This window comes from Enterobacter sp. Cy-643 (assembly GCF_011752815.1).
In the GTDB taxonomy this organism is placed as follows: domain Bacteria; phylum Pseudomonadota; class Gammaproteobacteria; order Enterobacterales; family Enterobacteriaceae; genus Cedecea.
The window spans coordinates 57,672-167,894 of sequence record NZ_VWWV01000007.1 but is presented as its reverse complement, the minus strand read 5'-3'; the positions used below and the strand labels follow the sequence as shown (position 1 = coordinate 167,894).

Annotated in this window: 109 protein-coding genes, 3 tRNA genes and 2 rRNA genes (1 of these 114 cut by a window edge); 64 read left to right on the top strand and 50 right to left on the bottom strand. The window is 53.9% G+C overall.

The window, feature by feature from the left end; genetic code table 11:
• From rrf (F3J29_RS20475) to rrf (F3J29_RS20465), 3 genes are all read left to right on the top strand, one after another.
• Positions 1-115 (top strand): 5S ribosomal RNA (rrf, locus tag F3J29_RS20475).
• Between the two features lie 14 nt (positions 116-129).
• Positions 130-205, top strand: a tRNA-Thr gene (locus tag F3J29_RS20470).
• Positions 206-243: 38 nt separating this feature from the next.
• Positions 244-359: ribosomal RNA gene (rrf, locus tag F3J29_RS20465) — 5S ribosomal RNA — on the top strand.
• Positions 360-458: 99 nt separating this feature from the next.
• Here rrf (F3J29_RS20465) and F3J29_RS20460 read toward each other — a convergent pair.
• The 16 genes from F3J29_RS20460 to acuI form a co-directional block, all read right to left on the bottom strand.
• On the bottom strand, positions 459-1,217 hold the full coding sequence (locus F3J29_RS20460; protein ID WP_166868856.1) for an amino acid ABC transporter ATP-binding protein: 759 nt from the start codon (positions 1,215-1,217) through the stop codon (positions 459-461).
• Positions 1,218-1,225: 8 nt separating this feature from the next.
• Positions 1,226-2,329 (bottom strand): amino acid ABC transporter permease, encoded by a 1,104-nt coding sequence (locus tag F3J29_RS20455; protein WP_166868854.1) that lies wholly within the window; start codon positions 2,327-2,329, stop codon positions 1,226-1,228.
• A gap of 9 nt (positions 2,330-2,338) precedes the next feature.
• Entirely contained in the window at positions 2,339-3,520 is a 1,182-nt protein-coding gene (locus F3J29_RS20450; RefSeq protein WP_166868852.1) for an amino acid ABC transporter permease, read from the bottom strand.
• A 69-nt stretch (positions 3,521-3,589) separates the two neighbouring features.
• Positions 3,590-4,615, bottom strand: a complete 1,026-nt coding sequence (locus tag F3J29_RS20445; protein WP_166868858.1) for an amino acid ABC transporter substrate-binding protein — start codon at positions 4,613-4,615, stop codon at positions 3,590-3,592.
• A 297-nt stretch (positions 4,616-4,912) separates the two neighbouring features.
• Complete coding sequence (locus tag F3J29_RS20440) at positions 4,913-5,134, bottom strand: putative periplasmic lipoprotein (RefSeq protein ID WP_039288243.1); 222 nt, start codon at positions 5,132-5,134, stop codon at positions 4,913-4,915.
• Positions 5,135-5,425: 291 nt separating this feature from the next.
• Positions 5,426-5,722 (bottom strand): DNA-binding transcriptional regulator Fis, encoded by a 297-nt coding sequence (gene fis / locus F3J29_RS20435; RefSeq protein ID WP_000462905.1) that lies wholly within the window; start codon positions 5,720-5,722, stop codon positions 5,426-5,428.
• A 23-nt stretch (positions 5,723-5,745) separates the two neighbouring features.
• On the bottom strand, positions 5,746-6,711 hold the full coding sequence (gene dusB, locus F3J29_RS20430; protein ID WP_166868850.1) for a tRNA dihydrouridine synthase DusB: 966 nt from the start codon (positions 6,709-6,711) through the stop codon (positions 5,746-5,748).
• A 371-nt stretch (positions 6,712-7,082) separates the two neighbouring features.
• Positions 7,083-7,967: a 50S ribosomal protein L11 methyltransferase gene (prmA, locus tag F3J29_RS20425; RefSeq protein WP_166868848.1), complete on the bottom strand. Its 885-nt coding sequence runs from the start codon at positions 7,965-7,967 to the stop codon at positions 7,083-7,085.
• Positions 7,968-7,978: 11 nt separating this feature from the next.
• A complete protein-coding gene (gene panF, locus F3J29_RS20420) occupies positions 7,979-9,433 on the bottom strand; it encodes a sodium/pantothenate symporter (RefSeq protein WP_166868846.1) in 1,455 nt (484 codons plus the stop codon).
• Positions 9,423-9,665, bottom strand: a complete 243-nt coding sequence (locus tag F3J29_RS20415; RefSeq protein ID WP_008454917.1) for a YhdT family protein — start codon at positions 9,663-9,665, stop codon at positions 9,423-9,425. The genes panF and F3J29_RS20415 overlap by 11 nt, the downstream gene beginning before the upstream one ends.
• 113 nt (positions 9,666-9,778) lie before the next feature.
• Positions 9,779-11,125 carry an acetyl-CoA carboxylase biotin carboxylase subunit gene (gene accC, locus F3J29_RS20410; protein WP_045784153.1) on the bottom strand — a complete coding sequence of 449 codons (1,347 nt, stop codon included), beginning with the start codon at positions 11,123-11,125 and terminating at the stop codon, positions 9,779-9,781.
• Positions 11,126-11,135: 10 nt separating this feature from the next.
• Complete coding sequence (gene accB / locus F3J29_RS20405) at positions 11,136-11,615, bottom strand: acetyl-CoA carboxylase biotin carboxyl carrier protein (RefSeq protein ID WP_008454913.1); 480 nt, start codon at positions 11,613-11,615, stop codon at positions 11,136-11,138.
• A 22-nt stretch (positions 11,616-11,637) separates the two neighbouring features.
• Positions 11,638-12,090, bottom strand: coding sequence for a type II 3-dehydroquinate dehydratase (gene aroQ / locus F3J29_RS20400; RefSeq protein WP_166868844.1), 453 nt, complete (start codon positions 12,088-12,090; stop codon positions 11,638-11,640).
• A 231-nt stretch (positions 12,091-12,321) separates the two neighbouring features.
• On the bottom strand, positions 12,322-12,921 hold the full coding sequence (gene msrQ, locus F3J29_RS20395; RefSeq protein ID WP_166868843.1) for a protein-methionine-sulfoxide reductase heme-binding subunit MsrQ: 600 nt from the start codon (positions 12,919-12,921) through the stop codon (positions 12,322-12,324).
• Positions 12,922-13,926 carry a protein-methionine-sulfoxide reductase catalytic subunit MsrP gene (gene msrP / locus F3J29_RS20390; RefSeq protein WP_061276105.1) on the bottom strand — a complete coding sequence of 335 codons (1,005 nt, stop codon included), beginning with the start codon at positions 13,924-13,926 and terminating at the stop codon, positions 12,922-12,924.
• Between the two features lie 113 nt (positions 13,927-14,039).
• Positions 14,040-15,014: an acrylyl-CoA reductase (NADPH) gene (gene acuI / locus F3J29_RS20385; protein WP_166868841.1), complete on the bottom strand. Its 975-nt coding sequence runs from the start codon at positions 15,012-15,014 to the stop codon at positions 14,040-14,042.
• 207 nt (positions 15,015-15,221) lie between these two features.
• Here acuI and csrD point away from each other — a divergent pair, with 207 nt between their 5' ends.
• The 8 genes from csrD to tldD all read left to right on the top strand — a co-directional run bounded on the left by csrD (position 15,222) and on the right by tldD (position 27,664).
• Positions 15,222-17,162: an RNase E specificity factor CsrD gene (csrD, locus tag F3J29_RS20380; protein WP_166868839.1), complete on the top strand. Its 1,941-nt coding sequence runs from the start codon at positions 15,222-15,224 to the stop codon at positions 17,160-17,162.
• Positions 17,163-17,468: 306 nt separating this feature from the next.
• A complete protein-coding gene (gene mreB / locus F3J29_RS20375) occupies positions 17,469-18,512 on the top strand; it encodes a rod shape-determining protein MreB (RefSeq protein WP_000913396.1) in 1,044 nt (347 codons plus the stop codon).
• A gap of 64 nt (positions 18,513-18,576) precedes the next feature.
• Positions 18,577-19,563, top strand: a complete 987-nt coding sequence (gene mreC, locus F3J29_RS20370; protein WP_008454901.1) for a rod shape-determining protein MreC — start codon at positions 18,577-18,579, stop codon at positions 19,561-19,563.
• On the top strand, positions 19,563-20,051 hold the full coding sequence (gene mreD, locus F3J29_RS20365; RefSeq protein ID WP_166868837.1) for a rod shape-determining protein MreD: 489 nt from the start codon (positions 19,563-19,565) through the stop codon (positions 20,049-20,051). The genes mreC and mreD overlap by 1 nt, the downstream gene beginning before the upstream one ends.
• A 9-nt stretch (positions 20,052-20,060) precedes the next feature.
• Positions 20,061-20,654, top strand: a complete 594-nt coding sequence (locus tag F3J29_RS20360; protein ID WP_166868836.1) for a Maf family protein — start codon at positions 20,061-20,063, stop codon at positions 20,652-20,654.
• Positions 20,644-22,113, top strand: a complete 1,470-nt coding sequence (gene rng, locus F3J29_RS20355; RefSeq protein WP_039288211.1) for a ribonuclease G — start codon at positions 20,644-20,646, stop codon at positions 22,111-22,113. The genes F3J29_RS20360 and rng overlap by 11 nt, the downstream gene beginning before the upstream one ends.
• Before the next feature lie 206 nt (positions 22,114-22,319).
• The gene (yhdP, locus tag F3J29_RS20350; RefSeq protein ID WP_166868834.1) at positions 22,320-26,132 is read left to right on the top strand and encodes an AsmA2 domain-containing protein YhdP; all 3,813 of its coding nucleotides are present in this window, start codon (positions 22,320-22,322) and stop codon (positions 26,130-26,132) included.
• Positions 26,133-26,218: 86 nt separating this feature from the next.
• Positions 26,219-27,664, top strand: coding sequence for a metalloprotease TldD (gene tldD / locus F3J29_RS20345; RefSeq protein ID WP_166868832.1), 1,446 nt, complete (start codon positions 26,219-26,221; stop codon positions 27,662-27,664).
• Between the two features lie 18 nt (positions 27,665-27,682).
• Here tldD and aaeR read toward each other — a convergent pair whose 3' ends face one another.
• Complete coding sequence (aaeR, locus tag F3J29_RS20340) at positions 27,683-28,630, bottom strand: HTH-type transcriptional activator AaeR (RefSeq protein ID WP_166868830.1); 948 nt, start codon at positions 28,628-28,630, stop codon at positions 27,683-27,685.
• Between the two features lie 177 nt (positions 28,631-28,807).
• On the opposite strand from aaeR, the gene aaeX reads away from it, so the two are divergent.
• The 5 genes from aaeX (at position 28,808) to F3J29_RS20315 (ending at position 33,947) form a co-directional block, all read left to right on the top strand.
• On the top strand, positions 28,808-29,011 hold the full coding sequence (gene aaeX, locus F3J29_RS20335; RefSeq protein WP_008454892.1) for a p-hydroxybenzoic acid efflux pump operon protein AaeX: 204 nt from the start codon (positions 28,808-28,810) through the stop codon (positions 29,009-29,011).
• A gap of 7 nt (positions 29,012-29,018) precedes the next feature.
• The gene (gene aaeA / locus F3J29_RS20330; protein WP_166868828.1) at positions 29,019-29,951 is read left to right on the top strand and encodes a p-hydroxybenzoic acid efflux pump subunit AaeA; all 933 of its coding nucleotides are present in this window, start codon (positions 29,019-29,021) and stop codon (positions 29,949-29,951) included.
• A gap of 10 nt (positions 29,952-29,961) precedes the next feature.
• Positions 29,962-31,923 carry a p-hydroxybenzoic acid efflux pump subunit AaeB gene (aaeB, locus tag F3J29_RS20325; RefSeq protein ID WP_166868826.1) on the top strand — a complete coding sequence of 654 codons (1,962 nt, stop codon included), beginning with the start codon at positions 29,962-29,964 and terminating at the stop codon, positions 31,921-31,923.
• Positions 31,924-32,183: 260 nt separating this feature from the next.
• Positions 32,184-33,638: an NAD-dependent succinate-semialdehyde dehydrogenase gene (locus tag F3J29_RS20320; protein ID WP_166868824.1), complete on the top strand. Its 1,455-nt coding sequence runs from the start codon at positions 32,184-32,186 to the stop codon at positions 33,636-33,638.
• 36 nt (positions 33,639-33,674) lie between these two features.
• Positions 33,675-33,947, top strand: a complete 273-nt coding sequence (locus F3J29_RS20315) for a barstar family protein (RefSeq protein WP_039288194.1) — start codon at positions 33,675-33,677, stop codon at positions 33,945-33,947.
• Between the two features lie 71 nt (positions 33,948-34,018).
• Here F3J29_RS20315 and yhcN (F3J29_RS20310) read toward each other — a convergent pair whose 3' ends face one another.
• The 3 genes from yhcN (F3J29_RS20310) to argR all read right to left on the bottom strand — a co-directional run bounded on the left by yhcN (F3J29_RS20310) (position 34,019) and on the right by argR (position 35,513).
• A complete protein-coding gene (gene yhcN, locus F3J29_RS20310) occupies positions 34,019-34,285 on the bottom strand; it encodes a peroxide/acid stress response protein YhcN (RefSeq protein WP_166868822.1) in 267 nt (88 codons plus the stop codon).
• 124 nt (positions 34,286-34,409) lie between these two features.
• Positions 34,410-34,673, bottom strand: a complete 264-nt coding sequence (gene yhcN, locus F3J29_RS20305; protein WP_008454886.1) for a peroxide/acid stress response protein YhcN — start codon at positions 34,671-34,673, stop codon at positions 34,410-34,412.
• Positions 34,674-35,042: 369 nt separating this feature from the next.
• Positions 35,043-35,513, bottom strand: a complete 471-nt coding sequence (gene argR / locus F3J29_RS20300; RefSeq protein ID WP_008454885.1) for a transcriptional regulator ArgR — start codon at positions 35,511-35,513, stop codon at positions 35,043-35,045.
• Between the two features lie 488 nt (positions 35,514-36,001).
• Between argR and mdh the strand changes: the two genes are divergently transcribed.
• On the top strand, positions 36,002-36,937 hold the full coding sequence (gene mdh, locus F3J29_RS20295; RefSeq protein WP_039298218.1) for a malate dehydrogenase: 936 nt from the start codon (positions 36,002-36,004) through the stop codon (positions 36,935-36,937).
• 57 nt (positions 36,938-36,994) lie between these two features.
• On the opposite strand, the gene degS is transcribed toward mdh, so the two are convergent.
• The 3 genes from degS to zapG all read right to left on the bottom strand — a co-directional run bounded on the left by degS (position 36,995) and on the right by zapG (position 40,094).
• Positions 36,995-38,062: an outer membrane-stress sensor serine endopeptidase DegS gene (gene degS, locus F3J29_RS20290; protein WP_166868820.1), complete on the bottom strand. Its 1,068-nt coding sequence runs from the start codon at positions 38,060-38,062 to the stop codon at positions 36,995-36,997.
• An 88-nt stretch (positions 38,063-38,150) separates the two neighbouring features.
• Positions 38,151-39,521 (bottom strand): serine endoprotease DegQ, encoded by a 1,371-nt coding sequence (degQ, locus tag F3J29_RS20285; protein WP_166868818.1) that lies wholly within the window; start codon positions 39,519-39,521, stop codon positions 38,151-38,153.
• Positions 39,522-39,695: 174 nt separating this feature from the next.
• Positions 39,696-40,094, bottom strand: coding sequence for a Z-ring associated protein ZapG (gene zapG, locus F3J29_RS20280; RefSeq protein WP_008454880.1), 399 nt, complete (start codon positions 40,092-40,094; stop codon positions 39,696-39,698).
• A 176-nt stretch (positions 40,095-40,270) separates the two neighbouring features.
• Between zapG and zapE the strand changes: the two genes are divergently transcribed.
• The 5 genes from zapE (at position 40,271) to sspB (ending at position 43,933) form a co-directional block, all read left to right on the top strand.
• Positions 40,271-41,395 (top strand): cell division protein ZapE, encoded by a 1,125-nt coding sequence (gene zapE / locus F3J29_RS20275; protein ID WP_166868816.1) that lies wholly within the window; start codon positions 40,271-40,273, stop codon positions 41,393-41,395.
• A gap of 227 nt (positions 41,396-41,622) precedes the next feature.
• Positions 41,623-42,051, top strand: coding sequence for a 50S ribosomal protein L13 (rplM, locus tag F3J29_RS20270; RefSeq protein ID WP_008454874.1), 429 nt, complete (start codon positions 41,623-41,625; stop codon positions 42,049-42,051).
• Between the two features lie 15 nt (positions 42,052-42,066).
• Positions 42,067-42,459 carry a 30S ribosomal protein S9 gene (gene rpsI / locus F3J29_RS20265; protein WP_000829818.1) on the top strand — a complete coding sequence of 131 codons (393 nt, stop codon included), beginning with the start codon at positions 42,067-42,069 and terminating at the stop codon, positions 42,457-42,459.
• A gap of 328 nt (positions 42,460-42,787) precedes the next feature.
• A complete protein-coding gene (gene sspA, locus F3J29_RS20260; RefSeq protein ID WP_061276135.1) occupies positions 42,788-43,429 on the top strand; it encodes a stringent starvation protein SspA in 642 nt (213 codons plus the stop codon).
• Positions 43,430-43,432: 3 nt separating this feature from the next.
• Positions 43,433-43,933, top strand: coding sequence for a ClpXP protease specificity-enhancing factor (gene sspB / locus F3J29_RS20255; protein ID WP_166868814.1), 501 nt, complete (start codon positions 43,433-43,435; stop codon positions 43,931-43,933).
• An 80-nt stretch (positions 43,934-44,013) separates the two neighbouring features.
• Here the strand turns inward: sspB and F3J29_RS20250 are convergent, their stop codons facing one another.
• Both F3J29_RS20250 and gltB read right to left on the bottom strand, forming a co-directional pair.
• Positions 44,014-45,432 (bottom strand): glutamate synthase small subunit, encoded by a 1,419-nt coding sequence (locus F3J29_RS20250; protein WP_039298208.1) that lies wholly within the window; start codon positions 45,430-45,432, stop codon positions 44,014-44,016.
• 9 nt (positions 45,433-45,441) lie between these two features.
• Positions 45,442-49,902, bottom strand: a complete 4,461-nt coding sequence (gene gltB, locus F3J29_RS20245) for a glutamate synthase large subunit (RefSeq protein WP_166868803.1) — start codon at positions 49,900-49,902, stop codon at positions 45,442-45,444.
• A gap of 679 nt (positions 49,903-50,581) precedes the next feature.
• On the opposite strand from gltB, the gene mnmL reads away from it, so the two are divergent.
• The 5 genes from mnmL to F3J29_RS20220 all read left to right on the top strand — a co-directional run bounded on the left by mnmL (position 50,582) and on the right by F3J29_RS20220 (position 56,679).
• Positions 50,582-51,514 carry a tRNA modification radical SAM protein MnmL/YtqA gene (gene mnmL / locus F3J29_RS20240; RefSeq protein ID WP_166868802.1) on the top strand — a complete coding sequence of 311 codons (933 nt, stop codon included), beginning with the start codon at positions 50,582-50,584 and terminating at the stop codon, positions 51,512-51,514.
• 61 nt (positions 51,515-51,575) lie between these two features.
• Positions 51,576-53,918 carry an aerobic respiration two-component sensor histidine kinase ArcB gene (arcB, locus tag F3J29_RS20235; RefSeq protein WP_166868800.1) on the top strand — a complete coding sequence of 781 codons (2,343 nt, stop codon included), beginning with the start codon at positions 51,576-51,578 and terminating at the stop codon, positions 53,916-53,918.
• A 231-nt stretch (positions 53,919-54,149) separates the two neighbouring features.
• A complete protein-coding gene (gene elbB, locus F3J29_RS20230) occupies positions 54,150-54,803 on the top strand; it encodes an isoprenoid biosynthesis glyoxalase ElbB (protein ID WP_166868799.1) in 654 nt (217 codons plus the stop codon).
• Positions 54,800-55,528 (top strand): monofunctional biosynthetic peptidoglycan transglycosylase, encoded by a 729-nt coding sequence (gene mtgA / locus F3J29_RS20225; protein WP_166868797.1) that lies wholly within the window; start codon positions 54,800-54,802, stop codon positions 55,526-55,528. The genes elbB and mtgA overlap by 4 nt, the downstream gene beginning before the upstream one ends.
• Before the next feature lie 14 nt (positions 55,529-55,542).
• Entirely contained in the window at positions 55,543-56,679 is a 1,137-nt protein-coding gene (locus F3J29_RS20220; RefSeq protein WP_166868796.1) for a glycerate kinase, read from the top strand.
• A gap of 17 nt (positions 56,680-56,696) precedes the next feature.
• On the opposite strand, the gene npr is transcribed toward F3J29_RS20220, so the two are convergent.
• The 11 genes from npr to F3J29_RS20165 form a co-directional block, all read right to left on the bottom strand.
• The gene (npr, locus tag F3J29_RS20215) at positions 56,697-56,969 is read right to left on the bottom strand and encodes a PTS phosphocarrier protein NPr (RefSeq protein ID WP_008454837.1); all 273 of its coding nucleotides are present in this window, start codon (positions 56,967-56,969) and stop codon (positions 56,697-56,699) included.
• Positions 56,966-57,820: an RNase adapter RapZ gene (gene rapZ / locus F3J29_RS20210; RefSeq protein WP_008454836.1), complete on the bottom strand. Its 855-nt coding sequence runs from the start codon at positions 57,818-57,820 to the stop codon at positions 56,966-56,968. Before rapZ ends, npr begins: the two co-directional genes overlap by 4 nt.
• A 46-nt stretch (positions 57,821-57,866) precedes the next feature.
• Positions 57,867-58,364 (bottom strand): PTS IIA-like nitrogen regulatory protein PtsN, encoded by a 498-nt coding sequence (gene ptsN / locus F3J29_RS20205; protein ID WP_039298192.1) that lies wholly within the window; start codon positions 58,362-58,364, stop codon positions 57,867-57,869.
• A gap of 81 nt (positions 58,365-58,445) precedes the next feature.
• Positions 58,446-58,733, bottom strand: coding sequence for a ribosome hibernation promoting factor (gene hpf, locus F3J29_RS20200; RefSeq protein ID WP_008454833.1), 288 nt, complete (start codon positions 58,731-58,733; stop codon positions 58,446-58,448).
• 22 nt (positions 58,734-58,755) lie between these two features.
• Positions 58,756-60,189 (bottom strand): RNA polymerase factor sigma-54, encoded by a 1,434-nt coding sequence (gene rpoN, locus F3J29_RS20195; RefSeq protein WP_166868794.1) that lies wholly within the window; start codon positions 60,187-60,189, stop codon positions 58,756-58,758.
• 48 nt (positions 60,190-60,237) lie between these two features.
• Positions 60,238-60,963: an LPS export ABC transporter ATP-binding protein gene (gene lptB / locus F3J29_RS20190; protein WP_008454830.1), complete on the bottom strand. Its 726-nt coding sequence runs from the start codon at positions 60,961-60,963 to the stop codon at positions 60,238-60,240.
• Between the two features lie 6 nt (positions 60,964-60,969).
• Positions 60,970-61,521, bottom strand: coding sequence for a lipopolysaccharide ABC transporter substrate-binding protein LptA (gene lptA / locus F3J29_RS20185; protein WP_166868792.1), 552 nt, complete (start codon positions 61,519-61,521; stop codon positions 60,970-60,972).
• A complete protein-coding gene (gene lptC / locus F3J29_RS20180) occupies positions 61,490-62,062 on the bottom strand; it encodes an LPS export ABC transporter periplasmic protein LptC (protein ID WP_166868790.1) in 573 nt (190 codons plus the stop codon). The genes lptA and lptC overlap by 32 nt, the downstream gene beginning before the upstream one ends.
• Complete coding sequence (gene kdsC / locus F3J29_RS20175; RefSeq protein ID WP_166868789.1) at positions 62,059-62,625, bottom strand: 3-deoxy-manno-octulosonate-8-phosphatase KdsC; 567 nt, start codon at positions 62,623-62,625, stop codon at positions 62,059-62,061. Before kdsC ends, lptC begins: the two co-directional genes overlap by 4 nt.
• Positions 62,626-62,641: 16 nt before the next feature.
• Entirely contained in the window at positions 62,642-63,628 is a 987-nt protein-coding gene (kdsD, locus tag F3J29_RS20170; RefSeq protein WP_166868788.1) for an arabinose-5-phosphate isomerase KdsD, read from the bottom strand.
• Positions 63,629-63,644: 16 nt separating this feature from the next.
• Positions 63,645-64,622, bottom strand: coding sequence for a calcium/sodium antiporter (locus F3J29_RS20165; protein ID WP_166868786.1), 978 nt, complete (start codon positions 64,620-64,622; stop codon positions 63,645-63,647).
• A 229-nt stretch (positions 64,623-64,851) separates the two neighbouring features.
• On the opposite strand from F3J29_RS20165, the gene mlaF reads away from it, so the two are divergent.
• The 7 genes from mlaF (at position 64,852) to murA (ending at position 69,666) form a co-directional block, all read left to right on the top strand.
• On the top strand, positions 64,852-65,667 hold the full coding sequence (gene mlaF / locus F3J29_RS20160) for a phospholipid ABC transporter ATP-binding protein MlaF (RefSeq protein ID WP_166868785.1): 816 nt from the start codon (positions 64,852-64,854) through the stop codon (positions 65,665-65,667).
• Between the two features lie 7 nt (positions 65,668-65,674).
• A complete protein-coding gene (mlaE, locus tag F3J29_RS20155) occupies positions 65,675-66,457 on the top strand; it encodes a lipid asymmetry maintenance ABC transporter permease subunit MlaE (protein ID WP_166868783.1) in 783 nt (260 codons plus the stop codon).
• A gap of 4 nt (positions 66,458-66,461) precedes the next feature.
• The gene (gene mlaD, locus F3J29_RS20150; RefSeq protein WP_166868781.1) at positions 66,462-67,013 is read left to right on the top strand and encodes an outer membrane lipid asymmetry maintenance protein MlaD; all 552 of its coding nucleotides are present in this window, start codon (positions 66,462-66,464) and stop codon (positions 67,011-67,013) included.
• 17 nt (positions 67,014-67,030) lie between these two features.
• Positions 67,031-67,660 carry a phospholipid-binding protein MlaC gene (mlaC, locus tag F3J29_RS20145; RefSeq protein WP_166868779.1) on the top strand — a complete coding sequence of 210 codons (630 nt, stop codon included), beginning with the start codon at positions 67,031-67,033 and terminating at the stop codon, positions 67,658-67,660.
• A complete protein-coding gene (gene mlaB, locus F3J29_RS20140; protein ID WP_166868777.1) occupies positions 67,660-67,962 on the top strand; it encodes a lipid asymmetry maintenance protein MlaB in 303 nt (100 codons plus the stop codon). The genes mlaC and mlaB overlap by 1 nt, the downstream gene beginning before the upstream one ends.
• Before the next feature lie 133 nt (positions 67,963-68,095).
• Entirely contained in the window at positions 68,096-68,350 is a 255-nt protein-coding gene (gene ibaG, locus F3J29_RS20135; RefSeq protein WP_008454819.1) for a BolA family iron metabolism protein IbaG, read from the top strand.
• A gap of 53 nt (positions 68,351-68,403) precedes the next feature.
• A complete protein-coding gene (murA, locus tag F3J29_RS20130) occupies positions 68,404-69,666 on the top strand; it encodes a UDP-N-acetylglucosamine 1-carboxyvinyltransferase (RefSeq protein ID WP_039298171.1) in 1,263 nt (420 codons plus the stop codon).
• Between the two features lie 44 nt (positions 69,667-69,710).
• Here the strand turns inward: murA and sfsB are convergent, their stop codons facing one another.
• Together sfsB and ispB are read right to left on the bottom strand one after the other, a co-directional pair.
• Positions 69,711-69,974, bottom strand: coding sequence for a DNA-binding transcriptional regulator SfsB (gene sfsB, locus F3J29_RS20125; RefSeq protein ID WP_166868776.1), 264 nt, complete (start codon positions 69,972-69,974; stop codon positions 69,711-69,713).
• A gap of 233 nt (positions 69,975-70,207) precedes the next feature.
• Positions 70,208-71,179 carry an octaprenyl diphosphate synthase gene (gene ispB / locus F3J29_RS20120; protein WP_166868773.1) on the bottom strand — a complete coding sequence of 324 codons (972 nt, stop codon included), beginning with the start codon at positions 71,177-71,179 and terminating at the stop codon, positions 70,208-70,210.
• Between the two features lie 260 nt (positions 71,180-71,439).
• Here ispB and rplU point away from each other — a divergent pair, with 260 nt between their 5' ends.
• The 4 genes from rplU (at position 71,440) to cgtA (ending at position 74,273) form a co-directional block, all read left to right on the top strand.
• Positions 71,440-71,751 (top strand): 50S ribosomal protein L21, encoded by a 312-nt coding sequence (gene rplU, locus F3J29_RS20115; protein WP_008454812.1) that lies wholly within the window; start codon positions 71,440-71,442, stop codon positions 71,749-71,751.
• A 19-nt stretch (positions 71,752-71,770) separates the two neighbouring features.
• A complete protein-coding gene (gene rpmA, locus F3J29_RS20110) occupies positions 71,771-72,028 on the top strand; it encodes a 50S ribosomal protein L27 (RefSeq protein WP_007673187.1) in 258 nt (85 codons plus the stop codon).
• Positions 72,029-72,118: 90 nt separating this feature from the next.
• Complete coding sequence (locus F3J29_RS20105; RefSeq protein WP_166868771.1) at positions 72,119-73,084, top strand: DMT family transporter; 966 nt, start codon at positions 72,119-72,121, stop codon at positions 73,082-73,084.
• A 16-nt stretch (positions 73,085-73,100) separates the two neighbouring features.
• Positions 73,101-74,273 (top strand): Obg family GTPase CgtA, encoded by a 1,173-nt coding sequence (cgtA, locus tag F3J29_RS20100; RefSeq protein ID WP_166868769.1) that lies wholly within the window; start codon positions 73,101-73,103, stop codon positions 74,271-74,273.
• Positions 74,274-74,308: 35 nt separating this feature from the next.
• On the opposite strand, the gene pmrB is transcribed toward cgtA, so the two are convergent.
• The 3 genes from pmrB to dacB are packed head-to-tail and all read right to left on the bottom strand — an operon-like array spanning position 74,309 to position 77,459.
• Positions 74,309-75,364 (bottom strand): two-component system sensor histidine kinase PmrB, encoded by a 1,056-nt coding sequence (gene pmrB, locus F3J29_RS20095; protein ID WP_166868767.1) that lies wholly within the window; start codon positions 75,362-75,364, stop codon positions 74,309-74,311.
• Entirely contained in the window at positions 75,361-76,023 is a 663-nt protein-coding gene (gene pmrA / locus F3J29_RS20090; protein ID WP_166868765.1) for a two-component system response regulator PmrA, read from the bottom strand. Before pmrA ends, pmrB begins: the two co-directional genes overlap by 4 nt.
• Positions 76,024-76,025: 2 nt before the next feature.
• Positions 76,026-77,459: a serine-type D-Ala-D-Ala carboxypeptidase gene (gene dacB, locus F3J29_RS20085; protein WP_166868763.1), complete on the bottom strand. Its 1,434-nt coding sequence runs from the start codon at positions 77,457-77,459 to the stop codon at positions 76,026-76,028.
• 250 nt (positions 77,460-77,709) lie between these two features.
• Here dacB and greA point away from each other — a divergent pair, with 250 nt between their 5' ends.
• Complete coding sequence (greA, locus tag F3J29_RS20080; protein WP_038478492.1) at positions 77,710-78,186, top strand: transcription elongation factor GreA; 477 nt, start codon at positions 77,710-77,712, stop codon at positions 78,184-78,186.
• Positions 78,187-78,291: 105 nt separating this feature from the next.
• Here the strand turns inward: greA and yhbY are convergent, their stop codons facing one another.
• Positions 78,292-78,585 carry a ribosome assembly RNA-binding protein YhbY gene (yhbY, locus tag F3J29_RS20075; RefSeq protein ID WP_008454796.1) on the bottom strand — a complete coding sequence of 98 codons (294 nt, stop codon included), beginning with the start codon at positions 78,583-78,585 and terminating at the stop codon, positions 78,292-78,294.
• Positions 78,586-78,712: 127 nt separating this feature from the next.
• Between yhbY and rlmE the strand changes: the two genes are divergently transcribed.
• The 18 genes from rlmE to mtr all read left to right on the top strand — a co-directional run bounded on the left by rlmE (position 78,713) and on the right by mtr (position 98,069).
• Positions 78,713-79,342, top strand: a complete 630-nt coding sequence (gene rlmE, locus F3J29_RS20070; protein ID WP_008454794.1) for a 23S rRNA (uridine(2552)-2'-O)-methyltransferase RlmE — start codon at positions 78,713-78,715, stop codon at positions 79,340-79,342.
• Between the two features lie 56 nt (positions 79,343-79,398).
• A complete protein-coding gene (gene ftsH, locus F3J29_RS20065) occupies positions 79,399-81,336 on the top strand; it encodes an ATP-dependent zinc metalloprotease FtsH (RefSeq protein WP_008454792.1) in 1,938 nt (645 codons plus the stop codon).
• Positions 81,337-81,434: 98 nt separating this feature from the next.
• Positions 81,435-82,283 (top strand): dihydropteroate synthase, encoded by an 849-nt coding sequence (gene folP, locus F3J29_RS20060; RefSeq protein WP_166868761.1) that lies wholly within the window; start codon positions 81,435-81,437, stop codon positions 82,281-82,283.
• Positions 82,276-83,613: a phosphoglucosamine mutase gene (glmM, locus tag F3J29_RS20055; protein ID WP_166868760.1), complete on the top strand. Its 1,338-nt coding sequence runs from the start codon at positions 82,276-82,278 to the stop codon at positions 83,611-83,613. The genes folP and glmM overlap by 8 nt, the downstream gene beginning before the upstream one ends.
• Positions 83,614-83,847: 234 nt before the next feature.
• Positions 83,848-84,180, top strand: a complete 333-nt coding sequence (secG, locus tag F3J29_RS20050) for a preprotein translocase subunit SecG (RefSeq protein WP_038478508.1) — start codon at positions 83,848-83,850, stop codon at positions 84,178-84,180.
• A 49-nt stretch (positions 84,181-84,229) separates the two neighbouring features.
• A tRNA-Leu gene (locus F3J29_RS20045) sits at positions 84,230-84,316 on the top strand.
• Between the two features lie 59 nt (positions 84,317-84,375).
• Positions 84,376-84,452 (top strand) — tRNA-Met (locus F3J29_RS20040).
• 213 nt (positions 84,453-84,665) lie between these two features.
• A complete protein-coding gene (gene rimP / locus F3J29_RS20035; RefSeq protein WP_166868758.1) occupies positions 84,666-85,118 on the top strand; it encodes a ribosome maturation factor RimP in 453 nt (150 codons plus the stop codon).
• A 27-nt stretch (positions 85,119-85,145) separates the two neighbouring features.
• Positions 85,146-86,633 carry a transcription termination factor NusA gene (gene nusA / locus F3J29_RS20030; protein ID WP_166868756.1) on the top strand — a complete coding sequence of 496 codons (1,488 nt, stop codon included), beginning with the start codon at positions 85,146-85,148 and terminating at the stop codon, positions 86,631-86,633.
• A gap of 24 nt (positions 86,634-86,657) precedes the next feature.
• The gene (gene infB, locus F3J29_RS20025; RefSeq protein ID WP_166868753.1) at positions 86,658-89,345 is read left to right on the top strand and encodes a translation initiation factor IF-2; all 2,688 of its coding nucleotides are present in this window, start codon (positions 86,658-86,660) and stop codon (positions 89,343-89,345) included.
• A 65-nt stretch (positions 89,346-89,410) separates the two neighbouring features.
• Positions 89,411-89,812 carry a 30S ribosome-binding factor RbfA gene (rbfA, locus tag F3J29_RS20020; protein WP_008454782.1) on the top strand — a complete coding sequence of 134 codons (402 nt, stop codon included), beginning with the start codon at positions 89,411-89,413 and terminating at the stop codon, positions 89,810-89,812.
• Entirely contained in the window at positions 89,812-90,756 is a 945-nt protein-coding gene (truB, locus tag F3J29_RS20015) for a tRNA pseudouridine(55) synthase TruB (RefSeq protein WP_166868752.1), read from the top strand. The genes rbfA and truB overlap by 1 nt, the downstream gene beginning before the upstream one ends.
• 154 nt (positions 90,757-90,910) lie before the next feature.
• Positions 90,911-91,180 carry a 30S ribosomal protein S15 gene (rpsO, locus tag F3J29_RS20010; protein ID WP_002434239.1) on the top strand — a complete coding sequence of 90 codons (270 nt, stop codon included), beginning with the start codon at positions 90,911-90,913 and terminating at the stop codon, positions 91,178-91,180.
• Positions 91,181-91,427: 247 nt separating this feature from the next.
• Complete coding sequence (gene pnp, locus F3J29_RS20005; RefSeq protein ID WP_166868750.1) at positions 91,428-93,560, top strand: polyribonucleotide nucleotidyltransferase; 2,133 nt, start codon at positions 91,428-91,430, stop codon at positions 93,558-93,560.
• 117 nt (positions 93,561-93,677) lie between these two features.
• Complete coding sequence (nlpI, locus tag F3J29_RS20000; RefSeq protein WP_008454770.1) at positions 93,678-94,562, top strand: lipoprotein NlpI; 885 nt, start codon at positions 93,678-93,680, stop codon at positions 94,560-94,562.
• Positions 94,563-94,672: 110 nt separating this feature from the next.
• Complete coding sequence (yrbN, locus tag F3J29_RS19995) at positions 94,673-94,750, top strand: protein YrbN (protein WP_099458804.1); 78 nt, start codon at positions 94,673-94,675, stop codon at positions 94,748-94,750.
• Complete coding sequence (locus tag F3J29_RS19990) at positions 94,743-96,671, top strand: DEAD/DEAH family ATP-dependent RNA helicase (RefSeq protein WP_008454769.1); 1,929 nt, start codon at positions 94,743-94,745, stop codon at positions 96,669-96,671. The genes yrbN and F3J29_RS19990 overlap by 8 nt, the downstream gene beginning before the upstream one ends.
• A 153-nt stretch (positions 96,672-96,824) precedes the next feature.
• The gene (gene mtr, locus F3J29_RS19985; protein ID WP_166868748.1) at positions 96,825-98,069 is read left to right on the top strand and encodes a tryptophan permease; all 1,245 of its coding nucleotides are present in this window, start codon (positions 96,825-96,827) and stop codon (positions 98,067-98,069) included.
• A gap of 41 nt (positions 98,070-98,110) precedes the next feature.
• Here mtr and F3J29_RS19980 read toward each other — a convergent pair whose 3' ends face one another.
• From F3J29_RS19980 to ubiU, 3 genes are all read right to left on the bottom strand, one after another.
• Positions 98,111-99,118, bottom strand: coding sequence for a luciferase-like monooxygenase (locus tag F3J29_RS19980; protein WP_166868746.1), 1,008 nt, complete (start codon positions 99,116-99,118; stop codon positions 98,111-98,113).
• 143 nt (positions 99,119-99,261) lie between these two features.
• On the bottom strand, positions 99,262-100,140 hold the full coding sequence (locus tag F3J29_RS19975; protein WP_502706574.1) for a U32 family peptidase: 879 nt from the start codon (positions 100,138-100,140) through the stop codon (positions 99,262-99,264).
• An 8-nt stretch (positions 100,141-100,148) separates the two neighbouring features.
• Positions 100,149-101,144 (bottom strand): ubiquinone anaerobic biosynthesis protein UbiU, encoded by a 996-nt coding sequence (gene ubiU / locus F3J29_RS19970; RefSeq protein WP_166868742.1) that lies wholly within the window; start codon positions 101,142-101,144, stop codon positions 100,149-100,151.
• A 255-nt stretch (positions 101,145-101,399) separates the two neighbouring features.
• Here ubiU and ubiT point away from each other — a divergent pair, with 255 nt between their 5' ends.
• Entirely contained in the window at positions 101,400-101,924 is a 525-nt protein-coding gene (gene ubiT, locus F3J29_RS19965) for a ubiquinone anaerobic biosynthesis accessory factor UbiT (protein ID WP_166868740.1), read from the top strand.
• A complete protein-coding gene (locus F3J29_RS19960) occupies positions 101,918-102,421 on the top strand; it encodes a GNAT family N-acetyltransferase (protein ID WP_166868738.1) in 504 nt (167 codons plus the stop codon). The genes ubiT and F3J29_RS19960 overlap by 7 nt, the downstream gene beginning before the upstream one ends.
• On the opposite strand, the gene F3J29_RS19955 is transcribed toward F3J29_RS19960, so the two are convergent.
• A complete protein-coding gene (locus F3J29_RS19955) occupies positions 102,418-102,711 on the bottom strand; it encodes a GIY-YIG nuclease family protein (protein ID WP_166868736.1) in 294 nt (97 codons plus the stop codon). The genes F3J29_RS19960 and F3J29_RS19955 overlap by 4 nt on opposite strands.
• A 53-nt stretch (positions 102,712-102,764) precedes the next feature.
• Here F3J29_RS19955 and F3J29_RS19950 point away from each other — a divergent pair, with 53 nt between their 5' ends.
• The 3 genes from F3J29_RS19950 to F3J29_RS19940 all read left to right on the top strand — a co-directional run bounded on the left by F3J29_RS19950 (position 102,765) and on the right by F3J29_RS19940 (position 104,988).
• The gene (locus F3J29_RS19950; RefSeq protein ID WP_166868734.1) at positions 102,765-103,193 is read left to right on the top strand and encodes a YhbP family protein; all 429 of its coding nucleotides are present in this window, start codon (positions 102,765-102,767) and stop codon (positions 103,191-103,193) included.
• 20 nt (positions 103,194-103,213) lie between these two features.
• Positions 103,214-103,867 (top strand): NAD(P)H-binding protein, encoded by a 654-nt coding sequence (locus tag F3J29_RS19945; RefSeq protein WP_166868732.1) that lies wholly within the window; start codon positions 103,214-103,216, stop codon positions 103,865-103,867.
• A gap of 77 nt (positions 103,868-103,944) precedes the next feature.
• The gene (locus tag F3J29_RS19940; protein ID WP_166868729.1) at positions 103,945-104,988 is read left to right on the top strand and encodes a permease; all 1,044 of its coding nucleotides are present in this window, start codon (positions 103,945-103,947) and stop codon (positions 104,986-104,988) included.
• Positions 104,989-105,106: 118 nt separating this feature from the next.
• On the opposite strand, the gene F3J29_RS19935 is transcribed toward F3J29_RS19940, so the two are convergent.
• Complete coding sequence (locus F3J29_RS19935; RefSeq protein WP_166868727.1) at positions 105,107-105,637, bottom strand: NAD(P)H-dependent oxidoreductase; 531 nt, start codon at positions 105,635-105,637, stop codon at positions 105,107-105,109.
• A 120-nt stretch (positions 105,638-105,757) separates the two neighbouring features.
• Between F3J29_RS19935 and F3J29_RS19930 the strand changes: the two genes are divergently transcribed.
• A complete protein-coding gene (locus tag F3J29_RS19930) occupies positions 105,758-106,111 on the top strand; it encodes a winged helix-turn-helix transcriptional regulator (RefSeq protein WP_008454744.1) in 354 nt (117 codons plus the stop codon).
• Positions 106,112-106,141: 30 nt separating this feature from the next.
• Here F3J29_RS19930 and nrdG read toward each other — a convergent pair whose 3' ends face one another.
• The 3 genes from nrdG to F3J29_RS19915 all read right to left on the bottom strand — a co-directional run bounded on the left by nrdG (position 106,142) and on the right by F3J29_RS19915 (position 110,081).
• Positions 106,142-106,606 carry an anaerobic ribonucleoside-triphosphate reductase-activating protein gene (gene nrdG / locus F3J29_RS19925; protein WP_166868726.1) on the bottom strand — a complete coding sequence of 155 codons (465 nt, stop codon included), beginning with the start codon at positions 106,604-106,606 and terminating at the stop codon, positions 106,142-106,144.
• Positions 106,607-106,770: 164 nt separating this feature from the next.
• Positions 106,771-108,906 carry an anaerobic ribonucleoside-triphosphate reductase gene (nrdD, locus tag F3J29_RS19920; RefSeq protein WP_166868724.1) on the bottom strand — a complete coding sequence of 712 codons (2,136 nt, stop codon included), beginning with the start codon at positions 108,904-108,906 and terminating at the stop codon, positions 106,771-106,773.
• A 293-nt stretch (positions 108,907-109,199) separates the two neighbouring features.
• Positions 109,200-110,081 carry a LysR family transcriptional regulator gene (locus F3J29_RS19915; RefSeq protein ID WP_166868722.1) on the bottom strand — a complete coding sequence of 294 codons (882 nt, stop codon included), beginning with the start codon at positions 110,079-110,081 and terminating at the stop codon, positions 109,200-109,202.
• Positions 110,082-110,182: 101 nt separating this feature from the next.
• Between F3J29_RS19915 and F3J29_RS19910 the strand changes: the two genes are divergently transcribed.
• Positions 110,183-110,223, top strand: partial view of an NAD(P)H-dependent oxidoreductase gene (locus F3J29_RS19910; RefSeq protein ID WP_166868720.1) — the start only. It continues 490 nt past the right edge of the window; only the first 41 of its 531 coding nucleotides appear in the window; its start codon is at positions 110,183-110,185; the stop codon falls past the right edge of the window.

The following is a 110,223-nucleotide window of genomic DNA, read 5'->3' as shown; positions in this document are numbered from 1 at the left end:
CTGGCGGCCGTAGCGCGGTGGTCCCACCTGACCCCATGCCGAACTCAGAAGTGAAACGCCGTAGCGCCGATGGTAGTGTGGGGTCTCCCCATGCGAGAGTAGGGAACTGCCAGGCATCAAATTAAGCGTGCTGATATGGCTCAGTTGGTAGAGCGCACCCTTGGTAAGGGTGAGGTCCCCAGTTCGACTCTGGGTATCAGCACCACTTTTTAGGTTAAAGTTCGGCACGTAGAAAAGAATTTGCCTGACGGCCGTAGCGCGGTGGTCCCACCTGACCCCATGCCGAACTCAGAAGTGAAACGCCGTAGCGCCGATGGTAGTGTGGGGTCTCCCCATGCGAGAGTAGGGAACTGTCAGGCATCAAATTAAGCACTAACCCCGACCGAAAGGCCGGGGTTTTTTGCTTTCCGGGTATGAAAAATTAGATAGAAAAGGCCGCTGATGCAGCCTTTATTGTGTCAGTGGATCACCTGAGAAAGAAAAGCACGAGTGCGCTCTGATTTGGGATGAGCAAAAAACTCCTTAGGAGGCGCCTGTTCTACAATCTCTCCACGATCCATAAAGATAACCCTGTCGGCAACTGTACGCGCAAACCCCATTTCATGAGTAACGCACAGCATTGTCATCCCGGATTCGGCCAGGCCAATCATGGTATCCAGCACTTCCTTTACCATTTCCGGGTCCAGCGCAGACGTAGGTTCGTCGAAGAGCATGATTTTTGGCTTCATGCATAGTGAACGAGCAATGGCCACACGCTGCTGCTGGCCACCGGATATCTGTCCCGGAAATTTATGCGCATGTTCCGCGATTCGTACTCGCTCGAGATAATGCATCGCCAGCGCCTCGGCTTCTTTCTTAGGCATCTTACGCACCCAGATCGGGGCCAGGGTGCAGTTCTGCAGCACAGTTAAATGTGGGAACAGGTTAAAGTGCTGGAAGACCATACCGACTTCGGTACGGACTTTTTCTATATTACGGAGATCGTCATTCAGCTCTGTGCCGTCGACGACAATACGCCCCTGCTGATGCTCTTCAAGATGGTTAATACAGCGAATAGTCGTTGATTTCCCGGAGCCTGATGGCCCACACAGCACGATACGCTCCCCCTGCTTCACATTGAGATTAATATCTTTTAAAACATGGAACTGCCCGTACCATTTGTTCACATTTTCCAACGTGATCATCGTGTCGGCAGCCTGCAGTGTCATTTTACTCATCATAATCCTTAGTGCGGCGTGCGGCCGGTGTGGAAGCGCTTCTCCAGATGTTGGCTGTAGCGCGACATACTGAAACAGAAAATCCAATAGACGATAGCGGCAAAGACATAACCTTCTGTCGACATCCCCAGCCAGGCCGGATCGACAGTGGCTTGCTGAACGCTACTGAACAGATCGAACAGACCGATAATGATCACCAGACTGGTGTCTTTAAACAGCGCAATAATCGTGTTTACCAGGCCCGGAATCACCAGCTTCAGAGCCTGAGGTAAAATCACCAGCCCTTGCGTTTTCCAGTAACCAAGCGCCAATGATTCTGCGGCTTCATATTGCCCTTTCGGTAACGCTTGCAGCCCGCCGCGAACCACCTCAGCGACATAGGCTGACTGGAACAAAATCACCCCGACTAATGCCCGAATGAGTTTATCGATGGTGGTGCCTTCCGGCAGAAACAGCGGCAGCATCACGGAAGACATAAACAGCACCGTGATCAGCGGTACGCCCCGCCAAAATTCGATGAACATTATCGAGAGGATTCTCACCGCCGGCATGCGTGAGCGTCTGCCCAGTGCCAGAGAAATACCCAGCGGTAGGGCGCCAGCGATGCCGACGGAAGCAATGATCAGCGTAAGCGTTAATCCGCCCCAGAGACGAGTCTCCACGCGATCCAGCCCAAGGAATCCGCCGTACATTAATACCCAAACGAGGATCGGATAGGCCACGGCCCAGCCAGCGATATAGCGACCACGGTGAGGCAGAGACCTCCAGAACATTGCGGTTACGGAAAGCAGCCCAATGATGAGGGCAGCATTGATGCGCCAGCGCAATTCGTGAGGATAAAGACCATACATAAACTGCCCGAAGCGCTCGTGAATAAAGACCCAACATGCCCCTCCCCTGGTACAGTCGGCTCTTGTCTCACCTACCCAGTTAGCCTTAAAAATCGCCCAGTCCAGAAGCGGAGGGATAAGCGTCCACATCAGCGCGAGGCAAAGCAGCGTGAGCAGAGTATTCAGCCAGCTGGAGAAGAGATTTTTACGCATCCAGCGCCAGACTCGTTCCGGAGGGTTACCTGCCAGGCGGGCGTCGTGCGCCGTTAAAACTTTAGTCATCGACATTCCTTAACGCTCGACGAGGGCGATACGGCGGTTATAGACGTTCATCAGCAGCGAAATAACCAGGCTGATAAGCAAATAAACGGACATCGTGATAGCAATGGTCTCTATCGCCTGGCCCGTCTGGTTCAGCACGCTGCCGGCAAACAAAGACACCATATCCGGATAACCTATGGCCGCTGCCAGCGAAGAGTTTTTGACGATGTTCAGGTACTGGCTGGTCAATGGCGGAATAATGACTCTCAGCGCCTGGGGCACAATCACCTGGCGAAGCGTGACCTGCTTAGGCAGGCCGAGGGACAGAGCCGCTTCATGCTGGCCAAAGGGGACGGACTGAATGCCTGACCGAATGATTTCCGCGATAAACACCGAGGTGTAAACCGACAGTGCCAACGTTAAAGCCGCCAGTTCAGGGATCAATACAATCCCGCCGCTGAAGTTGAAGCCGTGCAGAGCTGGGATATCCCAATGAAGGGCTGCCCCGAAGATCAAATGCGCCAGCAGCGGTAGAGCAACGATCAAGGCGATCGTCACGGGCCAGGTACGACGAATCTGCCCGGTTCTCGTTTGATGCATTTTGTTATAGCGATACAGGCCCGCGGAGACGAGCAGCGCGCACAGAATGGCAGCCACAAATGCCAGCAGGCCTTCCCCCATAATCGGGGCCGGAAGAGACAGCCCGCGGTTGCTCAAGTACATCAGGGCAAAGGCATCCAGAGCCTGACGTGGGCCCGGCAGATTACGCAGAACGGCAAAATACCAGAAGAAAATTTGCAGCAGCGGAGGGATATTGCGAAACGTCTCTATATAGAAGGTTGAGAGCTTACGCACCAGCCAGTTATCAGAGAGCCGGGCCAGGCCGACAAAAAAGCCGATAAATGTGGCGAACATGATGCACAGGACAGACACCAGCAGGGTATTCAGCAGTCCAACGACAAAGACTTTGCCGTAGGTATCGCCCTGATCGTAATCGATCAGATGTTGGACAATACCGAACCCGGCTGCGCGATCGAGAAAGGCAAAGCCGGAGGTAATACCGCGGCTGTCCAGGTTAGTAATCGTGTTATGAATCAGATAAACCGCCACGCCAATCACTAAGGCGATGGCGACGATCTGATACAGCCAGGCGCGAACCGAGGGGTTAGAAAAGGATAAGTCGGCCTTCACGGCTGGACGGTGATGACGCATAAGCAAACCTCAGTAACAGGAACATAGATCCGGGCGCTGCACCGGCAGCGCCCTGTTCAGGTATTTCGCTTAGCGAACCGGTGGAGCGTACTGAATCCCGCCGTTGTTCCACAGGTTGTTCTGGCCGCGTTTGATTTTCAGCGGGCTTTGGGCACCGACGTTACTCTCGAAAATCTCAGCGTAGTTACCGACCTGCTTCACGATGTTGTAGGCCCACTTGTTGTCCAGCTTCAGGTCTTTGCCGAAATCACCTTCTTTCCCTAACAGGTGCGCCATATCCGGCGTGGTCGGGTTGGCGGCCATCTGGTCGACGTTTTTAGAACTAATGCCCATCTCTTCGGCATTCAGCATGGCGAACAGCGTCCAGCGCACGATGGAGAACCAGTCATCGTCCCCGCGGCGTACAACGGGTCCCAGGGGTTCTTTAGAGATGACTTCTGGCAGCACAAGCCATTCTGCCGGATTGCTGAGCTTGATGCGCAGGGCGTACAGCTGAGACTGATCTGAGGCGAGAGTATCGCAGCGCCCGGACTCCAGCGCTTTGGCTGACTCGTCTGAACGGTCAAAGGTGACCGGCGTGTACTTCATCTTATTGGCTTTGAAGTAGTCGGCGACGTTCAGCTCGGTGTCGGTCCCGGCCTGAATACAAACCGTGGCGCCGTCGAGCTCTTTCGCGCTTTTGAGGCCGGCTTTATTGTGGGTCAGGAAGCCGATACCGTCGTAGTAAGTGACGCCGGTGAACACCATCCCCATTCCTGCATCGCGCGATGAAGTCCAGGTGGTGTTGCGGGAAAGAATATCCACCTCGCCGGACTGCAGCGCCGTAAAGCGCTCTTTTGCGGTCAGCGGGGTGTATTTGATTTTAGAGGCATCGCCGAAGACGGCTGCCGCTACGCCACGGCAAACATCTACGTCGATACCGGTGAACTTGCCGCTGCCGTCAGCGTAAGAAAATCCTGGCAGGCCGTCACTGATCCCACATTGCACGAAGCCTTTCTTTTTGACGGCATCCAGCGTGGTGCCTGCATGAGCCTGATTAGCCATCGCAAACAGCGTGCCGGTAGCGACCAGAGTGGCGATCATCATCTTCTTCATAAATGCATCCTGAGTAGCGAAATTATCGTTATTGGCGAACTGGCATCCGGGAGGCACCAGATCCGTATTCATGGCAAATGCCCGAGTCATAGGCTGTAAAGCAAAGGGAATGCCAGGTTTTAACGGCGGCGTCTTATGCAGAAGAAGACAGGCAGCAATGAAGGCAGGGGCAAAAAAATGCGCCGAAATAGTGCAGGCCTGCAACTAACGGCGCATTTCAGAGCAAAATGATTCAGGTGTTGCAGGAAGAAGAAACAAAAAAGCGCGAGAGCCTCGCGCTTTGCCAGAAGGGAGGACTTATTTGGTGAGCGCCACGATACCCAGGGCAACACCTGCCACTGCGGCTGTACCGGCGGCAATAGCGCCAGCGGTTTCCCAGTTGTCCTGGGTTGTGCCTTTCATACAGGTATTGGTGTGCACCAGGCGCCCCTGGTCGTCATAGACCGGTACGCAAGGGGAATCGGTCGCACAGCCGGCCAGGAAAGTAGTGAGCAATGCGACGGCGATGAATTTAGTCATTTTGAACCTCGGTTTAACCAAACGCCGGAGCAGGGATTGCTCTCGTAGGTGCCCATAAAGGTACGAAGCTTTCACGGATGCTGCCCCGGTGTGAATGTGGCTATTTTACCACTGCGACTCAGACCACAGGATCGGGGAATAATTGCAAAGCGTGTGAAGTGTAAACAAAGTGAAGGAAAAGGCGGTACAGAGATGAATGATGAGGAAAAACGTCAGATTCGGGATGTAGAAAAGAGAAAAGGCGCTTTCCCATGCCGAGTCGCGCCTTTTCACAACACTAACTGATTAGTATCAGTTCATGCCGTATTTTTTCAGTTTCTTACGCAGCGTACCGCGGTTGATACCCATCATCAGGGCAGCGCGGGTCTGGTTGCCGCGGGTGTATTGCATCACCATGTCCAACAGTGGCTGTTCAACTTCAGCCAGTACCAGCTCATACAGGTCATTCACATCCTGACCATTCAGTTGAGCAAAATAGTTCTTCAGTGCCTGTTTAACCGAGTCACGCAGGGGCTTTTGAGTTACCTGATCCTGAGAGTTAACGGTGGAAACGGTCAGTACGTCAGAATTTACGCGTTGTTCGAACATAGTTCTGTCAGCTCTTTATTTCATTACGCAAGATTTTCGAAGTATGCCTCCAACGCCTCCAGCTGTTCGCTGGTATCCTCAATGGCGTTGAATGTGCGCCGAAACTGGTCATTTGGAGCGTGCTCCTGGAGATACCAGGAGACGTGTTTACGAGCAATTCGGTAACCTTTTACATCGCCATAAAAGCTATGCAGTTCCCGAACGTGCGAGCAAAGTAAGCGCTTCACCTCTGCCAGAGGCAAGGGGGGCAGCAGCTCTCCAGTGTCCAGATAATGCTGGATTTCCCGAAAGATCCAGGGTCTTCCCTGAGCCGCACGGCCTATCATCAGGGCATCAGCCCCCGTATAGTCAAGTACAGCTCTGGCTTTAAGCGGGTCAGTAATGTCACCATTCGCGATAATCGGAATGGAAACTTTCTGCTTAACTGCCCGAATGCTGTCGTATTCAGCATCGCCCTGGAATAAACAGGCGCGTGTGCGTCCATGAATTGTCAGAGCCTGAATCCCACAGTCTTCAGCCAGTTGGGCAATCTCTACACAGTTACGGTGCGCGGGCTCCCAGCCGGTACGAATTTTCAACGTCACAGGAACATCCACTGCCTTCACTACCGTCGTCACGATGTCCTTTACCAGACTCGGGTACTGTAGAAGCGCTGAACCTGCCAGCTTACGATTCACCTTTTTTGCCGGACAACCCATATTGATATCAATAATCTGGGCGCCATTAGCCACGTTAATTCGCGCGGCTTCTGCCATCTCTTCCGGTACGCTGCCGGCAATTTGCACGGTGCGAATACCCGGCTCATCCACATGAACCATGCGTAAACGGGACTTGTCACTCGCCCAAACTTCCGGGTTAGAGGACATCATCTCGGAAACGGTTAACCCGGCTCCCATCTCGTAGCACAGCGTCCTGAATGGTCTGTCAGTGATGCCAGCCATAGGTGCTGCGATCAGGCGATTTCTGAGCTGGTGGTGTCCGATGCGCATGAGTTAAGAAATGACCATACTGTGCCTGCAAGGCGGCGTATATTACGCATTTTTCGCACGAGATGAAAGGCCAAACTTTGAACAATCCTCTGTCACAGATCAATGAAGCGGCAACAAGCGTGGCCAAAATACGTAATTCATTCAATTAATCATGCAGTTAGGATTTTTCGTTTATTTCATGCTGTTTTAAATTTTCCTGAAAGTTAGCAGAAATATGCTGCCGAACAGGCTATTTTTACCAGATAAATCGCTGTTTTTGTGGCCAGTTTTGGGGTTTTTATGCGAACAGGTTCTCATTTTTACGCTCGGCTTGCTCACTAAAACTGGCTAAAAATAGCACACGGCTCGACGGCCGTGTGCTGTTATTTTCATCAGCCGTGCTTGCGGCCTGTAATGCGGCACCACTCTTCTTTTTCCGCAACCGGGTCAAGCGTGAACTTATCGGCATAAGCTTCACAAACCCCTTCGGCCTGGCTTGCCAGCACGCCTGAGAGGCCAAGGAAACCGCCCTCAACCGGCAGCACGCTGATTAACGGCGCCAGCTCACGCAAAGGGCCTGCCAGGATGTTAGCGACCACTACGTCAGCGCTCATGGCTTCCGGCTGGTCTTTCGGCAGGTAAAGCTCAAGTCGTTCTGAAACACCGTTACGCTCGGCGTTATCGCGGCTCGCCTGAATCGCCTGTGGATCGATATCAATGCCGATCGCTTTTGTGGCTCCCAGTTTGAGGGCGGCGATCGCCAGGATCCCAGAACCACAGCCGAAGTCGATCACGGTTTTGCCCGCCAGATCCAGGCCGTCGAGCCATTCGAGGCACATCGAGGTGGTTGGGTGGGTGCCGGTGCCAAACGCCAGGCCCGGATCGAGCATGACGTTCACGGCGTTTTCATCCGGCACATCTCGCCAGCTTGGGCAGATCCACAGGCGATTGCCGAAGCGCATTGGGTGGAAGTTGTCCATCCACTCGCGCTCCCAGTCTTTGTCTTCCAGCTGTTCCACCTTGTGATGGAAACCCTGGCCTAACAATGGGCAGTGTTCAAGGATAGCGACAACGTCTTCCATGTCGGTTTCGGCGTCATAGAGGCCGATGACGTCGGTATCACCCCAAAGACGAGTTTCACCCGGCAGCGGTTCAAAGACCGGCGTGTCGTGGGTGTCCTGGAAGGTGACGGAAACCGCTCCGCTTTCAATCAGCGCATCGCCTAAGCTTTCAGCGTTGCCGCCGGTGGTATTAATTTTCAGTTGGATCCATGGCATGGCGAAACTCTTTATTTATCAGTAGGTGAAACAAGAAGGGGTTCCGGAACGGGGCGACCAAAACGGTTACCGATCAGGAACGCCAGCAAGCTGAATAGTAGCGAAGGCACAATCGGGTGGAAGCCCAGGAGCTGCAGACCGAAACTGGCGAGCACCGCGTACAGCACGCCGCCGACAATCATGCCGCTCAGTGCACCTGCCGCGTTAGCTTTCTCCCAATAGAGGCCCAGCACCAGAGGCCACAGGAAAACGGCCTCCAGGCCTCCGAAGGCCAGCAGATTAAGCCAGATAATCATCTCTGGCGGTCGCCAGGCGGCCAGCATCATCAGAATACCCAGCACCAGCGTCGTGGTGGTAGAAATGCGCTTCAGGCGACGCTCTTGACGAATTTTAGCCGGACTTGCGCTAAGCCACAGGTCTTTCACGATCGTCGCGGATGCCTGCAGTAAGTGGGCGTTAACGTTGGACATAATGGCGGCCATTGGCGCGGCCAGAAATAACCCAGCAGCCCAGGGCGGCAGAACCTTCATCATTAACGTCGGGATCACCAGGTCCGGCACCGTCAGGCCCGGGAGAACCGCTCTGCCCAGCGCGCCAGCAAGGTGCATACCCAGCATCAGGATTGCAACCACAATGGTGCCGATGATGATGCCACGGTGGACGGCTTTGCTGTCTTTATAAGAGATGCAGCGTACCGCCGTGTGGGGCAGGCCAATCACGCCAAAACAGACCAGTACCCAGAAGGAAGCCATAAAGGTTGGCGTCAGAATGTCGCCCGCGCCCTGAGGGCTGACGAGTTTCGGATCGATATGCTCTAACGTTTGTACCGCGTTGCCCAGCCCGCCAGCGGCATGAACCACGCCGACCAGCAGCACGATGGTGCCTATCAGCATCACCATGCCCTGCATGGTGTCATTGAGCACGCTGGCGCGGAAACCGCCAAAAGAAGTATAGAGCGCGATGGTAATCCCGAAAATCAGCAGGCCAGTTTCGTACTTTATCCCGGCGGCGGTTTCAAGCAGCCGCGCACCGCCGATGAACTGGACGGCTATCGCGCCGACAAACGCGACCAACAGGCTAATGCTGGCAATCCAGACGACGGCCCGATTCTGGTAGCGCGCCTGAAGCATGTCATTCAGCGTGATGGCGTTATAGCGGCGTGCCAGGATAGCGAATTTCTTCCCGAGGATCCCCAGAGAAAGCCAGATCGTCGGGATCTGAATCATGGCCAGCAGCACCCAGCCCAGGCCGAACTTATAGGCTGCACCCGGGCCGCCGATAAACGAACTGGCGCTAATGTAGGTGGTGGTGAGCGTCATGGCCAGCACGAAGCCGCCCATCGAACGGCTACCGAGGAAATATTCACTCAGAAAGGTGCCGGATGTGCGCTGGCGCATGGCATAAACGGAAAGAGCAAAGACCGCGATCAGGTAGATAACCAGCACGGCAATCACTTCATTTTGCATGGTCATCCCCCAGAGGAATGTCGCGGAATAAGTATTTCACCATCAGCCAGCAAAGCAGGATAAACAGCAGCGGCACCAGCAGGCAGGCCATCTCGAACCAGTGCGGCAAACCGGTGATCCCCTGTGTATTGTCAGGTAAGTAAGCAGCCACTAACCACGCCGCCAGATAGAGCAAGGTCAGCCAGAGCGCCCAGCGCGCTTCTTTATGGGCCTGAACAAAACGGTTGTCCATTTTTGTCCCTTGAGTTCGCAGAAAGCGGGGATTGTAACGCATCCATCCTGTCGGAGGATAAAAAAAGAAAAAGGCCGGAAATCCGGCCTTTTGTCGACATGTTCAACGGAAACTTAGTGCTGAAGACCGAGTTTCTTCTCCAGATAGTGGATGTTGGTTCCACCGTGCTGGAAGTTTTCGTCGTTCATGATTTTGGTCTGCAGCTCGATGTTGGTTTTGATGCCATCGATAATCAGTTCTGCCAGGGCGTTTTTCATGCGGGCAATAGCCACTTCACGCGTTTCGCCGTAGCAGATGAGCTTCCCAATCATTGAATCGTAGTACGGCGGTACTGTGTAACCGGCGTAGATATGCGATTCCCAACGCACGCCAAAACCACCAGGCGCGTGGAAGCGCGTGATTTTGCCCGGGCTTGGCAGGAAGGTGTTCGGGTCTTCGGCGTTGATACGGCATTCCACCGCGTGGCCGGTAACGTGAACGTCTTCCTGTTTGATGGACAGCGGCTGACCGGCTGCGATACGCAGCTGCTCTTTGATCAGGTCAACGCCGGTGATCATTTCGGTAACCGGGTGTTCTACCTGAATACGGGTGTTCATTTCGATGAAATAGAACTCGCCGTTTTCGAACAGGAACTCAAAGGTACCTGCGCCGCGATAGTTAATGTCGATACAGGCTTTGGCGCAGCGGTCGCCGATGAATTTACGCAGCTCAGGCGTGATGCCTGGGGCTGGTGCTTCTTCAACGACTTTCTGGTGGCGGCGCTGCATGGAGCAGTCACGTTCAGCCAGATAGATGGCGTGCCCCTGGCCGTCGGCCAGAACCTGAATCTCGATATGGCGTGGGTTCTCGAGGTATTTCTCCATGTAAACCATGTCGTTGTTGAAAGCCGCTTTGGCTTCCGCACGGGTCATGTTGATGGATTGCTCGAGCTCCGCGTCGCTGCGCACTACGCGCATACCACGACCGCCGCCGCCGCCGGAGGCTTTGATAATCACCGGGTAGCCGATGCGTTTTGCATGGGCACGGTTTTTATCCATGTCGCCGTCCAGTGGGCCGTCAGAACCTGGTACCGTCGGTACGCCCGCTTTTTTCATCGCGGTGATCGCGGAAACTTTGTCGCCCATCAGGCGGATAGTTTCAGCTTTCGGGCCGATGAAGATAAAGCCGGAACGCTCAACCTGCTCGGCAAAGTTGGCGTTTTCAGACAGGAAGCCGTAACCCGGGTGAATCGCTACCGCGCCGGTAATTTCCGCCGCAGAGATGATTGCCGGGATGTTCAGGTAGCTTTTTACGGACGGAGCCGGGCCGATACAGACCGTCTCATCCGCCAGTAATACGTGTTTCAGATCGCGGTCCGCGCTTGAGTGCACGGCGACGGTCTTGATGCCCAGCTCTTTACAGGCACGAAGAATACGCAGTGCAATCTCGCCGCGGTTGGCGATGACAATTTTATCCAGCATGTTCGCCTCGTTACTCGATGACGACCAGCGGCTCGTCAAATTCTACCGGCTGACCATTCTCAATCAGAATTGCTTTCACTACACCGGCTTTATCTGACTCGATCTGGTTCATCATTTTCATTGCTTCAACGATGCACAGGGTGTCGCCGACGTTAACTTTCTGGCCCACTTCCACAAACGCTTTTGCATCCGGGCTAGGGGTACGGTAGAAGGTACCGACCATTGGGGAACGTACGATGTGACCACTGACTTCAGCAGCTGCAGGGGCTTCCATTGCTGGGGTTGCGGCTGGTGCAACGGCCTGAGCCAGACCCGGTTGCGGCTGCGGCTGGTACATTGGCGCAGCGTAAGCCTGTTGCATCATTGGGAAACCAGCGTTTGCCGGGGAGCGGCTGATGCGTACAGACTCTTCGCCTTCAGAAATTTCCAGTTCAGCGATGCCTGATTCTTCAACCAGCTCGATCAGTTTTTTAATCTTACGAATATCCATGAGTGGGTTCCGTACTCTTTGTTTAGATGGATTTTGACAGGCGTTTTACCGCCGTCTGTAAAGCATATGAATAGCCGTCAGCGCCTAATCCGCAGATCACGCCGATGGCCTTATCTGATAGATAGGAATGATGGCGGAACGGTTCACGCGCGTGCACATTGCTGAGGTGAATCTCGATAAACGGGATATCCACCGCCAGTAACGCATCGCGCAGCGCGACGCTGGTATGCGTGAACGCGGCCGGATTAATCAGGATAAAGTCCACAGTGTCTTTGGCCTGATGAATTCGGTCAATCAACGCATGTTCGGCGTTAGATTGCAGGTGACTAAGCGTCACGCCAAGACGGGTTGCCTCCGCCTCAAGCGTGTTAACAATTTCTGCTAACGTCTGGTGGCCGTACTTCTCCGGCTCCCGGGTGCCCAGCATGTTCAGATTAGGGCCATTCAAAAGCAAAATGTGAAATTCACCCGACATCGTGCTGCCATCTCCTGCGATTAGTAGGCAATTTACAAAATATACCTAAGTTTTCCGGTTGTCACCTTTTCGAACCGAAAATGGCCGTCAGAAAAAACCGAAGTCGCACATTATAACGATTTCGTAGCATTTGGCAGCTAAATACTGGTCTTATCAGGGAAGATGATCAACCGATATCCAGTTAAGGATACCGATTGATGTTTATTCTGCGGAGAAGCACACGCTTTGTGGCTAGCGCCACCACTGGCGAAACTTCTTGTAGCGAAGTGCAAGAAGAATGATCGCGCCCAGCGCATAAAGCAAGGGTTGAGGGGATAAAATCTTTACCGACCAAAGGAAATGAATCGGCGCGAGGATCGCGACCAGATAGACGAAGTTATGCAGTTTCTGCCAGCGGGCACCCAAAAAACGCTGTGCTCGCTGGGTCGACGTCACGGCCAGGGCCAGCAGGATAATCCAGCAAATGATGCCCAGCGTCAGATAAGGGCGGCTCACTAACTCCTGGCCAAGCAGGCCAAGATTGCTGATCCCCAGCTCCAGCAGGGAATAGCTGGTGAGGTGCAGCGTCGCCCAAACGAAGCACCACACGCCCAACAGGCGTCGGGTGCGAATCAAGAGCGGCTGTTTTGCGTAACGCGCGAGTGGCGTGACAAGTAACGTCGCCAGCAGCAGCTTGAGCGCCATTCTGCCGGTAAAATGCTGAATGTCTTTTGCCGGATCGGCGCTGAAAAGTCCCTGGCTTGCTGCGTAAAACAGCCAGACGAAGGGCAGAAAAGCGGCCAGATGAAGCGCCACTTTCAGCCAGGTAATCTGTTTTACCGTCAGGCGCACTCAGAAGTTCTCCTTCAGATTCAGGCCGCGATACAGCGAGGCAACCTGGTCTGCGTAGCCATTAAACAGCAAAGTGGGCTGGCGCTTAACGTCCAGCACGCCGCCCGAGCCAATAAAGCGCTCTGAAGCCTGCGACCAGCGAGGGTGATCAACGTGCGGGTTTACGTTGGCGTAGAAACCATATTCATTAGGTGCGGCAAGGTTCCATGTCGTAGGCGGCAGTTCGCGTACCAGTTTTATGCTGACGATCGATTTAATGCCTTTAAAACCGTATTTCCACGGTACAGTAAGGCGAATCGGGGCACCGTTTTGCGGGGGTAAAGCTTTACCATAAACGCCCACGGTTAATAGCGTGAGCGGATGCATCGCTTCATCCAGTCGCAATCCTTCTACATAAGGGTATTGCAGGCCACCACCGATAAACCGGTCCTTTTGGCCCGGCATTTGCTCCGGGTCATAAAGCGTTTCAAAGGCAACGTATTTTGCGTTGCTGGTGGGCTCAACCATCGCGAGTAGCTTGTGAAGCGGAAAGCCAATCCACGGTACGGCCATAGACCATGCCTCGACGCAGCGCATGCGATAAATACGCTCTTCAAGCGGGAAGCGCTTATAAAGGTCATCGTGGTCGAGCGTCATGGGTTTAGCCACTTCGCCGCTGATTTTAATCTGCCAGGGATCGGTTTTTAGCCCGCCGGCATTAGCCGCAGGATCGGCTTTATCCAGACCAAATTCATAGAAGTTGTTGTAGCCCGTGACTTTGTCTTCCGGGGTCAGGGCCAGTTTGGCCTGGTACTCTTCTGGCTTAGTGAACGTCAGTGGCTTGCCGGCAGGTGCCGGTGGGCGATCGTTACCTTTGAACCAGGAAAGAATATCGGCGTTGGCTGTCTGGGGGAGCGACAGGGCGGCCGCGCTGATGCCCAGAGCCTTCAGCACCTGGCGACGCTTCATCATAAACACGGATTCTGGCGTAACGTCGGCTTCGGTAAGCCGGGTGACCTTTTTCATGACGTTCTCCTCGTAGCGATAGCCTAAGCATGACCGAGAGAAAGCATTCCGGCGAATATGTCACGAAAAATTGAAATTTGAGGAGCGACAGGGCGTCGCTCCACGGGCAAGGTTTAACGCACTTTTACCAGGGTTCTCCCCTGCGCGGCATTATTAATGATGTCGCTGGCGTACTTTGGCGCTTCTGCCAGGCCGATTTCGGTAGTCGCTTGCTGGTAAAACGCCGCCGGCAAGTCTTGTACCAGGCGTGCCCAGGCAGCCGCACGACGATCCGGCGGCGTCATGACGGAATCCACACCCTGCAGGCGAACATTACGCAGAATAAACGGCATCACGGTGGTTGGCAGTGCGAAGCCACCGGCTAAACCACAGGCCGCCACGCAGCCGCCGTAGTTCATTTGCGCCAGAACCTTCGCCAGCACTTTATCGCCGACGGTATCAATGGCGCCGGCCCAGACCTGTTTTTCCAGCGGACGAGTTTCGGCGAACTCATCGCGGCTAAGAATACGGTCGGCCCCGAGGCCGCGGAGGTAATCATGTGTACTTTCGCGGCCGGATACGGCGGCGACTTTATAGCCCAGTTTGTGCAGCAGCGCGATGGCCGTGCTGCCCACACCGCCGCTTGCGCCGGTGACGACGATTTCGCCGCTTTCCGGCTTAACACCGGCTTCTTCAAGCGCCATCACGCAGAGCATCGCGGTAAAGCCGGCCGTGCCGATAATCATCGCCTTGCGTGCGTCTAAACCTTCGGGCATTGCAACCAGCCAGTCACCTTTCACCCGAGCGGCTTCGGCCAGACCACCCCAATGGTTTTCTCCAACGCCCCAGCCGGTGAGTAGCACCGCCTGCCCTGGCTGAAAGCGTTCGTCTTCGCTGCTGAGCACTTTGCCTGCAAAGTCGATACCCGGCACCATCGGGAAATTACGGATGATTTTGCCTTTGCCGGTGATGGCCAGCGCGTCTTTGTAATTCAGACTGGAGTAATCAATCTCCACGGTGACGTTGCCTTCGGGCAGCGCGTCGTGGTTAAGCGTTTTTACCGCGGCCACGGTTTGGCCTTCGGACTGTTCCAGGATTAATGCCTGCATGGGCGTTCCTCGGTCGGTAGCAATGGGAAAAAAATCTTAGCAGACTATACTCCGATACTGATGCGAAGAGCCGACCTGAAGCAATAAATGCTCAGAAATTCCCGAGGGGTTTCGTTTGCCTGGGGTCGACCTTTGCTATTTAATGCTTCCTCGTTTGGGGCCCATGATGAGTGTGGTTAATTTTCACTAACCGGAGTTAACACAGGGATGCGATTAACGACGAAACTTTCAGCCTTTATTACCCTTTTAACCGGGCTTGCGATTTTCGTTACGCTCTTTGGGTGCCTGCTAAGTTTCTATAACTCTGTTCACGACAAAACTCAGCAGCGCATTATGGCGGTTGCCACGATCGTTGATAACCAACTGGTCTCACGCTCGCCCCAGGATCTGGTGGATCACTTTAGCGAGCTGATGATACCGGTGGATATCACCGAAATTCGCCTGATGGCGGATAAAACTTACCTCTTTCAGCATACTTTGCCCGAAGGCTACCGCCCGGTAGGGACGCAATATACCTACCGCACCATCAGCGTCGCCTTGATGAAGCACCCGGGAATGACGCTACGGCTAACTTACCTCGACCCGATTGCTGTCTACTACCACGCCATGTTTACCACGACGCCATTGACTGCGGCGGTCGCTTTTATGCTGGTGGTGCTCTTCCTGGCCGGGCGCTGGCTGAAACGCCAGCTTTCCGGGCAAGAACTGCTGGAAATCAGAGCCGGAAAAATCATCAGCGGGGAACGAGGGGCGGAAGTGCGTGGTTCGGTGCATGAATGGCCGCCGCTGGTGAGCAGCGCAATGGATACCCTGCTTTCCGACCTGCAAAGCGCCAGCGAGCAGCGAAGCCGCGTGGATACCTTGATCCGGGCATTTGCCGCCCAGGACATTAAAACTGGCCTCAATAACCGTTTGTTCTTTGATAACCAACTTGCCACGCTATTGGAAGGACAGGAGCAGGTCGGTGCTCACGGCGTGGTGATGATGATTCGCCTGCCTGATTTCGAGCTATTAAAAGAGACCTGGGGCAACGGCCCGGTTGAAGAATACTTATTCACTTTGGTTAACCTGCTCTCGACCTTCGTGATGCGCTATCCTGGCGCGTTATTAGCGCGTTATTTCCGCAGTGATTTTGCCGTATTGCTGCCGCACCGAACGCTGAAAGAAGCGGATGGTATTGCCAGCCAACTGCTGAATTCCGTGGATGCACTGCCGTCAACCCGTATGGTTGATCGTAGCGATATGCTGCACATTGGCATTTGCGGATGGCGCAGCGGGCAAACAAAAGAGCAGGTTATGGAGCATGCGGAAATCGCGACCCGCAACGCCGCTTTCCAGGGGGCCAACAGCTGGTCCGTCTACGATGATAAGCTTCCTGAACAGGGCCGGGGCAACGTGAAATGGCGCACCCTGCTTGAGCAGGTACTCAAGCAGGGCGGTCCGCGCTTTTACCAGAAACCCGCGGTTGATAAGCATGGGGTAGTTCACCACCGTGAAATCATGTGCCGTATCTTCGACGGTGAGCAAGAGGTGTTGTCGGCTGAATACATGCCGATGGTCAGGCAATTTGGTTTATCTGAACAATATGATCGGCAGATCGTGTCACGGCTACTGCCGCTGCTAAACTTCTGGCCGGAAGAAACGCTTGCTATTCAAATCACCGTCGACTCGCTGATACGAACACCTTTCCAGCGTTGGCTGCGTGATTCGCTGATGCAGTGCGAAAAATCGAAGCGCGCGCGGATTATTTTTGAACTTGCTGAGGCAGATGTCTGTCAACACATCAGCCGATTGCAACATGTTGTAAGGTTAATCACTGCATTAGGGGCAAGGGTTGTGATTATCCAGGCGGGATTAACGGTCGTCAGCACAACTTATATAAAAGAGCTGGATGTGGAGTTAATTAAGCTGCATCCGGGTCTGGTCAGAAACATCGGCAAGCGTACCGAAAACCAGCTTTTTGTGAAAAGCCTGGTTGAAGCCTGTAACGGTACGCGAATCCGTGTTTTTGCTACAGGAGTGAGGACCCGCGGCGAGTGGCAGACGCTGATTGATAACGGGGTTGCGGGGGCGCAGGGCGATTTTATCGCCGCATCTCAGCCGCTTGACAGTAATGTGAAAAAATATTCACAAAGATACTCGGTTTAACCTGCCGTTTGCCATTATTTCACGTAGAATAACGCGCGCTGCATCTCAAGGGGGCTAGTCAGCCTGCCGGCCAGATTGTCGCAGCCGTTATGAACCGGTTTGCTGCTGTTAGCTGTTCGTTTATTCTACCGCGTTTGCCGCATTTCTGAACGCCATGTAGGAAGACGTTTCAAAAGTGTTACAGCCGTAGTGAACTGCACTATTTTTCACCGTTGCAGAACATTTTTGCGCCTTGTCGCTGTAACGTGTGGTTGGTAAAGTAAGCGGATTTTGTATCCGCCCCAGCTTTCAGGATTATCCCTTAGTATGTTGAAAAAATTTCGTGGCATGTTTTCCAATGACCTGTCCATTGACCTGGGTACTGCGAATACCCTGATTTATGTGAAAGGACAAGGCATCGTACTGAATGAGCCCTCCGTTGTGGCCATTCGCCAGGACCGCGCCGGCTCGCCAAAAAGCGTTGCGGCCGTAGGCCATGATGCTAAACAGATGCTGGGCCGTACCCCGGGCAACATCGCGGCTATTCGTCCGATGAAAGACGGCGTTATCGCTGACTTCTTCGTGACCGAAAAAATGCTGCAGCACTTTATCAAACAGGTTCACAGCAACAGCTTTATGCGCCCAAGCCCGCGCGTGCTGGTTTGTGTGCCGGTAGGTGCTACCCAGGTTGAACGTCGTGCTATTCGTGAGTCCGCACAGGGTGCCGGCGCACGTGAAGTGTTCCTGATTGAAGAACCTATGGCTGCGGCAATTGGTGCAGGTCTGCCGGTATCTGAAGCTACCGGTTCCATGGTTGTGGATATCGGCGGCGGTACCACCGAAGTGGCCGTTATCTCCCTGAACGGCGTGGTTTATTCCTCTTCCGTACGTATCGGCGGTGACCGCTTTGATGAGGCTATCATTAACTATGTGCGCCGTAACTACGGTTCACTGATTGGTGAAGCCACCGCTGAGCGTATCAAGCACGAGATCGGTTCTGCCTATCCTGGCGATGAAGTGCGCGAGATTGAAGTTCGTGGCCGTAACCTGGCTGAAGGTGTGCCGCGCGGCTTCACCCTGAACTCTAACGAAATCCTCGAAGCACTGCAGGAGCCGCTGACCGGTATTGTTAGCGCGGTGATGGTTGCGCTGGAACAGTGCCCGCCAGAGCTGGCATCCGATATCTCCGAGCGCGGTATGGTTCTGACCGGCGGTGGCGCATTGCTGCGTAACCTCGATCGCCTGCTGATGGAAGAGACCGGTATCCCGGTAGTAGTTGCAGAAGATCCACTGACCTGTGTTGCCCGCGGCGGCGGCAAGGCACTGGAAATGATCGACATGCACGGCGGCGACTTGTTTAGCGAAGAGTAACAGCCACAGGCCAGGGGGAGCTTTTCGCTGCCCCTGCTTGCTGGTTTGGGAATACGCATAGCCTATGAAGCCAATTTTTAGCCGTGGCCCGTCGCTACAGATTCGCCTTATTCTGGCGGTGCTGGTGGCGCTTGGTGTCATTATCGCCGACAGCCGCCTCGGTATGTTCAGCCAGATTCGAACATACATGGATACAGCCGTCAGTCCTTTCTATTTTGTCTCTAATGGTCCCCGTGAATTACTCGACAGCGTGTCTCAAACGCTGGCCTCGCGCGACCAGCTTGAACTTGAAAATCGGGTTCTGCGTCAGGAGTTAATCCTGAAAAACAGTGAATTGCTGATGCTGGGTCAATACCGGCAGGAGAACGCGCGCCTGCGCGAGCTGCTCGGTTCCCCGCTGCGCCAGGATGAGCAAAAAATGGTGACCCAGGTCATCTCCACGGTGAACGATCCGTATAGCGATCAGGTGGTGATCGACAAGGGCAGCGTAAACGGCGTGTACGAAGGCCAGCCGGTCATCAGCGATAAAGGCGTTGTTGGGCAGGTTGTCGCGGTCGCGAAGCTGACCAGTCGGGTGCTGCTGATTTGCGATGCCACCCACGCGCTGCCTATTCAGGTATTGCGTAACGATATCCGCGTGATTGCCGCCGGTAACGGCTGCACGGACGATTTGCAGCTGGAGCATCTGCCGGCCAATACCGATATTCGTGTCGGCGATGTGCTGGTGACTTCTGGTCTTGGCGGCCGCTTCCCTGAAGGCTACCCGGTTGGCGTTGTGTCATCCGTTAAGCTGGATACCCAGCGCGCCTATACCGTGATTCAGGCTCGTCCTACCGCCGGTCTACAGCGTCTGCGCTATCTGTTGCTGCTTTGGGGCGCAGATAAAAACGGTTCGTCGCCAATGCCGCCTGAGGAAGTCCATCGCGTGGCCAATGAGCGTCTGATGCAGATGATGCCTCAGGTTCTGCCGCCGCCGGGTTCAATGGGCCCTCCTGCGCCGGTCCCTGCGCCAGCAACCGGTATCACACAGCCTGCTACGGGAGCACAGTAGTGGGAAGTTATCGCAGCCAGGGCCGTTGGGTTATCTGGCTTTCATTTTTGATTGCCCTGCTATTGCAGGTCATGCCCTGGCCGGATGATCTCAAGTTTTACCGGCCGGATTGGGTATTGTTGATTCTGCTTTACTGGATTTTAGCCTTGCCGCACCGGGTGAACGTCGGGACGGGTTTTATTGTGGGCGCCATACTTGATTTGATTAGCGGCTCCACGCTTGGCGTACGCGCTCTATCATTATGTATTGTGGCTTACCTGGTGGCGCTGAAATACCAGCTTTTCCGTAACCTCGCCCTTTGGCAGCAGGCGCTGGTTGTCATGCTGCTCTCGCTGGTCACAGACATCATTGTTTTCTGGTCAGAATTTTTAGTGATCAACGTCTCTTTCAGACCGGAAGTGTTCTGGAGTAGTGTAGTTAACGGTATCCTCTGGCCCTGGATTTTCCTGTTAATGCGCAAAGTTCGCCAGCAATTTGCTGTGCAATAAAAGGTAAACATGACTACGTTGTATCTGGCATCCGGTTCGCCTCGCCGTCAGGAGCTTCTAACCCTGCTGGGCGTTTCTTTCGAACGCCTGGTCCCTGGCATTGAAGAACAGCGGCAGCCGCATGAAAGTGCGGAGCAGTATGTTCGTCGTCTGGCGCGCGAAAAAGCGCAGGCCGGGGTGGTGATGGCCGCCGAAGATTTGCCTGTACTGGGTGCGGATACAATCGTTATCTTTAACGGCGAAGTGCTGGAAAAACCGCGGGATACTGAACATGCCGCACAGATGCTGCGTTTACTCTCAGGCAATCAGCATCAGGTGATGACTGCAGTTGCTATTGCCGACGCCAATCAGGTGCTCGACGCGTTGGTGGTGACCGATGTAACGTTCCGTAGCTTATCAGAACAGGATATTGCCGATTATATTGCCAGCGGTGAACCTATGGACAAAGCGGGTGCTTACGGCATTCAGGGGCTTGGCGGCTGTTTCGTTAAAAGGATTAATGGCAGTTATCATGCAGTGGTGGGATTACCGCTGGTGGAAACTGGTGAGTTGCTGAGCAATTTTCACGCGCTGCGTGACGGACGAGGAAAAGATGACGGCTGAATTATTAGTCAACGTTACCCCATCAGAAACGCGGGTGGCCTATATTGACGGTGGCATACTGCAAGAGATTCATATTGAGCGCGAAGCGCGCCGCGGAATAGTAGGAAATATCTACAAAGGTCGCGTTAGCCGGGTGTTGCCTGGAATGCAGGCGGCGTTTGTAGATATTGGCCTGGACAAGGCGGCGTTCCTTCATGCTTCTGACATTATGCCGCACACCGAGTGCGTTGCCGGTGAGGAGCAAAAGAACTTTAGCGTGCGCGACATCGCCGAACTGGTTCGTCAGGGACAAGATTTAATGGTGCAGGTGGTAAAGGATCCGCTGGGCACCAAAGGCGCTCGCCTGACCACCGACATCACGCTTCCTTCCCGTTATCTCGTTTTCATGCCTGGCGCTTCGCACGTGGGTGTTTCCCAACGTATCGAAAGCGAAGCCGAGCGCGACCGCCTGAAGCGTATTGTGAATGAGTATTGCGATGAGCATGGTGGCTTCATTATTCGTACCGCCGCGGAAGGCGTCTGTGAAGAGGATTTAGCCTCAGATGCGGCTTACCTGAAGCGCGTATGGACCAAGGTCAGCGAGCGTAAAAAACGCAATCAAACCCGCTACCAGATGTACGGTGAACTGGCGCTGGCGCAGCGCGTATTGCGTGATTTTGCCGACGCGGCGCTGGACAGAATTCGCGTTGATTCCCGCCTGACTTACGAAATGCTGCTGGAGTTTACCGCCGAGTACATGCCGGAGATGACCAGCAAAATCGAGCATTACAGCGGCCGACAGCCGATTTTCGATCTCTATGACGTTGAGAATGAAATCCAGCGTGCGCTGGAGCGTAAAGTGGAACTGAAGTCCGGCGGCTATCTGGTGATTGACCAGACTGAAGCGATGACCACGGTGGATATTAATACCGGCGCGTTCGTGGGCCACCGCAATCTCGACGACACAATTTTTAATACAAATATCGAAGCGACTCAGGCCATCGCGCGACAACTTCGGTTACGCAATCTGGGCGGCATTATCATCATCGACTTCATCGATATGAGTAATGAAGATCACCGCCGCCGCGTGCTGCATTCTCTCGAGCAGGCGCTGAGCAAAGATCGCGTTAAAACCAGTATTAACGGCTTCTCCCAGCTCGGTCTGGTCGAGATGACCCGTAAGCGTACGCGGGAAAGCGTAGAGCATGTGCTGTGCAACGAATGTCCGACCTGCCACGGTCGCGGCACCGTAAAGACGGTGGAAACGGTCTGCTACGAAATTATGCGTGAAATCGTTCGCGTACATCATGCCTACGATTCCGACCGTTTCCTGGTCTATGCTTCTCCTGCGGTGGGTGAAGCGTTGAAAAGCGAAGAGTCTCACGCGCTGGCTGAAGTAGAAATCTTTGTGGGTAAACAGGTCAAAGTTCAGATTGAACCGCTCTACAATCAGGAGCAGTTTGACGTCGTGATGATGTAAATGCGCGGATGCGCATTTCAGACGGCAGATAACCCTCTGAGGATAGAAGAAATACCAGACGATTAGTCAAAAAAAACAGGAAAATCAATTCATTGATTTTCAGCTGATAACCACAAAAAGGGAAAAATCACGCTTTTTCCCTTTTTGTCAGCACCCTCAAATGCGCGGATGCGCATTTTGCCCGTAAGGCTGACAAGGAGAGAAAGGTGAGGCGACTGCCCGGCATTCTGCTGCTCACAGGCGTAACGTTGGTTGTTATCGTCGCGCTGCTGGTGAGTGGCCTGCGGCTCGTTTTGCCGCACCTGGATGCCTGGCGGCCCGCGCTGCTGGATAAGATTGAAGCCGCCACCGGCGTGCCGGTGGAAGTCAGTCATTTACAGGCAAGCTGGGAGAATTTTGGCCCCACGCTTGATGTTCGCGACGTTAAGGCCGGCCTCAAAGACGGCGGCACGCTCAGTATCAAACGCGTCACGCTGGCGCTGGATGTCTGGCAAAGTCTGCTTCACGCCCGCTGGCAGTTCCGCGACCTGACCTTCTATCAGCTGCAAATGCGCACCAATACGCCGCTCAGCCAGAACGGCGGCGACGGCTCGCTGGAAGCGGACAAAATCAGCGATCTTTTCCTGCGCCAGTTCGATCACTTCGATCTCCGCGACAGCGCCCTCAGTTTCCTGACGCTCTCCGGCCAGCGGGCCGAACTTTCTATTCCTCAGCTGACCTGGCTTAACGGTAAAAACCGCCACCGTGCGGAAGGCCAGGTTAGCCTGTCCAGCTTTAACGGCCAGCACGGCGTGGCCAACGTTCGTATGGATCTGCGGGATGAAAACGGCATTCTGAACAACGGCAAGGTCTGGCTGCAGGCGGATGACGTAGACGTTAAGCCCTGGCTGGGCCGCTGGATGGAAGACAATGTCGACCTGAAAAGCGCGCGTTTTAGCCTTGAAGCCTGGATGGACGTGAAAGAAGGTGATATCAGCGGCGGCAGTATCTGGCTGAAAAAAGGCGGGGCAAGCTGGCCGGGTACCGACAGCGTGACGCACTCGCTTTCGGTCGATAACCTGATGGCGCAGGTCAGCCGGGAGAAATCCAGCTGGCAACTCTCTATTCCTTCCACCAATATTACGCTGGATGACCAGGCCTGGCCGAAAGGCTCGCTCTCCGTGGCCTGGGTAGCCCCGCAGGATGTAGGCGGGAAACAAAGCCAGCGCAGTGATGAACTTCGCGTGCGCGCCAGCAATATGGAGCTGGACAGGTTTAATGGCCTGCTGCCGATTGCCGCCAAAATTTCGCCGCAGCTGGGGGATATCTGGACTTCGCTGCAGCCTCAGGGCCACATTGACGTGCTGGCGCTGGACATACCGCTCCAGCAAACCGAGCTAACTCGTATGCAAGCCCGGTGGAAAGATGTGAGCTGGAAGCAGTGGAAACTGTTGCCTGGCGCGGAGCACTTCTCAGGCTCGGTGACCGGCAGCGTCGCAAACGGGCAGCTTAATGCCGAAATCACCGACGCAAAAATGCCTTATGAAACCGTCTTCCGCGCGCCGCTTGAGATTGAGAAAGGCGTAGCGACGCTTGCCTGGCAGAAAAACGCAGACGGCTTCCAGCTAGATGGCAAGAACATCGACGTTAAGGCTCGCTCCGTTTGGGCGCGTGGCGATTTCCGCTACTTCCAGCCTGCCAGCGGCGATCCGTGGCTAGGCATTCTGGCGGGCATCAGCACCGATAACGGTGCGGACGCCTGGCGATACTTCCCGGAAAACCTGATGGGCAAAGAGCTGACGGATTATCTCAGCTCGGCGATCCAGGGGGGCCAGGCCGATAACGCCACGCTGGTGTACGGCGGCAACCCGCATCTTTTCCCCTACGAGCACAACGAAGGCCAGTTTGAGGTTTACGTCCCGCTTCGTAACGCGAAATTTGCTTTCCAGCCGGACTGGCCTGCGCTGGAAAACCTCGATATCACGCTCGATTTCATCAATAACGGGCTGTGGATGAACAGTAAATCGGTCAAGCTGGGCGGCGTGACGGCCAGCAACCTGACGGCGAATATCCCCGATTATGCCAAAGAAAAGCTGCTGATAGACGCCGACATCAATGGCCCGGGCAGTGCGGTAGGGCCTTATTTCAAAGATACGCCGCTGGACGATTCCCTGGCCGCCGCGCTGGATGAACTCCAGATTGGTGGCGATGTGAATGCCCGCTTACATCTGGATATTCCGCTGACCGGCGAAATGACGACGGCCAAAGGCGATGTGCGGCTGAACAACAACACGCTGCTAATAAAACCGCTAAACAGTACGCTGCATAATCTGAGCGGCAAATTCAGCTTTACCAACGGTGACCTGCAGAGTGAAGCGATGAGCGCGAGCTGGTTTAATCAGCCCGTGAGCCTGAATTTCAACACCAAAACCGGCGATAAGGACTACCAGATTGGCGTCAACCTGAGCGGCGACTGGCAGCCTAATAAAACCGGTGTGTTGCCGAAGCAGGTTAACGATGCGATCGGCGGGAATATCGTGTGGAAAGGCGACGTGGGCATTACGCTGCCTTATCACGGCAGCGCCAGCTACAAGGTCAATCTGGCGGGTGACCTGAAGAATGTGAGTAGTCACTTACCAGCGCCGGTGGACAAAAAATCCGGGGCAGCGCTGCCGCTGAATATCGCCGTTAAGGGCGATTTAAAGAGCTTCGATCTCACGGGGAATGCCGGCGCCCTCAATCACTTCTCCAGCCGCTGGCTGCTGAATAAGAAACTCACCCTCGACCGGGCTATTTGGGCGACAGACAGTAAAACCGTGCCGCCTCTGCCAGAGCAACCGGGCGTGGAGCTCGATCTCCCTGCAATGGACGGCGCCCAGTGGCTGGCGCTGTTTAGCGGAGGCGCAGCGGACAGCGTTGGGGGATCTGCCGTCTTCCCGTCAGCAGTGACGTTGCGGACACCGGTATTAACGCTGGCGGGTCAGCAATGGCATAACCTGAGCCTGGTTTCTCGCCCGGGGCTGAACGGCACAGAGGTTGAGGCCCAGGGACGTGAAATTAATGCCTCCCTGAGTATGAAGAACAACGCGCCCTGGCAGGCCAGCGTTAAGTATCTTTATTTCAACCCGAACTGGAGCGTTCTGCCGAGAGATGCAAACGAAACGGAGAAGCAGCAGGTACCGGAAAACAGCGATACGCTTAGCTTCCGTGGCTGGCCAAATGTGCAGTTACGCTGCGCGGAGTGCTGGCTGTGGGGGCAGAAATATGGCCGCATCGATGGGGATGTGACCATTAATGGCGACACGCTGCAGCTGGCCAATGGGCTGATTGACACCGGCTTTGCGCGCCTGACCGCTGACGGCGAATGGGTGAATAAGCCCGGCAGCGAACGTACCTCCCTGAAAGGCAAGCTGAAGGGCGAGAAGCTCGACGCGGCCGCGAACTTCTTTGGCGTGAAAACGCCGCTGCAGGGTTCCTCTTTCGACGTTGACTATGATTTGCACTGGCGGGCGGTGCCCTGGAAGCCGGATGAAGCTTCGCTGAATGGCATTCTGCACACCAAACTGGGGAAAGGGCAAATTACCGACGTTAGCACGGGCCATGCGGGCCAGCTTCTGCGCCTGGTCAGCTTTGACGCGCTGCTTCGCAAACTCCGTTTCGATTTTAGCGATACCTTTGGCAGCGGCTTCTACTACGACTCCATTCGCAGCACCGCCTGGATAAAAGATGGCGTATTGCATACTGACGATACTTTGGTTGATGGACTGGAGGCGGATATCGCGATGAAAGGCTCGGTGGACTTAGTCCGTCGCGAGCTAAATATGGAAGCGGTTGTCGCACCTGAAATCTCCGCGACGGTAGGCGTGGCCACAGCTTTCGCGGTTAACCCGATAGTCGGTGCCGCGGTGTTTGCCGCCAGTAAAGTGCTTGGCCCGCTGTGGAGCAAAATCTCGGTGCTGCGCTACAGCATTACCGGCCCGGTAGATAAACCGAAAATTGATGAAGTGCTGCGGCAGCCGCGCACCAGCGAAGCTCACTGATTTGACGTTAGCGGTTAATTGCCGCAAGCTCCATAAATAAACCATTCCTCGCCAAACGGGCGATAAGCAATAAGAGTAGCGAAACGATGAGTCTTAACCTGGTAAGTGAGCAGTTGCTGTCTGCGAATGGCTTAACCCATCAAGATCTGTTTTCCATCCTAGGGCAGCTGTCCGAGCGCCGTCTCGACTACGGCGATCTCTATTTCCAGTCCAGCTATCATGAATCCTGGGTGCTGGAAGACCGGATTATTAAAGACGGTTCATGGAATATCGATCAGGGCGTTGGCGTTCGTGCGGTTAGCGGTGAGAAAACCGGGTTTGCCTATGCCGATCAAATTACTTTGCAGGCGCTGGAGCAAAGCGCTCATGCGGCTCGCAGCATCGTTCGCGAGCAGGGCGACGGGCGTGCCCGTACGCTGGGCAACGTTCCGCACAGCGCGCTTTATACCAGCGTCGATCCGCTGACCAGTATGACGCGTGAAGAGAAACTCGACATCCTGAGACGCGTGGACAGCGTTGCACGCGCTGCAGATACGCGCGTTCAGGAAGTTAGCGCCAGCCTGACCGGCGTGTATGAGTTGATCCTGGTTGCGGCCACGGACGGTACGCTGGCGGCGGATGTCCGCCCGCTGGTGCGCCTGTCGGTTAGCGTTCAGGTTGAGGAAGACGGCAAGCGCGAGCGTGGTGCAAGCGGCGGCGGCGGTCGTTTTGGCTATGAGTATTTCCTGGAAAGCGTGAACGGCGAAGTGCGGGCTGATGCCTGGGCGAAAGAAGCCGTGCGTATGGCGATGGTGAATTTGTCCGCCGTGGCGGCTCCTGCTGGCATGCTGCCTGTTGTATTAGGCGCAGGCTGGCCAGGCGTGCTGCTGCACGAAGCTGTTGGTCACGGTCTGGAAGGCGACTTTAACCGTCGCGGTACTTCGGTCTTCAGCGGCCAGATGGGGCAGCTGGTGGCGTCCGAACTCTGTACCGTAGTGGACGATGGCACGATGGCTAACCGCCGTGGTTCCGTCTCTATTGATGACGAAGGCGTGCCGGGTCAGTACAACGTGCTGATCGAAAACGGCATTCTTAAAGGTTATATGCAGGACAAGCTCAATGCTCGTCTGATGGGCGTGGCGCCGACCGGGAACGGCCGCCGCGAGTCTTACGCCCACTTGCCGATGCCGCGCATGACCAACACCTACATGCTGGCCGGGAAATCTACGCCGCAGGAGATTATCGAGTCCGTAGATTACGGTATCTTTGCGCCAAACTTCGGCGGCGGTCAGGTGGATATCACCTCCGGCAAGTTTGTGTTTTCCACCTCAGAAGCTTACCTGATTGAAAAAGGGAAGGTGACTAAGGCGGTGAAAGGCGCCACGCTGATTGGCTCCGGCATCGAAACCATGCAGCAGATTTCGATGGTCGGGAACGATCTGGCGCTGGATAACGGCGTCGGCGTCTGCGGTAAAGAAGGCCAAAGCCTGCCGGTTGGCGTCGGCCAGCCAACCCTGAAGGTCGATAACCTGACCGTGGGCGGCACTGCCTGAGTTTATGTTAAGGCCGGACTAGTTCCGGCCCGTTTGCTTTGCCTTCCCGTTTCTGCCCTGCACGCCCTGATAAAGCTCCGAAACCTTCACAAAATAGCTCGTCAGATAGTTAATGCACACCTGCACCTTCAGCGGCAGTTTGTCTTTTTCGGTATACAGCGCGTACACCGGGCGGGGGTCGGACTGATAGCGAGGGAACAGGATCTCCAGCTGCCCGCTATTGATCTCGTCGATCACCCACATCAGCGGCGCATAGCCAATACCTGCCCCGGCTTTCAGCCAGCGGCTGAGCGTCATGGGGTCGTTAGTCACAAAGCGGCCCTGCGGCAGCAGGCGGGTCGAGATCCCTTCGGGCGCAATCAGCTCAAATTCGTTATCCGGCCGGATGCTGTATTCCAGCCACGAATGGTTAGCCAAATCAGCCGGTTTTTCCGGCGTACCGTGAATGTGCAGATAGCTTTTGGCGGCACAGACCACCATTGGCATCGACCCCAGCCTGCGGGAAAACAGGCTCGAATCCTGTAAAGCGCCCACGCGAATAACCAAATCAAGCCCATCGGCAATCAGGTCTGGTGCCGGTATGCCGGTGACCAGGTTGACCGTCAGGCCAGGATGTTCCCGGAGCATTTCGGCGGTCATGTCGGCAAGAACATTCTGTGCCATAGTTGAAGAGCTACCGATGCGCAGCGTGCCGATAGGCGTGTTGTTAAAGGCATAAAGCTGTTCGTGGACTTCCTGTGCTTCGTGCAGCATTTTGCGGCAGCCCTGATAATAAATTTTGCCGGCTTCGGTCAGGCCAATACTGCGGGTGCTGCGGTTGAGCAGCTTAACCTGAAGCTCATCTTCCAGTTTGGACACGATCTGGCTGATGGAAGAGACGCTCATTTGTAGCTGCCTTGCGGCAGCGGTGTAGGAGCCAAGTTCAACGACTTTGGCAAACACCGACATACGTTTCAGTCGTTCCATTGTTCACTCTGAGTGAAAAGTGATTTAGATCACACATTATAGATAACAGGGTAACAGTTACGTTAATATATTATTATTAACATAGCTCATACCGCACGCTCGCCCGCCTTTTCTGGCCTCTCCGTCGCGGTTTGCCGTCGAGTTATGTATCGCCTGCATTATCTTATCAAGGTCAAAATGAGTCTATTTCCGGTTATCGTAATATTCGGTCTTTCCTTTCCGCCGATATTCTTCGAATTAATTCTGTCGCTTGCCGCGTTCTGGCTGGCGCGTCGGTTGCTGACCCCAACCGGCATCTATGATTTTGTCTGGCACCCTGCATTATTCAATACAGCGCTCTATTGCTGCCTTTTTTATCTGATTTCGCGTTTGTTCGTTTGAGGTTGATGTGAAAATACTAACAAGAAACATAACCCGTACCGCTATCACGCTTTTGCTGGTGCTGCTGGCCTTCATCGCTATCTTCCGCGCGTGGGTGTTTTATACCGAGTCTCCATGGACGCGCGACGCGCGTTTTACCGCTGACGTTGTTGCCATTGCGCCGGACGTGTCCGGGCTTATCACCAGCGTGAACGTTCAGGACAACCAGCTGGTAAAAAAAGACCAGGTCCTGTTCACCATTGACCAGCCTCGCTACCAGAAAGCGCTCGAACAGGCTGAAGCCGATGTGGCCTATTACCAGGCGCTGGCATCTGAGAAACGCCGCGAAGCTGGAAGACGTAACACGCTTGGTATTCAGGCGATGTCGCGTGAAGAGATAGACCAGTCGAACAACCTGCTGCAAACCGTGTTACATCAGCTGGATAAAGCTCAGGCGACGCGCGACCTGGCCAAACTCGACCTGCAGCGCACGGTCATTCGTGCCCCAGCGGACGGCTGGATAACCAACCTCAACGTGCATACCGGGGAATTTGTTAACCGCGGCGCGACGTCCGTAGCGCTGGTGAAACAGAATTCGTTCTACATTCTGGCCTACATGGAAGAGACCAAGCTGGAAGGTATTCGTCCGGGCTATCGCGTACAGATCACGCCGCTCGGTAGCAACCGCGTGCTGCGCGGCAGCGTTGACAGCATCTCTGCCGGGGTGACGAACGCCAGCAGTACCAGTGATTCAAAAGGCATGGCCACGGTCGACTCCAACCTTGAGTGGGTTCGCCTCGCTCAGCGCGTGCCGGTCAGAATTCGCCTTGATGAACAGATGGGTAATCTGTATCCCGCCGGGACTACCGCGACCGTTGTGGTTACCGGTGAAAAAGATCGTAAAGCGGAGAATGACTCGGCGTTTATCAAGCTGATGCATCGCCTGCGCGAGTTCGGTTAAGCAGGCCGCTATGTATAACATTTCCAGGCTGCACGTCCGCTTTGCGATAAAGCTCGCTTTCGCCATTGTTCTTGCGGTGTTTGTCGGTTTTCACTTTGAGCTGGAAACGCCACGCTGGGCGGTGCTGACCGCCGCGATTGTGGCCGCTGGCCCCGCCTTTGCCGCCGGTGGAGAGCCTTATTCCGGGGCCATACGCTACCGCGGAATGCTGCGCATTATCGGGACATTTATCGGTTGTGCGGCCGCGCTGGTCATCATTATCACGCTGATCCGTGCCCCGGTCGTGATGCTGCTGGTGTGCTGTATCTGGGCCGGATTCTGTACCTGGATCTCGTCGCTTGTTCGCGTCGAAAACTCCTACGCCTGGGGCCTGGCGGGTTACACCGCGCTGATTATTGTGGTCACTATTCAGGTTGCTCCGCTGACTACGCCGCAGTTTGCCGTTGAACGCTGTAGCGAAATCGTTATCGGGATTGTGTGTGCCATCGTCGCCGATCTGCTGTTTTCTCCGCGTTCAATCAAGCAGGAGATTGACCGGGAGCTGGATAACCTGCTGGTGGATCAATACCGCCTGATGCAGCTTTGTATTGCCCACGGCGACAAAGAAGAGGTGGATAAAGCCTGGAGCGGTCTGGTGCGTAAAGTCACCGCGCTGAACGGCATGCGTGCCAACCTGAATATGGAATCCGCTCGGTGGGCGAAGGCCAACCGACGTTTGAAAGCGATCAACACCCTTTCGCTGACGCTGATCACGCAGGCCTGTGAAACCTTCCTGATTCAAAATACCCGGCCTGAATATGTCACGCCAGAATTCCGCCAGCTTTTTGCCGCCGAAGTGGAAACTGCCGACGACGTTTATAAACGTATGAAAGTGCTGCGCAGGGCGATCTCTGCGATGGGCGAAAAGGCCACGCCGGTTACCGTCGGCTCCTGGGTTTCTGCCTCGACCCGCTACCTGTTGCTGAAGCGCGGGTTTATTTGTAATAGCCGCGTGAGCGCGATTGAAGAAGAAGTGCTGAACGGCGAAGCGGTGGTGAAGGTGGAATCCGCCGAGGGCCATCACGCGATGATTAACTTCTGGCGCACGACGATTTCCTGCGTGCTTGGAAGCCTGTTCTGGCTGTGGACCGGCTGGACTTCCGGCAGCGGCGCGATGGTGATGATTGCGGTAGTGACGGCGCTGGCGATGCGCCTGCCAAATCCGCGCATGGTTTCGCTCGACTTCCTTTACGGCATGCTGGTGGCGCTGCCGCTGGGGGCGTTTTACTTCCTTGTGGTGCTGCCGTCCACGCAGCAGAGTATGCTGCTGCTGTGTATCAGCCTTGCTCTGCTGGGGTTCTTTATGGGCATTGAGGTACAGAAGCGGCGGCTGGGTTCCATGGGGGCGCTGGCCGGGACGATAAATATTATCGTGCTGGATAACCCAATGACTTTCCATTTCAGCAGCTTCCTCGACAGCGCGCTGGGGCAGATCGTTGGCTGTTTCCTGGCCATGATGGTGATCCTGCTGATCCGCGATAATTCGAAAGAGCGTACGGGCCGCACGCTGCTGAACCAGTTTGTTTCTGCCGCCGTATCGGCGCTGACGACCAATAATGCCCGGCGGAAGGAGAACCATCTTCCGGCGCTGTATCAGCAGCTGTTTTTACTGCTGAACATGTTCCCGGGCGACATAGACCGCTATCGTCTGGCGCTAACGCTAATTATCGCGCATCAGCGTCTGCGCGATGCGCCCATCCCTGTTAATGACGACCTCTCCGCCTTCCACCGGCAGCTGCGCAAAACGGCGGATAAGGTGATTTCTGCCAGCAGTGATGATAAGCGAGAACGCTATTACGAAAGACTTTTAGGCGAGCTTGAAATCTATCAAGAGAAGCTGCGCCTGTGGGAAGCGCCGCGGCAGGTAACAGAGCCGGTGAAACGGCTGGCGGATATTTTACACCGCTACCGGCACACGCTGATTAACGCCTGAGCCCAACCTTAGCCTGAAGAGCCGACGCCTGCGTCGGCTTTAGACAGTTAACAAGCCCCTGGCGATAGAAGAAATATCAGATAGCACGTTTAAACAAAAAGGAAAATCAATGCGTTGATTTTCGGCTGATAATGATAAAGAGGGAAAAACCACGTTTTTTCCCTCTTTGTCAGCAACTTTGAGCCGACGCCTGCGTCGGCTTTTTTCTATCTATACTTAACTGCGGTCCATGGGATGAACACTTACGAACAGGAGCTATTATGACGAATCAGACACTCCCGCAAAGTGAGCTCTTTAAAACCGGCTATCTGGTCGCAGGCAAGTGGCATTCGCTCGAAGACACTTTTGATGTGCTGAATCCTGCTACGGGAGAAATAGTGGCCAGAGTGGCAAGAGCCGGCAAACAAGAAACCGAAGCCGCGATTGAGGCCGCCAGCAAAGCTTTCCCCGCCTGGCGGGCGAAAACCGCCAAACAGCGGTCTGAAATTCTCTACCGCTGGTTTGAACTGATGCTGGCGAACAAAAGCTGGCTCGCCCGGTTAATGACCCTGGAGCAAGGGAAACCGCTCAAAGAGGCTGAAGGTGAAGTCGACTATGCAGCGAGCTTCATTCAGTGGTTCGCTGAACAGGCCAAACGCGCCAACGGGGAGATTATTCCTCCGGTTAAGCCCGGTTCTCGCATTCTGGCCACGCGTGAACCCGTCGGCGTAGTCGCGGCAATCACGCCGTGGAATTTCCCCATGGCGATGCTGACCCGCAAGCTCGGGCCTGCTCTGGCCGCTGGCTGTACCGGAGTGATAAAGCCCGCGAATAACACACCGCTTTCCGCTTTTGCTTTGCTGGAACTGGCGAAGCAGGCCGGCGTGCCGGACGGCGTATTGAATGCCGTGGCCGGTAAAACGCAGGAAATCAGCGACGCCATTATGGCCAGCCAGCAGGTGCGCAAAATCTCCTTCACCGGTTCAACGGCGGTGGGCAAAACGCTGATGCGTAATGCCGCAGAAACGATGAAAAAAGTGTCGATGGAGCTGGGGGGCAATGCGCCTTATATCGTGTTTGATGACGCGGATATTGACGCGGCGGTAAAAGGTGCCATTGCTAACAAATTCCGTAATGCTGGCCAGGTTTGCGTCAGCGTTAACCGTTTCTTCATCCAGCAAAATGTGTACGACAGTTTTGTGAATAAGCTTGCTGCAGAGGTTGGGAAGCTGAAAGTAGGCAACGGCCTGGAAGAGGGCGTGATTGTCGGGCCGCTGATTGAGCCGTCTGCGGTCGATAAGGTGCGTGAGCATGTTGATGACGCGCTGGCGAAAGGCGGTAAAGCGCTTGTCGGCGGCAAGCCCCATGCGTTGGGCGGCAATTTCTGGCAGCCCACCGTCATTATCAACGCTAACGATGATATGAAGCTGGCCAGGGAAGAGACGTTTGGCCCCCTTGCGGCCTGCTTCCGCTTTGAAACGGAAGAAGAGGTCATTGAAAGAGCCAACAGTACGCCATTTGGGCTGGCGGCCTATTTCTATACCCAGAATTTACAGCGCGTTTTCCGCGTCTCTCAGGCTCTGGAAAGTGGCATGGTTGGGATCAATGAATGTGCTGTTTCTACGGAACTGGGGCCCTTCGGCGGCGTGAAAGAATCGGGGTTAGGGCGCGAAGGCTCCGTGCTGGGGCTGGACGAGTTCCTGGAAGTGAAAACGCTACATATCGGCGGGCTTTAGCTCAGCGCTTGCTTAAAAAGAGTCAGGACGGCAGCGATGAAAAAATTTACTTTTGATTTTAACCACATCGACGACAACCTGGCTTTCTATCGCCAGTTTGCGGAGCAACTCGCGCTGCGCAAAGAACAGGTTCACGATCTGGATAGCCTGTGGGACGTGGTCACGGCGTCAATGTTACCGCTGCCCGTGGAGATCGAGTTTGCGCATTTGCCGGAGAGTAAACGGCGCAGGTTCGGGGCGCTCATTCTGCTTTTTGACGAGGCAGAAGAAGAGCTGGAAGGCCAGCTCCGCTTTAACATTCACGGCTAGCGTTTGATCGGCGGCCATAAAAAAGCCCCCGGCGAGCGGGGGCAAAGTCGTAGGACAAGTACGACGAGGGTTTATTTGTACAGCTCTGCGGTCGCGTGCCAGTTATCGCCGCTGCGGGCTTCAATCACGCGGTAGGCAGAGGCACCTTGTTCTGTGGCTTTCTGCGACAATTCCTGACGCATATCCATTGGCGCACTGCCTACCTGGCTGACAGAAATGGAACCCATGGATTGCAGGCCTTGAGCTTGTTCGCTGTTGATCTGGTGTGCGGCAGCGTTAGCGCCTAAAGAGATAACGGACAGCAGGCTCAGTGCGGCGATAGTTAATTTGGTTTTCATAGTCTTTACTCCTGAAGGTTTAACGTGGCGGCCGGAAGGGCTTAATCGCGATTTTTCTACTTAGGGCCGCCGAGGCTTAACGTTTTTACTCAACTCTATTCAACTGGCTTATGGCTAAGAACGTTTATTTGTACAGTTCTGCCGTTGCATGCCAGTGTCCACCGGTGCGGGCTTCGATCACGCGATAAGCGGAAGCACCGTTTTGTTCCGCTTTCTGGTTCAGCATTTCGTGCATATCCATCGGAGAACTGCCGATGTCATCAACGGAAACGGTACCCAGTGACTGGCGATTCTGCGCTTGCTGAGCGTCGATAGAGTCAGCGGCGAAAACGCCGAATGACAGAGCGGAGAGCAGGCTGGCGGTAACTAAAGTAGCTTTCATGTTCATGGTTTTTTCCTCGTCGTATTCTTTTGGTTGGGTCATCGTTCTGTGACCCTCATCACGAAATTAAGTATACACTAGTTACGGGAAAAATTAATACCCTGCTAATTGTTGCCTATGCAACTTTAAATTAACGAAATGATTTTTTATTCCTTATCGTTATTAAAAAGACGTTTTTATCACGGCATTTTTGTTAAATATAAGTAAAATCATAGATATGGGTGAATTTAACTATTTGTGCGGTAACGCGCAGAACAATGCCCTGTGGAATGCTATTGAAGCAATTCCATACGCTGGATTGAGGTTTTTTTACGGAAGATTACCGAATGTGGGACCCGCCGTATCATGACGGCGGGCTAAGAAGTGGGGGAGTGATTACAGCTCTTGTTCGAACAGCACCAGAATGGCTTCGTACAGCTCTTTCACCGTGAAGTTGTTGGCCGGCGTGGTGAAAATGGTGTCGTCCCCGGCAATGGTGCCCAGAATACCTTCCGCTTTCCCCAGTGAATCCAGCAGGCGGGCAATGAGCTGTGCGGCACCAGGGCTGGTATGAATCACTACGACCGCGTCGTTGTAGTCGATATCCAGAACCAGGTTTTTTAACGGGCTGGAAGTCGTCGGGACGCCCAGCTCCGCAGGCAGGCAGTAGACCATTTCCATCTTTGCATTACGCGTTCTTACCGCGCCGAATTTGGTCAGCATGCGGGAGACTTTGGATTGGTTGATGTTTTCGAAGCCGTCGTTTTGTAACGCCTGAACTATCTCGCCCTGTGAGCTGAATTTCTCTTCTTTAAGTAATGCTTTGAAAGCCTTTACTAATTCTTCTTGTTTTGAGGAGTTACGCATAAATAACCTATCCTGGGTAAAAGAGATAACATTATTATGCATTTAAATGAATTTTTATGCAAATTGTTCATCTTCCTTCAGGTGCCTGATTTTGTGACGGCCTGAATAGCGTGGGAGAATCATCCGGCGGAGATCAGCCTGAAATAATGTTATGAAAGCGGGCGATTTTATCAAATTTCGTTATCGGCGAACATGCCTGTGTCACGACTCGCAAATAAGCTTCAAAGTAAATTAAATGTTATCAAAATGATGTTGTTTTGGTGTGCGTGGAGGGGTAATGTAACCGCCGTTGATGTAACCACATCAGGTCGTGACCGGGCGCTAAGGCGTCGTTCCTCCCGGCGAGTAAATGCAGCAGCAACGCGGTCGGTGATTGCTTTATATCGCAATCTGGCGGCGGGAAGATTGTAATTATCTCCTCTCTGGATTATGGTCGCCACCGCATGGAGTTACGGCACGATTTTGCTAACCATAATAAGGAGTTTAGGATGAAAGTTGCAGTCCTCGGCGCAGCTGGCGGTATCGGCCAGGCGCTTGCCCTTCTACTTAAGACCCAACTGCCTTCAGGCTCAGAACTCTCTCTGTATGACATTGCACCAGTAACCCCTGGGGTTGCGGTGGATCTGAGTCATATCCCGACTGACGTGAAAATCAAAGGTTTCTCCGGCGAAGATGCCACCCCTGCGCTGGTCGGTGCAGATGTGGTGTTGATCTCCGCAGGCGTAGCACGTAAACCAGGCATGGATCGTTCCGACCTGTTCAACGTGAACGCGGGCATCGTGAAAAATCTGATCGAGCAAGTGGCGAAAACCGCCCCTAAAGCCTGCATCGGTATTATTACCAACCCGGTGAACACCACCGTGGCGATTGCCGCAGAAGTACTGAAAAAAGCGGGTGTATACGATAAGAACAAACTGTTCGGCGTTACTACACTGGATATCATCCGCTCCAATACCTTTGTTGCCGAGCTGAAAGGCAAGCAGCCAACGGATATCGAAGTGCCGGTCATTGGCGGCCACTCTGGCGTGACCATTCTGCCGCTGCTGTCCCAGATCCCTGGCGTGAGCTTCACCGAGCAGGAAGTGGCTGACCTGACCAAACGTATCCAGAACGCGGGTACTGAAGTGGTTGAAGCGAAAGCCGGTGGCGGGTCCGCAACGCTGTCTATGGGCCAGGCCGCGGCTCGTTTTGGTCTGTCTCTGGTTCGTGCTCTACAGGGCGAAAGCAATGTTGTGGAATGCGCTTACGTTGAAGGTGACGGCGAGCACGCACGTTTCTTCTCTCAGCCGCTGCTGCTGGGTAAAAACGGTATCGTTGAGCGTAAAGCTATCGGCACCCTGAGCGCGTTTGAGAAAAACGCGATGGAAGGCATGCTGGATACCCTGAAGAAAGATATTCAGCTGGGCGAAGAATTCGTTAAGTAATCGACGCCTGGATAAAAAAAACCGGAACTCAGGTTCCGGTTTTTTTATGTCTGCCTTTTAGCTTCCGGCAGGATATTCCTGAACGGTGACCTGCAGCGTGAGTTTCTTGTCTTCACGCATGACTTCGACCGGAATCACCGAGCCCGGGCGAATTTCCGCCACCTGGTCCATGGTTTCCAGCGCCGAGATGGCCGGTTTGTGGTTGACCGAGATAATCACGTCGTTAACCTGAATGCCGGCCTGGGCTGCCGGCCCGTCCGGTGATACAGCATTAACGATGATGCCTTGCAGCTGATCGATACCGGTGGATGGGCCATGCAGCGGGGTGATCTCTCTGCCGCCAATGCCGATGTAGCCACGAATAACCCGGCCATCGCGAATCAGCTTATCCATTATCTTGGTCGCCAGTTGGGTCGGTATCGCAAAACCAATCCCTTCCGGCGTTTCGCCATCATTGCTCTTGTCAAACGACAGGGTGTTAATGCCCATCAGTTCCCCGAGCGAATTCACCAGCGCCCCGCCGGAGTTACCGCGGTTAATCGAGGCGTCAGTTTGCAGAAATGACTGCCGACCCGAAGGGCTCAGGCCAATGCGTCCGGTCGCGCTGATAATGCCCTGGGTGACCGTTTGACCCAGGTTGTAGGGGTTACCGATGGCCATGACCACGTCGCCAATGTGCGGCTGGCGCTTGCCGTTAATAGGAATGATCGGCAGGTTAGTGGCGTTGATTTTCAGCACCGCCAGGTCAGTCAGGCTATCGGAGCCAATAAGCAATGCTTCAAACACTCGCCCGTCCTGTAGCGCGACGATGATCTGTTCAGCATCGTTGATAACGTGTTTGTTGGTGACGATGTAGCCGCGCCCGTCCATGATGACGCCGGAGCCGAGCGTTTTGATTTGAAGCTGGTTTTGGCCGTTATTGCCTACGCTGCGGTTGTACACGTTCACCACAGCCGGGGCAGCGCGGCGCACCGCCGGATTAAAGCTCATCGGCGTTTCGTCTGTGCTGTCATATTGCGCAGGTGCAAGTGGGCCAACAACGTTGCGTAGCGACGGCATCGTGAGCAGCAGCAGCCCCGCAACAATCAGCCCAATGACTACCGAGCGTAAGATCTTTAGAAACATGAGTTTGATTTAATGAGTGAGAGAACGACCGCAGAATAGCATGAGTTGAACGGACATCGTACAGACGATGTCCGTTTCTCTGCCCCGGTTAACGCAACAGCAGATAGAGGCTCTGCTCCCCGCGGACCACATGCAGCGCAATCACCGCGGGCTTGGTTTCCAGCACTTTGCGCATTTCAGCAATGGTATGGATCCGCTCACGGTTAATGCCGACGATAATATCGTCTTTGTGCAGACCAACCTGAGCCGCAGGCGTGCCTTTATCCACGTTATCCAGACGAATACCCTTCCCGCCGTCCTTCAGTTGCCCATCGCTTAACGTGGCCCCTTGCAGCGCCGGCAGGATCATTTCCGCGCTAGCGGAAGAGGCGGTGCTCTTGTCCAGAGTTACGCTTACTTCCAGTGGTTTGCCGTCGCGCAGCAAGCCCAGCTTCACCACGGTACCTGGCTCGGTTGTGGCGATTTTTGCTCTAAGCTCGGCGAAACTGCTCAGCGGGTTACCGTTCAGGCTGGTGATGATATCCCCGGCTTTAATCCCCGCTTTTGCCGACCCTGACTGAGGCAGGACTTCACTCACAAAGGCGCCACGCTGGGTGGAAAGATTAAACGCTTTGGCGATGTCAGCGTTCATCTCCATGCCTTTGATTCCCAGCAGGCCACGTTTGATTTCACCAAATTCCATCAGCTGTTTGGCGAGGGTTTGGGCCATATTGCTCGGGATAGCAAAACCAATCCCTACGCTGCCGCCTGCAGGTGCAAGAATCGCGGTATTAATGCCAATCAGTTCACCGTTGAGGTTGAGCAGCGCGCCGCCGGAGTTACCGCGGTTGATTGAAGCATCTGTTTGAATAAAGTTTTCCAGGCCTTCAAGGTTAAGGCCGCTGCGGCCCAGTGCGGAAACGATGCCGGAAGTCGCCGTTTGGCCGAGGCCAAATGGGTTACCCACCGCAACCGCAAAATCACCTACTTTGAGCTTGTCAGAGTCGGCCACTTTGATTTCGGTTAGCCCGGTCGCGTTTTGCAGCTGAAGTAGCGCGATGTCGCTCTGATCGTCCCCGCCAATCAGTTTGGCATCAAATTCACGTCCGTCATTCAGCTGCACGCTGATTTTTTGCGCCTGATTGATCACATGGTTGTTGGTCAGGACATAGCCTTTCGCGGCGTTGATGATGACGCCGGAGCCTAAGCCTTCAAACTGCTGCGGCGTGTCGGAGGGGGCGTCATCCCCGTAAAATTTCTTGAACTCTTCCGGCACTTTCTGGCTGGAAGCTGAGGCAGTGCCTTCAACCTGAACGCTGACGACCGCCGGTAAAACTTTTTCCAGCATCGGCGCGAGGCTTGGCAAAGCTGGCTGGCCTGGAACCTGGGAAGGCAGTGACGCGCTTGCCAGAGGGGATACGCCCAGCGTCAGACCGACGCTTAACGCTAATGCACTCAACAGCCGTGTTTGTTTCTTCATTGGATGCTGGCTCTCGTCACCTGGAAAAAGGAATGCCCACTCACGCAATTGATGTTATTGAAATATCAATCGACTCACAATGGCGTAATAAGAAAGCACAAGACAATTAAATGATAGCTGGGTCGGGAAAGGATGGGGCACCTGAACTGTGCCCCGGAAAAGCTAAAACAGGGATTAATCGCGTTTCGCACCGGCGCGAAGCAGGCCCGAAGCACCGTCTGAATAATCACGCGGCATCTGTACTGGCGCCTGATCGTTCCCGGCTTCAGACTCGGCAAGACGGTTACGGAACGGATTGGCTTCCGCTGTCATTTCCGGCAGCAGGCTGCTGGAGCTTTTAGCCATGTGCTGATAAAGCTGGCGATAATCGTGCGCCATGTTATCCAGCAGCTCGGCGCTGCGGGCAAAATGGCTGACTAACTCTTCGCGGTACTCTTCAAGCTCCGCTTTGTTTTTTTCCAGCTCATACTGCAGAGCTTGCTGCTGGCGCAGCTTGCGGTTGCCGAAACGCATGGCTACGGCACCGATGATAAGGCCCACTACTAACCCAATAAGCGCATATTCCCAAGTCATGAACTTCTCCCGTTATCTTGTGATTCCGTAGGGTAATGTAGCCACTATAACCGTTAACCTAAGAGAAGTGGAATCCTGACGCCGCATCGCTTAGGGTAGAACGGCCTTTTTTTGGACAACCGATTCGAAAAAGGCAGTGAACGGCTATCCGATTATAAAGGGAAGATAATAATACCATGCAAAATCTCTCTCCTGCATCGCGCTACCAGCAGGCTCTGGCAGAAGGCAGTTTTCAACCTGATGACGTACAACGCGAAGCGATTATGCGCCTGGATGCTATCTGGCAAGCATTGTCCGTGGCACCCACACCTGCCCCTACCGGTGGGTTGCTGACTAAGTTCGGCAAGCTGTTCGGTAAAAAAGAGGTTCAGGCCGGGCAGGAGCCCGCCCGGGGGTTGTATATGTGGGGAGGCGTGGGGCGAGGTAAAACCTGGCTGATGGATATGTTTTTTCAGAGTTTGCCGGGAGAGCGCAAACTGCGGCTGCACTTTCACCGCTTTATGCTTCGGGTTCATGAAGAGCTGGCGCAGCAGCAGGGCCACACCGATCCGCTGGAAATTATTGCTGATGGCATTAAGGCCGAAGCGGATGTCCTGTGTTTCGATGAATTTTTTGTCTCTGATATCACCGATGCCATGCTGCTGGGCACACTAATGAAAGCGCTTTTTGCGCGCGGCATTACGCTGGTGGCCACCTCGAACATCCCGCCGGATGATTTGTACCGCAATGGGCTACAGCGCGCCCGCTTCTTACCCGCTATTGAAGCGATTAAACGCTATTGCGACGTGATGAACGTGGATGCCGGGATTGATTACCGCCTGAGAACGCTGACTCAGGCTCACCTGTGGCTGTCACCGCTGAATGCAGATTCAGCCCTGCAAATGGAAAAGCTTTATGCCGTTCTGGCAGGGACAAAGCGCGAAGGCGCGCCGGTGCTGGAAGTTAACCATAGGCCAATGATGACGCTGGGAACCGCGAACCAGACGCTGGCTATCGACTTCAGCACGCTGTGCGTGGACGCCCGCAGCCAGCATGATTACATCGCGCTTTCGCGCCAGTTCCACACCGTCCTGCTGTTTAATGTGGCGGTGATGACACCGTTGATGGAGAGTGAAGCTCGCCGTTTTATCGCGCTGGTGGACGAATTTTACGAACGCCACGTCAAGCTGGTTGTGTCCGCTGAGGCTGAGCTATTCGATATTTATCAAGGGGAAAGGCTTAAATTTGAGTTCCAGCGCTGCCTTTCCAGGCTGCAGGAAATGCAAAGTGAGGAGTATTTGCGTCGCCCTCATCTGCCCTGACAATGATATTGTGATATCAACGACAAATTGTGGTCGATCTTTGAGGTCGACTTCTCTATAATCTTGCGACCCCACGTTACAACCAAAGTTTTTTTCCCAAAACTTTTGTCGTGCCGGCATAGGCTATTCGAAGGGGTAGGTTTGCTGGACAATGTCGCGTGAACCTCGACTGATTTTAAACGTTTGGGTGTTCACCAACGTGTAACTATATATTGGGTAAGCTTTTAATGAAAACTTTTACAGCTAAACCAGAAACTGTACAGCGCGACTGGTACGTCGTTGATGCTGAAGGTAAGACCTTAGGTCGTCTGGCTACTGAACTGGCTCGCCGTCTGCGCGGTAAGCACAAAGCGGAATACACTCCGCACGTTGATACTGGTGATTACATCATCGTTCTGAACGCTGACAAAGTTGCTGTAACCGGCAACAAGCGTACTGACAAAGTGTACTACCACCACACCGGCCACATCGGTGGTATCAAACAAGCGACCTTTGAAGAGATGATTGCCCGCCGTCCTGAGCGTGTGATTGAAATCGCGGTTAAAGGCATGCTGCCAAAGGGCCCGCTGGGTCGTGCAATGTTCCGTAAACTGAAAGTTTACGCGGGCACCGAGCACAACCACGCGGCACAGCAACCGCAAGTTCTGGACATTTAATCGGGATTATAGGCAATGGCTGAAAATCAATACTACGGCACTGGTCGCCGCAAAAGTTCCGCAGCTCGCGTGTTTATCAAACCGGGCAACGGCAAAATCGTTATCAACCAACGTTCTCTGGAACAGTACTTCGGTCGTGAAACTGCCCGCATGGTAGTTCGTCAGCCGCTGGAACTGGTCGACATGGTTGAGAAACTGGATCTGTACATCACCGTTAAAGGTGGTGGTATCTCTGGTCAGGCTGGTGCGATCCGTCACGGTATCACCCGCGCTCTGATGGAGTACGATGAGTCCCTGCGTTCCGAGCTGCGTAAAGCTGGCTTCGTTACCCGTGATGCTCGTCAGGTTGAACGTAAGAAAGTCGGTCTGCGTAAAGCACGTCGTCGTCCTCAGTTCTCCAAACGTTAATTGTTCTCTGCCTGTTCAGGCAGCAAGACAGTTGGCAAAAAACCCGGTCCTGGTACCGGGTTTTTTTATGCCTGTAATTTATATTATTGCTTCTAACATTTTGAAATAATTTGCCTTTCAGGCAAATTCAATATACGACCACCACAAAACCAGTAAAATCTGGTAAACTATCATCCAATTTTCTGCCCAAATGTCGGCATCCGGTTGTTTTCGCCCCTGATAAGGCGTCAGCGATGTTTCGGCGGAGCATTGGGTAATAAACGGTCAGGTTATTAGTCGCCGCTTGCGGCTATTAGCAGTAATTTTCTGGATAAACTTGGAGGTTTTCATGGCTGTCGCTGCCAACAAACGTTCGGTGATGACGCTGTTTTCCGGTCCTACTGACATCTATAGCCACCAGGTACGTATCGTCCTGGCTGAGAAAGGTGTTAGCGTTGAAATTGAGCATGTGGAAACGGATAACCTGCCTCAGGATCTGATTGACCTTAACCCCAATCACAGCGTACCGACCCTGGTTGACCGCGAGCTGACGCTGTGGGAATCCCGCATCATCATGGAATATCTTGATGAGCGTTTCCCGCACCCACCTTTGATGCCGGTTTACCCGGTTGCGCGTGGTGAAAGCCGTCTGTACATGCACCGCATTGAGAAAGACTGGTATACCCTGATGAACGTGGTGATGAACGGCTCCGCGCAGGAAGCGGAAGCCGCGCGTAAGCAGCTGCGTGAAGAGCTGTTAAGCATTGCCCCGGTATTTACCCAGAAGCCTTTCTTCCTGAGCGACGAGTTCAGCCTGGTAGACTGCTATCTGGCTCCGCTGCTGTGGCGCTTGCCGCAGATGGGCATTGAGCTGACGGGCGCTGGTTCTAAAGAGATGAAAGGGTACATGACACGCGTTTTCGAGCGTGACTCCTTCCTGGCCTCTTTGACCGAACCCGAGCGCGAAATGCGTCTGCAGACCCGAGGCTAATTGATGGATATGTCGCAGCTGTCGCCGCGCCGTCCTTATCTGCTGCGGGCCTTTTATGAGTGGCTGCTGGATAACCAGCTCACGCCGCACCTGGTGGTGGATATCACGCTGCCGGGCGTGCAGGTTCCGATGGAGTATGCGCGTGATGGGCAAATTGTACTGAACATCGCGCCGCGTGCCGTAGGGAATCTGGAGTTGGCCAATGACGAAGTGCGCTTTAACGCGCGTTTCGGCGGCGTACCTCGCCAGGTTAACGTACCTATGGCCGCCGTTCTGGCTATCTATGCACGTGAAAATGGCGCGGGCACCATGTTTGAGCCGGAAGCGGGCTATGATGAAGACGCTGAAAGCCACAATGATGACCAGCCGGTAGTGGGTGAGACTGAAACAGTTATGCAGGTTATTGACGGCGATCGCCCCGATCGCGGCGATGATGACAATAACCCGGATGACGATCCGCCGCCGCCTCGCGGTGGCCGCCCCGCACTGCGCGTGGTGAAATAATAAAAAGCCAGTCGAAAGACTGGCTTTTTTTATCGGGGATTCGGCGCAATCTGGCAGCCGGAACCGCCAGATTTTAACGATTATACTTCCAGGAAGTTCAGGATCCCGTCTGCGGCTTTACGCCCTTCAGCAATAGCGGTGACCACCAGATCGGAACCGCGAACCGCATCGCCACCGGCGAAGATTTTCGGGTTGCTGGTCTGGAAAGCGTTCTCGCTAGCTTCTGGAGCGAGAATGCGCCCCTGGCTGTCCAGCTCAACGCTGTGCTGCTCCAGCCACGTCATGCTATGAGGACGGAAACCGAAGGCCATTACCACCGCATCGGCAGGCAGTACGTGCTCGGAGCCAGCAACGATTTCCGGGCGACGACGGCCATTAGCATCCGGCGCGCCCAGCTCTGTACGAGCCACTTTCACACCGCACACCCGGCCATTCGCGTTAATTTCCACGCCCAGCGGCTGCAGGTTGAACTGGAACTCCACGCCTTCTTCGCGCGCGTTTTTAACTTCGCGTTTAGAACCCGGCATGTTTTCTTCGTCACGACGGTAAGCACAGGTCACGTGGGTTGCTCCCTGGCGAACTGAAGTACGCACGCAGTCCATAGCGGTGTCCCCGCCGCCCAGCACGACAACGCGTTTGCCTTCCATGCTGACATACGGCTCTTCAGCCGTTTCGCTGAAGCCCATGATTTGCTTGGTATTGGCGATGAGGAACGGCAGGGCGTCATACACGCCAGGCGCGTCTTCATTTTCAAGGCCACCGCGCATCGACTGATAGGTGCCGACGCCCAGGAATACGGAATCGTATTCGCTAAGCAGCTCATCCATCTGCACGTCGCGGCCAACCTCGGTATTGAGTTTGAATTCAATCCCCATCCCGCTGAAGATTTCGCGACGCTTGGTCATTACCTCTTTTTCCAGCTTAAAGGCTGGAATACCGAAGGTCAGCAGACCGCCGATTTCTGGGTGTCGGTCGTAAACCACCGCCTTCACGCCGTTACGTGCCAGAACGTCAGCGCAGGCAAGCCCGGCAGGGCCTGCACCGATGATAGCCACGCGTTTACCGGTTTGCTTCACGCCGGTCAGATCCGGCTTCCAGCCCATCTCAATCGCTTTATCGTTGATATAGCGCTCGATGTTGCCGATGGTTACCGCCCCGAACTCGTCGTTCAGCGTACAGGAGCCTTCGCAAAGGCGATCCTGCGGGCAGACGCGGCCGCAGACTTCCGGCAGGCTGTTGGTCTGGTGAGACAGCTCGGCTGCCTCAATAATGCGCCCCTCATTGGCAAGTTTCAGCCAGTTTGGAATGTAGTTATGAACCGGGCACTTCCACTCGCAGTACGGGTTGCCGCAGGAGAGGCAGCGGTCGGCCTGCGCCTTGGCCTGTCCCTCAGAGAACGGCTCGTAGATTTCCACAAATTCAATTTTGCGGATCTTCAGCGGCTTCTTCGGCGGATCAACGCGCTGCAAGTCGATAAATTGATAAACGTTTTGACTCATCGTGACCTCTTACTGCGCCTGCACCCGCAGCTCAGCTGCGGAACGACTGCGGTGACCCAACAATGCTTTAACATCACTGGACTTCGGTTTAACCAGGGTGAATTTCGAGGCGAATGTCGGCCAGTTGGCCAGGATTTCTTCGCCGCGCTGGGAGCCGGTCAGCTGAACGTGTTCGGTGATCATGCCTCGCAGGTGCTCTTCATGAATCGCCAGCTCTTCCACATTCAGTAATTCAACCAGTTCCGGGTTCACGCGTTTGCGGAATTCACCGTCTTCGTCCAGTACGTAGGCGAAACCGCCCGTCATACCAGCCCCGAAGTTAACCCCCGTTTTGCCCAGAATACAGACGATGCCGCCGGTCATGTATTCACAGCCGTTATCGCCGATGCCTTCAACCACGGTGATCGCCCCGGAGTTACGCACCGCGAAACGCTCGCCTGCACGGCCTGCGGCATACATCTTCCCGCCGGTGGCGCCGTACAGGCAGGTGTTGCCGATAATGGTCGCCTCGTGGCTGCGGAAGGCTGAGCCTACCGGTGGACGCAGAGAAATCAGCCCGCCCGCCATACCTTTACCGACATAGTCGTTGGCATCGCCGGTCAGGTGCAGCTCAACGCCGCCCGCGTTCCATACGCCGAAGCTCTGGCCTGCGGTGCCGTTAAAGTGCGCCTTGATTGGGTCAGACGCCAGGCCTTGATCGCCATGTTGCTGGGCAATGTAGCCGGAGAGCGAAGCTCCAATCGAACGGTCGGTGTTGCGGATATCAAACCAGAACGTTTTGCTCTGTTTATCATCCACATAAGCCTGAGCCTGGTTCAGCAGCTGTGCGTTAAGGTCACCCTTATCGAACGGCGGGTTATGCTCGGTGCAGTACACCGCTTTGCCCGGCATCGGTTCAGCCGTTTTCAGCAGGGCAGACAAATCCAGCTTCTGCTGCTTAGCGGTAAACCCGTCCAGCTCTTTTAACAGGTCGGTACGGCCAATCAAATCAACCAGGCGTTTCACGCCCAGCAGCGCCATCAGTTCGCGGGTTTCGCGAGCGATGAATTCAAAGTAGTTGGTTACTTTGAACGGCAGGCCGTGGTAATGGTTTTTACGCAGTTTGTCATCCTGAGTTGCCACGCCGGTAGCGCAGTTGTTCAGGTGACAAATTCGCAGGTATTTACAACCCAGCGCAACCATTGGTCCGGTACCGAAGCCGAAGCTTTCCGCCCCAAGAATGGCTGCCTTGATGATGTCGAGCCCGGTTTTCAGGCCGCCGTCCACCTGCAGGCGAATTTTATGGCGCAGGCCGTTCGCCACCAGAGCCTGCTGGGTTTCCACCAGACCAAGCTCCCACGGGCAGCCCGCGTATTTCACGGATGACAGCGGACTTGCGCCGGTGCCGCCGTCGTAGCCAGCAATAGTAATCAGGTCGGCATAGGCCTTGGCTACGCCCGTCGCGATGGTGCCGACGCCCGGTTCGGAAACCAGTTTCACGGAAATCATCGCCTTCGGGTTAACCTGTTTCAGGTCGAAAATCAGCTGCGCCAGATCCTCGATAGAGTAGATATCGTGGTGAGGCGGAGGTGAAATCAGCGTCACGCCCGGCACGGAGTAGCGCAGTTTGGCGATGTAAGGCGTGACTTTATCGCCCGGCAGCTGGCCGCCTTCGCCCGGCTTCGCGCCTTGCGCGACTTTAATCTGGATAACATCGGCGTTAACCAGATAGGCTGGCGTTACGCCGAAGCGACCGGAAGCGACCTGCTTGATACGGGACACTTTATTGGTGCCGTAGCGGGCCGGATCTTCGCCGCCTTCGCCGGAGTTAGAGTTCCCGCCGATGCTGTTCATCGCTTCAGCCAGGGATTCGTGTGCTTCCGGACTCAGGGCGCCGATGGACATTGCCGCGGTATCAAAGCGTTTGAACAGCTCGGTCGCGGGCTCAACGTCTTCAATTTTGACGGACTCATCCTGCGGATTCAGCGCAAGCATATCGCGCAGCGTGGCGACAGGGCGCTCGTTTACCAGTTTTGCGTATTGCTGGTAGTCGCTGTATTCACCGCTCTGCACCGCTTTTTGCAGCGTCTGCACTACGTCCGGGTTATAGGCGTGGTATTCCCCGCCGTGAACGAACTTCAGCTGGCCGCCCTGATCCAACGGCTTACGTACCAGCCAGGCGCGTTTGGACAGGTTCAGCAGATCCTGCTGGAAGTCGCCAAAGCCTGCTCCGCCGATGCGGCTGACCGCGCCCTGGAAGCAAAGCTCGGACACTTCTTTATGCAGACCCACAGCTTCGAACAGCTTAGAGCAACGGTAAGAGGCGATAGTCGAGATGCCCATTTTGGACATGATCTTGTACAGCCCTTTGTTGATGCCGTTACGGTAGTTCTGCATCACGGTGCGGTAGTTTTTGTCGATAGCGCCGTTGTCGACAAGCTTCGCCAGGGTTTCATAGGCGAGGTACGGGTAGATGGCGGTCGCGCCGAAGCCCAGCAGCACGGCGAAGTGATGCGGATCGCGGGCGCTGGCGGTTTCAACAATGATGTTGGCATCGCAGCGCAGGCTCTTCTCAACGAGGCGAGTCTGGATGGCGCCCACGGCCATCGGAGCCGGAACCGGCAGGCGATTTTTCGCAATATTACGGTCGGACAACACCAGCAAGACGGTGCCATTGCGAACCATGCGTTCAGCTTCGTCGCACAGCGCCATCACGGTCTCATGCAGCGACTTCTCGGTCACGTCATAGGTGATGTCGAGCGTATCGGCGCGATAATGCTCTTCTTCCAGCGTGGTGAGCTGCTGGAAATCAGACCACAGCAGAATCGGCGATTTGAAGCTCAGGCGGTGCGCCTGGCCTTCTGCTTCACAGAAGACGTTCATTTCACGGCCAATGCTGGTGGCCAGGGACATGACGTGCGCTTCACGCAGCGGATCGATTGGCGGGTTGGTCACCTGCGCAAACTGCTGACGGAAATAGTCGTAAATAATGCGTGGCTGGCTGGAAAGCACGGCAAATGGGGTGTCATCGCCCATTGAACCCACGGCTTCCTGGCCATTCTCGCCCAGCACGCGGATCACTGAATCCAGCTCTTCGCTGCTGTAGTTAAACTGTTTCTGGTAGCTGGCAAGCGTGTCGTCGTCCAGCTCACGCGCACCCACTTTTTCGTCCGGCAGATCTTCAAACGGCACCAGGCGGCGAACGTTGTTCTCCATCCACTCTTTATACGGATGGCGGCTTTTCAGCTCGGCATCGGTTTCCGCAGAATGCAGAATGCGCCCGACACGGGTGTCGATAACCATCAGCTCACCCGGGCCAACGCGGCCTTTCTCAACCACTTCATCCGGCTGGTAGTCCCAGATCCCGACTTCAGAGGCACAGGTGATGAGTTTGTCTTTGGTGATCACGTAGCGCGCCGGACGCAGGCCGTTGCGATCCAGGTTACAGGCGGCGAAACGCCCGTCGGACATTACGATACCGGCCGGGCCATCCCACGGTTCCATATGCATGGAGTTAAAGTCGAAGAAGGCACGCAGCTCAGGATCCATGTTCGGGTTGTTCTGCCACGCAGGCGGAACCAGCAGACGCATGGCGCGCACGATATCCATCCCGCCCGCCAGCAGCAGCTCAAGCATGTTATCCATGGAGCTGGAGTCGGAGCCGGTTTCGTTCACGAACGGCGCAGCGTCGTGCAGATCGGGGATCAGCGGCGTCTGGAATTTATAGGTACGGGCTCGCGCCCACTGGCGGTTACCGGTGATGGTGTTGATTTCACCATTGTGCGCCAGATAGCGGAATGGCTGAGCCAGCGGCCAGCGAGGCACGGTGTTGGTGGAGAAGCGCTGGTGGAACAGGCAAATGGCCGATTCCAGGCGCAGATCCGCCAGGTCCAGGTAGAAGCGCGGCAGGTCAGCCGGCATACACAGACCTTTATAAATGTTCACCAGGTTAGACAGGCTGCAGATATAGAAGTCTTTATCTTCCTGGATGCGTTTTTCGATACGGCGACGGGCGATAAACAGGCGGCGTTCCATATCACGAGGGCGCCAGCCCGCCGGGGCGTTAACGAAAATTTGTTCAATACGTGGCAGAGAGGAGAGGGCGATTTCACCGAGCACGTCTTTGTTCACCGGCACTTCACGCCAGCCAACAATAGACAGGGTTTCGTTTTGCAGCTCTTCTTCAACAATGCGGCGGCTGGCGCGGGCAAGCGCGTCATCCTGGTTCAAGAAAATCATTCCAACGGCATAGTTCTTGGCCAAACGCCACTGGCGTTCTTCTGCAACAATGCGGAAGAAACGATCGGGTTTTTGCAGCAACAGGCCACAGCCGTCGCCGGTTTTACCGTCGGCAAGGATGGCACCACGGTGCTGCATACGGGCTAGCGCGTGAATAGCGGTACGCACTACCTTGTGGCTAGGTTCGCCTTCTATGTGGGCGATCAGGCCGAAACCACAGTTATCCTTCTCAAGGGATTTATCGTACAACATATCAGTGAACCTCCCCAGGCTCTACGTTACTCCCAACCGTTTGCGCGTGGACGCAGCAAGGGCATGGCGACGGGGTTTGCGCATCATACGCTTGCCTCGCGTGTCGCCCTCTTAATGTCCAACGCATCCGGTGTCACAAGTGTTGAGGACTTGCTTTAGAGGGAATCTCAATTACTGCATAAATATGATGGGCACAGAACCCATCCAGAAAGCTTCCAGCGGATTTCCAACTTATCGGGAAAGAGCACACAGGTCAAATGGCATTCTTATTTATACAGAACCGTGCTAAGAGATGATTAACGCTATGAATATAATGGTTTTTTGTTCTTTTTTGAGCGTGAAGGAACTGCGGTGAAGGCCGAGTGTTATGTGATCGTCCTCACTATCCGGAAGGCCATGAAACTCCAGACCATGCTGGCATGAATGATATTGCCAGCATGATATGCTGCTTAATCCCTACAGGGTGCAGCATGACACTGTTTTTCACCGTTCGTCATATTCTTTAAATAAAGGGTGGCGTCATAAGGAAAAGTAATCAAGATCAGTGTGAATAGAGTTGCACTTATTTTGATTTTATATGCAATAGATAAGGCTGCGCCGAAGCGATTGATCCAGGTCATCGCCGGTGCGAGAAGAAAATGGCAGGCTAGGCCCCTTTTTCGGGACGGCCCATCAGATTATGCAGTTACAGAAATTAGTCAATATGTTTGGCGGCGATCTCTCTCGTCGCTATGGGCAAAAAGTCCATAAACTCACGCTGCATGGCGGTTTCAGCTGCCCCAATCGCGATGGCACTATCGGGCGAGGCGGCTGTACTTTTTGCAACGTGGCCTCTTTTGCCGACGAAGCGCAGCAGCACAATTCCATTGCCGAACAGCTCGCACACCAGGCCAGCCGGGTAAACCGCGCCCAGCGCTATCTGGCCTATTTCCAGGCCTATACCAGTACCTGGGCTGAAGTGCAGGTGTTGCGGTCGATGTACCAGCAAGCGGTGAGCCAGACCAGCATTGTGGGGCTGTGCGTTGGTACCCGGCCCGATTGCGTGCCCGAGAGCGTGCTGGATTTGCTAAGCGATTATCATGCGCAGGGCTATGAAGTGTGGCTGGAGCTGGGGTTACAGACGGCGAATGACAAAACGCTGCACCGTATCAACCGTGGGCACAATTTTGCCTGTTATCAGGAGACTACCCGCCGGGCCCGAGCGAGGGGGTTAAAGGTTTGCAGCCATCTGATTGTCGGTTTACCGGGTGAAGGCCAGCAGCAATGTATGGACACGCTGGAGAAGGTGGTTGACACCGGCGTGGACGGCCTGAAGCTGCACCCTCTGCATATCGTTGACGGCAGTATTATGGCGAAAAGCTGGCGAGCCGGTCGCCTTGAAGGGATTGCGCTGAATGAGTATGTGGTCACTGCGGGAGAAATGATTCGCCATACGCCGCTTGATGTGGTGTTCCATCGTATTTCGGCTCATGCCCGACGCCCAACCTTGCTTGCCCCTTTATGGTGTGAAAACCGCTGGGCCGCGATGGTGGATATCGACAGGTATTTGCAGACGCACGGGGCGCAGGGGTCAGCGCTGGGCATGCCTTGGGATCTCTCAGCTCTTTCGTAAATCCTGAGCCCGGTTCCTTTTTGCGGTATATTTAGCGCATCCAAGACGAAGGAATCGTTCCATGAAGCAAATTCGGTTGTTGGCGCAGTATTACGTTGATCTTATGGTGAAGCTGGGGCTGGTGCGCTTCTCCCTGCTGCTGGCCTCGGCGCTGGTCGTGCTGGCGATGGTGGTGCAAATGGCCGTCACCATGCTGCTGAGCGGCCAGGTTGAAAGTATCGATGTTGTCCGCTCTATCTTCTTTGGTTTGTTGATTACACCCTGGGCGGTTTACTTCCTGTCAGTTGTGGTTGAGCAGCTTGAGGAGTCCAGGCAGCGGCTGTCGAAGCTGGTGGAAAAGCTGGAGGAGATGCGCGAGCGCGACCTCATTCTGAACGTGCAGCTAAAGGACAATATCGCTCAATTAAACCAGGAAATTGCCGACCGCGTGAAAGCGGAGGCCGAGCGTCAGACCATGCTGGAGCAGCTTAAAGTTGAGATGCAGGAGCGTGAAGAGACGCAAATCCGGCTCGAGCAGCAATCTTCTTTCCTGCGCTCTTTCCTTGATGCTTCGCCCGATCTGGTCTTCTATCGCAACGAAGACCGGGAGTTTTCAGGCTGCAACCGGGCGATGGAGTTACTGACCGGCAAGAGCGAGAAACAGCTTATCCATCTCAAGCCGCAGGATGTGTACTCTGCCGAAGCCGCTGAGAAAGTGCTGGAAACAGACGAAAAAGTGTTTCGTCATAATGTCTCTCTGACCTATGAGCAGTGGCTGGATTACCCGGATGGCCGCAAAGCCTGCTTTGAAATCCGTAAAGTGCCTTATTACGACCGCGTCGGTAAACGCCACGGGCTGATGGGCTTTGGCCGTGATATTACCGAGCGTAAACGCTATCAGGATGCGCTGGAGCGAGCGAGCCGGGATAAGACCACCTTTATCTCTACCATCAGCCACGAGCTGCGTACGCCGCTGAATGGCATTGTCGGCCTGAGCCGCATCCTGCTGGACACCGATCTCACCGCCGAGCAGACCAATTACCTGAAAACGATCCACGTGTCTGCCATTACGTTGGGAAATATTTTCAACGATATCATTGATATGGATAAGCTCGAGCGCCGCAAAGTGCAGCTCGATAACCAGCCGGTGGATTTCACCAGCTTCCTTGCCGATTTGGAAAACCTCTCAGGCCTGCAGGCTCAGCAGAAAGGGCTATCGTTTGTGATGGATCCAACGCTGCCGCTGCCGCACAAGGTGGTGACTGACGGGACGCGTCTGCGCCAAATCCTCTGGAATCTAATCAGCAATGCCGTGAAGTTCACGCCGAAAGGGGGATTAGTCACGGTGCGCGTTCGCTATGAAGAAGAGAGCTGCCTGCGCTTTGACGTTCAGGATTCCGGGATTGGTATTCCGGTAGACGAGCAGGACAAAATCTTTGCCATGTACTATCAGGTTAAAGATAGCCACGGCGGCAAGCCTGCGACCGGAACCGGGATTGGGCTGGCGGTTTCTCGCCGTCTGGCAAAAAGTATGGGCGGAGACATTACCGTCACCAGCAAGCCGGGTGAAGGCTCGCTGTTCACGCTGACCGTCCAGGCGCCGAGCGTGGCCGAGGAAGTGGAGGACACGCTGGAAGATGACGATATGCCGCTGCCTGCCCTGCATGTTCTGCTGGTGGAGGATATTGAGCTTAACGTCATCGTTGCGCGTTCGGTGCTCGAGAAATTGGGGAACAGCGTTGACGTAGCAATGACCGGGAAAGACGCGCTGGAGATGTTTATACCGGGCGAATATGACCTGGTGCTGCTGGATATCCAGCTGCCGGATATGACTGGCCTGGATATTTCCCGCGAGCTGAATAAACGCTTTAGCAAAAATGAGCTGCCGCCGCTGGTGGCGCTAACGGCCAACGTGCTGAAAAACAAGACTGAGTATCTTGAGGCCGGGATGGATGACGTGCTGAGTAAGCCGCTCGCCGTACCTGCCTTGATGTCGATGATCCAAAAATTCTGGGATAACCAGATAACGGACAAGGAGCCTGTGGTGACAAAAGTCGATAGTGAAAAACAGCAAGCGTTACTCGATATTCCGATGCTCGAACAATATATCGAGCTGGTGGGGCCAAAACTCATTACTGATGGCCTGGCGATGTTTGAAAAAATGATGCCGGGTTATTTAGAGGTTCTCGATTCGAATATGACCGCGCGGGATAACAAGGGCGTGGTGGAAGAGGGACATAAAATTAAAGGCGCGGCAGGCTCAGTGGGTTTGCGGCATTTACAGCAGGTTGCCCAGCAAATTCAGTCTCCGGATCTACCTGCGTGGTCAGATAATGTCGGTGAATGGATCGAGGAGCTGAAACAAGAGTGGCAACATGATGTTAGCGTATTAAAAGCCTGGGTTGCGGACGCTGGAAAAAAATGACCCCGGCCAGGCCGGGGTGCGCGAATACTGCGCCAACACCAGGGAAAACAGGGTTGCGCCTTTTTTAGCGTTGAATTATTGAACGGCACAACCAGCAATTCGCGGGCTGTCAGCCATATAAGATAGCAAACCTTAAAATATTTGTTACGTGAATCAGTAAAATATGTGAAGCATAGCGATCAAATTAACGTGGCTGATACTGATTCACCCGGAACGAAAAGGAACTGACGGATGAAAAAAATAGGCGTAGTGCTGAGCGGCTGTGGGGTTTATGACGGCAGTGAGATTCATGAGGCCGTATTAACGCTGTTGGCCATTTCCCGCTCTGGTGCTGAAGCCATTTGCTTCGCGCCGGAGAAACCTCAGTCTGATGTGGTCGATCATTTAACCGGTGAGCCTGCGACAGAGACTCGAGATGTGCTGGTGGAAGCGGCGCGTATCACCCGCGGCAATATTCAGCCGTTGCGTGAAGCTTTGTCTGAAAACCTTGACGCATTGATTGTGCCCGGCGGTTTTGGCGCGGCAAAAAATCTAAGCACTTTTGCTGCAAAGGGGGCGGATTGTGAGGTGGATGCCGATCTCCGCCGCGTGGCGCGGGAGTGCCACGAACAGGGCAAGCCGCTCGGTTTTATGTGTATTGCCCCGGCGATGCTGCCAAAGATTCTGGATATGCCTCTGCGTCTGACCATCGGCACCGACATTGATACCGCGGAGCTACTGGAAGCCATGGGGGCTGAACATGTTCCTTGCCCGGTGGATGATATCGTGGTGGACGAAGAACAGAAGGTTGTCACCACCCCTGCTTACATGCTCGCGCAAAATATCGCTGAGGCCGCTGTCGGGATCGACAAGCTGGTTGCCCGCGTGCTGGAACTTAGCGAATGAGTAAAGGGCGTTTCGCGCCGTGGCAGTGGGTTAAACGCTGGCTGCTGAAAGCTTTTCTGGCGGTTTTGGCCGTATGGTTCATGGGCATCCTGGCCTTCCGCTTCCTCCCGGTGCCTTTTTCCGCAGTGATGGTGGAGCGGCAGTTCAGCGCGTGGTTCAGCGGTAATTTTAGTTACGTTGCCCATTCTGACTGGGTTGCCATGGATGATATTTCTCCGTGGATGGGACTGGCGGTGATCGCCTCTGAGGATCAAAAGTTTCCCGAACACTGGGGCTTTGATACCGATGCCATAGAAAAGGCGCTGGCTCATAATGAACGCAACGAAAAAAGGGTACGGGGTGCCTCGACGCTTTCTCAACAAACTGCAAAGAATCTGTTCCTCTGGGATGGACGGAGCTGGCTACGTAAAGGCCTGGAAGCCGGCCTGACGGTGGGGATTGAAACCGCGTGGAGCAAGCGGCGTATTCTGACGGTGTATCTCAATATTGCCGAATTTGGTGAAGGTGTTTTCGGCGTGGAAGAAGCCTCCCATCGCTACTTCAACAAGCCCGCCAGCCGCCTGACGCCTGCCGAAGCAGCGTTGCTCGCCGCCGTCCTGCCTAACCCCATTCGTTTTAAAGCCAATGCGCCTTCAGGCTATATTCGCCAGCGCCAGCAGTGGATTTTGCGGCAGATGCGCCAGCTGGGCGGAGAGTCATTCCTCGAGCAACACAACCTGAACTAGCCCCGGAGCCCTGAATGAAAATTGTCATCGCCCCCGATTCTTTCAAAGAGAGCCTGAGCGCGATGCAGGTCGCCGAGGCCATTGAGCAAGGTTTTCGCGAGATTTACCCGGATGCAGAGTATATCAAGCTGCCGATGGCCGACGGAGGAGAAGGGACCGTTGAATCAATGGTTGCCGCGACACACGGGAAAATCATTCCGGTAACGGTGACCGGCCCGCTGGAGCTGCCTGTTGACGCTTTCTTTGGCATAACGGGCGACGGCGAGACGGCCATCATTGAAATGGCGGCCGCTTCAGGACTGCATCTGGTGCCGCCCGAAAAACGAAATCCGCTGCTGACTGGCACTTTTGGCACCGGGGAGCTTATTCTGGCGGCGCTGGATCGCGGCGCACGTAAAATCATTATTGGTATCGGCGGCAGCGCGACCAACGACGGCGGGGCCGGCATGATGCAGGCGCTGGGCGTCAGGCTTCGTGATGCACAGGGTAATGCGCTTTGTGCAGGCGGTGCTGCCCTGGCTGGGCTGGCAGAGATTGATGTTAGCCAATTGGATGCCCGCCTGGCACAGTGCGACATTCTGGTTGCCTGTGATGTCGATAATCCGCTGTGCGGTGAACGCGGTGCGTCGGCGGTTTTTGGGCCGCAGAAAGGCGCTACGCCCGAACAGGTTATGCAGCTCGATGCTGCACTCAGGCATTATGGTGAACAGCTGGAGCGCATCAGCGGTAAGGATGTGATTACCGTGGCAGGTGCCGGGGCAGCAGGAGGTATGGGGGCATCTTTGTTTGGTTTACTTCATGCCCGCCTGCAGCCTGGCGTGGAAATTGTCACCGAAGCTTTGCGGCTTGCCGAGGCTGTTCATGGGGCGGATCTGGTTATCACCGGAGAAGGGCGTATAGACAGCCAGACCATTTATGGCAAAACGCCGATAGGCGTGGCGAGAGTGGCAAAGCGTTTTCAGGTGCCGGTTATCGCGCTGGCTGGAGGCATGACGACTGATTACGGCGTAGTCCATCAGCACGGTCTCGACGCCGTTTTCTCGGTGCTTAATCGGGTTCAGACGCTGCCGGAGGCGTTGGAAAAGGCGGGCGAGAATATTTGCGTGACAGCGCGTAACGTTGCCGCAGTATGGAAAATAGGGCGCGGTTAGATCCGCGCACGCAGCGGTTAGTCTTCGTCAAATCCGGCATTGAACAGAGCAATCACAGCCGCCAGGGCTTGCTCTTCTTCCGGGCCTGTGACTTCTATTTCGATGTGGCCTCCTTTGGCGGAGTCCAGCATCAGGAGGGCAATCACGCTGCTGGCTTCAGCTTCTGTACCCGCTTCGTTTCTCAGCATCACTTCTGCGTCAAAACTCTGTACCAGCTCAAACAGTTTCATCGCCGGGCGCGCGTGCATGCCCAGTTTGTTGGTGATTTCAACGGTCTGCTTTACGCTCATGTTTTACGTTTTTCCAGCGTACGGTGACGGGACTGGACGTTCTTCCCGCGTGAGCGGAAGTAGTCGGCCAGCTGCTCTGCAATATAAACCGAACGGTGTTTACCGCCGGTACAGCCAATCGCCACTGTCAGGTAGCTACGGTTGTTGGTTTCCAGCATCGGTAACCATAACTCAAGATAGCTGCGGGTCTGGTAGATAAAATTGTGTACTTCTGTGTGCCTGTCGAGGAAGGCGGCGACCGGGCGATCGAGGCCGGTCATTGGACGGAGTTTTGGATCCCAGTGCGGGTTCGGAAGAAAGCGCACGTCGAACACATAATCGGCGTCAATCGGTATGCCATGCTTAAAGCCGAAAGACTCGAACACCATGGTGAGCTCGCGTTCACGTTTACCCAGCAGACGAGTACGCAGCATCTCCGCCAGTTCGTGTACCGACATTTCGGAGGTGTCGATGATCAGATCCGCGCGGGATTTTAGCGGTTCGAGGAGATCGCTTTCTTCGTCAATGGCACTTTCCAAAGAGAGATTTTTACTGGAAAGCGGATGAAGGCGGCGCGTGTCACTGTAGCGGCGAATCAGTGTATTACGATCGGCATCAAGGAACAGTAACTGCGGAGAAAAAGCGTCCGGCAGGCTGTCCATCGCGTGCTCGAAGATTTCCGGCGACTCCGGCATGTTGCGCACGTCGATGCTGACCGCGGCAGAGATTTGCCGATCGGCAAGCGTTTTTGCCAGCTCTGGCAACAGGACAACCGGCAGGTTATCCACGCAGTAGAATCCCATATCTTCCAGTGCGCGCAAGGCTACAGACTTCCCTGAACCTGAGCGGCCGCTGACAATCATCAGCACCATGTAATCATTCCCCCGATTTATCTGTCTGAGACATCAAACGCGCCGATTATTCATTTTCGCTGTCGTTATCGACTTCTGTTTCAGTAATTATCTGGTAAAGCTCTTCGTCGCTGCTGGCTGAGCGCAGTCTGCGACAAATGGTTTTATCCGCCAGACGCTTAGCTACCAGAGAAAGCGTGTGCAGATGGGTTTTTGTCTGATCGGCAGGCACCAGTAACGCAAATAACAGGTCAACGGGTTGATTGTCGATGGCATCAAAAGCGATTGGCGTTTCCAGTTGAATAAAGACGCCGACGGCGCGAAGCGTATCTTCCTCCAGCTTGCCGTGAGGAATGGCGATACCGTTGCCAATGCCGGTACTGCCCATACGTTCACGGGTCAGGACGGCTTCGAAAACGACCTGCGGTGGAAGGCCAAGTTGTTTGGCTGCCAGTTCGCTGATGATTTCCAGCGCGCGTTTTTTACTCTGGCAGTGGACGCCACTGCGAGTACATTCCTGGTTAAGGACATTGCTCAGTTGTAGAGCCGAATCGTTGTTCATCATAAGTTCACCTAAGCACTTTTGTGCAAACGGCCCGCGACTTAAGCAGCGGGCCGGCCATATGCACATCGGATGCCCGGATTATCAGTGTTGTTTTAGTTTATCTTTATGTTTCGTTAACTGTCGGGCCAGTTTATCAATCAGGCCGTCAATCGCCGCATACATGTCCTGGCCTTCGGCGCTGGCATGTAGTTCTCCACCGTTCACATGCAGCGTAGCATCCGCTGTATGGGTGACTTTTTCCACCTTTAATACAATATAGACCTGGTTGATTCTTTCGAAGTACTGCTCCAGTTTGGCAAACTTCGAGTTCAGAAATTCACGCAGTGCCTCAGTGATCTCGACGTTTTGTCCCGTAATGTTGAGCTGCATAGTGTCTTCCTTATCGGTGAAGTCACACCAGCTGTTTACGCTGGTTTGACGGTGGAATGGATAAAGACTCTCGGTACTTCGCAACTGTGCGGCGCGCCACCATAATACCTTGATCCGACAGCATTGAGGTTAACTTACTGTCGCTCAGCGGTTTGGCGGGGTTTTCCGCAGCAATTAACTTCTTCACCAGCGCCCGAATTGCCGTGGAGGAGGCTTCGCCGCCGCCTTCGGTATTGACGTGACTGGAGAAGAAATATTTCAATTCAAAGATGCCGCGTGGGCTGTGCAAATATTTCTGAGTGGTTACCCTCGAGATTGTTGACTCGTGCATGTCTACTGCCTGAGCAATATCGGCCAGCACCATCGGCTTCATGTGCTCTTCACCATGCTCAAAGAAGGCCTGCTGTTGTTCGACAATGCATCGGCTCACGCGCAATAACGTATCATTGCGGCTTTCCAGGCTTTTAATCAACCATTTCGCTTCCTGCAGGTTACTGCGGATGAACTGTGAATCGCTGTCATTGCGTGTGCTGCCGCTCATGGCTGCGTATTGCTGGTTGATTTTGAGGCGAGGGATGCTGTCTGCGTTAAGCTCTACAACCCAGCGCGTCAGGTGTTTGCGCACGAGTACATCAGGAATAACATACTCAGGCTCGCCCGTTTGGATCGACTGGCCGGGGCGAGGATCAAGGGACTGAATCAGGCACATGGCCTCTTTAAGCGCGTCCTCTTTGATACGCGTGACCCGCATCAGCGTCCGAAAGTCGTGATTTGCCAGCAGATCCAAATGGTCACTAACGATAAGCCGGGCTTCCGCCAGCCATGGAGTCTCTTTGGCATACTGAGAAAGCTGAATTAACAGGCAATCGCGTAAGTCCCGTGCTGCTACGCCGACGGGATCAAAACGTTGGATGCGTTTGAGGACGGCTTCCACTTCGTCAAGGCTCACATCGTCGTGGCCCAGACTCTCCAGGATGTCTTCCAGGGGGACGGTGAGATACCCGGTTTCATCCACGGCATCGACAATAGACGTCGCAATAGCGGCGTCAGTATCGGAAAATGGCGTCAAATCAACCTGCCACATCAGGTAGTCCTGCAGTGACTGGGTGGTCTCGCCCTGGTAGACGGGCAGCTCGTCGTCCAGATAGTCAGTTCCCGTGCCTGAAGGCGTTCCAGCGGTGTAAATTTCATCCCAACTGGCATCCAGCGGCAGCTCATCGGGCATCTCTTTCTGCTCGAGGGCTTCACGGGTATCCATTGCTTCGCTCTCAGGCACTTCCTGAGTATCGATCTCATCATGCAGGTCGGTTTGCTCAAGCAATGGATTACTGTCCAGTGCCTGCTGGAGTTCTTGCTGAAGCTCTAACGTTGAGAGCTGTAGCAGACGGATGGCCTGCTGCAGCTGGGGCGTCATAGCAAGTTGTTGGCTAAGCCGTAATTGCAAACCTTGCTTCATGTTCAGAGCAAACGTCCTCAAATAAGTCGTGTAAGACTTCCCACCCTATCAGAGTCTGAACTCTTCGCCCAGATAGACTCGCTTAACTTGCTCGTCTTCAAGGATTTCTTCCGGTGTGCCGTGGGCAATCAAGTGCCCCTGGCTAACGATGTAGGCGCGTTCGCAAACGGCGAGCGTTTCGCGGACGTTGTGGTCGGTAATCAATACGCCGAGGCCGCTGTCACGAAGGTGCTCGATAATGCGTTTGATATCAATAACGGAAATAGGGTCAACCCCGGCAAAGGGTTCATCCAGCAAAATGAATTTCGGGTTTGCCGCAAGCGCGCGAGCAATTTCTACGCGACGGCGTTCACCGCCGGACAGTGACTGCCCGAGGTTATTACGCAGGTGTGAGATGTGGAACTCTTCCATCAGCTCATTCGCGCGATCGTCACGCTGCTCTGACGTCAGGTCATCGCGAATCTGCAGCACCGCCATAAGGTTATCAAACACGCTCAGGCGGCGGAAAATGGAGGCTTCCTGCGGCAAATAACCGATGCCTCGACGCGCACGAGCATGCAGTGGCAGCAAGCTGATGTCTTCTTCATCAATAATAATATTGCCTGCATCGCGTGGCACAATGCCCACCACCATGTAAAACGTCGTGGTTTTACCGGCGCCGTTCGGCCCGAGTAACCCCACAATTTCGCCCGATTTAACGGTCAGGCTGACGTCTTCGACTACGCGGCGGCCTTTGTAGGCTTTAGCCAGGTTTTTCGCAATTAAAGTTGCCATAACGAATCAGTTACTCTTTTTCGGTGCCGGTTGCTGGCCGTTTTTGTTTTGCAGCTGAGACGGCACCAGCACGGTGGTCACGCGTTTGCCTTTCTCGCTAAACGCCTGCATTTTTTGCTCTTTCACCAGGTAGGTGATCTTGTCGCCGGTGATGTTGCTGTCCAGCTGTTCAAGGTAAGCGTTGCCGGTCAGTACAACGAAATCTTTAGCCAATTCATAATGCATGGTGGATGCGTGGCCTTGTACCGGCTTACCGCTGTCCTGCATTTGATAGAAAGTAGCAGGGTTACCGTAGCCATCAATCACCTCTTTGCCCTGCTCACCGCCTGGACGGGTCACAACGACTTTATCTGCGTTGATTTTGATAGTGCCCTGAGTCACAACCACATTGCCGGTGAAGGTCACGATATTGCCCTGCATATCGAGAGACTGCTGGTCGGATTCGATATGAATGGGTTGATCGGTATCACCGGTCAGAGCCCAGGCTGACAGCGGTACGGCAAAAAGCGAACCAAGCAGAACAAGTTTAAGGCTGAGTTTGTTTATTCTGGATTTCATATGAGGTTTTAACCTTTTCAATCAGCTGTGCAGTTTGGCTGCGTAAGTTGCCACGCATTTTCATACCACTGGAATTAAATGTGGTGCCGTACAAAGTCACCAGGTCGTCAGAAGCGACATCCTGAGTAATTAAATTCACCTGCGCATTGTCCGTCGTGATTCTACGTAACTGAGAATCAGGCGTTAGCGCTGTGACGATAACGTTGCCGTACAAATAAAGCATTTTGTCATCGGTAAGTTTGGCGCGATCCGCGTGAATTTCCCAGGTGGCGATTTTATTTTCATCGTACTGGGTCATGACCGGTTTAGTGAACCATGAAATACCCGTATCCGAGAAGTATTCAACGTGTTGAGCAATAAGCTTATAGTTCAGCGCGCCCTGTGGGTTGTATACGACTGTTGTGGAGAATTCGCTTTGGTAAGTTGGCGTATCGCTGTTAACGGTTACGCTGGGTTCGTCCTTCTCGGTCAGATTTAGACCGATAAGCACTAATGCCGCAATGGCAAGCAGGAAAATAATCCAACGTCTGGTCTTGCTCATATGGATTGCCCTTTCGCTTCATCAAGCTTGCCTTGCGCCATCAACAGAAGATCGCAGATTTCACGTACTGCACCTCGTCCACCGCTGATTCTGGTCACGTAATCCGCTTTTGGCGTCAATAAAGGGTGGGCGTCTGCAACGGCAACGCTTAAGCCGACCTGTTCCATAACTGGCCAGTCGATCAGGTCATCGCCAATGTAGGCAACCCGATCGGGAGAAAGCGCAAGCTTTGACAACAGATCGCGGAACGCCTCAAGCTTGTTGGATTGCCCTTGATAAAGGTGGGTAATGCCCAGCGTTTCGCAGCGATCTTCCAGCAGTTTTGCTTTCCTGCCTGTAATAATAGCGACTTCAATTCCGGAGGTCAGGGCGCAGCGAATGCCATAGCCATCGCGTACGTTGAAGGCTTTCAGCTCTTCACCGCTGTTACCCATGTAAATAAGGCCGTCAGACATCACGCCGTCAACGTCCAGAATCAGCAGGCGAATTTCTTTCGCCTTCGCTATGACGTGCGCGCTTACCGGCCCGTAGCAGGTATTAAGCAGCGCATCATGGTTACTCATTAAGGCTAATCCTTTTTTAAACTACGCCCGCGCGTAGCATGTCATGCATATGTACCACACCCAGCAACTGGTCGCCATCCGCGACCATAACTGAAGTAATATGGCGTGACTGCATCAGGTTTAATGCGTCCACGGCTAATGTGCCAGGGCGTACGCGAATGCCTCCCGTTGTCATGACATCCGCAATACGTAAGGTATGTAAATCAACACCCATATCGAATACACGACGTAAATCACCGTCGGTAAAGATGCCTTCAATTTTCATCAGGTCATTGCAGATGACCGTCATCCCCATATTTTTACGGGTAATCTCCAACAGAGCATCTCGCAAAGAGGCTTCTTTGCTTACGTGTGGGATATCATCACCGGTGTGCATGATATCGTTGACGCGCAGTAATAGCTTACGGCCCAGCGCCCCGCCAGGATGAGACAGAGCAAAATCTTCAGCGGTAAAACCACGGGCCTTCAGTAACGCTACGGCCAGCGCATCGCCCATAACCAGCGTTGCCGTTGTGCTGGAGGTTGGCGCGAGGCCCAGGGGGCAAGCTTCCTGAGGCACTTTGATGCACAAATGGATATCCGCTGCACGACCCATCGAGCTTTCCGGGCGGGCGGTCATGCAAATCAGCGGCACCTGAAGGCGTTTTAATACCGGAATGAGCGCCAGAATTTCGTTCGACTCGCCGGAATTAGAAATCGCCAGGACGATATCCTGTGCCGTGACCATGCCTAAATCACCGTGGCTGGCTTCTCCAGGGTGCACAAAAAAGGCTGGTGTGCCGGTGCTGGCAAAGGTTGCCGCGATTTTTTTCCCAATATGACCCGATTTTCCCATCCCCATTACAACAACTTTACCGGGACAGTAGAATATCTTCTCACAGGCTAGCGAGAAATCACCATTGATGTACTGGTCGAGTTGAGCCAGGCCTTCACGTTCAATATTGAGCACGTCTTTGCCCGCTTGTTGAAAGTCAAAACCCGGTGCTAAATCTATATGAGACATAATTCCCGTTTCCGCTTTATCCAACGACAGGTGGCGCAACGAACCACAGCACCACGATCCATATGATGAATCCACATGTTAACAGAGCGCCCGCGAGCTTGCCGATTTGGCGGGGTTTGCGCCAGCAGAGCAGGGCAAAAACAGCACTTACCGCTAACATCAACCAATAATCCCGAGCAAAAGCTAACGGGTTGAGGTGGCCCGGTGCCACCAACGCAGGAATGCCAAGCACAAACACAACGTTAAAAATGTTCGAACCGATGATATTACCAATTGCAATGTCATCTTCACCCTTGCGCGCCCCGGCTATGGCGGTCGCTAATTCCGGCAGACTGGTGCCAATCGCAATGACCGTCAAACCGATAACCAGTTCGCTTACGCCAAAATAATGGGCAAGCACTGAAGCATTATCAATGACCATCCGCGCCGCCATCGGCATAATAACCAACGCTACACCCAGCCATAAAAACGCGACGGACAGGCTGCCCTCTTGAGGGAGTTCGGCCAGCTGTTCCCGCGTCAGGCTATCAACACCCTGCCGTTCCGCAATTCGGCCTATTCTAATGATAAAGAAGAGATATAGCACCGCGATTGTCAGCAGCATGATACCTTCGGCCTGCGTCAACTCACCGTCATAGAGAAACAGACCTGCGGCGGCACTCACCGCCAACATTAGAGGCAATTCGCGACGTAGAATATCGGAATTAACGGTAAATGGGTGCAGCAGCGCGGCAAGCCCCAAAATCAGCATAATGTTGGTGATATTTGAGCCTATAGCTGTGCCGACGGCCAAATCCAGCTGGCCGTGCAGTGCTGACGTGCTGGCGATGATGATTTCAGGCAGCGAGGTGCCAATGCTGACCACCGTCATGCCGATAATCAGTGGCGGGATCCCCATACTGCGACAAAGTATCGCCGCAGCGAAAACTAAACGGTCGGCGCCATAGACCACCAGAAGTAAACCAATAATTAATAGCGCCGTAGCTAACAGCATGAAAAATCCTTTCTTAGGGTATAATCGCCGATCCTGAGGGGCTAAAGGGTCGGGCAAAACGAAGTGCAGCCTGAGCCTGGCGATAAGTCTTAATTCTGACTTTATGCGGCGAAAAAGTAAAACAAATGCCAGCTTTCGCTAACCTGCGCAGGTAATATTCTGTAAAAATGTTGGGTTTTAGCATCCCTTTGAGGCCATGCTTGCCGGCAAACATAAAAAAGGAAGGGCGATGAGTCAGACAGAAGCCAATCTGGTTGAGATCCGCGGGATGAGTTTCTCCCGCGGCGAACGCCAGATCTTCGAGAATATTTCGCTGACCGTACCACGCGGCAAGGTGACGGCGATCATGGGGCCATCGGGGATCGGTAAGACGACGCTATTGAAGCTTATTGGCGGGCAGATCCAGCCGGACAGCGGCGAGATTCTTTTTGATGGAGAGAATGTACCCTCGATGTCGCGCTCGCGGCTTTTTACCGTCCGTAAACGCATGAGTATGCTGTTCCAATCCGGCGCCTTATTTACCGATCTTAACGTGTTTGAAAACGTGGCTTATCCACTGCGTGAGCATCTTCAGTTACCAGAACCTTTATTGCACAGCACGGTGATGATGAAACTGGAAGCCGTGGGGCTTCGCGGGGCGGCTAATCTTATGCCTTCTGAATTATCGGGCGGGATGGCGCGCCGCGCTGCGTTGGCCCGTGCTATAGCACTTGAGCCAGACCTGATTATGTTTGATGAGCCCTTTGTCGGGCAGGATCCCATTACCATGGGCGTGCTGGTTAAGCTTATTTCAGAACTTAACAGCGCTCTTGGCGTCACCTGCATTGTGGTATCCCATGATGTGCCAGAAGTACTAAGTATCGCGGATTACGCTTATATTGCTGCCGATCGGCATATTGTTGCTCAAGGTAGCCCGGCGGAACTGCGTGAAAACCACGATCCGCGCGTTAGACAGTTCCTTGATGGGATCGCGGATGGCCCGGTGCCGTTCCGTTATCCAGCCGGGGATTATCAACAAGATTTATTACCTGGAACGAGGAGCTAAACTGCTCATGCTGCTAAATGCACTGGCATCTCTCGGGCGACGCGGTATAAAAACCTGCGCTTCGTTCGGGCGTGCCGGACTGATGTTATTCAACGCGCTGGTAGGGAAACCGGAGTTTCGCAAGCATGCGCCGTTGCTGGTTCGTCAGCTTTATAACGTCGGCGTACTGTCGATGCTGATCATTATGGTTTCCGGCCTGTTCATCGGGATGGTGCTTGGCTTACAGGGCTATCTGGTGCTGACAACTTACAGCGCAGAGTCAAGTCTCGGCATGCTGGTGGCGCTTTCCCTGCTCCGTGAGCTTGGCCCGGTTGTTGCGGCATTGCTGTTTGCCGGCCGTGCCGGCTCCGCATTGACGGCTGAAATTGGCCTGATGCGCGCGACGGAGCAGTTGTCCAGCATGGAAATGATGGCTGTCGATCCGCTGCGTCGTGTCGTTTCACCGCGCTTTTGGGCTGGGGTGATCTCGCTGCCGCTTTTGACGCTTATCTTCGTTGCCGTGGGCATTTGGGGTGGTGCTCTGGTGGGCGTGAACTGGAAAGGTATTGATGCCGGTTTCTTCTGGTCAGCAATGCAAAATGCAGTCTCATGGCGGCTGGATTTGGTTAACTGCGTAATTAAAAGCGTAGTCTTCGCCATTACCGTAACGTGGATTGCGTTATTCAACGGGTACGATGCTATTCCGACCTCTGCCGGGATTAGCCGGGCAACCACACGCACCGTTGTGCACGCTTCTCTGGCCGTTTTGGGCCTCGATTTTGTGCTGACAGCACTGATGTTTGGGAATTGAGTTCATGCAAACAAAGAAATTTGAAGTTTGGGTTGGTGCTTTTCTGCTGGTCGCGCTGGTCGCTATTATTTTTCTCTGCCTGAAGGTGGCGAATGTTACCTCTCTGCGTAGCGAACCGACTTATCGGGTATACGCCACCTTCGACAACATCGGTGGCCTGAAAATGAGTTCACCTGTTCGTCTTGGTGGCGTTGTTATTGGTCGCGTTGATGGTATCGCGCTTGACCCGAAAACCTATTTGCCTCGCGTAACGCTGGACATTGAGAAACGCTATAACCAGATCCCGGATACCAGCTCTCTGGCGATTCGCACCTCTGGCCTGTTGGGTGAGCAATATATTGCTCTTAACCTCGGTTTCGATGATCCGGAACTGGGGTCATCTATGCTTAAAGACGGCAGTACCATTCAGGATACGAAATCTGCTTTGGTGCTTGAGGATCTGATAGGTCAGTTCCTTTACAAAAGCGGCAACGGCGACAATAAGAATTCTGGCGATGCCGAAGCACATCCTGCAGGCCATACTGATGCCGCACCGCAGTCAGGTACTACGAATTAATTTAAGAGGAACGAGTGATGTTTAAGCGTCTTATTATGGTAGCCATGCTGGTAATCGCCCCATTTGCGATGGCGGCAGACCAGACCAACCCTTACAAATTAATGAATGAGGCGGCGCAGAAGACCTTTGATCGCCTGAAAAACGAGCAGCCTCAAATTCGACAGAACCCGAATTATCTGCGTGAAATCGTCGGCCAGGAATTGCTGCCGTACGTACAGGTAAAATATGCGGGCGCGCTGGTCTTAGGACGTTACTACAAAGATGCCACACCTGCGCAGCGTGATGCTTACTTCAAGGCTTTTGAAGAGTACCTAAAGCAGGCCTATGGTCAGGCGCTGGCGCTGTATCACGGTCAGACTTATCAAATCGCCCCCGAACAACCGCTGGGTAATGCAGATATCGTGGCGATCCGCGTGACGATTCTCGATCCAAATGGGCGTCCACCGGTGCGTCTTGATTTCCAGTGGCGTAAAAACAGCCAAACCGGGAACTGGCAGGCATACGATATGATCGCCGAAGGGATCAGCATGATCACCACCAAACAAAACGAGTGGAGTGACCTGCTTCGTACTAAAGGGATCGATGGTTTGACCGCGCAACTGCAGTCGATTTCAAAACAGCCAATTACTCTGGACAGTAAAAAGTAATGGCGGAAGAACTGAGCTGGAAACAGGACGGCACAACGTTGTACCTATTCGGAGAGCTGGATGGTGCTACCGTTAAGCCGCTTTGGCAGCAACGTGAGAAAGTGGTCGCGGGTATCAATCTCTTTGAGCTAAGTGGCTTAACTCGGGTTGATACTGCCGGGCTGGCGTTGCTTATCCACCTTGCTAACCTTGTTACCCGACAAGGTCGGCAGATTGAGCTACAGGGCGCCAGTGATAATTTGCGCACGCTGGCTCAACTCTACAATCTGCCAGAGGCGCTATTGCTACATCTGGCAGGCTAATGATTTCAGCACGTTACTTTCAAAGCCCTCGAACTGTTAAGTTCCGGGGCTTTTTGCTTATTTAAGCGGACGCCACTTTCCTCTAAGATGTGTGGCTTATTTCATCATTTATTAATCGACGAATAGATACCCCATGGAAAATCATGAAATTCAGACAGTGCTGATGAACGCACTGCCCCTCCAGGAAGTCCACGTCTCAGGCGATGGCAGCCACTTTCAGGTGATAGCGGTGGGTGAGTTATTCGCCGAGTTAAGCCGCGTCAAAAAACAGCAAACCGTGTATGCCCCGCTGATGGAATTCATCGCGGATAATCGCATGCATGCGGTGTCTATTAAGACCTATACGCCGGAAGAGTGGGCGCGCGACCGCAAACTGAATGGTTTTTGAATCATCGGCTCAGGCTGGTGATAACGTTTTGAATTTAAAAGAGAGCAGTTTCAATGGATAAATTTCGTGTGCAGGGGCCTACCCGCCTGAGTGGAGAAGTCACAATCTCAGGGGCTAAAAACGCCGCGCTGCCGATTCTCTTCGCCGCGCTTCTGGCGGAAGAGCCGGTAGAGATTCAGAACGTTCCAAAGCTGAAAGACATTGATACCACGATGAAGCTGCTGAGTCAGCTGGGTACCAAAGTTGAGCGCAACGGTTCCGTCTACATTGACGCCAGCGGCGTAAATATTTTCTGCGCGCCTTATGACCTGGTGAAAACCATGCGTGCATCTATTTGGGCGCTAGGACCACTGGTTGCTCGCTTTGGCCAGGGACAGGTTTCTCTGCCAGGCGGTTGTGCCATTGGCGCTCGTCCGGTGGATTTGCACATTACTGGTCTGGAGCAGTTGGGTGCGGAGATTAAGCTTGAAGAAGGTTACGTTAAGGCGTCGGTAAATGGTCGCCTTAAAGGCGCTCATATCGTAATGGATAAGGTCAGCGTGGGTGCGACCGTGACCATCATGAGTGCGGCCACGCTTGCGGAAGGCAAAACGATCATTGAAAACGCCGCCCGTGAACCGGAGATCGTAGATACTGCGAACTTCCTTAACACCCTGGGCGCGAAGATCAGCGGTGCGGGCACCGATCGTATTACCATTGAAGGCGTTGCTCGTTTGGGCGGGGGCGTTTATCGCGTGCTGCCCGATCGCATTGAAACCGGGACTTTCCTGGTGGCTGCGGCAATCTCTGGTGGTAAAATTCTTTGCCGTAACGCGCAGCCCGATACCCTCGATGCCGTTCTGGCGAAGCTGCGTGAAGCAGGGGCGGAGGTTGAAACCGGTGAAGACTGGATAAGCCTTGATATGCATGGCCAGCGTCCAAAAGGCGTAACGGTGCGTACGGCACCGCACCCAGGTTTTCCTACCGACATGCAGGCGCAATTCACTCTTCTGAACCTGGTGGCGGAAGGGACGGGTGTCATCACCGAAACTATATTCGAAAACCGCTTCATGCATGTGCCTGAATTAATCCGTATGGGTGCACATGCTGAGATCGAAAGTAATACGGTTATCTGCCACGGTGTCGAAAAGCTTTCAGGAGCACAGGTAATGGCCACCGATCTTCGTGCGTCAGCAAGTCTTGTTCTTGCAGGCTGTATTGCCGAAGGGACAACGATAGTGGACCGTATCTACCACATTGACCGCGGCTATGAGCGCATCGAAGATAAACTTCAGGCGCTGGGGGCTAAGATCGATCGCGTCAAGGGCAGCGAATAAATCGCTCCCCTTGTGACAGACAGCCGGGGCATGCCCCGGCTTTTTTATAGCTGTCGGATCTTACGGGTTCGGTCGATAAACTCATGTGTCTCAGGATCGTGGTAGCGTGAAGGCCAGATAACCTGCGGTGCGACACCTAAAGCCTGAGCGATAATTAACTCCCCTTTAGGCCAGGGGCGAGATAACGCATTGGCGAGCGTTGATGAGCTTAAACCTGACTGGCGCGACAAGGCGGCGAGCGACGTTTTCTTTTTTCGCAGTCCGGCAATAATGTCCGCCGGATGCCAGTCCACAAACTGATTTTCCATAATCTCTCCCTGTGATCTTACTAATCCTGCTCTTAACTGAGCGATGAAACAGGAAGTTTATAGCATAAAAATTTCCAAATGATTCCAGTAAGTTCAAGTAATAACGGATTCTGTGTTTTCACCCGCAATTATGATGAAAGCTCGTGAGAATGAAGTTTTCAGGGAAGGAAGACGATTTGAGGGTGTATTTTATTGGAAACTTTAGCGCGCCAATTGGCGCGCCAAAGTAGGTGTTAGCGGTCGCGTTGGACGGACATGTGTGCCAAAGAGATCAGCGCTTCACGGTAAGGAGTATCGGGCAGCACCGAAAGGGCATCGATCGCTTTATCTGCCTCTTCTTCGGCGCGTTGTCGAGTCCATTCCAGAGAGCCGCAATCCGACATAGCTTTCAGTACAGGATCCAGTAAATGACGGCCATTTCCCTGTTCGATCGCTTCACGAATCATCTGAGCCTGCTCTGGCGAGCCGTTGCGCATGGCGTGTAACAGCGGCAGCGTCGGTTTACCTTCGTTCAGGTCATCGCCGACGTTTTTACCCAGCGTTTGCCCATCCGAGCTGTAATCCAGAAGGTCATCAATGAGCTGGAAGGCTGTGCCCAGGTAGCGCCCATAATCCTGGAGCGCTTTTTCCTGAATCCCCGTTGCGCCTGCCAGAATCCCGGAGCATTGCGCAGCAGCCTCAAACAGGCGGGCCGTCTTGCTGTAAATGACCCGCATATAGCTTTCTTCAGTAATGTCTGGGTCATTACAGTTCATCAGCTGTAGCACTTCGCCCTCAGCGATGACGTTGACGGCCTCTGACATCACCTCCAGCACTTTCAGCGAACCGAGACTGGTCATCATCTGGAATGCTCGCGTATAGATGAAATCACCCACCAAAACGCTTGCAGCGTTACCGAAAGCGGCATTCGCTGTGGCTTTACCTCGACGCATATCTGATTCGTCCACGACGTCATCGTGGAGTAGGGTGGCGGTATGTATGAATTCGATCAGCGCTGCAATTCTGACGTGCGCTTGCCCGTCGTAAGCAAGCGCCCGTGCGGCAAGCACGGCAATCATTGGGCGGATACGTTTACCGCCGCCGCTGACGATGTAGTAGCCCAACTGGTTGATCAGTTGGACATCGGAATTCAATTGCTCAAGGATTGTCGCATTGACACCCGCCATATCTTGCGCGGTTAACTCATTAATTTTTTCTAAATTCATCGCAAAAGTCTGGCTTTCGTCCTGTTTATTCCATGTCCATATGGCGAAACGAGAGGGTTGAGGTTCGATACTGTAGTACAGATTGTACTGAAAAAACGAGGCAGATAAACGGTGTGTGTGCTGTTGCGTTTTTTTTCTACGGTAATTGACGATCGGGCTTGTCAAACCCTCACGATTTGCGTAATATTCGCGCCCTATTGTGAATATTTATAGCGCTACCTGAAACCTATGTAAGGTAAGCGCGGAAAGCGGAGTTTTATATGTACGCGGTTTTCCAAAGTGGTGGTAAACAACACCGAGTAAGCGAAGGTCAGACCGTTCGCCTGGAAAAGCTGGACATCGCAACTGGCGAAACTGTTGAGTTCGCTGAAGTTCTGATGATCGCAAACGGTGAAGAAGTCAAAATCGGCGTTCCTTTTGTCGATGGTGGCGTTATTAAAGCTGAAGTCGTTGCTCACGGTCGTGGCGAGAAAGTTAAAATCGTTAAGTTCCGTCGCCGTAAACACTATCGTAAGCAAGCGGGCCACCGTCAGTGGTTCACTGATGTGAAAATCACTGGCATCAGCGCCTAAGACCTGAGGAGTAGATTAAATGGCACATAAAAAGGCTGGCGGCTCAACTCGTAACGGTCGCGATTCAGAAGCAAAACGCCTGGGCGTAAAACGCTTTGGTGGTGAAACTGTACTGGCTGGTAGCATCATCGTTCGTCAACGTGGTACCAAATTCCACGCTGGCAACAATGTAGGTTGTGGTCGTGACCACACCCTGTTTGCTAAAGCAGACGGTAAAGTAAAATTCGAAGTTAAAGGCCCGAACAATCGTAAATACATCAGCATCGTTGCTGAGTAAGTTTTTCGGTCCGGTAACGGATGAAAGCCCCGCAACGTGTTGCGGGGCTTTTTACATTGTACGCCTGGTAAATTAAAACAGGGAATGGGCATGGGGCAGCAGGCGGGGATTGGCATTCTTTTAGCGCTTACCACGGCAATGTGCTGGGGGGCGTTACCCATAGCGATGAAGCAGGTGCTTCCGGTGATGGCACCGCCGACGGTAGTCTTTTATCGGTTTCTGATGGCCAGTATTGGCCTGGGCGTTATTCTCGCTATTCGGGGCAAATTACCGCCTCTCAAGATGTTCCGTAAGCCCCGTTGGCTGGCGCTGTTGGCGATTGCCACCGGTGGGCTATTTGGTAACTTTCTGCTCTTTAGTTCTTCCCTGCAATATTTAAGTCCTACTGCGTCTCAGGTTATCGGCCAGCTCTCCCCGGTGGGGATGATGGTGGCGAGCGTGGTGGTGCTGAAAGAGAGAATGCGTGGCACACAGATTATTGGTGCCATTATGCTCTTGTGTGGGCTGGTGATGTTTTTTAATACCAGCCTGGTAGAGATTTTTACCCGCCTGACAGATTACACCCTTGGTGTCATCTTCGGCGTGCTGGCGGCAACGGTTTGGGTCAGCTATGGTGTGGCACAGAAGGTATTACTACGCCGGTTAGCCTCACAGCAGATCCTCTTTTTGTTGTACACTTTATGTACTATTGCACTTTTGCCGCTGGCAAAACCAGGTGTGATTTTCCAGCTTAGCGGCTGGCAACTGGCATGTCTGGTTTTTTGCGGTCTGAATACGTTGGTAGGATATGGCGCGCTCGCTGAGGCGATGGCGCGCTGGCAGGCCTCCCAGGTTAGCGCCATCATTACGCTAACCCCGTTGTTTACGTTGCTGTTCTCAGACCTGCTGTCTCAGGCCTGGCCCGAGTATTTCGCCATACCGATGCTTAACCTTGTGGGGTATATCGGGGCGCTCGTGGTTGTGGCTGGTGCGATGTATTCCGCGATTGGCCACCGCCTTTGGGGGCGCTGGCATAAAACCGAAACGGCCACACCGGTGCAACGTTCGGGCGAATGATTTACGGAGAAGTAAGATGAAGTTTGTTGATGAAGCAACGATCCTGGTCGTAGCAGGTGATGGCGGTAACGGCTGCGTTAGCTTCCGCCGTGAAAAATATATTCCGAGAGGCGGCCCGGACGGCGGCGACGGCGGTGACGGCGGTGACGTATGGCTTGAAGCCGACGAGAACCTGAATACGCTTATCGACTATCGTTTTGAAAAAGCCTTCCGCGCAGAGCGTGGCCAGAACGGCCAAAGCCGCGATTGTACCGGTAAACGTGGGCATGACGTCACTGTAAAAGTACCGGTCGGTACGCGCGTTATCGATCAGGGCACCGGTGAAACCATGGGCGATATGACCCAGCACGGTCAAAGGCTGATGGTTGCCAAAGGCGGCTGGCACGGTCTGGGTAATACCCGCTTTAAATCCTCCGTCAACCGTACTCCACGTCAGAAAACGATGGGTACGCCGGGTGAAAAACGCGATCTGCAGCTAGAACTGATGCTACTTGCCGATGTGGGTATGCTAGGGATGCCGAATGCAGGTAAATCTACTTTTATCCGGGCTGTATCAGCGGCGAAACCAAAAGTGGCCGACTATCCGTTTACTACGCTGGTGCCAAGCTTGGGCGTTGTTCGTATGGACAATGAAAAGAGCTTTGTTGTCGCGGATATTCCTGGACTGATCGAAGGCGCGGCTGACGGTGCTGGTCTGGGTATTCGCTTCCTGAAGCACCTTGAGCGCTGCCGTGTGCTTCTGCATCTCATTGATATTGAGCCTATCGATGGCTCTGATCCGGTTGAAAACGCCCGTATCATTGTTGGCGAGTTGGAAAAATACAGCGAAAGCCTGGCGTCAAAACCACGCTGGCTCGTGTTTAACAAAATCGACCTGATGGACAAAGCGCAGGCCGAAGAGAAGGCGAAAGCCATTGCCGAAGCTCTTGGTTGGGAAGATAAATACTACCTTATCTCCGCTGCCAGCCAGATGGGCGTCAAAGATCTCTGCTGGGATGTAATGACGTTCATTATCGAAAACCCGATTGTGGCAGCCGATTTAGCCAAGCAACCAGAGAAAGTCGAGTTTATGTGGGACGATTACCATCGCCAGCAGCTCGATGAAATGGAAGCTGAAGCCGAAGAAGACTGGGATGATGACTGGGATGACGAAGACGACGAAGGCGTTGAAATCATCTATCAGAAGTAAGTCTCAACGAAAAAGGCCGGTGCTCCCGGCCTTTTTTATTGAATGTTGCCGGGAAGCCAACAGTCAGCCTGCAAGCCGCCTTCAGCGCGGTTATCCAGTTCAAGGCGGCCATGGTGGAGCTGCACGATACGCAGCACAATGTTTAGACCTAGCCCGCTGCCGCCATAACGTCGATCCATGCGTCTGAACGGTTCGGTGATCTGCTGAAGGTGTTCGGTTTTAATGCCCGGGCCGCAGTCGGCAACGCTCAACAGTGTCCCTCCGTCCTTCCCCAGTAAAGTCACATGAATTTCGCCTTTTTCTGGGCTATAGCGGGATGCATTTTCAAGCAGGTTACGCAGCATCAGGCGCAGCAGCACGGCATCGCCCTGTACGGTCAGAGTCGAGGCAGTGGGCCAGATGAGTCTTTGCCCACGCGGTGCAGCTAACTCTTCCATTTCCATTTTTAGCGGCGCAATGATGTCGTCACTCCAGACCAGCGTATTGTAATGTCCGCTGGCCAAAGCTTGCCCGGCGCGGGAGAGCATCAGGAGCTGCTCAATGGTATGCATGAGCCGATCGATTCGGGTTAACAGCATCGGCGCCTGCTCTATGCCGTTTTTGGCCATCAATTCGAGATGCAGCCTGAGGCCCGCCAGCGGCGTTCTCAGCTCGTGTGCGGCATCGGCAGTGAACAGACGCTCCTGTTGAATAGTATGATCCAGGCGGCCAAGCAGTTGATTAAGGGAATTGGTCACCGCCACCATTTCGTCCATGTCGGAAAACATGGGCAGCGGCGTAAGATTGTCAGCCGAACGATTTGCCAGACTTGAACGCAGCTGATTCAGCGGGCGGGTTATCCAGGTAATTGCCCAGAAAGAGAAAAACAGGGTGAAGGCGACCATCACCAAAGAAGGGACAAGCAGAGAGGCAATCGCTTCGCGGATCTCTTTCTCGACCTGCTGGTTTCGGGCTTTCGCGGAGAGCGTTTCACTCACCAAAAAGCCAATCTGCTCGCGGCTTTCATGCCACAGCCAGACAACGCTAATCAGCTGGAAAAAAAGGAGAATAAGCGCCAGCAGGATCATCAGGCGCCGGCGCATGCTGTTCATGAACGGCTTTCCAGCCGGTAGCCAACGCCGCGCACGGTTTTAATTCTGTCTTTGCCCAACTTCCGACGTAAGTTGTGAATATGAACTTCAAGAGTGTTGGAGCCCGGATCGTCCTGCCAGCTGTAGATATCCTGCTGTAGCGTTTCGCGGTGGACCGTCTGGCCGACTCGCATCATCAGGCGTGTCAGAAGAGCGAACTCTTTGGGCGTAATTTCCAGAGCCTGATTGGCGAGCAGCACCTGCTGGGTCTGCAAATTGAGGGTTAAATCGTCTTCCTGGAGCAGGTTGTCACTGTGCCCCTGGTAGCGGCGGATCAGCGCTCTGGCACGCGCCTGCAGCTCTGCAAGTGCAAAAGGCTTAACCAGATAATCATCAGCGCCGGAGTCCAGACCATTTACTCTGTCTTCGAGTGCGTCACGGGCCGTCAGGATAAGCACTGGATTTTTTACCCCGCGCCGACGCCACTGGCTCAGCAGCGTGGCGCCGTCTTTGTCAGGGAGCCCCAGGTCGAGAATGATCAGACTGTATTCACCGCTTTGCAGCAGGGCATCAGCCTCCGCAGCCGTTGCGGCGCAGTCCAGCGCATAGCCTTCCCCGCCTAATGCCAGCGCAAGACCTTCCTGTAGCAGTAAATCGTCTTCAACAATAAGCAGTTTCATAGCTAGTTATTCTGGTAAATATCCTTGTAAAGCCGGCTTTCGAAGCGCACTAACGGGATGCGGCGATTACGCTGATCCGCTGGTTCAACGGCATAACCAGAGAGATACTGCACAAAGGCCATGCGCTGACCGCTTGCCGTGGTAATGAAGCCAGCCAGATTATATACACCCTGCAACGAACCCGTTTTCGCCGACACTTTCCCATCCACGCCAGCCTGATGCAGGCCGGCACGATACTGCAGAGAGCCGTCGTAGCCCGCGAGCGGCAGCATAGAGATAAAGTTTAGCTGATTATCGTTCTGCGCGATGTATTGCAGCACCTGCATCATTGTGGCCGGTGAAATCAGGTTATGGCGCGAAAGGCCTGAACCATCGACGACAATACTGTTCCCCAAATCTACGCCCGCTTTTTGGCGCAATATCTGGCGTACGGCATCAGCACCTGCTCGCCAGGTGCCAGGAACACCCAGACGGTTGTGTCCGATGGTCCTGAATACGGTATCGGCAATCATGTTATCGGATTTTTTGAGCATGATTTTAAGCAGGTCATGCAGCGGGGCAGACTGCTTGCTGGCTATCACCGTGCCTGGCTCGTTGGGTTGAGTCTGACGGAGCAGGGTTCCGCTATAGCCGATCCCTGCCTGCTTCAGTTCATCTTTGATGATGGCGCCTGCGTAGCTGGCACCATCCTGAATGGCAAAGGCTAGTGGCAGCGGATCGGCGCGTTGTGTAAGGCAGCCGGTAAGCGTATAGCGGTTGAGATCGCCTGGAACAACATCGAGTTCGCAGTATTGGGCGTCGGGAGAGCCTTTGGCCAGCGTTCTGACCTGACTAAACATCACGACGGGATAGTAAGAAGCAATCCGGATATAGGCTAAATCGTCAGCTTTTGGGGCGCTGTATAAGGAAATAGAGAAGCAGTTTCGGTCCACGATAGCGGCGGCTGGCGGAGCGCTGAAGCACTGCGTCATGTCGTTCCACGGCCAGCCGGGGGCTTTATCGTGGCTGGCAAAAATGGAGGTGTCGACCAGCACGTTGCCCTTAATCTGCTGTACGCCCGCTTTTTTTAATTCGGCAACCATGTTGCGAATATCCTGACGCTTTAGCGTAGGATCCCCGCCGAAACGGGCGATAAGATCGCCGTTAAGTACGCCATTATCGATTTGAGCACGACTTTCTAAAGTGGTGGTAAAACGAAAATCCGGGCCCAGTTGAAGGAGCGCTGCCAGGGCCGTAATCACTTTCTGAGTACTGGCAGGCAGTGCCATTTGCTGGCTGTGGTAATCAATGAACGGGCTTGTAGCGCCAACTTTTTGCACCATCAACGCCAGGTTCGCCCCGTCAGGTAACTGGGAGGTGTACTCTTCAACGTTCGCAGCCTGAACATTGATGGCTACGGCAGCGGTCAACCCAATGACAAATCTAAAAAATCGCATAATCTCGCGGTAACGGCCTGGAAACGTGACCGTCATACTACGGTGCATTATGGTGCAAAGTAAACGATGACCCTTAGGGAACTCCAGGGTAAAATACCGGTCAATTTGAAAACTGTTACTGACCTGGAGTTATCGCCCCGGGTCGGTTTTCTTTTATTTGTTGCCGGAGAGACTTGTGTTACCGGCCATGCTCTTAAGCCAGCTCGGTGTTTACCCTGCTGCAGAGGACTGATTTTAAGAGGTATAACAAATGCAACCTATTCCGATGACTTTACGTGGCGCTGAACAACTCCGCGAAGAACTGGATTTCCTGAAGTCCGTGCGTCGTCCTGAAATCATTGCTGCGATTGCCGAGGCACGCGAGCATGGCGATCTGAAAGAAAACGCTGAATATCATGCTGCGCGTGAGCAGCAGGGCTTTTGTGAAGGCCGCATTCAGGATATTGAAGCTAAGCTTTCTAATGCACAGGTGATTGACGTCACAAAAATGCCAAATAACGGCCGTGTGATTTTTGGTACTACCGTAACGGTATTGAACCTCGACAATGACGAAGAGCTTACTTATCGCATCGTGGGTGACGATGAGGCTGATTTTAAAAAGAATCTTATTTCTGTAAATTCGCCTATTGCTCGCGGTCTTGTGGGTAAAGAATGCGACGATGTTGTTGTGATTCGTACGCCGGGCGGCGATGTCGAATTCGAAATCTTAAAAGTAGAATATTTGTGATTTTTACTACGCTGGCTAAAGGGTTGGCGTATTGTAAAGAAAAGAAAAAGGCCGCATAGCGGCCTTTTATCAACGAACATAGCGTGGCATTTTGCACACCTCTGCTTATTTCGGCAGAGAAATCTTCCGCTCTTTAGAAGGGCGGTAGAGCACCAGCGTTTTACCGATGACCTGTACGTTACAGGCGCCGGTTTCCCGCACGATGGCATCCACAATTAAGGTTTTGGTTTCGCGATCTTCCGTTGCGATCTTCACCTTGATTAATTCATGGTGCTCAAGCGCTTGTTCAATCTCGGCCAGTACCCCTTCGGTCAAACCATTATTGCCAAGCATAACCACCGGCTTGAGCGGATGGGCCAGACCTTTTAGGTGCTGTTTTTGTTTAGTACTCAGATTCATCGTATTTTTTTGCTTACGTTGGGATTGAAAACGGTTCATTCTACCGCCATCTCCAGTGTATCGCCAAATCGGCTGTGCTGATTGTTAGTTAGCCTGCTATTCACGATGAACAACGTTGGATATTGAGATGACAGGTAAGAAGCGTTCTGCCAGCTCCAGTCGCTGGCTGCAGGAACACTTTAGCGATAAATATGTTCAACAGGCACAGAAAAAGGGGTTGCGGTCCCGTGCCTGGTTTAAACTTGATGAAATACAGCAAAGTGACAAACTTTTTAAGCCAGGAATGACTATTGTTGATCTTGGCGCTGCACCCGGCGGGTGGTCACAGTATGTGGTGACGCAAATCGGGAATCAGGGGCGAATCATCGCTTGCGATCTTTTACCAATGGATCCTATCGTTGGTGTGGACTTCCTTCAGGGCGATTTTCGTGATGAATTAGTCGTCAAGGCCCTGCTGGAACGTGTTGGTGACAGTAAAGTGCAGGTTGTCATGTCAGATATGGCGCCAAACATGAGCGGGACACCGGCAGTCGATATTCCCCGCGCTATGTACTTGGTTGAATTGGCACTGGAAATGTGTCGGGACGTGCTGGCGCCGGGCGGTAGTTTTGTAGTGAAAGTGTTTCAGGGCGAAGGTTTCGATGAATACCTGCGGGAAATTCGCTCCCTGTTTACGACGGTTAAAGTTCGTAAACCGGACTCTTCTCGTGCCCGCTCACGTGAAGTGTACATTGTAGCGACCGGGCGCAAACTATAGTACCCTGACGCTGTTTGTTAACACAGTTGTAATATGAGGTTAATCCCTTGAGTGACATGGCGAAAAACCTAATACTCTGGCTGGTCATTGCCGTTGTGCTAATGTCTGTATTCCAGAGCTTTGGGCCCAGCGAGTCAAATGGCCGTAGGGTGGATTACTCCACTTTCCTGTCTGAAGTTAATCAGGACCAGGTTCGCGAAGCGCGCATCAACGGACGTGAAATCAACGTTACCAAGAAAGATAGTAACCGATACACGACTTACATCCCCGTTAATGATCCCAAGCTGCTTGATAATCTGATTACCAAGAACGTGAAAGTTGTGGGCGAACCGCCTGAAGAGCAGAGTCTGCTGGCAACTATCTTCATTTCCTGGTTCCCAATGCTGCTGCTGATTGGGGTCTGGATCTTCTTTATGCGTCAAATGCAGGGCGGCGGTGGCAAAGGTGCCATGTCGTTCGGTAAGAGCAAGGCGCGAATGCTCACGGAAGACCAAATCAAAACCACCTTTGCCGACGTCGCTGGCTGTGATGAAGCGAAAGAAGAGGTGGGTGAGCTGGTTGAATACTTGCGTGAGCCGAGTCGTTTCCAGAAACTGGGCGGTAAAATCCCGAAAGGCGTCCTGATGGTCGGTCCTCCGGGTACGGGTAAAACGCTGTTGGCAAAAGCGATTGCCGGTGAAGCGAAAGTACCGTTCTTCACCATTTCGGGTTCTGACTTCGTTGAAATGTTCGTTGGTGTCGGTGCATCCCGTGTACGTGACATGTTCGAACAGGCCAAAAAAGCGGCGCCTTGCATTATCTTTATCGATGAAATCGATGCCGTAGGCCGTCAGCGTGGCGCTGGCTTGGGTGGTGGTCACGACGAACGTGAGCAAACCCTGAACCAGATGCTGGTTGAAATGGATGGCTTTGAAGGTAATGAAGGGATCATCGTTATTGCGGCAACTAACCGCCCTGACGTACTTGACCCAGCGCTGCTGCGCCCAGGCCGTTTTGACCGCCAGGTTGTGGTCGGTCTGCCGGATGTTCGTGGCCGTGAGCAAATCCTGAAAGTGCATATGCGCCGCGTACCGCTTGCCCCGGACATCGATGCTGCAATTATCGCTCGTGGTACACCTGGCTTCTCCGGTGCCGATTTGGCTAACCTGGTGAACGAAGCTGCGCTGTTTGCTGCTCGCGGTAACAAGCGCGTGGTATCGATGGTTGAATTCGAGAAAGCGAAAGACAAAATCATGATGGGGGCAGAACGCCGCTCCATGGTAATGACGGAAGCACAGAAAGAATCGACCGCTTATCACGAAGCAGGCCATGCGATTATCGGTCGCCTGGTACCGGAGCACGATCCGGTCCATAAGGTGACGATTATCCCTCGTGGCCGCGCGCTGGGTGTGACCTTCTTCCTGCCTGAAGGCGACGCAATCAGCGCCAGCCGTCAGAAACTGGAAAGTCAGATTTCCACGCTGTATGGCGGTCGTCTGGCTGAAGAGATTATCTACGGGGCAGAACATGTTTCTACCGGTGCGTCGAACGATATTAAAGTGGCGACTAACCTGGCGCGTAACATGGTGACCCAGTGGGGCTTCTCCGACAAGCTTGGTCCGCTGCTGTATGCGGAAGAAGACGGTGAAGTATTCCTGGGCCGTTCAGTGGCAAAAGCGAAGCATATGTCTGATGAGACTGCGCGTATCATCGATCAGGAAGTTAAATCCCTGATTGAACGCAACTATGCTCGTGCACGCCAGCTGCTGAATGAGAACATGGATATTCTGCATACCATGAAAGACGCATTGATGAAGTATGAAACCATCGATGCCCCGCAGATTGACGACCTGATGGCGCGCCGTGAAGTGCGTCCTCCAGCGGGTTGGGAAGATGCGAGCAAAAACAGTAATAACTCTGACAACAACGGTACCCCGAATGCGCCACGCCCGGTTGATGAACCGCGTACGCCAAATCCGGGCAACACGATGTCAGAACAGCTGGGCGACAAATAAGACGCTCACGCAGATGTTTTTGCAGTAATCTATAAACCCCGGGCCAGCCCCGGGGTTTTTGTTTTTGTACAGCCTAAGACGAACGCAAAGGAAGAAGAATGAAACTCACCGCGCAAGGCTCCACGCTGGATCTCTCGCATCCTCACGTCATGGGGATTTTAAATGTCACGCCGGACTCTTTTTCCGACGGTGGTCGGCACAATTCCCTGATTGAGGCTCTCAAGCATGCAAACGCTATGATCAATGCCGGGGCGACGATCATTGACGTTGGCGGAGAGTCAACCCGGCCTGGCGCGGCAGAAGTGAGCGCAGAAGAAGAACTTGAGCGCGTTATTCCGGTGGTCGAAGCGATCGCTCAGCGTTTTGAAGTCTGGGTCTCGGTGGATACATCAAAAGCTGAAGTCATTCGCGAATCGGCTCGAGTAGGGGCGCACCTTATTAACGATATTCGCTCCTTACAGGAGCCTGGCGCGTTAGCCGCAGCGGCTGAATCGGGGCTGCCGGTTTGCCTGATGCATATGCAGGGCGAACCGAAAACGATGCAACAGGCACCGCAGTACGATGATGTATTTGCCGATGTGAATCGCTTTTTTGTGGAGCACATTGCCCGCTGCGAGGCCGCGGGGATCTCAAAAGATAAATTGCTGCTCGACCCGGGCTTTGGTTTCGGTAAGAATCTCACCCACAATTATCAGCTACTGGCTCGCCTTTCGGAATTTCATCACTATGGTATGCCGCTGTTGGTAGGAATGTCTCGTAAATCTATGGTCGGGCAACTGCTGAATGTTGGCCCGGATCAACGCCTGAGCGGTAGCCTTGCCTGCGCGGTGATTGCTGCGATGCAGGGGGCTCAAATTCTTCGCGTCCATGACGTAAAAGAGACTGTTGAAGCAATGCGCGTGGTCGAAGCTACGCTTTCAGTGAAGGAAAACAAATACTATGAGTAACCGTAAATACTTTGGTACCGATGGCATCCGTGGTCGCGTAGGCGATGCACCTATTACCCCTGATTTTGTTCTGAAGCTTGGCTGGGCCGCGGGTAAGGTTCTTGCTCGTCATGGTTCGCGTAAAATTATTATCGGTAAAGATACGCGTATTTCCGGCTACATGCTGGAGTCAGCACTGGAAGCGGGCCTGGCCGCAGCCGGTCTGTCTGCTTCATTTACCGGTCCGATGCCTACGCCTGCGGTTGCTTATCTAACTCGCACATTCCGCGCCGAAGCCGGGATTGTTATCTCCGCCTCACACAATCCTTTCTATGACAACGGGATAAAATTCTTCTCCATCGACGGAACTAAACTGCCGGATGAAGTCGAAGAAGCTATTGAAGCGGAAATGGAAAAAGAGATCACCTGCGTAGACTCGGCTGAGCTGGGTAAAGCTAGCCGCATTGTGGATGCCGCAGGGCGTTATATCGAATTCTGTAAAGGCACATTCCCGAACGAACTGAGCCTGAATGGCCTCAAAATCGTTGTGGACTGCGCCAATGGTGCGACTTACCACATCGCCCCAAATGTATTGCGCGAGCTGGGCGCAAAAGTCATCGCCATCGGCTGTGAGCCGGATGGGGTGAACATTAATGAAAAATGTGGCGCGACCGATGTCCGTATGCTGCAAGAGCGCGTACTGGCGGAACAAGCCGACCTTGGTATTGCGTTTGACGGCGACGGTGACCGCGTGATCATGGTGGATAACCTGGGGCATAAAGTCGATGGCGACCAGATCCTCTATATCATCGCTCGGGAAGGATTGCGTCAGGGGCAGTTAAAAGGCGGCGCGGTTGGTACCCTGATGAGTAATATGGGGCTGGAAGTGGCGCTGAAGCAGCTGGGTATTCCGTTTGCTCGCGCCAAAGTCGGTGACCGCTATGTCCTTGAGAAATTGCAGGAAAAAGGCTGGCGTATCGGTGCGGAAAACTCCGGGCACGTTATCCTGCTGGACCAGACCACCACGGGTGACGGTATTATCGCTGGTTTGCAAGTACTTACCGCAATGGTTCGCAACCATATGAGCCTGCACGATCTCTGCAGCGGAATGAAATTGTTCCCGCAGATTCTGGTTAACGTTCGCTTTACCGCAGGCAGCGGCGATCCGCTTGAAAACGAAGAGGTTAAACGCGTTACAGCTGAAGTGGAAGCTGCATTGGGCAACCGTGGTCGGGTGTTGCTGCGTAAATCTGGAACGGAACCACTTATTCGCGTGATGGTCGAGGGTGAGGATGAAACTCAGGTTACCGCATTTGCTCATCAGATCGCCGACGCAGTGAAGGCAGTTTAATCTTTCTTCGTTGCGAACTGATTGAAAAGGCGGCAGTTGCCGCCTTTTCTTCTAACGAATACTGATTGTTTGCTGTTTTTTTCCGCAGTCAGTGCATTGTGAATAAATTGCCCTTGCGCACCTGTCTGGCTTTGGTTAGTATTCTCACCCGCTTCAGTGGGTAATGACAAACGTATCCACTTAACTGGTTTGAAGCAAATTGCGTGCGGTAATCCCGCAAGGAACAGGTTGATTATGTACGAAGCTCTTTTGGTTGTTTTCCTTATTGTAGCGTTGGGCCTTGTGGGTCTTATTATGCTGCAGCAAGGTAAAGGCGCTGATATGGGAGCCTCCTTCGGAGCAGGCGCTTCCGCTACGTTATTCGGTTCGAGTGGTTCTGGTAACTTCATGACCCGCATGACAGGTGTGCTCGCAACGTTGTTCTTCATTCTGAGCCTGGTTCTGGGTAACCTCAGCACCAACAAAACCAGTAAAGGAAGCGAGTGGGAAAACTTGAGTCAGCCAGCACAAACTGAGCAGACTGCGCCAGCGGCACCTACCAAGCCGAGCAGCGATATCCCGCAGTAAGTTTGTCAGCTTCAATGCGGTAACATGAAGGTTACCGTGTTCAAAGAGTGCCGAGGTGGTGGAATTGGTAGACACGCTACCTTGAGGTGGTAGTGCCCGATTGGGCTTACGGGTTCAAGTCCCGTCCTCGGTACCAAATCCTAGCAATTCTTGCATTTAGTGCAATTCTGGCGTAGTATTTGCCACGTTTTCGGACGCGGGGTGGAGCAGCCTGGTAGCTCGTCGGGCTCATAACCCGAAGGTCGTCGGTTCAAATCCGGCCCCCGCAACCACTTTCCCTGAGAGTTCTTTTTCAAATATACTGTGAACACCAGTTTCGGTGCCTTCGCGAAGAATTTAGAAAAAAATTCTCCTGGACGGTGTCCGGGCCGCAGCTGCGGCATACAGGGTTCAGTTATATAAAGCCCCGATTTATCGGGGTTTTTTGTTATCTGACTTTAGAATAACTGGGCTATATGCCCTTTTTTTATGTCTTGGGGGTGGGCTTGTCCACATTAGAGCAAAAATTAACAGAGATGATTTCAGCACCGGTCGAAGCACTGGGCTACGAACTTGTAGGCATCGAATTCGTTCGCGGCCGCACGTCTACGCTGCGCATCTATATTGATAGTGAAGATGGCATCAATGTTGATGATTGTGCTGATGTCAGTCACCAGGTCAGTGCCGTACTGGATGTCGAAGATCCCATCACCGTGGCCTATAACCTGGAAGTGTCCTCACCTGGCCTCGATCGTCCGATGTTCACCGCGGAACACTATGTTCGCTTTAATGGCGAAGAAGTGAGCCTGGTATTGCGTATGGCCGTACAAAACCGTCGCAAATGGCAGGGTATAATTAAAGCTGTAGACGGTGAAATGATCACGGTTACGGTCGAAGGAAAAGACGAAGTGTTCGCGCTGAGCAACATCCAGAAAGCGAACCTGGTACCCCACTTTTAATAGTTTGGATTGAGGTGAAAACCCAGGATGAACAAAGAAATTTTGGCTGTTGTTGAAGCAGTTTCCAATGAAAAAGCACTCCCGCGTGAGAAGATTTTCGAAGCGCTGGAAAGCGCACTGGCAACAGCGACGAAGAAAAAATACGAGCAAGAAATTGACGTTCGCGTTGAAATCGACCGCAAAAGCGGTGACTTCGATACGTTCCGCCGTTGGGTTATCGTCGAAGAAGTGACCCAACCGACGCGTGAAATCACTCTGGAAGCGGCTCAATTTGAAGATCCTGCATTCACCGTGGGTGAATATGTTGAAGATCAGATTGAATCCGTAACCTTTGACCGTATCACTACCCAGACCGCGAAACAGGTTATCGTGCAGAAAGTACGTGAAGCCGAACGTGCGATGGTGGTCGATCAGTTCCGTGAGCACGAAGGCGAGATCATCACCGGCGTAGTGAAAAAAGTGAACCGCGACAATATCTCTCTGGATCTCGGCAGCAACGCTGAAGCCGTGATTATGCGTGAAGATATGCTGCCACGTGAAAACTTCCGTCCGGGCGACCGCATTCGCGGCGTGCTGTACGCGGTGCGTCCAGAAGCTCGCGGTGCGCAGCTGTTCGTTAGCCGCTCCAAACCTGAAATGCTGATCGAACTGTTCCGCATCGAAGTGCCGGAAATTGGTGAAGAAGTTATCGAAATTAAAGCCGCTGCACGCGATCCTGGCTCTCGCGCCAAAATCGCCGTGAAAACAAACGACAAACGTATCGACCCGGTCGGCGCGTGCGTGGGTATGCGCGGTGCGCGCGTCCAGGCGGTTTCTACTGAGTTAGGTGGTGAGCGCATTGATATCGTGCTGTGGGACGACAACCCGGCGCAGTTTGTTATCAACGCAATGGCACCGGCCGACGTAGCATCTATCGTTGTCGACGAAGACAAACATACGATGGATATCGCGGTAGAGGCAGGCAACCTGGCACAGGCCATTGGCCGTAACGGTCAGAACGTTCGCCTGGCATCACAGCTGAGCGGCTGGGAACTCAACGTTATGACCGTTGATGACCTGCAGGCTAAACATCAGGCTGAAGCGCATGCAGCTATTGATACCTTTACCAAGTACCTCGACATTGACGAGGATTTCGCCACCGTGTTGGTCGAAGAAGGTTTCTCCACGCTTGAAGAACTGGCCTATGTGCCAATGAAAGAGCTGCTGGAAATCGACGGCCTTGATGAAGACACCGTGGAAGCATTACGCGATCGCGCTAAAAACGCGCTCACCACACTGGCTCTGGCACAAGAAGAGAGCCTTGGCGATAAGAAACCTACTGAGGATCTGCTGAACCTCGAAGGGATGGATCGCCCGCTGGCCTTTAAACTGGCTGCTCGTGGTGTTAGCTCGCTGGAAGACCTTGCCGAGCAAGGTGTTGACGACCTGTCTGATATCGAAGGCTTAACGGATGAGAAAGCCGGCGAGTTGATCATGGCAGCGCGTAACATTTGCTGGTTTGGCGGCGAAGCGTAATAAACTGTAGCAGGAAGGAACAGCATGACAGATGTAACCGTAAAAGCGCTGGCCGCAGAGATTCAGACCTCCGTGGACCGCCTGGTACAGCAATTTGCTGATGCAGGGATCCCGAAGTCTGCTGATGACTCCGTTTCGGCGCAAGAGAAGCAAACGCTGCTGGCTCACCTGAACCATGAACATGGCTCAGGCCCAGACAAGTTGACTTTACAGCGCAAAACGCGCAGTACTTTAAACATTCCAGGTACCGGTGGGAAAAGTAAATCGGTACAAATCGAAGTCCGCAAGAAGCGCACCTTTGTGAAACGTGATCCGCAAGAGGCAGAACGCCTTGCCGCGGAAGAACAGGCGCAGCGTGAAGCGGAAGAGCAAGCCCAGCGTGAGGCAGAGGAAGTTGCCAAACGTGCGGCACAAGAAAAAGCTAAGCGTGAAGCTGAAGAACAAGCTAAGCGCGAAGCCGCTGATAAAGCGAAACGTGAAGCTGCGGAAAAAGACAAAGTGAGCAATCAACAAACTGATGAAATGACGAAAGCCGCCCACGCCGAGAAGGCTCGCCGTGAAGCGGAAGCTGCTGAACTGAAGCGTAAAGCTGAAGAAGAAGCCCGTCGCAAACTCGAAGAAGATGCCCGTCGCGTGGCGGAAGAAGCCCGTAAAATGGCTGAAGCTAACGCTGGCGTTTGGGAAGAGCAGGAGAAGGTAGAAGACGACAAGTCTGACTATCACGTGACTACTTCCCAGCACGCTCGCCAGGCAGAAGACGAAAACGACCGTGAAGTCGAAGGCGGCCGTGGCCGTACTCGCACTGCGGCTAAAGCTCCGCGTCAGAAAAAGGCCGGCGGTAAACACGGTGAGTCTAAAGCTGATCGTGAAGAGGCTCGTGCAGCCGTTCGTGGCGGTAAAGGTAAGCGTAAGCCAAGTTCTCTGCAGCAGGGCTTCACCAAGCCTGTTCAGGCGGTTAACCGTGACGTCGTTATCGGCGAAACCGTAACCGTAGCTGAACTGGCTAATAAAATGGCCGTTAAAGGTTCTCAGGTCATCAAAGCGATGATGAAGCTGGGCGCAATGGCGACCATCAACCAGGTTATCGATCAGGAAACTGCTCAACTGGTTGCTGAAGAGATGGGCCACAAAGTTATTCTGCGTCGTGAGAACGAGCTGGAAGAAGCGGTAATGAGCGACCGTGACACCGGCGCTGCGGCAGAAACCCGTGCACCGGTTGTGACCATTATGGGTCACGTTGACCACGGTAAAACCTCTCTGCTCGACTACATTCGTTCTACTAAAGTTGCCTCCGGAGAAGCGGGTGGTATTACCCAGCACATCGGTGCTTACCACGTAGAAACCGACAACGGCATGGTTACCTTCCTGGATACCCCAGGTCACGCAGCATTTACTTCTATGCGTGCTCGTGGTGCTCAGGCGACGGATATTGTTGTTCTGGTTGTTGCTGCCGATGATGGCGTAATGCCACAGACTATCGAAGCTATCCAGCACGCGAAAGCGGCGCAGGTACCTGTCGTAGTGGCAGTGAACAAAATTGATAAGCCAGAAGCGGATCCGGATCGCGTTAAAAACGAACTGTCTCAGTACGGCATCATGCCGGAAGAGTGGGGCGGCGAAAGCCAGTTCATCCACGTTTCCGCGAAAGCCGGTACCGGTATCGACGAACTGCTGGATGCAATCCTGCTGCAGGCCGAAGTTCTGGAGCTGAAAGCCGTTCGTAAAGGTATGGCAAGCGGCGTGGTTATCGAATCCTTCCTGGATAAAGGTCGTGGTCCGGTTGCTACCGTTCTGGTGCGTGAAGGTACCCTGAACAAAGGCGATATCGTTCTGTGTGGCTTCGAATACGGCCGTGTACGTGCGATGCGTGACGAGATGGGGCGTGAAGTGACCGAAGCGGGTCCTTCTATTCCAGTTGAGATCCTCGGCCTGTCCGGCGTGCCTGCCGCGGGTGACGAAGTGACCGTTGTTCGTGACGAGAAGAAAGCGCGTGAAGTTGCTCTGTATCGTCAGGGTAAATTCCGTGAAGTGAAACTGGCTCGTCAGCAGAAATCCAAACTGGAAAACATGTTCGCCAACATGACCGAAGGCGAAGTGTCCGAAGTGAACATCGTGCTGAAGGCAGACGTTCAGGGTTCTGTGGAAGCAATCAGCGATTCCCTGCTGAAACTGTCTACCGATGAAGTTAAAGTTAAAATCATCGGTTCCGGCGTGGGTGGGATCACCGAAACTGACGCAACGCTGGCTGCAGCATCCAACGCCATTCTGGTTGGCTTCAACGTCCGTGCTGACGCTTCCGCGCGCCGCGTAATTGAAGCAGAAAGCCTGGATCTGCGTTACTACTCCGTCATCTATAACCTGATCGACGAAGTGAAAGCGGCGATGAGCGGTATGCTGTCTCCAGAGCTGAAACAGCAGATCATCGGCCTGGCTGAAGTTCGTGATGTCTTCAAATCACCGAAGTTTGGCGCGATTGCTGGCTGTATGGTTACCGAAGGTGTGGTGAAACGTCACAACCCAATCCGCGTCCTGCGCGACAACGTGGTTATCTATGAAGGCGAGCTGGAATCCCTGCGCCGCTTTAAAGATGACGCAAGCGAAGTCCGTAACGGTATGGAATGTGGTATCGGCGTTAAGAACTACAACGACGTGCGCGTGGGCGATATGATCGAAGTCTTCGAAATTATCGAGATCAAGCGTACCATCTCCTGATAGCCGTACCGCATCAACTATCTTAGGGGGGCCGTGTGCCCCCCGTTTTGTCTGGAGAAATTATTATGGCGAAAGAATTTGGTCGCCCGCAGCGCGTTTCTCAGGAATTGCAGAAAGAAATTGCCATTATCCTGCAGCGCGAAATTAAAGATCCGCGTCTGGGTATGATGACCACCGTTTCTGGTGTTGAAGTCTCCCGTGACCTGGCGTATGCCAAAGTATTCGTAACTTTCCTGAACGACAAAGACGAAGATGCCATCAAAGAAGGCATCAAAGTCCTGCAGGACGCGTCAGGTTATATCCGTACTTTGGTTGGTAAGGCAATGCGTCTGCGCATCGTACCTGAGCTGACCTTCTTCTACGATAACTCGCTGGTTGAAGGGATGCGCATGTCTAACCTGGTTTCCAATGTCATCCGTCATGATGACGAACGTCGCGTGAATACGGACGACAGCAAGGAGGATTGATGAGTCGTCCTCGTCGTCGCGGTCGTGATATTCATGGTGTACTGTTGCTCGATAAGCCTCAGGGCCTTTCGTCCAACGACGCACTGCAAAAAGTAAAACGTCTTTATAACGCGAACCGCGCGGGTCATACCGGGGCGCTGGATCCTCTGGCGACTGGTATGTTGCCGATTTGTCTTGGTGAGGCGACAAAGTTCTCTCAATACCTGCTGGACTCCGATAAGCGTTATCGCGTGATTGCTAAACTTGGCCAGCGGACGGACACCTCTGATGCCGACGGCATTGTGGTGCAGGAACGCCCGATTGACTTTAGCGCCGAGCAGCTTGCCGCCGCGCTGGAGAGCTTCCGCGGGGATACCGAGCAGGTTCCATCGATGTACTCTGCGCTTAAGCATCAGGGTAAGCCCCTGTACGAATATGCGCGCGCGGGTATTGAGGTTGAACGTGAAGCGCGTCCAATCACGGTATACGAGCTGCTGTTTATTCGCCATGAAGGGGATGAACTGGAGCTGGAGGTCCACTGCTCTAAGGGAACGTACATTCGTACGATCGTTGACGATCTTGGTGAAAAACTTGGCTGTGGGGCGCATGTTATCTTCCTGCGTCGTCTGGCTGTAAGTAAATATCCGATTGAGCGCATGGTCACTCTGGAGCAGCTTAATGAGCTGGTAGAACAGGCACACCGGCAGGCTTGCGAACCATCAGCGCTGTTGGATCCGCTGTTAATGCCGATGGATAGCCCGGCCTCAGATTTCCCTCTGGTGAATTTGCTGCCTGAAGTGGCTGTTTACTTTAAAAACGGTAATCCGGTTCGGGTGGCGGGTGTTAAGGCTGAAGGTCTGGTGCGCGTGACTGAAGGCGAAGAGAAGAAATTTATCGGGATGGGTGAAATCGATGACGAGGGCCGGGTTGCTCCGCGTCGCTTGGTCGTCGAATATCCCATCTGACTTTTGCCGCTACCTTGCGGTAAAAGAGCGCTACAGGTAAAATAGCGCGGCTTAACGACTGACCGATTGTTTAACAACCGGTTCAGGCGTGCACTGGGGTTGCTGAATTAGAGATCGGCACCCTGTTTATTTATCTATAATGTTGGAGTTGAAAATGTCTCTAAGCGTTGAAGCTAAAGCTAAAATCGTTTCCGAGTTTGGTCGTGGTACTAACGACAGCGGTTCTACCGAAGTTCAGGTTGCACTGCTGACTGCACAGATTAACCACCTGCAGGGTCACTTTGCAGAGCACAAAAAAGATCACCACAGCCGTCGTGGTCTGCTGCGTATGGTTTCTCAGCGTCGTAAACTGCTCGACTACCTGAAACGTAAAGATGTAGCACGTTACACCAGCCTGATCGAGCGTCTGGGTCTGCGTCGCTAATTCTTGCGAGTTTCAGAAAAAGGGGCCTGTAAGGGCCCCTTTTTTCAACCAGACGGCAGCAATTCTATGGAAACTAATGTATTGTTGCTGAGTGTGATCTTTATTGCAGAGGTTCGCGCGGCTAATGAGAGGCTTTACCCGTCAGAGCGGGTTAGGATTGTCATTAGTCGCGAGGATGCGATGAAGGTCGGGTACCAACGGCGGCGCGTGAAGCCACGTGCTGCCCGTCATTTTAAAGGATCTTATTTTGCTGAATCCGATCGTTCGTAAATTCCAGTATGGCCAGCATACGGTCACGCTTGAAACCGGCATGATGGCTCGCCAGGCTACCGCTGCTGTAATGGTAAGCATGGATGACACCGCGGTATTCGTTACCGTTGTTGGCCAGAAAAAAGCCAAGCCAGGCCAGGACTTCTTCCCGCTGACCGTTAACTATCAGGAGCGTACCTACGCTGCTGGTCGTATCCCAGGTAGCTTCTTCCGTCGTGAAGGCCGTCCAAGCGAAGGCGAAACCCTGATTGCGCGTCTGATTGACCGCCCGGTTCGCCCGCTGTTCCCTGAAGGTTTCGTCAACGAAGTTCAGGTTATCGCCACCGTTGTCTCCGTTAACCCACAGGTTCACCCTGATATCGTAGCCATGATCGGTGCTTCTGCAGCACTGAGCCTGTCCGGTATTCCGTTTAACGGCCCGATCGGTGCCGCTCGTGTTGGTTACATCAATGACCAGTACGTGCTGAACCCGACCGCCGAAGAGCTGAAAACCAGCAAGCTGGATCTGGTTGTTGCCGGTACCGAAAGCGCAGTGCTGATGGTTGAGTCCGAAGCTGAACTGCTGAGCGAAGACCAGATGCTGGGCGCCGTTGTCTTCGGTCACGATCAGCAGCAGGTTGTCATCAAAGAAATCAACGCGCTGGTTGCCGAAGCGGGCAAACCACGTTGGGACTGGCAGCCAGAAGCCGTGAACGAAGCGCTGAATGCGCGCGTTGCCGCCCTGGCTGAATCCCGTCTGAGCGACGCTTATCGCATCACTGAGAAGCAAGAGCGTTATGCCCAGGTTGACGTCATCAAAGCTGACGTTATCGCGACGCTGACTGCAGAAGACGAATCTCTGGATGCCGCTGAGCTGTCTGACATTCTGCACGCTATCGAGAAAAACGTTGTTCGTAGCCGTATTCTGGCAGGCGAGCTGCGCATCGATGGCCGTGAAAAAGACATGATCCGTGGCCTGGACGTTCGCACCGGCGTTCTGCCGCGTACTCACGGTTCTGCCCTGTTCACCCGTGGTGAAACTCAGGCGCTGGTAACCGCAACGCTGGGCACCGCACGTGATGCACAGACGCTGGACGAGCTGATGGGCGAACGCACTGACAGCTTCCTGTTCCACTACAACTTCCCTCCGTACTCCGTAGGTGAGACCGGGATGGTAGGTTCGCCTAAGCGTCGTGAGATTGGTCACGGCCGTCTGGCGAAGCGTGGCGTGCTGGCCGTTATGCCAGAAGCTGATAAATTCCCGTACACCGTTCGTGTGGTTTCTGAAATCACCGAATCTAACGGTTCTTCTTCCATGGCTTCCGTCTGTGGTGCTTCTCTGGCACTGATGGACGCGGGTGTGCCAATCAAAGCCGCCGTTGCGGGTATCGCAATGGGCCTGGTGAAAGAAGGCGACAACTTCGTGGTTCTGTCCGACATTCTGGGTGACGAAGATCACCTGGGCGATATGGACTTTAAAGTTGCCGGTAGCCGTGAAGGTATCTCTGCGCTGCAGATGGATATCAAAATCGAAGGCATCACCCGCGAAATCATGCAGGTTGCTCTGAACCAGGCTAAGGGTGCGCGTCTGCACATTCTGGGCGTGATGGAACAAGCTATCGACGCACCGCGTGGCGATATTTCTGAGTTCGCACCACGTATTCACACCATTAAAATCAACCCAGACAAGATCAAGGACGTGATCGGTAAGGGCGGGGCTGTGATTCGTGCGCTGACTGAAGAAACCGGCACCACCATCGAAATCGAAGATGACGGTACCGTTAAAATCGCAGCGACTGACGGTGATAAAGCGAAACATGCTATCCGTCGTATCGAAGAGATCACCGCAGAAATCGAAGTGGGCCGTATCTATAACGGTAAAGTCACTCGTATCGTTGATTTCGGTGCGTTTGTTGCTATCGGCGGCGGTAAAGAAGGTCTGGTTCACATCTCTCAAATCGCCGACAAGCGCGTAGAGAAAGTGACTGACTATCTGCAGATGGGTCAGGAAGTACCGGTAAAAGTACTGGAAGTTGACCGTCAGGGCCGCGTCCGTTTAAGCATTAAAGAAGCAACCGAGCAGTCTCCGGCAGAAGGTGCAGCACCAGCAGCTGCGCCAGAAGCTGAGTAAGGTTTGCCAATTAAGCTCTCCATGGCGACATGGAGAGCTGTTTGTTACGGGACAGGATGTCTCGTTTGCAGCCGGGGGACAGGACGTTCATCCATTTGTTGTCTTCGGGAGTAGGAAATGAAGCCTTTTTTGCGCTGGTGTTTCGTTGCGACAGCTATCACGCTGGCCGGATGCAGCAACTCTGCCTGGCGTAAGAACGAAGTATTAGCGGTGCCATTGCAGCCTACGCTGCAGCAGGAAGTGATTCTGGCACGCATGGAACAAATACTTGCCAGTCGGGCTTTAACCGATGACGAACGCGCGCAGCTTTTATATGAGCGCGGAGTGTTGTATGATAGCCTCGGTCTGAGGGCTCTGGCGCGTAATGATTTTTCACAAGCGCTGGCCATCCGTCCTGATATGCCTGAAGTATTCAATTACTTAGGCATTTATTTAACGCAGGCAGGCAATTTTGATGCTGCCTATGAAGCGTTTGATTCTGTACTTGAGCTTGATCCAACTTACAACTACGCGCACTTAAATCGCGGTATCGCCCTCTATTACGGTGGTCGTTATCGTTTAGCGCAAGATGATCTGCTGGCGTTTTATCAAGACGATCCCAACGATCCTTTCCGTAGCCTGTGGCTCTATATTGCTGAACGCAACTTGGACGAAAAACAGGCCAAAGTGGCGCTACAACAGCGTCTCGAGAAATCGGATAGAGAGCAATGGGGATGGAACATTGTCGAGTTCTACCTGGGCAACATTAGCGAAAAAGAGCTAATGGAACGCCTCAAGGCGGACGCAACGGATAACACCTCGCTCGCTGAGCATCTCAGTGAAACCAACTTCTATTTAGGTAAGTATTACCTAAGTCTGGGGGATAAGGACAGCGCCAAGGCACTGTTCAAGTTAGCGGTTGCTAACAACGTACACAACTACGTTGAGCATCGTTATGCATTGTTGGAATTAGCGCTCTTGGGCCAGGAGCAAGACGACCTGGCAGAATCGGACCAGCAATAGCTGACGAACAACGATCGTCCCATAAACTTTTTAACTAAAGTCATCACCTTCACGGGTGAGGGCATTTTTGTTCGTTAATCAATCAAATTTGAGCCGGTTCACACTTTTCAATGAAAATTGCAGATCAATTTCACGATGAGTTACGTAGACTGGCCGCCATCAACGAGGCACATGTACTACATGACTGATATCATCGAAACCACTTTTTCTGATCTGGGGCTGCACGCCTCCATCATTCAGGCCCTGAACGATCTGGGCTACGAAAAGCCATCCCCAATTCAGGCAGAGTGTATTCCACACCTGCTGAATGGCCGCGACGTTCTGGGTATGGCTCAGACCGGCAGCGGTAAAACTGCAGCGTTCTCTCTGCCGCTGCTGAACAACCTCGATCCTGAGCTGAAAGCACCACAAATTCTGGTGCTGGCCCCGACCCGCGAACTGGCGGTTCAGGTTGCTGAAGCCATGACGGATTTCTCTAAACACATGCACGGCGTGAACGTTGTGGCCCTTTACGGTGGCCAGCGTTATGACGTGCAGCTGCGCGCTCTGCGCCAGGGACCACAGATTGTTGTGGGTACCCCAGGGCGTCTGCTTGACCACCTGAAACGCGGCACGCTGAACCTGTCCGGCCTGAAAGGTCTGGTTCTGGATGAAGCGGATGAAATGCTGCGTATGGGCTTCATCGAAGACGTTGAAACTATCATGGCGCAGATCCCGGCTGAACATCAGACCGCGCTGTTCTCTGCCACCATGCCGGAAGCGATTCGTCGTATTACCCGTCGCTTCATGAAAGATCCACAGGAAGTGCGCATTCAGTCCAGCGTGACTACTCGCCCGGACATCAGCCAGAGCTTCTGGTCTGTTTATGGCATGCGTAAAAACGAAGCGCTGGTTCGTTTCCTGGAAGCAGAAGACTTTGATGCGGCGATTATCTTCGTTCGTACCAAAAACGCGACTCTGGAAGTGGCTGAAGCGCTGGAGCGTAGCGGTTACAACAGCGCCGCGCTGAACGGTGACATGAACCAGGCGCTGCGCGAGCAGACCCTGGAGCGCCTGAAAGATGGTCGTCTGGATATCCTGATCGCCACCGATGTTGCGGCCCGTGGCCTGGACGTGGAGCGTATCAGCCTGGTTGTTAACTACGACATCCCGATGGACTCTGAGTCTTACGTTCACCGTATCGGCCGTACCGGTCGTGCTGGCCGTGCTGGCCGTGCGCTGCTGTTCGTTGAGAACCGCGAGCGTCGCCTGCTGCGCAACATCGAACGCACCATGAAGCTGACGATTCCTGAAGTAGAACTGCCAAACGCAGATCTGCTGGGTGAGCGTCGTCTGGCTAAATTCGCCGCTAAAGTTCAGCAGCAGCTGGAAAGCAGCGATCTGGATCTGTACCGTGGCCTGCTGGCAAAAATTCAGCCTTCCGCTGAAGAAGAGCTGGACATCGAAACGCTGGCTGCAGCACTGCTGAAAATGGCTCAGGGTGAACGTCCTCTGATCCTGCCACCAGATGCACCGATGCGCCCACGTCGCGAATTCAAAGAGCGTGACGATCGCTTCGAACGTCGTGGCGACCGTAATGACCGTGGCCCACGTGGCGACCGTCCTGAGCGTGGTGGTGAAGATCGCCCACGTCGCGAACGTCGCGATGCTGGCGATATGGAACTGTACCGCATTGAAGTGGGCCGTGATGATGGTGTTGAAGTTCGTCATATCGTTGGCGCCATCGCTAACGAAGGCGACATCAGCAGCCGTTACATCGGTAACATCAAGCTGTTCGGGACTCACTCCACCATTGAGCTGCCGAAAGGCATGCCGGGTGAAGTTCTGCAGCACTTTACCCGTACTCGTATTCTGAACAAGCCGATGAATATGCAGCTGCTGGGTGACGCGCAGCCTCGTCCAGAGCGCAGCGGTGAACGCCGTGGCGGTCGTGACGGCGGTGGCCGTGGCTTCGGCGGCGAGCGTCGTGAAGGCGGTCGTGGCCCACGTCGCGAAGGCGCTGGTGCCGGTGCTGGCCGTAGCTTCAGCGGTGAACGCCGTGAAGGTGGCCGTGGCCCGCGTCGCGAAGACGGAGCTGCAACCGCACGTCGTCGCTTCGGTGATGCATAATTGACCTATAATCTGCCGTCTTATTTTTAAACGGCAGTGATAAAAGCCCCGGTTATTGCAATCGGGGTTTTTTTTATCCCTTTTGTACTCATGTACTGGTACAATGAACCGCATAAGACAATTTCGTCGTGCTCAGTTTTTCAGGGATTCGATATGACAACGTTAACCGCCCCCGGCACAAAGCCTTCGTTAATTGGCGGGGTGATGATCATCGGTGGGACAATCATTGGTGCAGGGATGTTTTCGCTCCCGGTGGTGATGTCGGGGGCCTGGTTCTTTTGGTCGCTGGCTGCGCTGGTCTTCACCTGGTTCTGCATGCTGCATTCCGGGCTGATGATCCTGGAGGCGAACCTAAACTACCGCATCGGCTCCAGCTTCGACACCATTACTAAAGATCTGCTGGGGCGCGGCTGGAACGCGATCAACGGCCTGTCGATTGCGTTTGTGCTTTATATCCTGACCTACGCCTATATTTCGGCCAGCGGCTCCATCCTGCATCATACGTTTTCGGAGATGTCGCTGGACGTGCCTGCTCGCCTGGCGGGGCTCGTCTTTGCGCTGGCTGTGGCGTTTATTGTCTGGCTGAGTACCAAAGCGGTTAGCCGCATGACGGCCATTGTGCTTGGTGCCAAAGTCATTACTTTCTTCCTGACCTTCGGCAGCCTGCTTGGGCACGTTACGCCAGCAACGCTATTTAACGTGGCGGAGAGCAATGCTTCCTACACGCCCTATTTATTAATGACGCTGCCGTTTTGCCTGGCCTCTTTTGGCTACCACGGCAACGTGCCTAGCCTGATGAAGTATTACGGCAAAGATCCTCGCACCATTATTCGCTGCCTGGTTTACGGCACGCTGATGGCGCTTGTGTTGTATACCATCTGGCTGCTCGGAACGATGGGGAATATTCCTCGCCCTGAGTTTATTGGTATCGCGGAGAAGGGCGGCAACATCGATGTGCTGGTGCAGGCGCTAAGCGGCGTACTCAATAGCCGAAGCCTGGATCTCTTACTGGTGGTGTTCTCGAACTTTGCGGTGGCAAGTTCATTCCTGGGCGTGACGCTGGGGTTGTTCGATTACCTGGCGGATCTGTTTGGCTTTGACGATTCCGCAATGGGGCGTTTGAAAACGGCGCTGCTGACTTTCATCCCGCCGATTGTCGGTGGCCTGCTGTGGCCAAATGGCTTCCTGTATGCGATTGGCTATGCGGGACTGGCTGCGACTATCTGGGCGGCGATTGTCCCCGCGCTACTGGCGAGAAAATCACGTAAACGCTTTGGCAGCCCGAAATTCCGCGTCTGGGGTGGGAAGCCGATGATTGCCCTGATTCTGATCTTTGGCGTGGGCAATGCGCTGGTACACATCCTGTCTACCTTCGACGTCCTGCCGGTCTATAAGTAAATACTAACGGGCCCTCCGAGCCGGGAGGGCCCCGCGCAACGCTAGCTTAAAAGCTCTTCTTTCACCTGCATTGCCAAATCGAACGAATGCAAACGCGCCTGATGATCGAAAATCTGGCCGTTAACCATAATTTCATCGGCTTCTGTTTCACGCAGTACGGATTCCAGGCCGTGGCGCACCTTCGCTTTATCCCCGACCAGAGACATGCTCAGCGCTTGCTGAACCCCATATTGCTCAGAGGCAGACCACAGCTGATGCATATTCTCCACCGGCGGCGGAAGCTGCCCGGTTTCGCCGCGACGGAGGCGAACAAACGCCTGCTGCATGGACGTAAACAGGAATTCGGCATCGCGGGTGCTGTCTGCCGCCACAATATTGATGCAAACCATCGCGTAAGGTTTTGCCAGCCGCTCGGACGGTTTGAAGTTCTCACGGTAGAGCTGCAGCGCCCGGAACAGCATGTCTGGTGCAAAGTGCGAGGCAAAAGCAAACGGCAAGCCCAGCTGTGCCGCCAGTTGAGCACCGTACAGGCTGGAGCCTAACAGCCACACCGGCACCTTTTCACCATAACCCGGTACGGGGCGTACATGCGGGTTCGGATCGCGGGCATCAAACCAGTCCACCAGCTCAGCAACATCCCGAGGGAAGTTATCCACGTCGCCGCTCATATGACGTCGGAGCGCCCTCATCGTCGGCTGATCGCTGCCCGGCGCACGGCCAAGCCCAAGATCGATACGCCCTGGATAGAGCGCATTCAGGGTACCGAACTGCTCGGCAATCACCAGCGGCGAATGGTTCGGCAGCATTACGCCGCCCGATCCTAAATGCAGCGTACTCGTGTTCGCGGCCAGGTAACCAATCAGCACCGACGTTGCCGCGCTGGCAATACCGACCATATTGTGATGTTCCGCCAGCCAGTAGCGGTGATAACCGCGTTTTTCAGCCAGCCGGGCAAGATCCAGAGAGTGGGAAAAAGCCTCCTGCGCCGAGGAGCCTTGGGGGATCGGCGCTAAATCCAGCACCGAGAAAGCAACATTTTTGTCCGTCATAACCGCTCACTTTTGTTACAGCATAGTCATCAGATTGAAGGTCTTCTTCCAGCCTGGCGCAGGAATACCGCGCCGGCCAGAAAAGCTGCACCTTTAATAGTGCATGAAACGATGACCAAATTTGTTAACAAAGTGAGCTATTATCAGGCCTGGAGCTCCAGCCCGGCGACGCGTCGCCAGTAGCCGTTACAGTCGCTGTGGTTGGCCAGCGGCAGCGGTGCACTTCCGTTTTCATTAGCGCGGAAAGCGTTCAAAATATCCAGCGTCCCTAAGCCCATTGGCGACAGGCGAACAATATCCACCAGCCCTTTCATCGACGTCAGCTCATTGCCGAGGTTATAGACATAGCCGCTCATGGTTTGAATGCCGTTCAGCACAAAGACCTGCTGTTGCTCCTGAGAACGCATATCCCGGCCGTTCGGATACTTAATGCAGCAAGTTTCGCATTCGTCCTTGGCGCGGTCTTCGGAGCGGGCGGTAAAGCAGCGGGCGGAATAAGCCAGCGGCAGATGGCCGTAGCTCAGCACTTCCACTTCGAATTTGTTGCGAATACCGAGTTCATCACACTGCTGGAGCATATTGGTTAGCCAGTCGCGGGAAAGCTCGACCGGCATACACCAGCGCATCATGCCCTGCTTTAGCAACAGGCGTAGCGTAACGGCGTTATAACAGTTGAGCGCATGCCCGGCGACAAACGGCAGTTTGCGCTCGGCGGCCATATTCACGCTGCCGATATCATTGGCCTCAATCAGAAAGTCGCCATTTTCTACATAGCGTTTCAGCTCACCCAATTCTGACGGAGCCTGCACCAGCGCCAGCGTGGAAAGCACGACCTGCTTGCCCTGGCCTGCGAGCATTTTCGCCATATCCAGCCAGTCGCCGACTTTGGTTGCCCGGCGCTTGCTGCATACCGCTTCTCCCAGGTAAATTACGTCGGCGCGGCTTTTGGTTGCGGCCTGATAAAACTTTTCCAGCGTCTCTTTTGGCCAATAGTAAAGCACCGGCCCCAATGAATATTTCATGCTTTTTCCTACTGCCATTTACGGTGATAGGCACCGAGCGTTGTTTGCGTGCCTTCGGCCATAGACCCCAGCGTGTCCATCCAGGCGGGCTGAGCCTGGTAATTTTTAGGATCGGCGATGCAGCGATCGATGGCCTGACGCCAGACTTTTGCCACCTGAGTAACATAAGCCGGGCTGCGCTGGCGGCCCTCGATTTTCACCGAGGCAATATTGGCGGCGAGCAGCTCCGGCAGCAGTTCGAGCGTGTTAAGGCTGGTGGGTTCCTCCAGCGCGTGGTAAGGCCTGTCGTCAACCAGGTAACGCCCTTTGCAGAGGGTGGGATAGCCCGCATTTTCACCGTCTTGATAACGGTCAATCAGCACATCGTTGAGGCGGGATTCCAGCCCCTGGGACGTTTGCTGCCAGCGCACAAAGCGGGCCGGAGAGCAGGCACCCACGGTATTGGGCGACTCGCCGGTAAGGTAAGACGAAAGATAGCAGCGGCCTTCCGCCATAATGCACAGGCTGCCAAAAGCGAAGACTTCCAGCGGCACCGGCGTGACGCGAGCGAGCTGTTTGACCTGATGAATGGAAAGCACGCGCGGGAGCACCACGCGGGCAACATCGAAGTGGCGATGATAAAACCGGATCGCTTCTTCGTTGGTGGCTGAAGCCTGCACCGACACATGGCGCTCGATGTGTGGATAGCGTTCAGCGGCATATTCCAGCATGGCTAAATCCGCCAGGATCAGCGCATCGGCGCCGAGCTGGGCGGCCATATCCACTGCCCGCTGCCAGCGAGAGTAGCCGTCCGGGTGGGCAAAAGTATTGATGGCAATATGCAGCTTACGGCCGCGAAGATGTACGTAGCTGACGGCTTCTTGCAGCTTTTTCTCGGTGAAATTAAGACCGGCAAAATGACGCGCATTGGTATCATCTTTCAGGCCGATGTACACCGCATCTGCACCGTTATCGATGGCCGCTTTCAACGCCGGAAGGTTTCCGGCCGGGCAAAGCAACTCCATATTTTATCCTGAATCATAGGGGGCATGAAGACGTGCCCGCGCTGCACAGGGACGGGCAGCAAAATTGTTAACGAACCGGGATTTTAGTTAACCTGTCGGCGACAATTTTTGATTTGGGGCAGAGAAAGGCGTATTGCTTAGTGTCGCTGCCGCCAATTCGGCCCCGCAGCAACCTGTGGAATTGTTGATTTGGCGCGCCATCGGGAATTGTCGTTATGGCAAAATAGCGACAAATCTATTAAAGGAGTTAAACCCGTGTTCGATAAACTGCGTTCTCGCCTGGTTCAGGCTGGTCCTTCTTTGCTGCGGGTTCCGGTCAAGTTAACCCCTTTTGCCGTTAAGCGTCAGGTACTGGAGCAGGTACTGAGCTGGCAGTTCCGCCAGGCGCTGGAGGATGGTGAGCTGGACTTTTTGGCAGGCCGCTGGCTAAGTATTGAAGTGCGCGATCTGGGTCTGAAGTGGTTTACTTCCGTTGAGGACAATAAGCTGCTGGTGTGCGACGATGCACCTGCAGATGTGAGCTTTAGCGCTGAGGCCAACGATCTGTTGCTGATCGCCGCTCGCAAGCAGGATCCTGATACCCTGTTTTTCCAGCGTCGTCTGGTCATTGAAGGTGACACGGAACTCGGGTTATATGTGAAGAATCTAATGGATGCCATTGAGCTGGATGCCATGCCTAAACCGCTACGCATCCTGCTATTACAGCTGGCTGATTTTGTTGAGGCGGGTTTGAAACATAACGCCGCCCCTGAAGGTAATTCGATAGGTGAGCCATGTTAATTCGTGTAGAAATTCCCATTGATGCTCCCGGCATCGACGCGCTGCTGCGCCGTTCCTTTGAAGGCGAAGGGGAAGCTGAGCTGGTGAAAGCACTGCGGGAAGACGGGCTGCTAACGCTGGGGCTCGTCGCCACCGACGATGAAGGGCAGGTGATTGGTTACGTGGCCTTTAGCCCCGTCGCCGTAGAAGGCGAAGAGCTGCAGTGGGTGGGGCTTGCGCCGCTGGCGGTAGATGAGTCGGTTCGCGGGCAGGGCATTGCCAAACAGCTGGTATACGAAGGGCTGGATTCTCTGAATGAGTTTGGCTATGCCGCCGTCGTCACGCTAGGTTCGCCAGAAATGTACGGTCATCTTGGCTTCCAGCCTGCTGCCCGCTACGATCTGCGCTGTAGCTGGCCTGGCACCGAAGCCGCATTCCAGGTTTATCCGCTGGCGGATGATGCACTGAACGGCGTCAGTGGCCTGGTGGAGTATTCTGACCACTTCAACAGCGTTTAGCGAGTTTCCCCTTGAAGGCTTGTCAGCAGGTCTTCAAGGGCGACCTTTCCTGCCACCAGCCGCTCTTTCTCGGCCTTGCTCAACTGTTTAATGCGGTATTCGGCCCGCAGCGCCAGCGAGCGGTTGCCAACCACCTGGCTAAACACCAGATCCAGCTCCCCTTTGCCGCGCAGCGCCTTGGCCCCTTTTCCAGACTGATGCTGGTCAAAGCGGCGCACCACGTCGGTGGTAATGCCGGTATAAAGGCGGTTATCGGGGCAGCGAATTAAATAGAGATACCAGGAAGTCATAGTGCGGGCGCATAATTAACATTTGTTGCAGAGTATCACTGTTCAGGATGACGATGGAATCACTCAATGCCATCAGCCGCTGGCTGACAAAACAACATGTTCTGAGCTACTGCGTGGGCAGTGGGCACGCGCTTTGGTGTTCAAATGCGTTTTACCTTTTCGATCCGGAACGGGTGGCCTTTTATCTATTGAGTGATACCTCATCCCGCCACGGCGAGCTGATTGGGGAGCAGGCCCCGGTGGCCGGGACGATAAACGGCCAGCCCAAAACCGTGGCGCTTATTCGCGGCGTGCAGTTCCGGGGTGAAATTCGCCTGCTGGCGGCAGAAGAAGCGGCTGATTTCCGTATTCGTTACCTGAAGCGTTTTCCAATAGCCAAAGTCATGTCGGCCCCGATGTGGGAAATTCGTCTTGATGAGCTAAAAATGACGGACAACACGCTCGGCTTCGGGAAAAAGTTACACTGGCTGCGTGACGAGTAAATTCATTCTCAGGAGGCAGTATGAGCCGTGTTCTGATCGTTGGCGCCACGGGGCTTGTGGGCGGCCATTTACTCCGCCTGCTCAGTCAGGACTCGCGCGTTACCTCGATTGTGGCACCTACCCGCCGCCCGCTGCCGGTAGCGCTGAACAAGGTTGTTAATCCTCACGATCCGCAGCTTTCAGACGCGCTCGCGCAGGTTACTGAACCGGTTGATATGGTTTTTTGCTGCCTGGGTACAACGCTTCGCGAGGCCGGCAGCAAAGAGGCTTTTATTCTCGTCGATTACACGCTTGTCGTGGACACCGCTCTTACGGGCCTGCGGCTTGGGGCAAAACAGATGCTGGTGGTTAGCGCGCTGGGGGCGAATAGCCGCTCTCCGTTCTTTTACAACCGTGTTAAGGGCGAAATGGAAGGTGCGCTGATAGCGCAGGCCTGGCCGCGTCTGACCATTGTTCGCCCCTCGATGCTGCTGGGGCATCGCCAAACCCGTCGTTTAAACGAAGTCGTCATGCTGCCGATTTTTAAAATGCTGCCCGGTAATCTCAAAGCGATTGAGTCGCTGGATGTGGCAAAAGCCCTGCTTTTTGAAGCCTTCAGCCCCGTTCGGGAAGAGGTCACTATTGTTAATTCTGCCGAACTACGAGAACAGGCTAAGCGCTACTCCGGGGAGTAAACTTCCCGCTGCCTCCGTTCTGGCATAGTATGTCGGCATAAATAATTACCTCGCTAATCAATTTTAGGAAATCGGCTATGCCACTTTCTTCTTCACCTACACCAGGAGCCCGTCCGTTCCCTTGGTGGAAGCCCGCGCTATTTTTCCTGGTACTGGTCGCCGGGCTTTGGTACGTCAAATGGCAGCCGTATTACGGCAAAGCCTTTACCGCCGCGGACACTCACAGCCTCGGTAAATCTATCCTCGCCCAGGCGGATGCGAATCCGCTTCAAGCCGCGCTGGATTATGCGATGGTTTATTTTCTGTCCGTCTGGAAAGCGGCGGTGCTGGGCGTCATCCTGGGTTCATTAATTCAGGTGCTGATTCCTCGCGACTGGCTGCTACGCACCCTGGGGCAACAGCGTTTACGGGGAACGTTCTTCGGTACGCTTTTCTCTCTCCCTGGCATGATGTGTACCTGCTGTGCGGCACCGGTGACGGCGGGAATGCGTCGGCAGTCCGTTTCTATGGGCGGCGCACTGGCTTTTTGGCTGGGAAACCCGCTGCTGAACCCCGCGACGCTGGTCTTTATGGGGTTTGTTCTGGGCTGGCAGTTTGCTTTGGTGCGGCTAGCGGCGGGCCTGGCGACGGTGCTCGGTGTGGCTTGGCTGGTGCAGCGCTGGGTAAAAGATAAGCCGCAAAACATTGAGTCTGTCCCTGCCGTTAACCGTTCGACGGAAGAAGGCACTTTCCTGATTCGCTGGGGAAAAGCGCTGTGGCAGCTCTTCTGGAGCACAATCCCTGTCTATATCCTTGCCGTGTTGTTGCTTGGGGCGGCACGTGTCTGGCTGTTCCCGCACGCTGATGGCGCAGTGAGTGACACGCTGTTCTGGGTTATTGCTATGCCGGTTGTTGGCTGCCTGTTTGTGATCCCTACCGCAGCAGAAATTCCTATCGTGCAAACCATGATGCTGGCAGGGATGGGCACGGCTCCGGCACTGGCGCTGTTGATTACGCTGCCGGCGGTCAGCCTGCCGTCTCTTATCATGCTGCATAAAACTTTCCCGGCTAAAGCCTTGTGGCTAACCGGCGGGCTGGTGACGCTCAGCGGCATTATCGTTGGAAGCCTAGCGCTTATTTAATATTATGCTCCTGTCACTGATAAATAAAAGCCACGTAGTTACGTGGCTTTTTCATAGCAAAGACATATCACTCAATAAATTATTGAGAATATAATGATCAGGTGTTAAAGGCTAAATATTAAAAGGACTGTAGGTAATCAATATATCCTTTGGCGCTATTTTCCAGCTGCTGTGCGGAAACTTCATATTCGGCACCATAAAATGCGTAGAAAGGCTGATAATCTGCTTCGACATATTTCGCCGTCATTTCAAATGGCAGAAGTATTTCCTGTAATGAATGCTGATAACGCCCGTCAGGGGAAAAATCCTCTTCTTTGATGCCGGCACTCACCGCCAGTGCGAACTTACGGCCTCTGAGCTTATGCCCGCTGGTAGAGCCGTAGGCCCAGCCATAGGTAAAGACCTCATCCAGCCACTGCTTTAACAGCGGCGGGCTATTAAACCAGTACAGCGGAAATTGCAGAATAATTTTATCGTGTTGTTCAATCAGTTTCTGCTCCCTTTCTACATCAATAACGCCATCTGGATATGCCTGATAAAGATTGTGGACGGTATAAAACTCTGGATATTTTTCTAATTCACTTACCCAGTGTTTATTAATTTTAGACTCATTAATATTCGGATGAATAACAACAATTAACGTCTTCATGGTTAATTCCTCTTGAGGTAGCTGTCCAATATCGTTTGTTTGATGTTTGCATCATAGGGAGCTTTAAATTAAAGTACAATACTGTCATTGTTGATATGTACTATACAAAAGGATAGTGTCATGAGCGAAAAGGCTGTGCCGGATTCTTGCGCATTTATGGGCGACACGGGCTTTGCCTACACGCTGTCGCTGGTGAACGGGAAATATAAAATGATCATTCTTTATGCGCTGGCGGAGCATAAGCCGGTGATTCGCTTCAACGAACTCAAGCGCAGCATTGAGACTATTTCGTTCAGAACCCTGAGCCTGACGCTGAAAGAGCTGGAGAATGACGGATTGATTATCCGGAACGAATATCCGCAAATTCCACCCAAGGTAGAGTACAGCCTTTCAGAGCGTGGTAAGTCGCTGATCCCGGTGTTGGATATGATGTGTGAATGGGGAAACGTGCATCGTCATGATGTGCTGCAGTGAAGCTTCCCGCCGGCTATCGGGAAGCCTGATTTAACGCAGATGATGAACGACCTGGTTACTGCTGCCTCGCCAGATAAGCGCCGGGTCTTTTAAATCCTGAACAAACTTACCGTCCACCAGCACGTTGATTAACGCTACCACTTCCTGCTGCGCGGCATTCAGCTCATCAATCTTATATCCTGTCCACACCCAGATGTCCTTGTCCGGGCATTCGGTACGCACGCGTCGCACCAGCGTCAGAATATCCGGCACGTTCTGCGGATGCAGAGGATCGCCGCCCGAAAGCGAGATCCCCTGGCGCTTAATGCGGGTATCGTTGAGGTCGGCAATAATGCGATCGGCCATTTCTGCGGTAAACGGCATGCCCGAGTTCACGCGCCAGGTGCTTTTGTTGTAGCAGCCGGGGCATTCGTGCACGCAGCCTGAGACAAACAGCGTGCAGCGGGTGCCGGGGCCATTGACGATGTCGACGGGGTAGTACTGGTGATAATTCATTTTCGCATCTCAATTGACGCCATAACTGTGTTGACTGCTCTCACTCACCCCGGCCCTCTGTCACAGGAGAGGGAGAAAACCAGCTCGCGGCGTAAGTATTTACACAGACAGTTCCCTCTCCCCTTAGGGGAGAGGGTTAGGATGAGGGGAGCTCGCTTTATGGCTTAACCGATCTGCCCGTTGCCCAGGTGCTTCACGCGGCGCTTCACCTCTTCTTGCTTACCGGCGTTGAACGGACGAGCATCCGGGCTGCCGAGATAACCGCATACGCGGCGGGTAACCGACACGCGCGCCGCATCATGGTTACCGCATTTCGGGCAGGTAAAGCCCTTGCTGGTACACTCGAACTCGCCGGTGTAGCCGCACTCGTAACATTCATCGATTGGCGTATTGGTGCCGTAGTAAGGCACATGCTTGTAGCTATAGTCCCATACGTCCTCCAGCGCCCGCAGGTTGTGCTGGATGTTCGGGTACTCGCCGTAGCAAATGAAGCCGCCGTTAGCCAAAGGTGGGTAAGGTGCTTCGAAGTCGATTTTGTCGTAAGGATTCACCTTTTTCTCGACGTCGAGATGGAAGCTGTTGGTGTAGTAGCCTTTGTCGGTAACGCCCGGCACGACGCCGAACTCAGCGGTATCCAGACGACAGAAGCGGTCGCACAGGTTCTCACTTGGCGTGCTGTAAAGGCTAAAGCCGTAGCCGGTTTCTGCCTTCCAGCTGTCGGTGGCCTCGCGCAGGCGGGCTACGATGGCAACGGCTTTCTCGCGCAGGGCTTCGCTGTCGTAAACATGCTGATTACCGAACAGGGCATTCACCGTTTCGTGGATGCCGATGTAGCCCAGAGAAATGGTCGACCGGCCATTTTTAAAGATCTCTGACACGTCGTCGTCGGCCTTCAGGCGCACGCCGCAGGCGCCTTCCATATAGAGGATCGGGGCCACGCGGGCTTTGACGCCTTCCAGGCGGGCAATGCGGGTCATCAGCGCTTTACGCGCCAGCAGTAAGCGATCGTCCAGCAGTTTCCAGAAGGTGGCTTCATCCCCTTTGGCTTCCAGCGCAATGCGCGGCAGGTTCAGGCTGATCACGCCGAGGTTGTTACGCCCCTCGTGGATCTGCTCCCCGTTTTCTTCGTATACGCCAAGGAAACTGCGGCAGCCCATCGGGGTTTTAAACGAGCCGGTCACTTTCACTACCTGATCGTAGTTAAGAATGTCCGGATACATGCGTTTGGACGCGCATTCCAGCGCCAGTTGCTTGATGTCGTAGTTGGCGTCGCCGAACTTATGGTTCAGGCCGTCCCGGATCGCAAATACCAGTTTTGGAAACACCGCGGTTTTACGGTTTTTGCCCAGCCCGGCGATACGATTGCGCAGAATAGACTTCTGGATCAGGCGGGACTCCCAGCTGGTGCCGAGGCCAAAACCAAAGGTGACAAACGGCGTCTGCCCGTTGGCGGTATGCAGGGTATTCACTTCATATTCAAGGGACTGGAAGGCGTCGTAGCACTCTTTCTCGGTGCGGGAGTGAGCATATCCCTCCGCGTCAGGGATCTGCCACTCTTCAGCGATGGATCGGTGCTTATTAAAACTTTCGGTCACAAACGGGGCCAGCACTTCGTCGATGCGGTTAATAGTGGTTCCGCCGTAAATATGGCTGGCAACCTGGGCGATGATCTGCGCGGTAACCGCCGTGGCGGTAGAGATGGATTTTGGCGGTTCGATCTCGGCGTTACCCATTTTAAAACCGTGGGTCAGCATGCCTTTGAGATCGATCAGCATGCAGTTGAACATCGGGAAAAACGGAGAATAGTCGAGATCGTGATAGTGAATATCGCCGCGCTCGTGCGCGAGTACCACGTCGCGCGGCAGCAGGTGCTGCTTGGCGTAATGCTTGGCGACGATCCCGGCCAGCAGGTCGCGCTGGGTGGGAATCACCTTGCTATCTTTGTTGGCGTTCTCGTTGAGCAGGGCAGAGTTGGTCTGCTCAACCAGGCCACGAATTTCCTGGTTCAGGCGGCCACGCTTTTCGCGCTCAATATCGCGGTCATGGCGATACTCAATATAGGCGCGCGCCAGCTGCTTATAGTTACCCGCCATAAGCTGGTTTTCCACGGCGACCTGGATCTCGCCGATGTCAACCTGGCTGCGGCCCGCCATTTGCTGACTGACGATATCTGCGACGGTGGCGCAATAGTCCGCGTCATCGACTCCCGCTGCTTTAGCTGCACGCAGAATGGCTTCTCTGATGCGCTCTGAAGTGAAAGGCACCTTGCACCCGTCTCTTTTCATCACATGCGGTGTCATGATTTCTCCGTTTTTTTAGGTTATCCACAAAGGCTGGGGCGTATTCGGTGGCGCATAGCCAGTAGTCCTGTCAAAACCTTCCGAAAATTGGCCCTTTTTATCCACAGATAATCCCCAAACTTATCCTGCAGATACTGTTGTTATAATAGTCGATGAATACAACATATAGGGCTGGGGTGCATTTTAAGTTCTATATGTAGTGATTTGCATCAAACATGTTTACGTTTTTATTGATGCAGAACAAAGTAAATCGGGGGCGGTAGAAACGGCGGGCGCTGTCGAATGGAGGGAAATTATCCGATTAATTTTTCGTATAAATATTCTACAAATACCCGAGTCTTTGGCGGGATTTTTCCTCCGGCATACTTCACCCAGAGCTGCTGCGGCTCCGGAGCCGAACTCTGCAAAATCGGCGCTAATTTGCCTTCGGCTATGGGGCGGGTGAGGTACCAGTCGGCAAGATAAACGATCCCCATGCCGGCGAGCGCGGCATCCACCAGAGAATCCGGCGAGGTGGAGATAAACCAGGCTGAAGGCTCGTCAAACAGCGTTTCGTTATTCATCCACTGTTGAAGGCGCCCGGTGCCGGAGTTGCGGTGAATGAGGCAGCGATGTTTCGCGAGATCTTCCTGCGTCCCTGGCGTTCCGTACTGTGTTAAATAGGCCGGTGACGCCGCCGTAATCATTTTTGAGGTATACAGTTCGCGTGCCACCACGCGGTTATCTCTTACCGTACGGTGGCCGATGGCCACGTCAATGCGCTCGCCAATGAGGTTGACGCTGCGGGTTTCCATCGACATCTCAAAGCGAATCAGCGGATAGCGCCGCTGGAATTCACCCAGAATCGGCATCAGGCAGTGGCGGCCAAAGCCGGGGATCACGCTGACGCGCAGCAGCCCTGAAGGTTCAGCACCCGGGTTAACCAGCGCCTGGTTCAGCGCCTGCCACAGCGGCGCGACCTCTTCACGCAGCGCAGTCCCTTCTTCGGTCAGCACCACAAAGTGCGTATTGCGCACAAAGAGCACGATGCCCAGCCGCAGTTCAAGCTGACGTATGCTTTTGCTCACCGCCGCGGGCGTAATACCCAGCTGACGGGCTGCCTCGGAAAAACTCTGGCAGTCTGCCGCCGCCAGAAAAGCGGGAATGAGCCGATGAACGTCTGCGGAAAGCATCATGCTTGTAACCTTTGGTTGAAACAGATGTGCCATGTTATGGACTACAGGTAAGCGCTGTCATCTGAAAAGATAGCCTCATCCCAAAAAATGAGATCTGAAAGATGAATAAAATATTAGTGCTGGCGGCACATCGCGCCCCTGA

Bases quoted from the DNA above. Each gene is read 5' to 3' on its own strand.
- F3J29_RS20460 (WP_166868856.1), bottom strand. From the start codon at position 1,217: ATGAGTAAAATGACACTGCAGGCTGCCGACACGATGATCACGTTGGAA.
- F3J29_RS20455 (WP_166868854.1), bottom strand. From the start codon at position 2,329: ATGACTAAAGTTTTAACGGCGCACGACGCCCGCCTGGCAGGTAACCCT.
- F3J29_RS20450 (WP_166868852.1), bottom strand. From the start codon at position 3,520: ATGCGTCATCACCGTCCAGCCGTGAAGGCCGACTTATCCTTTTCTAAC.
- F3J29_RS20445 (WP_166868858.1), bottom strand. From the start codon at position 4,615: ATGAAGAAGATGATGATCGCCACTCTGGTCGCTACCGGCACGCTGTTT.
- F3J29_RS20440 (WP_039288243.1), bottom strand. From the start codon at position 5,134: ATGACTAAATTCATCGCCGTCGCATTGCTCACTACTTTCCTGGCCGGC.
- fis (WP_000462905.1), bottom strand. From the start codon at position 5,722: ATGTTCGAACAACGCGTAAATTCTGACGTACTGACCGTTTCCACCGTT.
- dusB (WP_166868850.1), bottom strand. From the start codon at position 6,711: ATGCGCATCGGACACCACCAGCTCAGAAATCGCCTGATCGCAGCACCT.
- prmA (WP_166868848.1), bottom strand. From the start codon at position 7,967: ATGCCATGGATCCAACTGAAAATTAATACCACCGGCGGCAACGCTGAA.
- panF (WP_166868846.1), bottom strand. From the start codon at position 9,433: ATGCAAAATGAAGTGATTGCCGTGCTGGTTATCTACCTGATCGCGGTC.
- F3J29_RS20415 (WP_008454917.1), bottom strand. From the start codon at position 9,665: ATGGACAACCGTTTTGTTCAGGCCCATAAAGAAGCGCGCTGGGCGCTC.
- accC (WP_045784153.1), bottom strand. From the start codon at position 11,125: ATGCTGGATAAAATTGTCATCGCCAACCGCGGCGAGATTGCACTGCGT.
- accB (WP_008454913.1), bottom strand. From the start codon at position 11,615: ATGGATATTCGTAAGATTAAAAAACTGATCGAGCTGGTTGAAGAATCA.
- aroQ (WP_166868844.1), bottom strand. From the start codon at position 12,090: ATGTCGGGTGAATTTCACATTTTGCTTTTGAATGGCCCTAATCTGAAC.
- msrP (WP_061276105.1), bottom strand. From the start codon at position 13,926: ATGAAAAAGGTCACCCGGCTTACCGAAGCCGACGTTACGCCAGAATCC.
- acuI (WP_166868841.1), bottom strand. From the start codon at position 15,014: ATGCAGGCATTAATCCTGGAACAGTCCGAAGGCCAAACCGTGGCCGCG.
- csrD (WP_166868839.1), top strand. From the start codon at position 15,222: ATGCGATTAACGACGAAACTTTCAGCCTTTATTACCCTTTTAACCGGG.
- mreB (WP_000913396.1), top strand. From the start codon at position 17,469: ATGTTGAAAAAATTTCGTGGCATGTTTTCCAATGACCTGTCCATTGAC.
- mreC (WP_008454901.1), top strand. From the start codon at position 18,577: ATGAAGCCAATTTTTAGCCGTGGCCCGTCGCTACAGATTCGCCTTATT.
- F3J29_RS20360 (WP_166868836.1), top strand. From the start codon at position 20,061: ATGACTACGTTGTATCTGGCATCCGGTTCGCCTCGCCGTCAGGAGCTT.
- rng (WP_039288211.1), top strand. From the start codon at position 20,644: ATGACGGCTGAATTATTAGTCAACGTTACCCCATCAGAAACGCGGGTG.
- tldD (WP_166868832.1), top strand. From the start codon at position 26,219: ATGAGTCTTAACCTGGTAAGTGAGCAGTTGCTGTCTGCGAATGGCTTA.
- aaeR (WP_166868830.1), bottom strand. From the start codon at position 28,630: ATGGAACGACTGAAACGTATGTCGGTGTTTGCCAAAGTCGTTGAACTT.
- aaeX (WP_008454892.1), top strand. From the start codon at position 28,808: ATGAGTCTATTTCCGGTTATCGTAATATTCGGTCTTTCCTTTCCGCCG.
- aaeB (WP_166868826.1), top strand. From the start codon at position 29,962: ATGTATAACATTTCCAGGCTGCACGTCCGCTTTGCGATAAAGCTCGCT.
- F3J29_RS20320 (WP_166868824.1), top strand. From the start codon at position 32,184: ATGACGAATCAGACACTCCCGCAAAGTGAGCTCTTTAAAACCGGCTAT.
- F3J29_RS20315 (WP_039288194.1), top strand. From the start codon at position 33,675: ATGAAAAAATTTACTTTTGATTTTAACCACATCGACGACAACCTGGCT.
- yhcN (WP_166868822.1), bottom strand. From the start codon at position 34,285: ATGAAAACCAAATTAACTATCGCCGCACTGAGCCTGCTGTCCGTTATC.
- yhcN (WP_008454886.1), bottom strand. From the start codon at position 34,673: ATGAACATGAAAGCTACTTTAGTTACCGCCAGCCTGCTCTCCGCTCTG.
- argR (WP_008454885.1), bottom strand. From the start codon at position 35,513: ATGCGTAACTCCTCAAAACAAGAAGAATTAGTAAAGGCTTTCAAAGCA.
- mdh (WP_039298218.1), top strand. From the start codon at position 36,002: ATGAAAGTTGCAGTCCTCGGCGCAGCTGGCGGTATCGGCCAGGCGCTT.
- degS (WP_166868820.1), bottom strand. From the start codon at position 38,062: ATGTTTCTAAAGATCTTACGCTCGGTAGTCATTGGGCTGATTGTTGCG.
- degQ (WP_166868818.1), bottom strand. From the start codon at position 39,521: ATGAAGAAACAAACACGGCTGTTGAGTGCATTAGCGTTAAGCGTCGGT.
- zapG (WP_008454880.1), bottom strand. From the start codon at position 40,094: ATGACTTGGGAATATGCGCTTATTGGGTTAGTAGTGGGCCTTATCATC.
- zapE (WP_166868816.1), top strand. From the start codon at position 40,271: ATGCAAAATCTCTCTCCTGCATCGCGCTACCAGCAGGCTCTGGCAGAA.
- rplM (WP_008454874.1), top strand. From the start codon at position 41,623: ATGAAAACTTTTACAGCTAAACCAGAAACTGTACAGCGCGACTGGTAC.
- rpsI (WP_000829818.1), top strand. From the start codon at position 42,067: ATGGCTGAAAATCAATACTACGGCACTGGTCGCCGCAAAAGTTCCGCA.
- sspA (WP_061276135.1), top strand. From the start codon at position 42,788: ATGGCTGTCGCTGCCAACAAACGTTCGGTGATGACGCTGTTTTCCGGT.
- sspB (WP_166868814.1), top strand. From the start codon at position 43,433: ATGGATATGTCGCAGCTGTCGCCGCGCCGTCCTTATCTGCTGCGGGCC.
- F3J29_RS20250 (WP_039298208.1), bottom strand. From the start codon at position 45,432: ATGAGTCAAAACGTTTATCAATTTATCGACTTGCAGCGCGTTGATCCG.
- gltB (WP_166868803.1), bottom strand. From the start codon at position 49,902: ATGTTGTACGATAAATCCCTTGAGAAGGATAACTGTGGTTTCGGCCTG.
- mnmL (WP_166868802.1), top strand. From the start codon at position 50,582: ATGCAGTTACAGAAATTAGTCAATATGTTTGGCGGCGATCTCTCTCGT.
- arcB (WP_166868800.1), top strand. From the start codon at position 51,576: ATGAAGCAAATTCGGTTGTTGGCGCAGTATTACGTTGATCTTATGGTG.
- elbB (WP_166868799.1), top strand. From the start codon at position 54,150: ATGAAAAAAATAGGCGTAGTGCTGAGCGGCTGTGGGGTTTATGACGGC.
- mtgA (WP_166868797.1), top strand. From the start codon at position 54,800: ATGAGTAAAGGGCGTTTCGCGCCGTGGCAGTGGGTTAAACGCTGGCTG.
- F3J29_RS20220 (WP_166868796.1), top strand. From the start codon at position 55,543: ATGAAAATTGTCATCGCCCCCGATTCTTTCAAAGAGAGCCTGAGCGCG.
- npr (WP_008454837.1), bottom strand. From the start codon at position 56,969: ATGAGCGTAAAGCAGACCGTTGAAATCACCAACAAACTGGGCATGCAC.
- rapZ (WP_008454836.1), bottom strand. From the start codon at position 57,820: ATGGTGCTGATGATTGTCAGCGGCCGCTCAGGTTCAGGGAAGTCTGTA.
- ptsN (WP_039298192.1), bottom strand. From the start codon at position 58,364: ATGATGAACAACGATTCGGCTCTACAACTGAGCAATGTCCTTAACCAG.
- hpf (WP_008454833.1), bottom strand. From the start codon at position 58,733: ATGCAGCTCAACATTACGGGACAAAACGTCGAGATCACTGAGGCACTG.
- rpoN (WP_166868794.1), bottom strand. From the start codon at position 60,189: ATGAAGCAAGGTTTGCAATTACGGCTTAGCCAACAACTTGCTATGACG.
- lptB (WP_008454830.1), bottom strand. From the start codon at position 60,963: ATGGCAACTTTAATTGCGAAAAACCTGGCTAAAGCCTACAAAGGCCGC.
- lptA (WP_166868792.1), bottom strand. From the start codon at position 61,521: ATGAAATCCAGAATAAACAAACTCAGCCTTAAACTTGTTCTGCTTGGT.
- lptC (WP_166868790.1), bottom strand. From the start codon at position 62,062: ATGAGCAAGACCAGACGTTGGATTATTTTCCTGCTTGCCATTGCGGCA.
- kdsC (WP_166868789.1), bottom strand. From the start codon at position 62,625: ATGAGTAACCATGATGCGCTGCTTAATACCTGCTACGGGCCGGTAAGC.
- kdsD (WP_166868788.1), bottom strand. From the start codon at position 63,628: ATGTCTCATATAGATTTAGCACCGGGTTTTGACTTTCAACAAGCGGGC.
- F3J29_RS20165 (WP_166868786.1), bottom strand. From the start codon at position 64,622: ATGCTGTTAGCTACGGCGCTATTAATTATTGGTTTACTTCTGGTGGTC.
- mlaF (WP_166868785.1), top strand. From the start codon at position 64,852: ATGAGTCAGACAGAAGCCAATCTGGTTGAGATCCGCGGGATGAGTTTC.
- mlaE (WP_166868783.1), top strand. From the start codon at position 65,675: ATGCTGCTAAATGCACTGGCATCTCTCGGGCGACGCGGTATAAAAACC.
- mlaD (WP_166868781.1), top strand. From the start codon at position 66,462: ATGCAAACAAAGAAATTTGAAGTTTGGGTTGGTGCTTTTCTGCTGGTC.
- mlaC (WP_166868779.1), top strand. From the start codon at position 67,031: ATGTTTAAGCGTCTTATTATGGTAGCCATGCTGGTAATCGCCCCATTT.
- mlaB (WP_166868777.1), top strand. From the start codon at position 67,660: ATGGCGGAAGAACTGAGCTGGAAACAGGACGGCACAACGTTGTACCTA.
- ibaG (WP_008454819.1), top strand. From the start codon at position 68,096: ATGGAAAATCATGAAATTCAGACAGTGCTGATGAACGCACTGCCCCTC.
- murA (WP_039298171.1), top strand. From the start codon at position 68,404: ATGGATAAATTTCGTGTGCAGGGGCCTACCCGCCTGAGTGGAGAAGTC.
- sfsB (WP_166868776.1), bottom strand. From the start codon at position 69,974: ATGGAAAATCAGTTTGTGGACTGGCATCCGGCGGACATTATTGCCGGA.
- ispB (WP_166868773.1), bottom strand. From the start codon at position 71,179: ATGAATTTAGAAAAAATTAATGAGTTAACCGCGCAAGATATGGCGGGT.
- rplU (WP_008454812.1), top strand. From the start codon at position 71,440: ATGTACGCGGTTTTCCAAAGTGGTGGTAAACAACACCGAGTAAGCGAA.
- rpmA (WP_007673187.1), top strand. From the start codon at position 71,771: ATGGCACATAAAAAGGCTGGCGGCTCAACTCGTAACGGTCGCGATTCA.
- F3J29_RS20105 (WP_166868771.1), top strand. From the start codon at position 72,119: ATGGGGCAGCAGGCGGGGATTGGCATTCTTTTAGCGCTTACCACGGCA.
- cgtA (WP_166868769.1), top strand. From the start codon at position 73,101: ATGAAGTTTGTTGATGAAGCAACGATCCTGGTCGTAGCAGGTGATGGC.
- pmrB (WP_166868767.1), bottom strand. From the start codon at position 75,364: ATGAACAGCATGCGCCGGCGCCTGATGATCCTGCTGGCGCTTATTCTC.
- pmrA (WP_166868765.1), bottom strand. From the start codon at position 76,023: ATGAAACTGCTTATTGTTGAAGACGATTTACTGCTACAGGAAGGTCTT.
- dacB (WP_166868763.1), bottom strand. From the start codon at position 77,459: ATGCGATTTTTTAGATTTGTCATTGGGTTGACCGCTGCCGTAGCCATC.
- greA (WP_038478492.1), top strand. From the start codon at position 77,710: ATGCAACCTATTCCGATGACTTTACGTGGCGCTGAACAACTCCGCGAA.
- yhbY (WP_008454796.1), bottom strand. From the start codon at position 78,585: ATGAATCTGAGTACTAAACAAAAACAGCACCTAAAAGGTCTGGCCCAT.
- rlmE (WP_008454794.1), top strand. From the start codon at position 78,713: ATGACAGGTAAGAAGCGTTCTGCCAGCTCCAGTCGCTGGCTGCAGGAA.
- ftsH (WP_008454792.1), top strand. From the start codon at position 79,399: ATGGCGAAAAACCTAATACTCTGGCTGGTCATTGCCGTTGTGCTAATG.
- folP (WP_166868761.1), top strand. From the start codon at position 81,435: ATGAAACTCACCGCGCAAGGCTCCACGCTGGATCTCTCGCATCCTCAC.
- glmM (WP_166868760.1), top strand. From the start codon at position 82,276: ATGAGTAACCGTAAATACTTTGGTACCGATGGCATCCGTGGTCGCGTA.
- secG (WP_038478508.1), top strand. From the start codon at position 83,848: ATGTACGAAGCTCTTTTGGTTGTTTTCCTTATTGTAGCGTTGGGCCTT.
- nusA (WP_166868756.1), top strand. From the start codon at position 85,146: ATGAACAAAGAAATTTTGGCTGTTGTTGAAGCAGTTTCCAATGAAAAA.
- infB (WP_166868753.1), top strand. From the start codon at position 86,658: ATGACAGATGTAACCGTAAAAGCGCTGGCCGCAGAGATTCAGACCTCC.
- rbfA (WP_008454782.1), top strand. From the start codon at position 89,411: ATGGCGAAAGAATTTGGTCGCCCGCAGCGCGTTTCTCAGGAATTGCAG.
- truB (WP_166868752.1), top strand. From the start codon at position 89,812: ATGAGTCGTCCTCGTCGTCGCGGTCGTGATATTCATGGTGTACTGTTG.
- rpsO (WP_002434239.1), top strand. From the start codon at position 90,911: ATGTCTCTAAGCGTTGAAGCTAAAGCTAAAATCGTTTCCGAGTTTGGT.
- nlpI (WP_008454770.1), top strand. From the start codon at position 93,678: ATGAAGCCTTTTTTGCGCTGGTGTTTCGTTGCGACAGCTATCACGCTG.
- yrbN (WP_099458804.1), top strand. From the start codon at position 94,673: ATGAAAATTGCAGATCAATTTCACGATGAGTTACGTAGACTGGCCGCC.
- F3J29_RS19990 (WP_008454769.1), top strand. From the start codon at position 94,743: ATGACTGATATCATCGAAACCACTTTTTCTGATCTGGGGCTGCACGCC.
- mtr (WP_166868748.1), top strand. From the start codon at position 96,825: ATGACAACGTTAACCGCCCCCGGCACAAAGCCTTCGTTAATTGGCGGG.
- F3J29_RS19980 (WP_166868746.1), bottom strand. From the start codon at position 99,118: ATGACGGACAAAAATGTTGCTTTCTCGGTGCTGGATTTAGCGCCGATC.
- F3J29_RS19975 (WP_502706574.1), bottom strand. From the start codon at position 100,140: ATGAAATATTCATTGGGGCCGGTGCTTTACTATTGGCCAAAAGAGACG.
- ubiU (WP_166868742.1), bottom strand. From the start codon at position 101,144: ATGGAGTTGCTTTGCCCGGCCGGAAACCTTCCGGCGTTGAAAGCGGCC.
- F3J29_RS19960 (WP_166868738.1), top strand. From the start codon at position 101,918: ATGTTAATTCGTGTAGAAATTCCCATTGATGCTCCCGGCATCGACGCG.
- F3J29_RS19955 (WP_166868736.1), bottom strand. From the start codon at position 102,711: ATGACTTCCTGGTATCTCTATTTAATTCGCTGCCCCGATAACCGCCTT.
- F3J29_RS19950 (WP_166868734.1), top strand. From the start codon at position 102,765: ATGGAATCACTCAATGCCATCAGCCGCTGGCTGACAAAACAACATGTT.
- F3J29_RS19945 (WP_166868732.1), top strand. From the start codon at position 103,214: ATGAGCCGTGTTCTGATCGTTGGCGCCACGGGGCTTGTGGGCGGCCAT.
- F3J29_RS19940 (WP_166868729.1), top strand. From the start codon at position 103,945: ATGCCACTTTCTTCTTCACCTACACCAGGAGCCCGTCCGTTCCCTTGG.
- F3J29_RS19935 (WP_166868727.1), bottom strand. From the start codon at position 105,637: ATGAAGACGTTAATTGTTGTTATTCATCCGAATATTAATGAGTCTAAA.
- F3J29_RS19930 (WP_008454744.1), top strand. From the start codon at position 105,758: ATGAGCGAAAAGGCTGTGCCGGATTCTTGCGCATTTATGGGCGACACG.
- nrdG (WP_166868726.1), bottom strand. From the start codon at position 106,606: ATGAATTATCACCAGTACTACCCCGTCGACATCGTCAATGGCCCCGGC.
- nrdD (WP_166868724.1), bottom strand. From the start codon at position 108,906: ATGACACCGCATGTGATGAAAAGAGACGGGTGCAAGGTGCCTTTCACT.
- F3J29_RS19915 (WP_166868722.1), bottom strand. From the start codon at position 110,081: ATGATGCTTTCCGCAGACGTTCATCGGCTCATTCCCGCTTTTCTGGCG.